General features: G+C 57.4%; 107 protein-coding genes and 6 pseudogenes (2 of these 113 running past the window's edge). 53 read left to right on the forward strand and 60 right to left on the reverse strand.

Features of this window, described 5'->3' with window-relative positions:
* Positions 1 to 726: the end of a glycogen debranching protein GlgX gene (gene glgX / locus M2433_RS02450; protein ID WP_429052618.1), read on the forward strand. It extends 1,350 nt beyond the left edge of the window; only the last 726 of its 2,076 coding nucleotides appear in the window; its start codon lies off the left edge, out of view; its stop codon occupies positions 724 to 726.
* 2 nt (positions 727 to 728) lie between these two features.
* Here glgX and M2433_RS02455 read toward each other — a convergent pair whose 3' ends face one another.
* A complete protein-coding gene (locus M2433_RS02455) occupies positions 729 to 1,274 on the reverse strand; it encodes a winged helix DNA-binding protein (protein ID WP_429052619.1) in 546 nt (181 codons plus the stop codon).
* A 200-nt stretch (positions 1,275 to 1,474) separates the two neighbouring features.
* Here M2433_RS02455 and M2433_RS02460 point away from each other — a divergent pair, with 200 nt between their 5' ends.
* Genes M2433_RS02460 through M2433_RS02470 form a run of 3 tightly spaced genes read left to right on the forward strand, consistent with a single transcriptional unit; the run spans position 1,475 to position 4,185 of the window.
* Complete coding sequence (locus M2433_RS02460) at positions 1,475 to 2,197, forward strand: DUF969 domain-containing protein (protein ID WP_429052620.1); 723 nt, start codon at positions 1,475 to 1,477, stop codon at positions 2,195 to 2,197.
* Positions 2,194 to 3,180 carry a DUF979 domain-containing protein gene (locus tag M2433_RS02465; RefSeq protein ID WP_429052621.1) on the forward strand — a complete coding sequence of 329 codons (987 nt, stop codon included), beginning with the start codon at positions 2,194 to 2,196 and terminating at the stop codon, positions 3,178 to 3,180. Before M2433_RS02460 ends, M2433_RS02465 begins: the two co-directional genes overlap by 4 nt.
* 9 nt (positions 3,181 to 3,189) lie before the next feature.
* Positions 3,190 to 4,185: a DUF2891 domain-containing protein gene (locus tag M2433_RS02470; protein ID WP_429052623.1), complete on the forward strand. Its 996-nt coding sequence runs from the start codon at positions 3,190 to 3,192 to the stop codon at positions 4,183 to 4,185.
* A 60-nt stretch (positions 4,186 to 4,245) separates the two neighbouring features.
* Here M2433_RS02470 and M2433_RS02475 read toward each other — a convergent pair whose 3' ends face one another.
* Complete coding sequence (locus tag M2433_RS02475; RefSeq protein WP_429052624.1) at positions 4,246 to 5,646, reverse strand: MFS transporter; 1,401 nt, start codon at positions 5,644 to 5,646, stop codon at positions 4,246 to 4,248.
* A gap of 117 nt (positions 5,647 to 5,763) precedes the next feature.
* On the opposite strand from M2433_RS02475, the gene M2433_RS02480 reads away from it, so the two are divergent.
* Positions 5,764 to 6,669, forward strand: a complete 906-nt coding sequence (locus M2433_RS02480; protein ID WP_429052626.1) for a LysR family transcriptional regulator — start codon at positions 5,764 to 5,766, stop codon at positions 6,667 to 6,669.
* Between the two features lie 4 nt (positions 6,670 to 6,673).
* On the opposite strand, the gene M2433_RS02485 is transcribed toward M2433_RS02480, so the two are convergent.
* Together M2433_RS02485 and M2433_RS02490 are read right to left on the reverse strand one after the other, a co-directional pair.
* A complete protein-coding gene (locus tag M2433_RS02485) occupies positions 6,674 to 8,128 on the reverse strand; it encodes a Cu(+)/Ag(+) sensor histidine kinase (RefSeq protein WP_429052627.1) in 1,455 nt (484 codons plus the stop codon).
* A complete protein-coding gene (locus M2433_RS02490; protein ID WP_047348478.1) occupies positions 8,118 to 8,801 on the reverse strand; it encodes a copper/silver response regulator transcription factor in 684 nt (227 codons plus the stop codon). Before M2433_RS02490 ends, M2433_RS02485 begins: the two co-directional genes overlap by 11 nt.
* A gap of 162 nt (positions 8,802 to 8,963) precedes the next feature.
* Here M2433_RS02490 and M2433_RS02495 point away from each other — a divergent pair, with 162 nt between their 5' ends.
* The 4 genes from M2433_RS02495 to silA are packed head-to-tail and all read left to right on the forward strand — an operon-like array spanning position 8,964 to position 15,128.
* Positions 8,964 to 10,349 (forward strand): efflux transporter outer membrane subunit, encoded by a 1,386-nt coding sequence (locus M2433_RS02495; protein ID WP_429052628.1) that lies wholly within the window; start codon positions 8,964 to 8,966, stop codon positions 10,347 to 10,349.
* 27 nt (positions 10,350 to 10,376) lie between these two features.
* The gene (gene cusF, locus M2433_RS02500) at positions 10,377 to 10,715 is read left to right on the forward strand and encodes a cation efflux system protein CusF (protein WP_429052629.1); all 339 of its coding nucleotides are present in this window, start codon (positions 10,377 to 10,379) and stop codon (positions 10,713 to 10,715) included.
* 11 nt (positions 10,716 to 10,726) lie between these two features.
* The gene (locus M2433_RS02505; protein WP_429052631.1) at positions 10,727 to 11,977 is read left to right on the forward strand and encodes an efflux RND transporter periplasmic adaptor subunit; all 1,251 of its coding nucleotides are present in this window, start codon (positions 10,727 to 10,729) and stop codon (positions 11,975 to 11,977) included.
* Positions 11,978 to 11,987: 10 nt separating this feature from the next.
* The gene (silA, locus tag M2433_RS02510) at positions 11,988 to 15,128 is read left to right on the forward strand and encodes a Cu(+)/Ag(+) efflux RND transporter permease subunit SilA (RefSeq protein ID WP_429052633.1); all 3,141 of its coding nucleotides are present in this window, start codon (positions 11,988 to 11,990) and stop codon (positions 15,126 to 15,128) included.
* A 42-nt stretch (positions 15,129 to 15,170) separates the two neighbouring features.
* On the opposite strand, the gene M2433_RS02515 is transcribed toward silA, so the two are convergent.
* Together M2433_RS02515 and M2433_RS02520 are read right to left on the reverse strand one after the other, a co-directional pair.
* Positions 15,171 to 15,740 (reverse strand): hypothetical protein, encoded by a 570-nt coding sequence (locus M2433_RS02515; protein WP_429052635.1) that lies wholly within the window; start codon positions 15,738 to 15,740, stop codon positions 15,171 to 15,173.
* Between the two features lie 15 nt (positions 15,741 to 15,755).
* Positions 15,756 to 16,721: a hypothetical protein gene (locus tag M2433_RS02520; protein ID WP_429052637.1), complete on the reverse strand. Its 966-nt coding sequence runs from the start codon at positions 16,719 to 16,721 to the stop codon at positions 15,756 to 15,758.
* A 474-nt stretch (positions 16,722 to 17,195) separates the two neighbouring features.
* On the opposite strand from M2433_RS02520, the gene M2433_RS02525 reads away from it, so the two are divergent.
* Both M2433_RS02525 and M2433_RS02530 read left to right on the forward strand, forming a co-directional pair.
* A complete protein-coding gene (locus M2433_RS02525; RefSeq protein WP_429052639.1) occupies positions 17,196 to 20,402 on the forward strand; it encodes a molybdopterin cofactor-binding domain-containing protein in 3,207 nt (1,068 codons plus the stop codon).
* Positions 20,403 to 20,445: 43 nt separating this feature from the next.
* Positions 20,446 to 20,904: a (2Fe-2S)-binding protein gene (locus M2433_RS02530; protein ID WP_429052641.1), complete on the forward strand. Its 459-nt coding sequence runs from the start codon at positions 20,446 to 20,448 to the stop codon at positions 20,902 to 20,904.
* Between the two features lie 48 nt (positions 20,905 to 20,952).
* Here the strand turns inward: M2433_RS02530 and fdhF are convergent, their stop codons facing one another.
* Together fdhF and M2433_RS02540 are read right to left on the reverse strand one after the other, a co-directional pair.
* Positions 20,953 to 23,106, reverse strand: coding sequence for a formate dehydrogenase subunit alpha (fdhF, locus tag M2433_RS02535; RefSeq protein ID WP_429053101.1), 2,154 nt, complete (start codon positions 23,104 to 23,106; stop codon positions 20,953 to 20,955).
* A 143-nt stretch (positions 23,107 to 23,249) separates the two neighbouring features.
* The gene (locus M2433_RS02540; RefSeq protein WP_429052643.1) at positions 23,250 to 24,722 is read right to left on the reverse strand and encodes a nucleobase:cation symporter-2 family protein; all 1,473 of its coding nucleotides are present in this window, start codon (positions 24,720 to 24,722) and stop codon (positions 23,250 to 23,252) included.
* A gap of 429 nt (positions 24,723 to 25,151) precedes the next feature.
* Between M2433_RS02540 and M2433_RS02545 the strand changes: the two are divergent.
* Both M2433_RS02545 and M2433_RS02550 read left to right on the forward strand, forming a co-directional pair.
* Positions 25,152 to 26,960 (forward strand): annotated as a pseudogene (locus M2433_RS02545) (FAD-dependent oxidoreductase); the annotation flags it as partial.
* Between the two features lie 2 nt (positions 26,961 to 26,962).
* Positions 26,963 to 28,126 (forward strand): annotated as a pseudogene (locus M2433_RS02550) (glycerate kinase type-2 family protein); the annotation flags it as partial.
* 121 nt (positions 28,127 to 28,247) lie between these two features.
* Here the strand turns inward: M2433_RS02550 and M2433_RS02555 are convergent.
* Positions 28,248 to 28,655 (reverse strand): annotated as a pseudogene (locus M2433_RS02555) (site-specific integrase); the annotation flags it as partial.
* A 316-nt stretch (positions 28,656 to 28,971) separates the two neighbouring features.
* Positions 28,972 to 29,445: pseudogene (locus tag M2433_RS02560) on the reverse strand (LysR substrate-binding domain-containing protein); the annotation flags it as partial.
* On the opposite strand from M2433_RS02560, the pseudogene M2433_RS02565 reads away from it, so the two are divergent.
* The 5 genes and pseudogenes from M2433_RS02565 to M2433_RS02585 all read left to right on the forward strand — a co-directional run.
* Positions 29,426 to 29,776, forward strand: a pseudogene (locus tag M2433_RS02565) (NAD-dependent epimerase); the annotation flags it as partial. The pseudogenes M2433_RS02560 and M2433_RS02565 overlap by 20 nt on opposite strands.
* Positions 29,777 to 29,857: 81 nt before the next feature.
* Entirely contained in the window at positions 29,858 to 30,301 is a 444-nt protein-coding gene (locus M2433_RS02570) for a PACE efflux transporter (protein WP_429052645.1), read from the forward strand.
* 71 nt (positions 30,302 to 30,372) lie between these two features.
* A complete protein-coding gene (locus M2433_RS02575) occupies positions 30,373 to 30,726 on the forward strand; it encodes a hypothetical protein (protein WP_429052647.1) in 354 nt (117 codons plus the stop codon).
* Positions 30,716 to 31,168, forward strand: a complete 453-nt coding sequence (locus M2433_RS02580) for a DUF4354 family protein (protein WP_429052649.1) — start codon at positions 30,716 to 30,718, stop codon at positions 31,166 to 31,168. The genes M2433_RS02575 and M2433_RS02580 overlap by 11 nt, the downstream gene beginning before the upstream one ends.
* An 87-nt stretch (positions 31,169 to 31,255) precedes the next feature.
* Positions 31,256 to 31,627 carry a VOC family protein gene (locus M2433_RS02585; protein WP_429052651.1) on the forward strand — a complete coding sequence of 124 codons (372 nt, stop codon included), beginning with the start codon at positions 31,256 to 31,258 and terminating at the stop codon, positions 31,625 to 31,627.
* A 24-nt stretch (positions 31,628 to 31,651) separates the two neighbouring features.
* Here M2433_RS02585 and M2433_RS02590 read toward each other — a convergent pair whose 3' ends face one another.
* A complete protein-coding gene (locus tag M2433_RS02590) occupies positions 31,652 to 32,407 on the reverse strand; it encodes a DeoR/GlpR family DNA-binding transcription regulator (RefSeq protein ID WP_429053102.1) in 756 nt (251 codons plus the stop codon).
* Positions 32,408 to 32,493: 86 nt separating this feature from the next.
* Here M2433_RS02590 and M2433_RS02595 point away from each other — a divergent pair, with 86 nt between their 5' ends.
* Together M2433_RS02595 and tam are read left to right on the forward strand one after the other, a co-directional pair.
* Positions 32,494 to 33,078: an NUDIX domain-containing protein gene (locus M2433_RS02595; RefSeq protein ID WP_429052653.1), complete on the forward strand. Its 585-nt coding sequence runs from the start codon at positions 32,494 to 32,496 to the stop codon at positions 33,076 to 33,078.
* A gap of 83 nt (positions 33,079 to 33,161) precedes the next feature.
* Positions 33,162 to 33,920, forward strand: coding sequence for a trans-aconitate 2-methyltransferase (gene tam, locus M2433_RS02600; RefSeq protein ID WP_429052654.1), 759 nt, complete (start codon positions 33,162 to 33,164; stop codon positions 33,918 to 33,920).
* A 5-nt stretch (positions 33,921 to 33,925) separates the two neighbouring features.
* On the opposite strand, the gene M2433_RS02605 is transcribed toward tam, so the two are convergent.
* From M2433_RS02605 to M2433_RS02630, 6 genes are all read right to left on the reverse strand, one after another.
* Entirely contained in the window at positions 33,926 to 35,116 is a 1,191-nt protein-coding gene (locus M2433_RS02605) for a cytochrome c biogenesis protein/redoxin (protein ID WP_429052656.1), read from the reverse strand.
* A gap of 135 nt (positions 35,117 to 35,251) precedes the next feature.
* A complete protein-coding gene (locus M2433_RS02610) occupies positions 35,252 to 36,550 on the reverse strand; it encodes an ATP-binding protein (RefSeq protein WP_429052658.1) in 1,299 nt (432 codons plus the stop codon).
* Complete coding sequence (locus tag M2433_RS02615; protein ID WP_047348509.1) at positions 36,547 to 37,287, reverse strand: response regulator; 741 nt, start codon at positions 37,285 to 37,287, stop codon at positions 36,547 to 36,549. The genes M2433_RS02610 and M2433_RS02615 overlap by 4 nt, the downstream gene beginning before the upstream one ends.
* A gap of 44 nt (positions 37,288 to 37,331) precedes the next feature.
* On the reverse strand, positions 37,332 to 38,327 hold the full coding sequence (locus M2433_RS02620) for an alpha/beta fold hydrolase (RefSeq protein ID WP_429052661.1): 996 nt from the start codon (positions 38,325 to 38,327) through the stop codon (positions 37,332 to 37,334).
* A 144-nt stretch (positions 38,328 to 38,471) separates the two neighbouring features.
* The gene (locus M2433_RS02625) at positions 38,472 to 38,912 is read right to left on the reverse strand and encodes an N-acetyltransferase family protein (RefSeq protein ID WP_429052663.1); all 441 of its coding nucleotides are present in this window, start codon (positions 38,910 to 38,912) and stop codon (positions 38,472 to 38,474) included.
* Between the two features lie 12 nt (positions 38,913 to 38,924).
* Complete coding sequence (locus tag M2433_RS02630; RefSeq protein ID WP_429052665.1) at positions 38,925 to 39,395, reverse strand: N-acetyltransferase family protein; 471 nt, start codon at positions 39,393 to 39,395, stop codon at positions 38,925 to 38,927.
* Between the two features lie 118 nt (positions 39,396 to 39,513).
* On the opposite strand from M2433_RS02630, the gene M2433_RS02635 reads away from it, so the two are divergent.
* Positions 39,514 to 40,062, forward strand: coding sequence for a GNAT family N-acetyltransferase (locus M2433_RS02635; RefSeq protein ID WP_429052667.1), 549 nt, complete (start codon positions 39,514 to 39,516; stop codon positions 40,060 to 40,062).
* On the opposite strand, the gene M2433_RS02640 is transcribed toward M2433_RS02635, so the two are convergent.
* The 9 genes from M2433_RS02640 to sad all read right to left on the reverse strand — a co-directional run bounded on the left by M2433_RS02640 (position 40,050) and on the right by sad (position 50,402).
* The gene (locus tag M2433_RS02640) at positions 40,050 to 40,964 is read right to left on the reverse strand and encodes a bestrophin family protein (protein ID WP_063428197.1); all 915 of its coding nucleotides are present in this window, start codon (positions 40,962 to 40,964) and stop codon (positions 40,050 to 40,052) included. The genes M2433_RS02635 and M2433_RS02640 overlap by 13 nt on opposite strands.
* Positions 40,965 to 41,165: 201 nt before the next feature.
* Positions 41,166 to 42,617 carry a tagaturonate reductase gene (locus tag M2433_RS02645; RefSeq protein WP_429052669.1) on the reverse strand — a complete coding sequence of 484 codons (1,452 nt, stop codon included), beginning with the start codon at positions 42,615 to 42,617 and terminating at the stop codon, positions 41,166 to 41,168.
* A 117-nt stretch (positions 42,618 to 42,734) separates the two neighbouring features.
* Positions 42,735 to 43,262 carry an N-acetyltransferase family protein gene (locus M2433_RS02650; protein WP_429052671.1) on the reverse strand — a complete coding sequence of 176 codons (528 nt, stop codon included), beginning with the start codon at positions 43,260 to 43,262 and terminating at the stop codon, positions 42,735 to 42,737.
* 82 nt (positions 43,263 to 43,344) lie between these two features.
* On the reverse strand, positions 43,345 to 44,310 hold the full coding sequence (locus M2433_RS02655; RefSeq protein WP_429052673.1) for a sensor domain-containing diguanylate cyclase: 966 nt from the start codon (positions 44,308 to 44,310) through the stop codon (positions 43,345 to 43,347).
* A gap of 99 nt (positions 44,311 to 44,409) precedes the next feature.
* Positions 44,410 to 45,858, reverse strand: a complete 1,449-nt coding sequence (locus M2433_RS02660) for a diguanylate cyclase domain-containing protein (protein ID WP_429052675.1) — start codon at positions 45,856 to 45,858, stop codon at positions 44,410 to 44,412.
* Between the two features lie 113 nt (positions 45,859 to 45,971).
* Entirely contained in the window at positions 45,972 to 46,328 is a 357-nt protein-coding gene (locus M2433_RS02665; protein ID WP_429052676.1) for a DUF4186 domain-containing protein, read from the reverse strand.
* Complete coding sequence (glsB, locus tag M2433_RS02670; RefSeq protein WP_059310101.1) at positions 46,328 to 47,254, reverse strand: glutaminase B; 927 nt, start codon at positions 47,252 to 47,254, stop codon at positions 46,328 to 46,330. Before glsB ends, M2433_RS02665 begins: the two co-directional genes overlap by 1 nt.
* 62 nt (positions 47,255 to 47,316) lie before the next feature.
* Entirely contained in the window at positions 47,317 to 48,906 is a 1,590-nt protein-coding gene (locus M2433_RS02675) for a methyl-accepting chemotaxis protein (RefSeq protein WP_429052678.1), read from the reverse strand.
* Between the two features lie 107 nt (positions 48,907 to 49,013).
* Positions 49,014 to 50,402: a succinate-semialdehyde dehydrogenase gene (gene sad / locus M2433_RS02680; RefSeq protein ID WP_429052680.1), complete on the reverse strand. Its 1,389-nt coding sequence runs from the start codon at positions 50,400 to 50,402 to the stop codon at positions 49,014 to 49,016.
* A 98-nt stretch (positions 50,403 to 50,500) separates the two neighbouring features.
* On the opposite strand from sad, the gene ptrR reads away from it, so the two are divergent.
* Complete coding sequence (gene ptrR / locus M2433_RS02685; RefSeq protein WP_047348523.1) at positions 50,501 to 51,379, forward strand: putrescine utilization regulator PtrR; 879 nt, start codon at positions 50,501 to 50,503, stop codon at positions 51,377 to 51,379.
* On the opposite strand, the gene M2433_RS02690 is transcribed toward ptrR, so the two are convergent.
* The 4 genes from M2433_RS02690 to dtnK all read right to left on the reverse strand — a co-directional run bounded on the left by M2433_RS02690 (position 51,333) and on the right by dtnK (position 54,846).
* On the reverse strand, positions 51,333 to 51,815 hold the full coding sequence (locus M2433_RS02690) for a GNAT family N-acetyltransferase (protein WP_063428187.1): 483 nt from the start codon (positions 51,813 to 51,815) through the stop codon (positions 51,333 to 51,335). The two genes, ptrR and M2433_RS02690, sit on opposite strands and share 47 nt — an antisense overlap.
* A 71-nt stretch (positions 51,816 to 51,886) precedes the next feature.
* A complete protein-coding gene (locus M2433_RS02695) occupies positions 51,887 to 52,648 on the reverse strand; it encodes a DeoR/GlpR family DNA-binding transcription regulator (protein WP_028017416.1) in 762 nt (253 codons plus the stop codon).
* A gap of 1 nt (position 52,649) precedes the next feature.
* A complete protein-coding gene (locus tag M2433_RS02700) occupies positions 52,650 to 53,636 on the reverse strand; it encodes a D-threonate 4-phosphate dehydrogenase (RefSeq protein ID WP_429052682.1) in 987 nt (328 codons plus the stop codon).
* Complete coding sequence (dtnK, locus tag M2433_RS02705; protein ID WP_429052683.1) at positions 53,629 to 54,846, reverse strand: D-threonate kinase; 1,218 nt, start codon at positions 54,844 to 54,846, stop codon at positions 53,629 to 53,631. The genes M2433_RS02700 and dtnK overlap by 8 nt, the downstream gene beginning before the upstream one ends.
* 173 nt (positions 54,847 to 55,019) lie before the next feature.
* Here dtnK and M2433_RS02710 point away from each other — a divergent pair, with 173 nt between their 5' ends.
* From M2433_RS02710 to M2433_RS02735, 6 genes are all read left to right on the forward strand, one after another.
* A complete protein-coding gene (locus M2433_RS02710; protein ID WP_429052685.1) occupies positions 55,020 to 56,162 on the forward strand; it encodes an iron-containing alcohol dehydrogenase in 1,143 nt (380 codons plus the stop codon).
* A 17-nt stretch (positions 56,163 to 56,179) separates the two neighbouring features.
* Positions 56,180 to 57,064, forward strand: a complete 885-nt coding sequence (locus M2433_RS02715) for a dihydrodipicolinate synthase family protein (protein WP_429052686.1) — start codon at positions 56,180 to 56,182, stop codon at positions 57,062 to 57,064.
* Positions 57,065 to 57,140: 76 nt separating this feature from the next.
* Positions 57,141 to 58,553, forward strand: a complete 1,413-nt coding sequence (locus M2433_RS02720; RefSeq protein ID WP_429052687.1) for a sodium:solute symporter family protein — start codon at positions 57,141 to 57,143, stop codon at positions 58,551 to 58,553.
* A 1-nt stretch (position 58,554) separates the two neighbouring features.
* Positions 58,555 to 59,718 carry a sialidase family protein gene (locus tag M2433_RS02725; protein ID WP_429052689.1) on the forward strand — a complete coding sequence of 388 codons (1,164 nt, stop codon included), beginning with the start codon at positions 58,555 to 58,557 and terminating at the stop codon, positions 59,716 to 59,718.
* Complete coding sequence (locus tag M2433_RS02730; protein ID WP_429052691.1) at positions 59,715 to 60,185, forward strand: YhcH/YjgK/YiaL family protein; 471 nt, start codon at positions 59,715 to 59,717, stop codon at positions 60,183 to 60,185. Before M2433_RS02725 ends, M2433_RS02730 begins: the two co-directional genes overlap by 4 nt.
* A 1-nt stretch (position 60,186) precedes the next feature.
* Positions 60,187 to 60,864, forward strand: coding sequence for an SDR family NAD(P)-dependent oxidoreductase (locus M2433_RS02735; RefSeq protein WP_063428175.1), 678 nt, complete (start codon positions 60,187 to 60,189; stop codon positions 60,862 to 60,864).
* On the opposite strand, the gene M2433_RS02740 is transcribed toward M2433_RS02735, so the two are convergent.
* Both M2433_RS02740 and M2433_RS02745 read right to left on the reverse strand, forming a co-directional pair.
* Complete coding sequence (locus M2433_RS02740) at positions 60,861 to 61,652, reverse strand: PhzF family phenazine biosynthesis protein (protein ID WP_429052693.1); 792 nt, start codon at positions 61,650 to 61,652, stop codon at positions 60,861 to 60,863. The two genes, M2433_RS02735 and M2433_RS02740, sit on opposite strands and share 4 nt — an antisense overlap.
* A gap of 27 nt (positions 61,653 to 61,679) precedes the next feature.
* Positions 61,680 to 62,468: a PhzF family phenazine biosynthesis protein gene (locus tag M2433_RS02745; RefSeq protein ID WP_429052695.1), complete on the reverse strand. Its 789-nt coding sequence runs from the start codon at positions 62,466 to 62,468 to the stop codon at positions 61,680 to 61,682.
* 177 nt (positions 62,469 to 62,645) lie between these two features.
* Between M2433_RS02745 and M2433_RS02750 the strand changes: the two genes are divergently transcribed.
* Positions 62,646 to 63,842, forward strand: a complete 1,197-nt coding sequence (locus tag M2433_RS02750) for a sugar transporter (protein WP_047348536.1) — start codon at positions 62,646 to 62,648, stop codon at positions 63,840 to 63,842.
* A gap of 42 nt (positions 63,843 to 63,884) precedes the next feature.
* On the opposite strand, the gene M2433_RS02755 is transcribed toward M2433_RS02750, so the two are convergent.
* Positions 63,885 to 64,550: a MarC family NAAT transporter gene (locus tag M2433_RS02755; protein WP_047348537.1), complete on the reverse strand. Its 666-nt coding sequence runs from the start codon at positions 64,548 to 64,550 to the stop codon at positions 63,885 to 63,887.
* Positions 64,551 to 64,805: 255 nt separating this feature from the next.
* On the opposite strand from M2433_RS02755, the gene marR reads away from it, so the two are divergent.
* Genes marR through marB form a run of 3 tightly spaced genes read left to right on the forward strand, consistent with a single transcriptional unit; the run spans position 64,806 to position 65,893 of the window.
* Positions 64,806 to 65,240: a multiple antibiotic resistance transcriptional regulator MarR gene (marR, locus tag M2433_RS02760; protein ID WP_025756418.1), complete on the forward strand. Its 435-nt coding sequence runs from the start codon at positions 64,806 to 64,808 to the stop codon at positions 65,238 to 65,240.
* Positions 65,241 to 65,260: 20 nt separating this feature from the next.
* Positions 65,261 to 65,641: an MDR efflux pump AcrAB transcriptional activator MarA gene (gene marA, locus M2433_RS02765; protein WP_008502237.1), complete on the forward strand. Its 381-nt coding sequence runs from the start codon at positions 65,261 to 65,263 to the stop codon at positions 65,639 to 65,641.
* Positions 65,642 to 65,674: 33 nt separating this feature from the next.
* Entirely contained in the window at positions 65,675 to 65,893 is a 219-nt protein-coding gene (gene marB, locus M2433_RS02770) for a multiple antibiotic resistance protein MarB (RefSeq protein WP_047348538.1), read from the forward strand.
* A gap of 32 nt (positions 65,894 to 65,925) precedes the next feature.
* Here marB and eamA read toward each other — a convergent pair whose 3' ends face one another.
* Positions 65,926 to 66,828 (reverse strand): O-acetylserine/cysteine exporter, encoded by a 903-nt coding sequence (eamA, locus tag M2433_RS02775; RefSeq protein WP_429052697.1) that lies wholly within the window; start codon positions 66,826 to 66,828, stop codon positions 65,926 to 65,928.
* A 194-nt stretch (positions 66,829 to 67,022) separates the two neighbouring features.
* On the opposite strand from eamA, the gene ydeE reads away from it, so the two are divergent.
* Complete coding sequence (gene ydeE / locus M2433_RS02780; protein WP_059310116.1) at positions 67,023 to 68,216, forward strand: efflux MFS transporter YdeE; 1,194 nt, start codon at positions 67,023 to 67,025, stop codon at positions 68,214 to 68,216.
* A gap of 50 nt (positions 68,217 to 68,266) precedes the next feature.
* Here the strand turns inward: ydeE and zinT are convergent, their stop codons facing one another.
* The 8 genes from zinT to M2433_RS02820 form a co-directional block, all read right to left on the reverse strand.
* Positions 68,267 to 68,908, reverse strand: a complete 642-nt coding sequence (gene zinT / locus M2433_RS02785; protein WP_429052699.1) for a metal-binding protein ZinT — start codon at positions 68,906 to 68,908, stop codon at positions 68,267 to 68,269.
* Positions 68,909 to 68,960: 52 nt separating this feature from the next.
* On the reverse strand, positions 68,961 to 69,659 hold the full coding sequence (urtE, locus tag M2433_RS02790; protein WP_429052700.1) for an urea ABC transporter ATP-binding subunit UrtE: 699 nt from the start codon (positions 69,657 to 69,659) through the stop codon (positions 68,961 to 68,963).
* A 9-nt stretch (positions 69,660 to 69,668) separates the two neighbouring features.
* The gene (gene urtD / locus M2433_RS02795) at positions 69,669 to 70,466 is read right to left on the reverse strand and encodes an urea ABC transporter ATP-binding protein UrtD (RefSeq protein WP_429052701.1); all 798 of its coding nucleotides are present in this window, start codon (positions 70,464 to 70,466) and stop codon (positions 69,669 to 69,671) included.
* Positions 70,466 to 71,539 carry an urea ABC transporter permease subunit UrtC gene (gene urtC, locus M2433_RS02800; RefSeq protein ID WP_429052702.1) on the reverse strand — a complete coding sequence of 358 codons (1,074 nt, stop codon included), beginning with the start codon at positions 71,537 to 71,539 and terminating at the stop codon, positions 70,466 to 70,468. The genes urtD and urtC overlap by 1 nt, the downstream gene beginning before the upstream one ends.
* Positions 71,539 to 73,113, reverse strand: coding sequence for an urea ABC transporter permease subunit UrtB (gene urtB / locus M2433_RS02805; RefSeq protein WP_429052703.1), 1,575 nt, complete (start codon positions 73,111 to 73,113; stop codon positions 71,539 to 71,541). The genes urtC and urtB overlap by 1 nt, the downstream gene beginning before the upstream one ends.
* A gap of 23 nt (positions 73,114 to 73,136) precedes the next feature.
* Complete coding sequence (gene urtA, locus M2433_RS02810) at positions 73,137 to 74,408, reverse strand: urea ABC transporter substrate-binding protein (protein ID WP_047958573.1); 1,272 nt, start codon at positions 74,406 to 74,408, stop codon at positions 73,137 to 73,139.
* A gap of 202 nt (positions 74,409 to 74,610) precedes the next feature.
* Positions 74,611 to 75,714 carry a cobalamin-independent methionine synthase II family protein gene (locus M2433_RS02815; RefSeq protein WP_429052705.1) on the reverse strand — a complete coding sequence of 368 codons (1,104 nt, stop codon included), beginning with the start codon at positions 75,712 to 75,714 and terminating at the stop codon, positions 74,611 to 74,613.
* A 155-nt stretch (positions 75,715 to 75,869) separates the two neighbouring features.
* Positions 75,870 to 76,283 carry a rhodanese-like domain-containing protein gene (locus tag M2433_RS02820; RefSeq protein WP_114977254.1) on the reverse strand — a complete coding sequence of 138 codons (414 nt, stop codon included), beginning with the start codon at positions 76,281 to 76,283 and terminating at the stop codon, positions 75,870 to 75,872.
* A gap of 73 nt (positions 76,284 to 76,356) precedes the next feature.
* On the opposite strand from M2433_RS02820, the gene ftrA reads away from it, so the two are divergent.
* Together ftrA and M2433_RS02830 are read left to right on the forward strand one after the other, a co-directional pair.
* The gene (gene ftrA, locus M2433_RS02825; RefSeq protein WP_429052706.1) at positions 76,357 to 77,364 is read left to right on the forward strand and encodes a transcriptional regulator FtrA; all 1,008 of its coding nucleotides are present in this window, start codon (positions 76,357 to 76,359) and stop codon (positions 77,362 to 77,364) included.
* 52 nt (positions 77,365 to 77,416) lie between these two features.
* Complete coding sequence (locus M2433_RS02830) at positions 77,417 to 77,953, forward strand: dihydrofolate reductase family protein (protein WP_429052708.1); 537 nt, start codon at positions 77,417 to 77,419, stop codon at positions 77,951 to 77,953.
* A 167-nt stretch (positions 77,954 to 78,120) separates the two neighbouring features.
* Here M2433_RS02830 and M2433_RS02835 read toward each other — a convergent pair whose 3' ends face one another.
* A complete protein-coding gene (locus tag M2433_RS02835; protein WP_059310127.1) occupies positions 78,121 to 78,483 on the reverse strand; it encodes a hypothetical protein in 363 nt (120 codons plus the stop codon).
* Between the two features lie 241 nt (positions 78,484 to 78,724).
* Here M2433_RS02835 and M2433_RS02840 point away from each other — a divergent pair, with 241 nt between their 5' ends.
* Positions 78,725 to 78,955 carry a DUF2554 family protein gene (locus tag M2433_RS02840; protein WP_429052710.1) on the forward strand — a complete coding sequence of 77 codons (231 nt, stop codon included), beginning with the start codon at positions 78,725 to 78,727 and terminating at the stop codon, positions 78,953 to 78,955.
* On the opposite strand, the gene M2433_RS02845 is transcribed toward M2433_RS02840, so the two are convergent.
* Both M2433_RS02845 and M2433_RS02850 read right to left on the reverse strand, forming a co-directional pair.
* On the reverse strand, positions 78,956 to 80,920 hold the full coding sequence (locus M2433_RS02845) for a peptidase U32 family protein (protein ID WP_063956307.1): 1,965 nt from the start codon (positions 80,918 to 80,920) through the stop codon (positions 78,956 to 78,958).
* 80 nt (positions 80,921 to 81,000) lie between these two features.
* Positions 81,001 to 81,528, reverse strand: coding sequence for a helix-turn-helix domain-containing protein (locus tag M2433_RS02850; protein ID WP_047348554.1), 528 nt, complete (start codon positions 81,526 to 81,528; stop codon positions 81,001 to 81,003).
* Positions 81,529 to 81,620: 92 nt separating this feature from the next.
* On the opposite strand from M2433_RS02850, the gene M2433_RS02855 reads away from it, so the two are divergent.
* Positions 81,621 to 82,787: a benzoate/H(+) symporter BenE family transporter gene (locus M2433_RS02855; RefSeq protein ID WP_429052713.1), complete on the forward strand. Its 1,167-nt coding sequence runs from the start codon at positions 81,621 to 81,623 to the stop codon at positions 82,785 to 82,787.
* Here M2433_RS02855 and M2433_RS02860 read toward each other — a convergent pair.
* On the reverse strand, positions 82,767 to 83,639 hold the full coding sequence (locus tag M2433_RS02860; protein ID WP_047348556.1) for a helix-turn-helix transcriptional regulator: 873 nt from the start codon (positions 83,637 to 83,639) through the stop codon (positions 82,767 to 82,769). The genes M2433_RS02855 and M2433_RS02860 overlap by 21 nt on opposite strands.
* Before the next feature lie 173 nt (positions 83,640 to 83,812).
* Between M2433_RS02860 and M2433_RS02865 the strand changes: the two genes are divergently transcribed.
* Positions 83,813 to 84,709 carry a DMT family transporter gene (locus tag M2433_RS02865; protein WP_429052715.1) on the forward strand — a complete coding sequence of 299 codons (897 nt, stop codon included), beginning with the start codon at positions 83,813 to 83,815 and terminating at the stop codon, positions 84,707 to 84,709.
* A gap of 34 nt (positions 84,710 to 84,743) precedes the next feature.
* Here the strand turns inward: M2433_RS02865 and M2433_RS02870 are convergent, their stop codons facing one another.
* Both M2433_RS02870 and M2433_RS02875 read right to left on the reverse strand, forming a co-directional pair.
* Positions 84,744 to 85,418, reverse strand: a complete 675-nt coding sequence (locus M2433_RS02870; protein ID WP_429052717.1) for a DUF3313 domain-containing protein — start codon at positions 85,416 to 85,418, stop codon at positions 84,744 to 84,746.
* A 135-nt stretch (positions 85,419 to 85,553) separates the two neighbouring features.
* Positions 85,554 to 87,149, reverse strand: a complete 1,596-nt coding sequence (locus M2433_RS02875) for an ABC transporter substrate-binding protein (RefSeq protein WP_429052719.1) — start codon at positions 87,147 to 87,149, stop codon at positions 85,554 to 85,556.
* Between the two features lie 111 nt (positions 87,150 to 87,260).
* On the opposite strand from M2433_RS02875, the gene pepT reads away from it, so the two are divergent.
* Complete coding sequence (gene pepT, locus M2433_RS02880; protein WP_429052720.1) at positions 87,261 to 88,490, forward strand: peptidase T; 1,230 nt, start codon at positions 87,261 to 87,263, stop codon at positions 88,488 to 88,490.
* Here the strand turns inward: pepT and tehB are convergent.
* Positions 88,487 to 89,080 (reverse strand): tellurite resistance methyltransferase TehB, encoded by a 594-nt coding sequence (gene tehB / locus M2433_RS02885; protein WP_429053103.1) that lies wholly within the window; start codon positions 89,078 to 89,080, stop codon positions 88,487 to 88,489. The genes pepT and tehB overlap by 4 nt on opposite strands.
* Positions 89,080 to 90,081, reverse strand: coding sequence for a dicarboxylate transporter/tellurite-resistance protein TehA (gene tehA, locus M2433_RS02890; protein ID WP_429052722.1), 1,002 nt, complete (start codon positions 90,079 to 90,081; stop codon positions 89,080 to 89,082). Before tehA ends, tehB begins: the two co-directional genes overlap by 1 nt.
* Positions 90,082 to 90,203: 122 nt before the next feature.
* On the opposite strand from tehA, the gene ydcK reads away from it, so the two are divergent.
* The gene (ydcK, locus tag M2433_RS02895; protein ID WP_429052723.1) at positions 90,204 to 91,184 is read left to right on the forward strand and encodes a YdcK family protein; all 981 of its coding nucleotides are present in this window, start codon (positions 90,204 to 90,206) and stop codon (positions 91,182 to 91,184) included.
* Here ydcK and rimL read toward each other — a convergent pair.
* The 4 genes from rimL to M2433_RS02915 all read right to left on the reverse strand — a co-directional run bounded on the left by rimL (position 91,179) and on the right by M2433_RS02915 (position 95,624).
* Positions 91,179 to 91,727 (reverse strand): 50S ribosomal protein L7/L12-serine acetyltransferase, encoded by a 549-nt coding sequence (rimL, locus tag M2433_RS02900; protein WP_429052724.1) that lies wholly within the window; start codon positions 91,725 to 91,727, stop codon positions 91,179 to 91,181. The genes ydcK and rimL overlap by 6 nt on opposite strands.
* 45 nt (positions 91,728 to 91,772) lie before the next feature.
* A complete protein-coding gene (locus M2433_RS02905; protein WP_429052725.1) occupies positions 91,773 to 93,428 on the reverse strand; it encodes a glucan biosynthesis protein D in 1,656 nt (551 codons plus the stop codon).
* 242 nt (positions 93,429 to 93,670) lie between these two features.
* The gene (locus tag M2433_RS02910) at positions 93,671 to 94,444 is read right to left on the reverse strand and encodes a transporter substrate-binding domain-containing protein (RefSeq protein ID WP_429052727.1); all 774 of its coding nucleotides are present in this window, start codon (positions 94,442 to 94,444) and stop codon (positions 93,671 to 93,673) included.
* Between the two features lie 10 nt (positions 94,445 to 94,454).
* A complete protein-coding gene (locus M2433_RS02915) occupies positions 94,455 to 95,624 on the reverse strand; it encodes a pyridoxal phosphate-dependent aminotransferase (RefSeq protein ID WP_429052728.1) in 1,170 nt (389 codons plus the stop codon).
* Between the two features lie 114 nt (positions 95,625 to 95,738).
* Here M2433_RS02915 and M2433_RS02920 point away from each other — a divergent pair, with 114 nt between their 5' ends.
* On the forward strand, positions 95,739 to 96,581 hold the full coding sequence (locus M2433_RS02920; RefSeq protein ID WP_429052729.1) for a LysR family transcriptional regulator: 843 nt from the start codon (positions 95,739 to 95,741) through the stop codon (positions 96,579 to 96,581).
* Here the strand turns inward: M2433_RS02920 and M2433_RS02925 are convergent.
* Together M2433_RS02925 and hglS are read right to left on the reverse strand one after the other, a co-directional pair.
* Positions 96,568 to 98,073, reverse strand: coding sequence for a carboxylesterase/lipase family protein (locus tag M2433_RS02925; RefSeq protein ID WP_429052731.1), 1,506 nt, complete (start codon positions 98,071 to 98,073; stop codon positions 96,568 to 96,570). The two genes, M2433_RS02920 and M2433_RS02925, sit on opposite strands and share 14 nt — an antisense overlap.
* Positions 98,074 to 98,116: 43 nt before the next feature.
* A complete protein-coding gene (gene hglS, locus M2433_RS02930) occupies positions 98,117 to 99,460 on the reverse strand; it encodes a 2-oxoadipate dioxygenase/decarboxylase HglS (protein ID WP_429052733.1) in 1,344 nt (447 codons plus the stop codon).
* A 528-nt stretch (positions 99,461 to 99,988) separates the two neighbouring features.
* On the opposite strand from hglS, the gene M2433_RS02935 reads away from it, so the two are divergent.
* The 8 genes from M2433_RS02935 to M2433_RS02970 all read left to right on the forward strand — a co-directional run bounded on the left by M2433_RS02935 (position 99,989) and on the right by M2433_RS02970 (position 106,528).
* Entirely contained in the window at positions 99,989 to 100,174 is a 186-nt protein-coding gene (locus tag M2433_RS02935; protein WP_004150795.1) for a general stress protein, read from the forward strand.
* A 94-nt stretch (positions 100,175 to 100,268) separates the two neighbouring features.
* Positions 100,269 to 100,763: a ferritin-like domain-containing protein gene (locus tag M2433_RS02940; protein WP_023311678.1), complete on the forward strand. Its 495-nt coding sequence runs from the start codon at positions 100,269 to 100,271 to the stop codon at positions 100,761 to 100,763.
* 23 nt (positions 100,764 to 100,786) lie between these two features.
* Positions 100,787 to 100,990 (forward strand): hypothetical protein, encoded by a 204-nt coding sequence (locus M2433_RS02945; protein WP_013096662.1) that lies wholly within the window; start codon positions 100,787 to 100,789, stop codon positions 100,988 to 100,990.
* 25 nt (positions 100,991 to 101,015) lie between these two features.
* On the forward strand, positions 101,016 to 101,522 hold the full coding sequence (locus M2433_RS02950; protein WP_429053104.1) for a ferritin-like domain-containing protein: 507 nt from the start codon (positions 101,016 to 101,018) through the stop codon (positions 101,520 to 101,522).
* A gap of 17 nt (positions 101,523 to 101,539) precedes the next feature.
* On the forward strand, positions 101,540 to 102,412 hold the full coding sequence (locus M2433_RS02955) for a manganese catalase family protein (RefSeq protein ID WP_429052739.1): 873 nt from the start codon (positions 101,540 to 101,542) through the stop codon (positions 102,410 to 102,412).
* Positions 102,413 to 102,480: 68 nt separating this feature from the next.
* A complete protein-coding gene (locus M2433_RS02960) occupies positions 102,481 to 103,884 on the forward strand; it encodes a cytochrome ubiquinol oxidase subunit I (RefSeq protein WP_429052741.1) in 1,404 nt (467 codons plus the stop codon).
* Entirely contained in the window at positions 103,884 to 104,894 is a 1,011-nt protein-coding gene (gene cydB, locus M2433_RS02965) for a cytochrome d ubiquinol oxidase subunit II (protein ID WP_059310145.1), read from the forward strand. Before M2433_RS02960 ends, cydB begins: the two co-directional genes overlap by 1 nt.
* 8 nt (positions 104,895 to 104,902) lie before the next feature.
* Positions 104,903 to 106,528 carry an alpha-amylase family protein gene (locus tag M2433_RS02970; RefSeq protein ID WP_429052742.1) on the forward strand — a complete coding sequence of 542 codons (1,626 nt, stop codon included), beginning with the start codon at positions 104,903 to 104,905 and terminating at the stop codon, positions 106,526 to 106,528.
* Here M2433_RS02970 and M2433_RS02975 read toward each other — a convergent pair whose 3' ends face one another.
* The 4 genes and pseudogenes from M2433_RS02975 to M2433_RS02990 form a co-directional block, all read right to left on the reverse strand.
* Positions 106,529 to 107,512, reverse strand: a complete 984-nt coding sequence (locus tag M2433_RS02975) for an SDR family oxidoreductase (RefSeq protein ID WP_429052744.1) — start codon at positions 107,510 to 107,512, stop codon at positions 106,529 to 106,531. It lies immediately after the preceding gene.
* 17 nt (positions 107,513 to 107,529) lie between these two features.
* Complete coding sequence (locus M2433_RS02980; protein ID WP_429052746.1) at positions 107,530 to 108,048, reverse strand: 2-oxo-tetronate isomerase; 519 nt, start codon at positions 108,046 to 108,048, stop codon at positions 107,530 to 107,532.
* Between the two features lie 11 nt (positions 108,049 to 108,059).
* A pseudogene (locus M2433_RS02985) lies at positions 108,060 to 108,506 on the reverse strand (DUF421 domain-containing protein).
* A 9-nt stretch (positions 108,507 to 108,515) separates the two neighbouring features.
* Complete coding sequence (locus tag M2433_RS02990; protein WP_429052748.1) at positions 108,516 to 109,019, reverse strand: hypothetical protein; 504 nt, start codon at positions 109,017 to 109,019, stop codon at positions 108,516 to 108,518.
* Positions 109,020 to 109,157: 138 nt separating this feature from the next.
* Between M2433_RS02990 and M2433_RS02995 the strand changes: the two genes are divergently transcribed.
* From M2433_RS02995 to M2433_RS03010, 4 genes are all read left to right on the forward strand, one after another.
* Positions 109,158 to 109,547, forward strand: a complete 390-nt coding sequence (locus M2433_RS02995) for a YdeI family stress tolerance OB fold protein (protein WP_008502282.1) — start codon at positions 109,158 to 109,160, stop codon at positions 109,545 to 109,547.
* A 64-nt stretch (positions 109,548 to 109,611) separates the two neighbouring features.
* Positions 109,612 to 110,493 carry an SDR family oxidoreductase gene (locus M2433_RS03000; protein WP_429052751.1) on the forward strand — a complete coding sequence of 294 codons (882 nt, stop codon included), beginning with the start codon at positions 109,612 to 109,614 and terminating at the stop codon, positions 110,491 to 110,493.
* Between the two features lie 183 nt (positions 110,494 to 110,676).
* Positions 110,677 to 111,600, forward strand: coding sequence for a LysR substrate-binding domain-containing protein (locus tag M2433_RS03005; RefSeq protein ID WP_059310152.1), 924 nt, complete (start codon positions 110,677 to 110,679; stop codon positions 111,598 to 111,600).
* 280 nt (positions 111,601 to 111,880) lie between these two features.
* Positions 111,881 to 113,681, forward strand: the 5' portion of a protein-coding gene (locus tag M2433_RS03010) for a glucose/quinate/shikimate family membrane-bound PQQ-dependent dehydrogenase (RefSeq protein WP_429052752.1). It continues 584 nt past the right edge of the window; the window shows 1,801 of its 2,385 coding nt (coding positions 1-1,801); it begins with the start codon at positions 111,881 to 111,883; its stop codon lies off the right edge, out of view.

The following is a 113,681-nucleotide window of genomic DNA, read 5'->3' on the forward strand; positions in this document are numbered from 1 at the left end:
GTCAACTTCATCACCGCCCATGACGGCTTTACGCTGAATGACCTGGTGTCATACAACGAAAAGCATAACGCCGATAACGGCGAGGACAATAACGACGGCCACAACGATAACCGGTCTTACAACTACGGCGAGGAAGGGCCAACCGAGAACCCGGACATCATCGCTACCCGCGAGCGGCAGAAGCGTAATTTCCTGACCACGCTCCTATTTTCACACGGCACGCCGATGCTGCTGGCGGGCGATGAGTTTGGCCGGTCGCAAAAGGGCAACAACAACGGGTACTGTCAGGACAGTGAGATCTCCTGGATCGACTGGAAGGGGCTTTCTGAAAACGACGCCGCGCTGCGCGAGTTTACCCAAAAGCTGATCGCCCTGCGCGCGCATCAGCCGCTGCTGCGTCGTGAAAGCTGGCGCGACGGGCTGGAGATCCGCTGGTTCAATGCCGGAGGCGGCGCGCAGCAGGCCGAGCAGTGGGATGAAGGCTCGACGCTGGGCGTTTCCATCAGCAGGCCGGATCTCAAACAGGAGGAAGGCATCTGGCATGACGTGCTGATGCTGTTTAATCCGTTTGAAGGCACCGTGCCGTTCCAGATCCCGCAGTTTGGCGAGGGGGGATGGGTGCTGGAACTGTCCACGGCGGATGAGGCTGCCGCCGGGACAGCGATCACCGAAACCGTCGAGTACGAGCTGGCCGGACGCAGTATTACCCTGTTCAGACGTCCTTAGCCCTAGAGTGATGCCGCCGCGCGTGCGGCGGTGTCATACAGGGAGGAGATCGTGCGTAGCAACTGCGCGGTTTCTCCGATTGATTTCCCGGCAATGCCGCTCTCCGCGTGTATCGCAATTAAGCACGCTTCCCGCACGTCCCGGTACTTCATGCACAACGCTTTCCCTTCCTCGGTGGTGGAGAAAAAGAGCTCTTTACCCGCCTTCTCGCTCGTCACGTAGCCCGCTTTGACCAGCTTTTTCAGGGCATAGGTCACCACGTGGGTATCTTCCACGTTGAGCACGAAGCAGATATCGGCCAGCTTTTTCTTGCGATCGCGATGGTTCACGTGATGCAGCAGCGAGACGTCAAAGGCGCCCATGTCAGGCTCACCGGCTGCGGTCATGCAGCGCACCATCCACTTATTGAAGGCGTTGCTGGTCATGATCAGCGCATATTCCAGCTCTGACAGCTCCGCGCAGCGCTCGGACACCAGATGGCGGGAAGAGACGATCCGGCCGTCGTTGATATCGTCGTGATGGGGGATAGCACTCTTTTCTGAGGTCATAACGTTCCTTAACCAGAAATGTAAACTCATCGATAAAATAAGAACATTTTATTGATAATTTGTTTACATGTTTTTGAGGTTCAGATATAGCTTTTTAGCGCAGGTTTTGCAAAACCTGCCAACAAAACACAACATCGCTCGCCGCAAATTAAAAAAATAGCCGTCGGCGCGCAACGCTCACTTTGGATAGGGTAAACGTTATGGACGGTACTACGCTGTTGCCGCTGATCGGGATACCGATCGTGGTTATTGGTTTTGCACTGCGCTTCAACCCGCTGCTGGTGGTCGTGGTGGCGGGGCTGGCGACGGGCCTGCTGGTCGGAATGGATTTCGGCAGGCTGCTGGAAACCTTCGGCGAGAAGTTCGTGAACAGCCGCTCGCTGGCCACCTTCATTCTGATCCTGCCGGTGATTGGCCTGCTGGAATACTACGGGCTTAAGGAGCGCGCTCAGGCCTGGGTGGCGAAGATCGCCAGCGCCACCTCGGCGCGCATTCTGATGCTTTACTTCGTGGCGCGTGAAGGTACCGCCGCGCTGGGGCTGATGTCGCTGGGCGGCCATGCCCAGACGGTGCGTCCGCTGCTGGCCCCGATGGCCGAAGGAGCGGCGCTGAACGAATACGGCGAGCTGCCGCAGCACATCCGCGACAAAATCAAAGCCCATGCCGCGGCGTGTGACAACATCGCGGTCTTCTTTGGGGAAGATATCTTTATTGCCTTTGGCGCGGTGCTGCTGATTGACGCGTTCCTGAAAGAGAACGGCATTGAGGGCATCGAACCGCTGCATATTGGCCTGTGGGCCATCCCAACCGCCATTGCGGCATTGATTATTCATATGACGCGCCTGCTGCGGCTCGATGCCAGCATCCGTCGCGACGTCATGGCATGGCGCGCCGAACAGGGTACGCAGGAGGCCGCGCAATGATGACGCTTATCACCATTAACCGCGTGTACTACCTGATTGGCTTTGTCGTGATGCTGCTGGTCGTGATGACCCTGCGCGATCGCGCCAACCCTAAGCGCTTTACCACCGCGCTGTTCTGGTTCCTGTTTGGCGGGATCTTCCTCTTTGGCGACCTGATGGTGCAGGAGCTCGGTAAATCCCTGGCGTACCGGATCATCGGCGGCGGCGTCATCGCTATCGCGCTACTGGCGGGCTTTGGCCTGGTCGGGAAAGGGCACTATAAAATGTCCACCGAGGAGGAGCGCGTCGCGTCGTCTAATCGGCTGAAAAACTGGCTGTTCCTGCCCGCGCTGATGATCCCGGTGGTGACGGTGATCGGCACCCTGTTCCTGAAAGGAGTGTCGGTTGGCGGCGTGTTCCTGCTCGATCAGAAACAGCTCACCCTGGCGGCGCTTTGCGTGGCCTGCGTCGCGGCGATCCTCACCGGCTGGTGGCTCACCAAAGGCACGCCGCTGCATGCGGTTCGCCAGTCTCGTCGCCTTGTCGATACCATCGGCTGGGCGGTGATCCTGCCGCAGATGCTGGCGATGCTCGGCGGGGTCTTCGTGGTGGCGAACACCGGCGACTCGGTGCAAAAGGTGGTGAGCCTGTTCGTAAACCCGGATAGCCGCTTCATGCTGGTGGTGATTTACTGCGTGGGTATGGCGCTGTTTACCATGATCATGGGTAACGCCTTTGCGGCCTTCCCGGTGCTGAGCGCCGGTATCGCCTTGCCGTTCCTGATTAACGTGCATCACGGCAACCCGGCACCGCTGCTGGCGATTGGCATGTACGCGGGCTATTGCGGCACGCTGATGACGCCGATGGCCGCGAACTTCAATATCGTTCCCGCCGCGCTGCTGGAGCTGAAGGACAAATATCAGGTGATTAAGATCCAGATCCCGACCGCGTTAACCCTGCTGGTGGTGAACGTGTTCCTCATGTACTTCCTCGTGTTTCGCTAAGGAGCTGTTATGGAATTAACGCAACATCAGGCTGACGCGTTTGCCCGCATGCCTTTGACCTATTTGCGCCAGGAATACCCGAACCACATCATGCACCTGCTGAATGATGATGGCGACGTGCTGCCGCCTCGCGAACTGCACCCGATTTTCTACGGCTGTTTCGACTGGCACTCGGCGGTGCACGGCTACTGGCTGCTGCTGCGCTGCGTACGTCTCTATCCAGAATTGCCGTGCCGGGACGCGATCGTCGCGCTTTTTGACGAGCATCTGACCGACGAGAACGTGGCGAAGGAGCTGGCCTATTTCACCGCGCCGTTCCGCGCCTCGTTTGAGCGCCCGTATGGCTACGGCTGGCTGCTGGCGCTGTCCCAGGAGCTGAAGCAGTCGACGCTGCCGCAGGCCACGGGCTGGTATCAGACGCTGGAGCCGTTAACCCAGGATATTCGCAACCGGCTGGTGGACTACCTCGGCAAGCTCACCTATCCGATCCGCGTCGGGACGCACTACAACACAGCGTTTGCCCTCGCACTGGGGCTGGATTACGCCCGTGCCGTGCAGGACAGCGGGCTGGAGCAGGCAATTCTGACGGCGGCGGAGCGGTTTTACCTCGCCGATACGCGCTATCCGGCACATTACGAGCCCGGCGGTGATGAGTATATTTCCGGCGCGCTGACGGAAGCGCTGCTGATGAGCAAGGTATCAAAGGACTTTCCGGCCTGGTTTGACGCATTTCTGCCGGAGGTCGACTCCGTTGCGGCACTGATGAACCCGGCGGAGGTGAGCGACCGTACCGATCCGAAAATTGCCCATCTGGACGGGTTAAACCTCAGCCGCGCGTGGTGTATGAAGCATATTGCCCGCGCGCTTCCCCCTGACCATCCGGCGCAGCAGGCGCTGCGTGATGCGGTGGCGAAACACCTGACGGCGAGCGTCGGGCATGTTGTCGGCAGCCACTACAGCGGCGGGCACTGGCTGGCGAGCTTTGCGCTGCTGGCGCTGGAGTAAACAACCGAGTCGTCTACTTTGCCGTTGTAGGCCCGTGCAAGCGTAGCGCCGCCGGGCGAATCAGGCTGATGCCCTCACCGCAGGGCGCAGCCTGCTCAGGCTAAACAACACCGAGCCCGTCGAGGCTATTACGGCTATCCACAGCGCAAAATGCACGGCCCGGTCATGGTCTGACCCGGTCGTTGCAAGCAGCACGCCCACCGCGGCGGCGCCGAGACATTGCCCGAACGTCCTCACAATCGACAGCACGCCGGAGGCATAGCTGGCATGCTCTCGCGCCACGTTAGAGAGCATTTCCCGGTTATTGGGGCTCTGGAAGCAGCCGAAGCCAATCCCGCAAACCAGACTGCGCAGGCAGATATTCCACGCGGAAGGATTTTCCGGCAACGTCGCCAGCAGGACCAGTCCACCGACAAAAATCATTAGCCCGAGGGTCGAAATCAGCGGCGCGGAAATCGTATCTGCCCAACGCCCCGCGTGCGGCGCGATCAGCACAATACCAATCGGCCACGGGGTGAACAGCAGCGCGGAAATCGCCGGGCTGTAGCCATAGACGCTCTGAAACAGGAACGGCAGCGCGATAAACGTGATGCCCTGGCTCACAAACGAGGCCAGCGAGGTCAGCGCGGCGAGGGTAAAGCGGGCGTTTTTGAACATTACCGGTGGCAGTAAAGGATTTTGCGCGCGCCGGATACGCCAGATAAAGGCGAGGGCGCTCGCCAGCGCGAGAAGCCCCCAGCCTACCGCCTCCCGGCTCACGTGCTGCGTCACGCTCTGAAGGCTGTTGGCCAACATGATCGCTGCTCCTAACAGTACGGCCGAAAGCACGGCGCCCGGCGCGTCAAAGGGAGTCCTGTCGGTGGCTGATTTACGCGGCAAGGCTCGCCACGCCAGCAGCAGAGCGATGGTGCCGGGAATAATGTTTATGGCGAACAGCCACTGCCAGCTCAGGGCGTCCAGTATCGTCCCGCCCAGCACGGGGGCAATCGCCGTGCTGGAGGCGATAAGCAGGGCGTGCAGCCCCAGAATGCGGCCAAGCAGCCGTCCCGGAAACACGGATCGCAGGATCGCCGGGGCGATACTCAGGGTGGCCGCGCCGCCGATGCCCTGCAGAATACGCATCCCGGTTAACATTTCCGGCGTGGCTGCCAGCGCGCAGCCGAGCGAGGTGAGCGTAAAGGTGGCAAGCCCGGCCAGAAAGACCGGGCGATATCCCACGCGCGCCGCCAGCGCCGCGAAGATGGCTAACGTCATTGCCGCTGACAGCAGATAGCCGTTGGCGAACCAGACCGCAACGTTCGCGGGGACCTGCATTGCGCCCGCCATAGAGGGCAGTGCGATGTTGATCATGGTGCCGTCAAAGACGCCCATCAGCGTGGTGGTCATGACGGCGGCCAGGACCCGGGCACGTTCATGCCCGGGTAAACCCTCGTCGCCGGGCTGGTTTGAAAATAGCGTCATCGTCGTCACTCCGGATAAGAATATTGATGACGAAACTATAATCATGCGATATACAGGGCGGAAGACGCAGCGTTTGCACTTAATCGTTGCATATAACGCCTTATCTGAGGATTCACCGTGTCCGACCCTGATTTTAATCTTCTGGTTGCGCTCGACGTTCTGCTGGCAGAAGCCAGCGTGGCGGGCGCGGCGCGACGCTTAAACCTGAGCACCTCCGCCATGAGTCGCACCCTGAGCAGGCTGCGGGAGGTGACCGGCGATCCTATTCTGGTGCGGGCTGGTCGTCATATGGTGCTGACGCCCTGGGCTGAGGCCACCCGGGACCGCGCCAGAAGCGCGGTGCATGAGGCGAGGGCGGTGCTCCAGCCCTCCACCGACGCGCTGAAGGTGGAAAGCCTCGAGCGGCTGTTCACCATCCGCGCCAACGACGGTTTTGTGGTGGCGTTTGGGCCACTGCTGATTGCCGCGGTGGCGAGCGTTGCCCCCGGGGTGTGCATCCGTTTTTCGCCAAAACCTGAAAAAACGTCGCGCTATTTGCGGGAGGGGCTTGTCGATCTGGAAATTGGCGTGCAGGGCAATATGGGGCCTGAAATACGGCTGCAAAGGCTGTTCCAGGATCGGTTTGTTGGCGCGGTGCGCAAGGGGCATCCGCTGTCATTACAGTCTGAGGTCAGCCTGAGCGAGTATATCGCCTGGGGCCACGTGGTGGCCTCACCGGACGGTTCGCTGCACGGGTTTGTCGATGAGGCGCTGGCGGAACGCGGGCTAAAGCGCAAGGTCGCCAGCGTTGTGCCAGGTTTTCCAACGGCGCTATCCGTGGCGCTGGCCTCCGATCTGGTTGCCATGGTGCCGGCGCTGTATCTGCTCAATCAGCCGATGACCGAGCGCGTGCACGTCTTTGAACTGCCCTTTCAGACCCGAACTATTACGGTTTCGCAGATGTGGCATCCACGCATGGAGCGGGACCCGGGTCACCGGTGGCTCAGGGAGAAGGTGCTGGAAGTCAGCCGTACGGTGCGGTGACTATTCAGGCAACCTTTCCCGGCAAGGTGAGGATGAAGCGCGTCGACACCGCGTCCGATTCCACGCAGACTTTACCGTGATGCGCGGTGACGATGGACTTCACGATGGCAAGCCCAATCCCGCTGCCTTCCCCCTTACGCTGCCTGGACGGATCGACGCGGTAAAAGCGGTCGAACAGCTTCGACAGATGCGCCTGCGGGATCGGCGTGCCGGGGTTTTCCGTTACCAGCTCAACGTCGTTACCCTGTTTTCTGATGGAGACCGTCACCGTTTTCCCCGCTGGGGTATAGCGCAGGGCGTTGGATAGCAGGTTATTGATGGCGCGTCTGAACATCTGCGGGTCGCCTTCTATCAGGCAGGGCACCCCGTTAAAGGCCAGCGTGACGTTGCGCTCTTCCGCCCAGGCCTCGAAGAAGTCGAAGACTTTCATCACCTCCGCGCCGAGGTCAAACATCACCCGGTCAGAGACCAGCTGATTGTTGTCCGCCTGCGCCAGGAAGAGCATGTCGCTGACCATCCGGGTCATCCGGCTGTACTCTTCCAGGCTTGAGTACAGCACGTCTTCCAGCTCCTTCTGAGTCCGGTGCTGGCTCAGCGCAATTTCCGTTTGCGTCACCAGGTTGGTGATCGGCGTTCTGATTTCGTGCGCGATATCGGCGGAAAAATTAGCCTGCCGGGTAAAGACATCTTCTATTTTCCCCATCATATGGTTGAACGAGATAACCAGCTGCTCCAGCTCAACCGGGACGCGGGAGGGCTCCAGCCGCGCATCCAGATTTTCGGAGGTGATATTTTTAATGGCGGTGCTGACGTTACGCAGGGGTAAATGCCCCTGGCGAACCGCGATTCGAATGACGAGCACAATCAGCACGCTAATCACCGCGGCGATCGCGAACAGATTCTTTTTCAGCGCCTCAAGGTAATGCAGATGAAAATTAATCGAGAGCCCGATCAGCATGACGTAGTTCTGCGTTTTGCCCAGCAGCGTCGCCGTCCCTGAAGAGGCGATAATCCGGTAGGTTTCCATCTTCATGTCGGACCCGGCATGCATGGCCGGAGCCTGGCCCCCGACCGTCCAGAGAAATACGTCCCGTGCCTGCCGGTGTTGGCTAAAGTTCGCCGCGTTCATCGCAGGGCGCAATGCCGCGCCCTGCGCCGAGCTGAAAAGGGTATTTCCCTGCGGATCCAGAAGCAGAACGGCAACGTTGCGGTAGCTGGCGATCGACTCGTTGATCTTACTGATTTTCTTTTGGTCGGGATCGGCCGGGGATTGCAGTATGCGGTGCATCGCGGTGCTGATTTGCTGCAGGTCGCTGATATCCTGCTCGGCGAAATGCTTTTCAACGGAATGCAGCATAAACCAGGTAAAGGCGAAGAAGGCCAGGATCGTGGAAAGGCTGATGAAAAAGGTCAGCCGCAGGGCGAGAGAAAAAGGGCGCCTGGGGAACTTAACGCGCATCCGGTACCTCCAGCATATAGCCCACGCCGCGCACCGTCTGGATCAGCTTCGGTTCATAATCATTATCGATTTTGGCGCGCAGGCGCTTTACCGCCACGTCAATCGCGTTCGTGTCGCTGTCAAAATTCATGTCCCACACCTGGGAGGCAATCAGGGAGCGGGGAAGCACCTCGCCCTGATGACGCATGAAAAACTCCAGCAGGCTGAACTCCTTGCTGGTAAGCAGGATGCGATTGCCCGCCCGGTTCACCTTTCTCGACACCAGGTCAACCGTCAGGTCGGCCGCCTGAAGCTGGCTTTGCGCAATCACCGTATTCCCGCGCCTTAGCAGCGTTCTGACCCGCGCGAGCAGCTCAGCAAAGGCAAACGGCTTAATCAGGTAATCGTCCGCGCCCAGCTCAAGCCCCTTAACCCGGTGCTCAATCGTGCCGAGCGCCGTCAGCAGCAGGATGGGCATCCCTTTGCCGGCAGAGCGGAGCATGCGGACAATATCCCAGCCGTTCACGTCGGGCAGCATGATGTCCAGAATCAGCAGGTCATAGTCCGCGGTCATGGCGAGGTGGTATCCGGTCAGGCCGTTGTCCGCGTGGTCCACGACAAACCCCGCCTCCGTCAGCCCCTTGCTGAGGTACTCACCGGTTTTCTTTTCATCTTCAACGATCAGTATTTTCATCTTGCTCCCCTGACTGGCTGCTGACGACATTCTATTGCGCCCGCGACCGTTAACAATGACTTCCGCCATAAATGACAACATTGTCATTATCCTGTCACCCGTCAAACAGGATGCGTTCAGTAGAGTAGCCCTAAAAATACTCTGGAATTCATTTGAACCGCTATGTTCCTGTTAAAACGACTCAGCATCAGTACGGTATTGATCCTGGCAGGCTGCGTCTCGCTGGCCCCTGAATACCCACGCCCGGCGTCACCGGTACCCCAGCAGTTTTCGCTCTCGCGTAACGGCCTGACGCCTTCGGTGGCGGGGTATCAGGACACAGGCTGGCGCAATTTCTTCGTCGACCCTCAGATAGCGAAACTGATTACAGAAGCCCTGAAGAACAACCGCGACATCAAAATGGCCGCCCTGAAGGTGGAAGAAGCCCGGGCGCAGTTCGGCGTGACGGATGCGGATCGTTATCCTCAGCTGAACGCCTCCTCGGGCATCACCTACAGCGGAGGGCTGAAAAGTGACAAACCCACCTCACAGCAGTACGACGCGGGTCTTGCGCTTAGCTACGAACTCGACTTTTTCGGCAAGCTGAAGAACATGAGCGATGCCGACCGACAAAACTTTTTCGCCAGCGAAGAAGCCCGCCGCGCCGTGCATATTCTGCTTGTCTCCAACGTGTCGCAGAGCTATTTCAACCAGCAGCTGGCGTATAAACAGCTGCGCATCGCGCGGGAAACGCTGAAAAATTACCAGCAGTCTTATGCCTTCGTTGAGCAACAGCTGGTGAAGGGCAGCACCAACGTCCTGGCGCTGGAGCAGGCCCGGGGGCAGATTGAAAGTACCCGGGCAGATATTGCCAAAAGAGAGGGGGAGCTGGCGCAGGCCAATAATGCCCTGCAGCTGGTCATTGGAACGTATCGCACGCTGCCGGGCGACGGCGGAATGAACGCCCGCGATATTGCGCCGGTAACGCTGCCGCCCGGTCTTTCATCGGCAATATTGCTGCAGCGTCCGGATATTCTGGAGGCGGAGTATCAGCTTAAGGCGGCCGATGCGAATATTGGCGCGGCGCGCGCCGCCTTTTTCCCATCCATTTCCCTGACCAGCGGACTTTCAACAGGCAGCACGGAATTATCCAGCCTCTTCACGTCCGGGAGCGGCATGTGGAACTTTATTCCCAAAATAGACATTCCCATTTTTAATGCGGGCAGAAATAAAGCCAACCTGAAGCTGGCCGAAATTCGCCAGCAGCAGTCGGTTGTGAATTACGAACAAAAAATTCAGTCCGCCTTCAGGCAGGTTGCCGACGCGCTCGCGCTGCGGGACAGCCTCAGCCAGCAGCTTGCCGCGCAGCAGCGGTATCTTGATTCGTTAAACATCACCTTGCAGCGTGCCAGAGGGTTATATACCAGCGGCGCGGTGAGCTATATCGACGTATTAGACGCGGAACGATCGCTGTTTTCCACGCGGCAAAACATCCTCGACCTTATTTACGCCCGGCAGGTTAATGAAATTAATCTCTTCACCGCGCTGGGCGGCGGCTGGGTCGAATAATCTCATTTAATGAAAAGGAATATAAACATGCGCAATTCACTTAACGCCGTTGTATTTGGCGCGATCGTTATGTTATCCGCCGGCCTCCAGGCCGAGGTTCATCAGCACGCGGAGATGAGTGCCGCCAGCGAAGGTACTTCAGAACAGCTCATCACCGGAACCGGCATCGTGAAGGACATCGATCTCACCAACAAAAAGGTCACGATTGCTCATGAAGCCATCCCGGAAATTGGCTGGCCCGCGATGACCATGCGCTTCACCTTTATTCAGGCCGACGAGAGCATCAAGGCCTTAAAAGTCGGCAGCCGCGTTAATTTCTCGTTTGTTCAGCAGGGCAATCTCTCCTTACTCAAGAGCATTAAATAGCGAGAAACGGCATGGCCTCTTTAAAAATTAAATATGCTGCCGTGATAGCCAGCAGCCTTATCGCGGGAGGGCTGATCTCGGTGACGGCATGGCAGGCTCTGCATTCATCGGTAAAAACAGAAAATAGCGCGCCTGAAAGAACGGTGCTTTTCTGGTATGACCCGATGAAGCCCGACGTTAAATTCGACAAGCCCGGTAAATCGCCGTTTATGGATATGGATCTGGTGGCGAAATACGCGGACGAGAATGACGATAAAAGCGGTGCCGGTATCCGTATTGACCCGACGCAGGTTCAGAACCTGGGGTTAAAAACGCAAAAGGTGACGCGCGGAACGCTGAATTATGCCCAGACGATCCCGGCGAACGTTAGCTATAACGACTATCAGTTTGTCATTGTGCAGGCGCGCGCGGAGGGTTTCGTTGAGAAAGTGTACCCGCTGACAATCGGCGATAAGGTGAAGAAAGGCACGCCGCTGGTTGATATCACGATCCCGGACTGGGTCGAAGCGCAGAGCGAGTTCCTGCTGCTTTCCGGCACCGGCGGTACGCCCACGCAGATAAAAGGGGTTCTGGAGCGGCTTCGGCTGGCCGGCATGCCGGATGACGATATTCAGAGACTGCGTGCGACCCGCACGATTCAGACCCGCTTTACCATCAGGGCGCCTATCGACGGCGTCATCACGGCCTTTGATCTGCGTACCGGCATGAATATTTCGAAAGATAAGGTAGTGGCGCAGATCCAGGGGATGGATCCGGTCTGGATCGACGCGGCGGTGCCTGAATCCATTGCTTATCTGCTGAAAGACACCTCGCAGTTTACCGTTTCGGTACCGGCTTATCCGGATAAAGTCTTCCCGGTTGAAAAATGGAGCCTTCTGCCGAGCGTGGATCCCACCACCCGGACGCTGCAGGTGCGCCTGCAGGTCTCTAACAGGGATGAGCTGCTGAAGCCGGGCATGAATGCGTACCTGACGCTGAATACCCAAAGTCAGGAGATGCTGCTGATCCCGTCTCAGGCGGTTATCGATACCGGTAAAGAGCAGCGCGTCATTACCGTTGATGCAGAGGGGCGCTTTGTGCCGAAGCCTGTCCACGTTCTGCATGAATCTCAGCAACAGTCCGGTATCGGATCTGGCCTGAATGAAGGGGATTCGGTGGTGGTCAGCGGTCTGTTCCTGATTGACTCGGAGGCCAATATTACCGGCGCGCTGGAGCGCATGCGCAAGTCTGAACCTGCTGACGACGCGCATTCAGGCCATTAAGGAGGCGATGATGATTGAATGGATTATCCGGCGGTCGGTCGCCAACCGTTTCCTGGTGATGATGGGCGCGCTGTTTCTCAGCGTCTGGGGGACATGGACCATCATCAACACGCCGGTCGATGCCTTGCCCGATCTGTCTGACGTTCAGGTGATTATCAAAACCAGCTATCCCGGCCAGGCCCCGCAGATTGTTGAAAACCAGGTGACCTATCCGCTCACCACCACCATGCTGTCGGTTCCCGGCGCAAAGACCGTGCGCGGATTTTCTCAGTTCGGCGATTCGTACGTGTACGTTATTTTTGAAGACGGGACCGATCTGTACTGGGCCCGTTCTCGCGTGCTGGAGTACCTGAACCAGGTGCAGGGCAAACTGCCTGCCGGCGTGAGCTCCGAAATCGGCCCGGACGCCACGGGCGTGGGCTGGATCTTCGAATATGCGCTGGTGGATCGCAGCGGAAAACACGATCTCGCAGAGTTGCGCTCGCTGCAGGACTGGTTCCTCAAGTTCGAGCTGAAAACTATCCCGAACGTCGCCGAGGTGGCGTCGGTCGGCGGCGTGGTGAAGCAGTACCAGATTCAGGTCAACCCGTTAAAACTGTCTCAGTACGGCATCAGCCTGTCGGAGGTTAAGCAGGCCCTCGCGTCGTCTAACCAGGAAGCAGGGGGATCGTCAGTTGAAATGGCGGAAGCGGAGTATATGGTCCGCGCCAGCGGCTATCTGCAGACGATGGACGATTTCAATAACATCGTCCTCAAAACCGGCGAGAACGGTGTGCCGATTTACCTGCGCGACGTTGCCCGCGTGCAAACGGGGCCGGAAATGCGCCGCGGTATTGCCGAACTCAACGGGCAGGGTGAAGTGGCGGGTGGCGTGGTGATCCTGCGCTCGGGTAAAAACGCGCGCGAGGTCATTACGGCGGTAAAAGATAAGCTGGAGACGCTGAAGGCCAGCCTGCCGGAGGGCGTTGAGGTTGTCACGACCTACGATCGCAGCCAGCTCATCGACCGGGCCATTGATAACCTGAGCGGCAAGCTGCTCGAAGAGTTTATCGTGGTGGCCGTCGTCTGCGCGCTGTTCCTCTGGCACGTCCGCTCCGCGCTGGTGGCGATTATCTCTCTGCCGCTTGGCCTGTGTATCGCCTTTATCGTCATGCACTTCCAGGGGCTGAACGCCAATATTATGTCCCTGGGCGGTATCGCCATCGCCGTCGGCGCGATGGTCGATGCCGCCATCGTGATGATTGAAAACGCGCATAAGCGGCTGGAAGAGTGGGACCGTCAGCATCCCGGGGAAGACATTGACAACGCCACGCGCTGGAACGTCATCACCAATGCCTCCGTGGAAGTGGGGCCAGCGCTGTTTATCAGCCTGCTGATCATTACGTTATCATTCATTCCGATTTTTACCCTTGAGGGTCAGGAAGGGCGGCTGTTTGGTCCGCTGGCCTTCACGAAAACGTACGCCATGGCGGGCGCGGCCGCGCTGGCTATCATTGTCATTCCGATTCTGATGGGGTTCTGGATCCGGGGGGAAATCCCCGCTGAGAACAGAAACCCGCTGAACCGGCTGCTGATCGCAGCCTATCATCCGCTGCTGCTTAAGGTGCTCCAGTGGCCAAAAACCACCCTGCTGGTTGCGGCCTTGTCCATCTTCACGGTTATCTGGCCGCTGAGCCAGGTGGGCGGCGAGTTCCTGCCGAAGATTAATGAGGGCGATCTGCTGTATATGCCTTCGACGCTGCCGGGCGTCTCTCCGGCAGAAGCGGCAGCGCTGCTACAGACCACGGACAAGCTCATCAAAACCGTTCCTGAAGTGGCCTCTGTGTTTGGTAAAACGGGTAAGGCAGAGACCGCAACGGACTCCGCGCCGCTTGAAATGGTGGAAACCACCATTCAGCTTAAACCCGAGGACCAGTGGCGTCCCGGCATGACGATTGACAATATTATTGACGAACTCGACAAGACGGTTCGTTTGCCTGGCCTGGCGAACCTCTGGGTACCGCCGATCCGCAACCGGATAGACATGCTTTCCACCGGGATCAAAAGCCCGATAGGCATCAAGGTGTCAGGGACCGTTTTGTCGGATATCGACGCCACGGCGCAGAGCATCGAGGCGGTAGCCAAAACGGTGCCGGGCGTGGTGTCGGCCCTGGCTGAACGTCTGGAGGGCGGGCGCTATATTGATGTCGATATCAACCGGGAAAAAGCCTCCCGTTACGGGATGACGGTGGGCGACGTGCAGCTGTTTGTTTCATCGGCCATCGGCGGTGCGACGGTCGGTGAAACGGTGGAAGGCGTCGCGCGATACCCGATTAACATTCGCTATCCCCAGGACTACCGGAACAGCCCGAGCGCGCTGAAGCAGATGCCGATCCTGACGCCGATGAAGCAGCAGATCACGCTGGGCGACGTCGCGGAGATTAACGTTGTTTCCGGCCCGACGATGCTGAAAACGGAAAATGCCCGTCCGGCAAGCTGGATATATATCGATGCCCGCGGCAGGGATATGGTGTCGGTGGTGAACGACATTAAGACCGCTATCAGCCAGAACGTAAAGCTGAGGGCGGGAACCAGCGTCTCTTTCTCCGGACAGTTTGAACTGCTTGAGCATGCCAACAGGAAGCTAAAGCTGATGGTGCCGATGACGGTGATGATCATCTTCATTTTGCTCTATCTGGCGTTCCGACGCGTGGATGAGGCGTTGCTGATCCTGATGAGCCTGCCGTTCGCGCTAGTGGGAGGGATATGGTTCCTGTACTGGCAGGGCTTCCATATGTCTGTCGCAACCGGCACCGGGTTTATCGCCCTGGCCGGGGTGGCGGCAGAGTTTGGGGTGGTCATGCTGATGTATTTACGCCATGCCATTGAAGCGCACCCGGCGCTGTCCCAGCGCGACACGTTTACCGAGCAGGGGCTTGATGACGCCCTCTACCATGGCGCGGTATTGCGCGTGCGGCCAAAGGCGATGACCGTCGCGGTGATCATTGCCGGTCTGCTGCCCATTCTCTGGGGGACCGGTGCCGGATCGGAGGTCATGAGCCGGATAGCGGCACCGATGATTGGCGGGATGATCACCGCGCCGCTGTTATCGCTGTTTATTATTCCTGCGGCGTACAAGCTAATCTGGCTGCGCAGGCATAAAAAGCCATAAAAAAACCCGCCGGCAGCGGCGGGCTTTTTACGTGATGAATGCTTAGCGCGCCTGGCTAATAAGCTTGCGCCAGGCTCTGTTATGCAGAGTAAACAGCAGCATCTTATAGAAAGCGGTAGAGAGGATGCAGCTGCCGCTCAGACCCAGCATGACAATACTCACCAGCGCCGCGGTCAGGCTGACGCCCGGAGCTGCGCTACCGCTCAGTGCGGCCAGCAGATAGGCTGCCGTTAGTACCAGGCTTATCACCGCCAGCGTAAGATGTAATCGCACGGCGCGCATGCTGCCTTTGCCCATCATAAACATCGTCACGCCGTTGATCCCGGCGAAGAGCAGGGCGACCAGCACAACCCACACGAATACGCGTTCGGCCGGCTGGCCGAGTGCGGCGAGTACGCCATACCCCAGCCACAGCTGCGGAATGGCGAAACTGACAATCACCCCGAGCGTACTGACCGCTGCCGGAATACCCATGGTATGCAGTCCCACAGGTTTACCCATTTCGTCGGCCAGCTGCGTCTTCAGCTGCTGCAGCTGTGTCGGGGCGGCATGGTTTATGCTGGCGACCACCTCGTTACAGCGTTGCAGGCGACGGGTTAAAACTTTAAACATTTGAATACTCGGCGTTTAGTTAGGTAAAAATGACTGCAGTACACCTACCACATAGCGTCCTGACTGGACGGTATTTTGTGGGTTGCGGATAGTCCCAGTGAGTGAACTCCCCACAAAGGCCGATGCGTTATTGACCGCACTCATCAGCTCGCGCTGCAGTGATTTTTGTAACGATTCGCTGGGAAAACGTTTCGGATAAACACCTGCGCGGATCGCGGCCTTTACCCCGGCACTGGAAATGCCTGGATTCTGCGCTTTGATGATCTCTTCCGTAATGCGCTTACGCTCGGCACGGCTCAGGCTCTGGAACCAGGCGGTAACTTTACTTGAAGATGCCGCTTTCATCAGCTTGTACGTTTCTAAAGTACCTCTTAGCGCGGTTCCCGCCGCAGCAAGCGAAATGACATCCAGAACTGTCGTGGTGGCGACATACCAGTCCTGGCTGTCGAGCCAGGCAATATCGGAGCCATGGTCGTTATGGATAGCCAGCAGGCGGCCCGCGCCAATCATGCATTGTGCTCCCGTTGCCAGCGTACCGGACAGGCTGATCGCCGCAATCACACCGGACCCGCCAGCGGTAAAAGGCACTGCCGCACCGGCACCAAACGCCATGACAAGCGTAACAATCATCGCGCCACAGGCGAAACCGGTCGAGGTGATTTCCGTCGCAAGTGACGGGGTGGTTAGCGTTGCTACCACAGCTTTTTCGGCACTGGTTTCTTTAGCATCAGGAATTTTACTGATTACCACATGGCTGACGGTGCTCTGATTCACATCAGCAATGCGTCGAGAGGGACGTACCAGCCAGCGTTGCTTGCCATCATCAAAAATGATGCCGACATTGTAAAAATTTCGCGTGCAGTCGAGCTGCGCGGCCAGCTTTTTAAAATCGATATCCGCACCAGCCTGTAGGCCAAGGCTGCGCGAGAGATCGTAAGAGGGAAGAGTGCTGTCAGGCGACTGCTGACCGGGTAAGTTCATCGAGGAAGCTCCTTCATTCCGTGAGGACTATTAATTAGCAGGGTAATTTATTGAAGAAATTTATGTTTCGAACAGGGATAGGTTGATAATAGCAGCGTTAACTCGGTGATCAAATGATATTGCTCGAGTAAAATGTAAACGATACCAAGGAGTATTAAAGGTTATCGGCAGACGTTCTCAGCCCAGCAATATCCCTCCTGGCACATCCCTGTTTGGTCTGCGCGCGTTAAGCCATTATTATTTTGATAAAACCGATTATTACTTTGATAAAAACGGCGCTGCTCGGGAATCATTCTCAGGCAACGCCGCTTGTGATGGACGCTTTTCACTCAACGGCGCGGTTTTTACGCGTGCACAATCACAAAAACGAACCCTGATGTTCACCTCGTTGATCTCTGGCACAAATCTTGGATTTGTCCGTAGCGATGGGCTTTTCCCGTGGCTACTTACAGGATTGATAATAAGGGGAGCATTATGTGTGCTTTGCGTTCAGCGTCGCCAGGGCGCGTGGATGGGTTGGCGAAAGTCAAAGGAACCGCCATATATGGCGATGATATAACACTGCCGGATATGCTCTACGGCGTTTGTCGCTATGCGGACATTCCCGCAGGCAAAATCGACGAGCTGGATCTTAGCGGCGCGCTGGCGGTAGACGGCGTGGCGAGAATCGCCACCTGGCAGGATATTCCCGGCACGCCGGTGGTGGGCGTTATCGTTAAAGATTACCTGCCGATAGTCAAAGACGAGGTGGTCTTTCACGGCGACGTTATCGCCGTTGTCGCAGCGACCACCTATGAAGCGGCGTGCGAAGCAGCCGATAAAATCCACGTACGCTACACGCCGTATGTGCCGCTCACCGACGTGGAAGCGGCGCTGGCGCCCAGTGCACGGCGAATTCACCCGGAGCGTGACGACAATATTGCCGCGCATCACCACACCATTAAAGGCGATATCGAAAAGGGATTTGCTGACTCCCTGCATATCCTTGAACGCGAATATGAGGTCGGCTTCCAGGAACATGCCTATATTGAACCGGAAGTGGTTCTGACCTGGCTGGATCCTACTGACGGCAGCCTGATTATTTCCGGCTCTATTCAGAACCCGCACCGGGTGCGCGGCTTTGTGGCCAAATTTATGGGCTGCCCGCAGAGCCAAATCAACGTCAAGCGCGCGGTCATGGGCGGTTCGTTTGGCGGTAAGGATGACGTTATCGATCATCTTGCCTGCCGCTCGGCGCTTCTGACGCGCCTGACCGGGAAGCCGGTCAAGTTCGCCTATACCCGCGAACAGTCCATCATTGAAAGCTGCAAACGCCACCCCTACAAAATGAAATACAAAGTAGGGCTGAACGACGCCGGACGTATCCAGGCAATGAAAATCGATATTCTGGCCGACAGCGGCGGCTATGCGGCCTCATCGCCGTTTGTCACCTGGCGATCTTCCGTACAGGCGGCTGGCCCGTACGCGATCCCCAACGTTCACATCGATGTAAAGGCGGTGTACACCAATAACAGCTATACCTCTGCGATGCGCGGTTTTGGCTCGCCGCAAGTGGTTTATGCTAATGAATCCTTGATGGATGAAATCGCCGAGTATCTCAATATCTCACCGGTTGAAATTCGTGAAATCAATGCATTACGTCAGGGCGATACGTCCGTGACTGGCCAGGTTTTCGATCGGCATACGGTGTCGGCATGCGAGGTGCTGAAAAAGGCGGCCGCCTCGGCGGAATTTATGGCGAAGCGTAAGCATTACCACGCGCTGAACGAGCAAGGCGGCGTGTATCGCTACGGCATTGGGTTGGCGCTCAGCTATCGCGGTTGCTCCATTGGCGCGGAAGGGGTTGATACCTCAACGGCGCTGATTCAGGTCAACGAAGATGGCAGCGTTAATCTCTCTACGTCGGTATCGGAAAACGGTCAGGGCCTACAAACCACAATGTCGCTTATCGCCGCTGAAGCTTTCGGGATAACGATGACCGACATCCACTTCAGCGAACCGCCTACCTCAGTGATTGGCGACGGCGGCTCGACCGCCGCCACGCGCGGAACGATGGTCGGCGGCGGGGCGATTCTGGATGCCGCGGAGAAAATTAAGCGGCGCATTCTGAGCGTGGTGGGCGAGAGCATCGGCGCGACATGCCTTGAAGATACCTGCTGGCAGGACGGTTTTATCATCAATAAACACGATGATAGCCAGCGCATAGCGTTTAAAGATGCGGTCAATAAAACCAAATGGGCCAGCGTCAGCCTCACCGAGTACGGCTGGTTTGTACCGCCGCCAATCCACTGGGATGAAGAAAAAGGCTGCGGCAGCCCGTATTTCACCTGGGTATACGGCTGCCAGGTTGCGGAGGTTCGGGTTAACACCAGCACCGGTAAGACCGACCTGCTGCACGTGACCGCCGCGCATGACGTAGGCCAGGTGCTGAACCCGGTCGGCTTTGAAGGCCAGGTATGCGGCGGCATCGCACAGGGCTTTGGCTACGCGCTGCTGGAAGATTTTAATATTGAAAACGGGCAGGTGAAGTCCGAGAACTTTGACAGCTACCTGCTGCCGACCATCAAGGACATTCCCTCGATTACGGTGATCGGGGTGGAAAACCCGGATAAAGCGGGCCCGCTGGGGGCAAAAGGCATTGGCGAACCTGCCACCGAGCTGGCGGCCGCCGCCATCAACAACGCCGTAAGCTTTGCGCTGGGCACGCGTTTTAACCAACTGCCGCTGACGCTGGAGCAGGTGATTCTCGGCTATAACCTGAAAAAACCGGCGCGCCAGAGCGAGCTGATGATTGAGCAGGAGAATAAAAAACAGGTGCTGCGGCTTACCGACGTCACGGTGACGCGGCCGAAGAGTCTGGATGAGGCGCTGGCGTTACTGAAAAGTGACGGTGTCACGGCGATTGCGGGCGGGACAGATGTCATCGTGCAGGGGCGGCTGCAAACCAAACCGGTGAGGCTGGTTGATATCTCCCGCCTCAGCGAGCTGACCGGGATAACGGAAGATCCGCAAAGCCATGAGGTGTCCATCGGCGCGGCGGTCACCTTTAACCGTATTACCGACCATCCGCTGCTGCGCGAACGCTACCCGCTGCTGGTGCAGGCCTGCCATACGGTCGGCTCTCACCAGATCCGTAACCGCGCAACCATCGGCGGCAATATCGTCAACGCCGCGCCGTGCGGCGACTCGATTCCGCCGTCGATTCTTTACGATGCCAGCATCGAACTGCGTTCCCACACCGCCACTCGGCGCATGTCGCTGGCCGAGTTTCTGCTCTCGGGCTACAAAACGCAACGCCAGCCGGATGAGCTGCTCACTCGCGTGATTCTCCCGGCTCCGGCGCACCCTAAAGCGAAGGGGTTTTACCATCAGTTGGGGCGGAGAAACGCGCTGAACATTACCCGTCAGAGCTTAACCGCGCTGCTGGAGTTCGCTGCTGACGGTACCGTCAGCTACTGTCGGCTGGTCGACGGCGCGTTGTTCAGCAAACCGCAGCGTCTGCTTGACGTTGAGCGCTGCCTGCTGGGGCAGCGCATCACGCCGCAAACCATTGATAGCGCCTGCGAGGTGCTGGACAAGCTGATTTATGCCGCCATCGGCAAACGCTGGTCCGCCGCCTATAAGCAGCCGGTTTTTGTCAGCATGTTCCGCGACATGATGGCGCAGGCATCCGCTCAATAATCAGTGAAAGCAGGGCGCCTGGCGCCCTGTCGAGGACAAAACAATGAGTGTCATTAAAGTGAAGGTCAACGGCAAACTGGTAGACGCCAAAGTCGAAGGCAATATGCGCCTGCTGGATTTGGTCCGCAACACGCTGAAGTTAACCGCAACGAAAGAAGGCTGTTCTATTGGTGAATGCGGCGCCTGTACGGTGATGATGGACGGCAAAGCGGTCTGTTCCTGTCTGGTGCTGGCCGAACAGTGCGATGAAGCGGAAATCACCACCCTGGAAGGGCTAAACGACAACCCGATTACGCAAAAACTACAGCATGCTTTTGTGGAGAAAGGCGGCGTACAGTGCGGCTTCTGCACGCCGGGCGTGCTGGTCAGTACGACCGCGCTGCTGCAGGAAGTGCCACAGCCGAGTGACGAACAGTTGAAAGACGTGCTGGAAGGGAATATCTGTCGCTGCACCGGCTACCAGCCGATTCTTGATTCTATCCAACACGCGTTAAAGTCATAACGCGATGATGGCGCGCCGGGGAGGTTCAGACCTCCCCAACAGCGCCGTTTACGCGTGTCCCTCGCTGCATTCACGCAGCCCCGCTTTGAGCTTCGCATACTCTTCTGCAACGTAGCGCTCTGCCGCCGCCTGATCGGTAATTGCCTCTACCCGAACCGCACAGTACTTGTACTCCGGGGTTTTAGTGATGGGGCTGAGGTTTTCCGCGACCAGCTCGTTACAGGCGCCAATCCACCACTGGTAGGTCATGTAAATGGCTCCTTTGTTTGGCCGTTCGCTCACTTTTGCCCGGGTAATAATCCGCCCCTTACGCGAGTTCACCCACACCAGCGCCTCATCGACAATGCCTAAACGCGCCGCGTCGGCGGTGTTGATCTGCGCATAGCCCGGCTCATCCGCCAGCGCAGAGAGCGCCGAACAGTTCCCGGTCATCGAGCGGCACGAGTAGTGGCCCACCTCGCGTACCGTGGAAAGCACCATGGGAAATTCCTTGGTCAATTTGTCGATCGGCGCCACCCAGTCGCAGGTGAAAAAGTGCGCCAGCCCGTCTGGGGTGGAGAAACGATCTTCGAATAGCCATGAGGTTCCCTTATCCGCTGGAGATTCATCGCGACACGGCCACTGCACGTACCCCAGCTCACCCATTTTCTCATAGGTGGCACCGAAGAAATCCGGACACAGATGGCGCAGTTCATCCCAGATTTCCTGCGTGTTACGGTAGTGCATCGGATAACCCATGCGGGTGGCGATTTCGCTGATAATCTGCCAGTCGGTTTTCAGATCCCACTGTGGCTCCACCGCTTTATAGAAGCGCTGGAACCCACGGTCGGCGGCGGTATAAACGCCTTCATGCTCACCCCACGATGTGGAGGGCAGGATGACGTCGGCCGCAGCCGCGGTTTTGGTCATGAAAATGTCCTGCACAATTACCAGCTCCAGCGTCTCAAACGCCTTGCGCACCGCCGACAGCTCGGCGTCGGTTTGCAGCGGATCTTCCCCCATGATGTACGCCGCACGGACTTCGCCCTGTGCCGCGCGGTGCGGCAGCTCGCTGATGCGATAGCCGGTATGCGCCGGCAGGCTCTCAACCCCCCAGGCTTTCGCGAACTTCTCGCGGTTTTCGGCCACTTTTACGAACTGATAGCCCGGATAGGTGTCCGGTAGTGCCCCCATATCGCAGGCTCCCTGTACGTTATTTTGCCCGCGAACCGGGTTGACGCCGACGCTCGCTTTGCCAAGATTGCCGGTCAGAATCGCCAGGCTGGTCAGCGAGCGCACCGTTTCTACGCCCTGATAGAACTGAGTGACGCCCATGCCCCACAAAATCGTGGCCGTTCCCGCGCTGGCGTACAGTCGGGCGCAGGCGCGAATGTCCTGCGCGCTAATGCCGGTAATCTCTTCAACCGATTCCGGCGGATAGCCTTCGACAATGTTACGGTACTCCTCAAAGCCTTCAGAACGCCGGGCAACAAATGATTTGTCGTAAAGATCCTCCGCAATAATGACGTGGCCAATGGCGTTCAGCAGCGCGATATTAGAGCCGTTTTTAAGCGCCAGGTGCAGATCGGCGATGCGGGCGGTTTCAATACGCCGAGGATCGCAAACGATGATTGTTGCGCCATTTCGCTTCGCATTAAGCACGTGATTGGCGACGATAGGGTGAGAATCTGCCGGGTTGTAGCCGAAGATAAACACCAGTTCGCTGTTATCAATTTCAGTGATGGCATTGCTCATTGCGCCGTTACCGACCGACTGGTGCAGACCTGCAACCGAAGGGCCGTGTCAGACGCGCGCGCAGCAGTCAACGTTATTGGTACCGATAACCGCGCGGGCGAATTTTTGCATCACATAGTTGGTTTCGTTGCCGGTACCCCGCGAAGAACCGGTGGTTTGAATGGCATCAGGGCCATATTTCGCTTTAATTTCGCTAAGCCGCGTGGCGACGTAATCCAGCGCTTCATCCCACGCGACCGCTTCCAGCTTGCCGCCGCGCTGGCGGCGTATCATCGGCGTTTGCAGGCGGGGCGTCAGAATGCGGGTATCGTGGACAAAATCCCAGCCGTAGTAGCCTTTCAGGCACAGCTTACCCTGGTTGTTTTTGCCCATCGCCGCCTCGGCGCGAACGATCCGCCCGTCCTCAACCACCAGCTGCAGCTTGCAGCCAGCGGCACAGTAAGGGCAGACGGTGGTCACTTTTTTCATCATGGTTCTCCAGATAAGGGTGACATCCTAAAAAAACAGCCAAAAATCAAAGCGGCTGCGGACCCCAAAGGCAATGGCATGCTGGACGGCGGGAAGAGTCATTAATGCCAGCACCAGCAACGCCAGTATGATTCGGTTTTGCATTATTCCCCCGCACTTTGCTGTGGCTGTTGGCCCTTCTGCACCTTGCGCAGCAGCAGCCACATACGAACGGTGCGTACCGCCATATTTCGCGCCGCGGCGCTGGGCGGCAGCGGGTCTGGTTCCGGAATATCGTGAGAAATACGCAGTGGCACGCTGCCGTTGAGCGTCAGGTTGGCGACGATTGCCGTGAGCGTCCCGATGGTGATACCGCTGTGGAGGAACAGCTGCATCATCGGCGGGAACTGGGTAAACAGGTTTGGTACCAGGACCGGCATCATGCCCAGACCCAGCGTCAGTGCTACCACCATGTCATTGTTATTGTTGCGGTAGTCAACCTGGCCAAGGGTACGAATACCGGAGACGGCGACCATGCCAAACATCACGATCCCGGCGCCGCCGAGGATCGGCTTTGGGATCAGCACGACCAGCGCGGCCATTTTCGAGAACAGGCCCATCAAAATGAGAATCGCCCCAGAGACCGATACCACATAGCGGCTGCGTACGCCGGTCAGGCCGATCAGGCCGACGTTCTGCGCAAAAGCGGCATAGGGGAAAAGGTTGAAGAAGCCGCAAAGGGTGGTGGCCAGCCCGCAGGTGTTCAGGCCGTTGCGCAGCATGGTGGCATCCACTTTCTTACCGACGATATCGCCGGTGGCCATAATCGAGGACATGGTTTCCACCATCACCACGACCATGACCATGGACAGTAGGGCGACGGGAACGATATGAAACTCAGGGCGGGCAAACTGCATGATCGTCGGCAGATGCAGCCACGGGGTGGCGTTCACCAGGTGAAGGTCGAGCGGCTTGAAGAAGCTCCAGAGGATTGTGCCAATAATCAGCCCGATCAGCACCGCCGTGTTTTTCACCACCCCGGTGGCGAAGGTGTACAGGTTGAGAATGATGACCAGCGTAATCGCGGCCATCAGCAGGGAAAACAGGTCGCCGAAGCCTTGCATTTCTGTGCTCCCACCGCCTATCCACCCGCCGGCCACCGGCATGATCGACAGGCCAATCAGCGTGACAATACTGCCCATCACTACCCTGGGAAAAAAACGAATCAGGCGACTAATCCACGGCGCGCAGCAGAGGATAAAGATCCCCGAGACAATCACCGAACCGGAAATGGCACCGATACCGTACTCTTTGCCAATCAGCACCATCGGGATCAGCGCGGCGAAAGTGCAGCCCTGAATCAGCGGCAAACGGCAGCCGAGCCAGGGACGAATCCCCATCGACTGGACGATGGTTGCCGCGCCGCAGATAAACAGATCGGCGCTAATCAATAGAATGATGTGCTCGGCGGGCAGGCCAACGGCGTTGCCCACCACCAGAGGAACGGCCACCGCGCCGGCGTACATCACCAGCACGTGCTGCAGTCCGTAGAGAATCATTTGCGTTATCGGCAAAACCTCATCGACCGGCGCCGTTGAAGCCGTCGAGCGTGAGGCAGGAATGGCAGAATCTTTCATGAGGTGGTTATCTCCTTTACGACTGTCGCTGGGTTGAGAGCGAAAGTTACGATTCGAAGGCAGTTGCCTCCCTGAACTGATGTCACCATCAGCGTGTTGCGCGCACGGCGATAACTATGCGTAAGCTGTGCCAGAATTAACCGTTTAGCGGAGCAAAGAATATTTTTGTGAATGGAGTCACGACTTGTTGGATATCACTACGCGGTGGTGAAACAGGAATGAAAGAGGGGATAAATACCCGGGTATCACTATGAGAGTAACGCTCTCATTTTGGTATCGAATAAGATAAAAGACGATGACGCGGAAAAATGAGAATAATTGTTTATTTGACCTGCATCGCAAAAAATAACCCCAGCAGACGCGAAACCCAAAATGCGCCTGAATATTGCATCGCGACCCTTGATGAATATCTGAATAAAAGGGAAGCCAATGAACCGATTTATAGTGGCTGATGCCACCCGCTGTATTGGTTGTCATGCCTGTGAGGTTGCCTGCGTGACCGCCCATCATCAGGATAACTGGCCGCTGCAGCGCCGCGATTTCATGCCGCGCATTCACGTTGTTTTCCACCGTAAAGAGAGCCGTACCGCCACTTGCCACCACTGTAACGACGCTCCCTGCGTGGCGTCCTGCCCAACGGAGGCGCTCTCTTTTGCTAACAACAGCATTCAGCTGAAGCAGGAAAAATGTATTGGCTGTAAGAACTGCGTCATCACCTGTCCTTTCGGGGCTATCGAAATGGTCGCTGCCAATGAAGACGCACCGCAGCTGGCGCAGAAATGCGACCTGTGCAGTGAACACCCCAGCGGGGAACCGGCCTGCGTGGCCACCTGCCCAACGCAGGCGCTACGCCTGATGGATGAGCAACAGCTTGAAAAAATCCGCCGCGAGCGGCAGACGCGTACCGTACTCGGGCAGACGGTGCAGCCGCGCCAGCCGCGGCTTCGTGACATGTTCCTCGCTAAACCCCCTCGCGTCGGGGCGAAAAAGGTCGACGCAGCGCTGCGCAAAACGCATTTCGAGGAGATTTACTGCGGTCTGGGCCGCTCAGAAGCGGAATATGAGAGCGAACGCTGCCTGAGCTGCGCGCAGAAAGCGTGGTGCAACTGGACCTGCCCGCTGCATAACCACATTCCCGATTTCATTCGCCTGGTTAATGAAGGAAAAATCATTGAAGCGGCGAAACTGTGCCATCAGAGCAGCTCATTGCCGGAAATTTGTGGCCGCGTTTGCCCGCAGGATCGCTTATGCGAAGGGGCCTGCACGCTGAAAAACGAGGGGGGATCGGTGGCGATTGGCAACCTCGAGCGCTACATCACCGACACCGCGCTGGCGATGGGCTGGCGTCCGCAGGTGGCTGGCGTGACGCCGCGCAAGGAGCGGGTTGCCATTATTGGCGCGGGGCCTGCGGGGCTGGGCTGCGCCGATATCCTGGTGCGAGCAGGGGTGCAGGTGGATGTCTTTGATAAGCATCCGGAGATTGGCGGCCTGCTGACGTTTGGCATCCCGCCCTTCAAGCTGGATAAAGGGATCCTTGGCATGCGCCGGACGATCTTCAGCGAAATGGGCATTCAATTTCATTTAAACCAGGAAGTTGGGCGTGATGTCGACTTTAACGATTTGGTCGCCAATTACGATGCGGTATTTCTCGGCGTCGGCACCTACGGCCTGATGGCCGCGGGGCTGGAGGGTGAAGACGCGCCTGGCGCGATCCAGGCGCTGCCGTTCCTGATCGCCAGCACCCGCGAGGTGATGGGGCTTGAAGAGAGCGCGGAGTACCCGCTTATTGATATTCAGGACAAACACGTGGTGGTGCTGGGCGGCGGCGATACCGCGATGGATTGCCTGCGCACGGCGGTGCGGCGCGGGGCCGCGAGCGTGACCTGCGCCTATCGTCGCGACGAGCTGAGCATGCCCGGCTCTATAAAAGAGGTGGTCAACGCGCGGGAGGAAGGTGTGGAATTCCAGTTCAACGTTCAGCCGCAGTATATCCAGCGCAACCGTAAGGGGCAGGTCAGCGCGGTCGGCATGATTCGCACCGACATGGGAGAACCCGGGCCGGATGGCCGCCGCCGGCCAAGGCCGATTGTGGGCTCCGGCTTTGAGCTACAGGCGGATGTGCTAATCATGGCATTTGGTTTCCAGGCCCACGATATGCCGTGGCTACGCGGCCACGGCGTACAGCTGGACCGCTGGGGGCAAATCCGGACCGGCGGCGGCGGTCGCGGCACCACGCAAAGGAAAAACCGCGTGGCCGCTGCGTGGTAATCGGTGCCGGTAAAGCCTCGGCGGCAATGGCAGCGGCTGTGGATGCAGCCTGGCCAGATGTGGATGTGTCTGGCGTGGTGGTGACGCGTTATGGTTACGCGGTGCCTGCTGGCCGCATCCGGATTATCGAGGCTGCTCATCCGGTATCGGATTCGATGAGCGAAGTTGCCGCAATGCTGATTGTGGAAGCGCTGCGCGGATTGACCTCTGATGACCTGGTGCTGGCACTAATTTCCGGTGGTGGGTCGGCGTTGATGGCGCTGCCCGCACCAGGATTAACATTGAAAGATAAGCAGGCCATTACCCGCGCGCTATTGCACAGCGGTGCCAATATCAAAGAGATGAATCTGGTACGTCGTCATCTCTCCGCGGTGAAAGGCGGCAAGCTGGCAAGAATGGCGCAACCGGCCCGTATTGTGTCACTAATTATCAGCGATGTGCCGGGGGATAACCCGGCAGATGTGGCATCAGGTCCTACTGTCGCCGATGACAGCACGCCGCTTGATGCGCTTCGGGTACTCCAGCGCTACGGTATTCAGACCCCGGAACCTGTTCATAAACTGCTAAGCCAGCCGGCAGGCCCGGTTGAAAGCACAACGAACAGCGAGGTTAAACTCATTGCCACGCCACAGCTGGCTTTGCAGGCTGCCGCGCTGGCTGCGTGCAGACACGGACTGACGCCGCTTATTCTGGGCGATGCGATAGAAGGTGAAAGTCGTGAAGTGGCCATTGTTATGGCCGGGATTACTAAATCCGTGAAGCAATATGGTCATCCGATTTCCGGTCCGGCAGTACTGCTGTCGGGTGGTGAAACCACCGTGACGGTAAACAATGACCAGCCCGGAAAGGGTGGGCGAAATACTGAATTTTCGCTCAGTCTGGCCTGTGCATTGCAGGGGGAAAGCGGCATATGGGCAATCGCCGGCGACAGTGATGGTATCGACGGCACAGAAGATGCAGCAGGTGCTTTGGTATTTCCGGACACGTTAACACGCGGCAAAATGGGAGGCCTGGATGCGGCTAATTATCTTGATGTTCACGACAGTTATAGCTATTTTCACGCGCTTAATGACCTTGTGATAACCGGGCCAACGCTAACAAACGTAAACGATATTCGAGCAATAATGATTATCTGACGCTGCCGTTACTTGCGCACCGCCGGGAAGGAAGAGGGAGGACGCCGCCCGCGAGCGGCGCTGGCACCCTATGCAGAGGTCAGCCGGTGGCTTTCAGACAGCAGATCGTGGATCTCGTCCGGTGTGAGGGGACCGCCCATCTGATAAAGCGAATAACCACATGTACATGTCTGATGTTTGTACGACGTTTAGGAATGGTCGGCGTAGTAGATCTGATAGTTAACACTGGTACGCATGAATGCTCATTTTCCAGATAATGAAAAAAGGCTGTCAGTTCATCAATGACGATCAATGGATTGTGGTTCGAGGAATAGAAACTGAAGCAAAACGTCACGCCATGTTTCTGGTGCCAGAATTCTTAGAAAAACTTGAGCGCTTGAAGTGAAGCGGATTGCGTGGCGGATGAACGCAAAGCAAGATGGTCTATAAGATATTGTAACGGATACAAAAGCGGCTGGCGTGTATGATTATCCATCAGGATCCATAAACGCTGCCGTTGGTTGAGATTGAGTTGTGTGAGTTTGAACACGCGACAATTATCCCTATGGATAGTATGTGTATGAACAAAGTAACCAACAAACATAACGTACTACAAGAAGAAGTTGGGGGGATAGGTAAGTATATGATTAATCGTTGTCTGTGGCCGGTTATGAACTGAATGAACGACGGACTAAATTTAACATAATATACATTATGCGCACCAAGGTCTAAGTACGCTTATTGTAGCATCTCAGGCTTGCCATCTCATCTCATGGTTTCAATTCAAGGTCTGCACACGCCCGCTAAATGCATATCGACCTTCTCACTGCTCCCCGGCATGACGTTGAAATGACCTCCCGAACGAATCACCGCAGCACCCTGTTGATATAACCCTGTAAATCCTCAGCCAGAAAATCAAATACCGTTTTACAGGCCTGGCTATGGCGTAAGTCCTCATGCATCACCAGCCAGGTGTCGAGATGAAACGCAAAGAATTCAGGCATTATCCTCTGCAACGGCACTGGAAAATCGGCGAGTTGTACCTGACACATCCCGATACCGGCTCCTGCGCGTATGAGGTTTAATTGTGCAACATCACTGTCAGTGCGCACGGTAAACCGATCGCGGTTAAGCTGCGGGAATTGCTTAAGCGACTGTAAAATAAAGGGAGTCTCAGTATCGAAACCCACAAGCGTATGGGTAAATAACTCATCAATACTTTCCGGTGTACCCCGTCGTGACAGATAAGCCGGCGCGGCATGCAGACCTATTTCAATCTTCCCCATCCGACGCGCAATCAGTTGATCCTGCACCGGCGTGGTCATGCGGACGGCAATAGCACTGCTGGCGCGTCGGGATGAGCTCGAGCCGTTTGCCAGTTTCCACATGCGTGGGCACTAGGATCCTGACGGGACAGCGATGGCCGCAGCCATAAAGCGTGTCGCAGAGCGTGCCGGTATCAAGGCGAAGGCAAAATCGTTTCCCTGGTGGCTTATCTCTATGATAAGCCCTTTTAACATCACACTGCATGAAATGCGGGAGATGCGCTATCTTTGGGAGCAGACAATGGTGATGGATAATTCAAAACTGATGGCCTTTTTAGGCCATGAACCGCATACCCCTCTTACCGAGGCCGTGCATGCCACATTAGCTGGCCTGGGCTGTATTTAACATAATCCTAACCTGCACGTTTACAAAGGGTTGAAAGATGTCTGATATACTTTAGCTTTTGAAAAAAGCAGCCTTAAGCAAATGGAAATTGAATTAAATAAAAGTATTAAAGAGAGAATCTTCCATGCTGTCATTTTTGAAGTGATAGCGAACGTTGTCATCGCGCTGTCGCTTGCCTGGCTGATGAACGTGTCGGTACTTCAGTCAGGCTCGCTGTCCGTGATATCTGCCCTCACCGCGACGGCCTGGAATTTTGTGTTTAATAAACTCTTTGACTCGCTGCAGAAAAAACACCGCTTTCAGCGAACCTTCCTCATTCGTGCAATCCATGCGGTTGGTTTTGAAGCGGGACTGATCGTCACCTTAATCCCTGTCGCGATGGTTATGCTGAATTTAACAATGACCGAGGCATTTTTTGTTGAGATTGGTTTGGTGCTGTTTTTCCTGCCATACACGATGCTGTTCAACTGGTTTTACGACTACCTGCGCTGGACATTTGTTGGACGGAAACGGTCAGCCATGTAGCGGTTGTGCGTTATAACGCACAATGGTAAACTGGCCCTCTTGATTGACAAGAAGCAGTGAGGCGCCGCGTTATGAATAAACTTCTTATACTCTTCCCCGCTCTGTGCTTAAGCGGCTGCGTGGATTTGGGTAACATTGGAACGCATCCGGAAGTGGCCTCCTTCTATATCAATCATCCAAAAAACCAGGTTGCAGATTGCCTCATATACGCATCATCCAGAGAACATTTATCGCTGGAATTTGATGATACCCTTCCTGACGGCAGCGAAAGATATAATCTGCAGGATAGCGATTCTACCGATGTTGCCTGGGTCGAAGTCAGTAAATTCAGCGGAAAACAGACTTCCGTTGAATTTTATTATGCGCCTCACGATCCTGGGTTGCATAAATCAATTCTGTCTATAGTGGATCAGTGTGAAAAATAAAGAGGAAGATAAAATGCGTAATCTCCTGACTAAAGGCATTTGCCTTGCGTTAGCGTTGTCCGCAGCCGGGGCGGCTCAGGCCGTTGAGAAAGAGAGCCATGGCGACAAGTTTACCGGGATCACTATTTTTGCTCAAAAAGAGTCTCAGGGAAGCCAATGGGACAGCGTAACGGGCGAAGCAAAATACATGGTCAGTTATAAGGTGACGCTGGATAACGCGTCGGGTAAAAGCATTGAGCCGGGCAAAGATAATAAAATGTGTTTTTTCCTGTTTGATAAAACCGGGAAGGCATTTATGAGCACCGGTATTCAACTGGAAATGTTGAAAAAATACGAACCTCGGGACAACAGAACGGGCGAGGTTTATTTTGCCAGTTCAAACCCTGAGGTTTTAAATATGCCATTTGTCCGTTATGGCATGGGTAAAGACTGCATAAATTGATGTCTGTCACATTGACGCGTTCTTTGGCACGTTCGATCCCCCTCTCCTTCTATACTTTTTATTTCTCACTTTTATAAGGAAGGAACAATGTTCGATCATGTGAAATTCGGCGTCAGTGATTATGAAAAAAGTAAAACCTTTTTCCTCCAGGCACTTCAGCCACTTGGCGTGGAACTCATCGATGAAGGCACGCCAGACTACGGTGTTGAAATGAGTTCAGGCGACGTTTCGCTTTGCCTTTTTCAGACCAATGAAAAGCCGGCACCTCTGCATCTGGCGTTTGTGGCCGACACGCGCCAGCAGGTCGATGCGTTTTACCATGCCGCCCTGCGCGCCGGCGGACACGATAACGGCGCGCCGGGGTTGCGGCCATACGGTGAAAATTACTATGCCGCTTTTGTCATCTCGCCTGATGGTCATAACATCGAGGCGGTGTGCCATGCGCCAGAGAGCCCGTAGCTCAACGCTTCTTCAATCACTCTCTTAGGCCAACACGACGGATACCCCCTTTTCCGATACCGCACGGATCCAGTCCTTATCGGTATTATCTTCAACCACGATAGTGTTCACAGAGGAGACATCGCCAATCACGAACGATGACGCGGTGTTTATCTTCTCCGGAGACGCCAGGACAACCGTCTCGGCGGCTCTGCCGGAAAATGCACGTTTGATGCTTGCCTCTTCAAAATCACCGGTGGTCAGCCCTGCCTCAGGATGGATACCGGTCACGCCCATAAAGAACAGGTCCGCATGAATATTTTCGATGCCTTCAATGGCCGCTGCGCCGACCGCGACAATCGAGTGTTTATACAAACGACCGCCGATCAGAATCACCTCGATGGAAGGATGATCGACAAGCCCCAGGGCAATACTCGGGCTGTGCGTCACCACCGTGATACCCAGGTCAGCGGGTAAAAACGTAATCAGCTCCGAGGTGGTCGTGCCGCCGTCGACAATAACCACCTGGCCTGATGAGATCAGCTGTGCGCCTTTGCGGGCGACCCTTTTTTTCGCATCCATTTTTACCGATTGACGTTCGGCGAACGGCGCAATAGCGGAAGATGACGGCAGCGCGCCACCGTGGACGCGCTGCAAACGCCCTTCTGCCGCCAGCTCGCGTAAATCACGCCGGATGGTGTCTTCTGAGACGTCGAAAAGAATGCTGAGCGCCTTAGACTGGACCTGGCCTTCGGCATCAAGCTTTTCGAGGATCAATTGTTTTCGCTGGCTGGTGAGCATCATGAATTCCCGATGTTGCATGTTTTATCTTGAAACTGCACGATAATGCTGTTTATGATGATTACTCTACGTAAGGAGGAACAAACGTGCAATCAAAACGTGCAGATGTACGCATCATTGAAAGTGAAACACTGTCAGATAACTGGTACGTCCTGAAAAAATACACCTTCGACCTGCGGCGACGCGACGGCGAATGGCAGCGTCAGCATCGGGAAGTCTACGACCGTGGAAACGGCGCGACGATCCTGCTCTATAATCGTGATAAAAAAACGGTGATCCTGACCCGCCAGTTCCGTTTCCCCGTCTTTATCAACGGCCATGAGGACGATTTGATCGAAGCCGCTGCGGGGCTGCTGGACAATATGGATCCCGAAAGCCGCATAAAAGCAGAAGCGGAAGAAGAGACCGGGTTTCACGTTTCACGCGTGCAGAAAATCTTTGAGGCCTACATGAGCCCGGGCTCCGTCACGGAAAAACTCTACTTTTATCTTGCCGAGTACCAGCCGAAAGACAGAACCGGCGCTGGCGGTGGGCTCAAGGCAGAGGGAGAAGATATCGACGTGCTGGAAATGACGCTTGAAGAGGCACTACGCGGCATTGAAACCGGCAAGATTGTCGACGGAAAAACCATCATGCTGCTTTATCATGTTGCGCTGAAAGGCATTCTGTAGCCTGCCGCTCTCCTGACACCTGCCGCCGTGCAGGTGTTTGCCTGTGCTATTCTTGCAGAAACCTGCAATACGGAGAACCTAAGATGGCCGACTGGAACCCCTCTCTTTACCTGCAATATGGCGCAGAAAGAACGCGACCTGCCGCTGAACTCCTCGCCAGGATCCCGCTGGATGAAGTCACTACCGTCGCCGATTTAGGCTGCGGGCCAGGAAACAGCACGGCGCTGTTGAGGCATCGCTGGCCGTCGGCACATATCACCGGGGTGGATAACTCCCCCGCAATGCTCGTGGAAGCACGCGCCGCGCTACCTGACTGCGACTTCGTTGAGGCCGATATCCGTAAGTACAGGCCCGGCCAGCCGCTGAGCCTGATTTATGCCAACGCCTCGCTGCAGTGGGTCCCTGACCATTACAAGCTTCTGCCTCACCTTGTCTCTCTGCTTAGGCTCAACGGCGTGCTGGCGATCCAGATGCCAGACAACTGGCTCGAACCCACTCACGTGGCGATGCGTGAAGTGGCGCTGGAGCAGGACTACCCTGACCGCGGCCGCGAACCTCTTCCGGGGGTGCATGCCTATTACGATATTTTGTCCGAGGCGGGCTGTGACGTGGATATCTGGCGGACAACCTATTTCCATAAAATGAGCTCGCACCAGGCGATTATTGACTGGGTAAGCGCCACCGGTTTGCGCCCGTGGCTCCAGGAACTGAATGAGAGCGAGCAGAAACGGTTCCTGAAACGCTACCATGAACTGCTCGAAGAGCAGTATCCGCTCCAGGAAAACGGGCAGATACTGCTGGCTTTTCCGCGGTTGTTTATCGTGGCGCAACGTCAGCCCTGACCCGGCTATGAGCGGGCTTCTTTGAGCAGTTGCTGAATAACCTTCTCCTGCTGCTCATAATCTCCTTCGCCAAAGGCGGTATAGCGCAGCTGCCCTTTGGCATCAAAATAGTAATGCGCTGGCCAGTACTGGTTGCCGAAAGCATTCCAGATTTGATAGTTGTTATCCGTCACAACCCGATACGGCAACTGCCATTTGGTGACCGCATTTTTTACCGACGTAAGCGGTTTTTCCCAGGGATATTCCGGAGTGTGGACCCCAATCACCACCAGACCCTGAGGCTGATACCTTGTGGCCCAGTCCCGTACGTGGGGAAGCGTGTGCTGGCAGTTAATACAATCCCACGTCCAGAAATCGATCAGCACAACCTTGCCGCGCAACGATTCAGACGTGACAGGGTCACCGTTTATCCACCCTGTCCCACCGCTGAGCGAAGGCAGCTGGCTGCTGGACTCGCTCATCACTACCGGCTGGAGCTTTACCGGCGCGGCTGCGGGTTTCGCCAGATTCAAGAGCGCGGTCTCCAGACGGTCCGCGACGCCGTTTGCCCCTTTCAGCAGCGAGGTCATCCCCGTCGCGTTTAAGACGACCGCCGCTAACATCACTACTCCTGCCCCCTGACGGAGCTTCGCCATCAGCGCAGACCTGACTCTTAACGGCGCCATCAGCGTGCGGCCGCCGATAACGAGCAGGCCCAGCATCAGCGCGCATCCGCTGCCATAGGCGGCCAGCAGTGCGCCAGTGGCGATGGCCGAATGTCCCGCAATGTTAATGCTGAAAATAGCGCCCAGAATGGGCCCCGCGCAGGGAGACCAGAGCAGCCCGACCGCAAGCCCGGCCAGAAAAGCCGATGCCGTGCCGCGCGTTTGCCCGCTTCGGGCGTTAAGGACGTTCCCGGCGCTGACCGCAGGGCCCGCCATGCGCTGGGCGAAGGACGGGAAAATTAAGGCCAGCGCGGCGGCAGCCAGGATCAAAAGCGCGACCCAGCGCCCGACTATGGTTGCCTCCGTTATCCACTCGCTGGCGACGGTGACGACCATCGCGACCAGGGTGAACATCACGATCATCCCTGCGAGCAGTGCCAGAATATGTCGACGCTGCCCCTGAAAACCGGCGAACAGCAGTGGAATAACCGGGAGCGTACATGGGCTGAGCAGGCTTATCATCCCGCCCAGAAAAGCGATTACCAGAAACATAGTGACCTCACAAAACAAGTCCTGCGACGCTGCAGTGAGGCTATTTCATCGTGCTGATGTGTTCAGGATGTGTGTAAAAGCGCGGGTTTTGTCTGGCTCTGTATCACCCCGGCCGGGAGATACAAAGCCGTACAATTAACGGCGCGGAAGCGTAATGGAGACCTGCAGTCCGCCCCCGGCGCGGTTCGCCAGGTCCAGCTTTCCGTCAAGCTGGGCGGTGAGCTGCGCGGCAATCGCCAGGCCGAGCCCCGTCCCGCCGGTATCGCGGTTGCGCGATGTTTCAACCCGGTAAAACGGCTGTAATACCGCCTCAAGCTCGGCTTCGGGGATCCCCGGCCCGTCGTCCGCAATGTGAATAACCACCTCTTTGTCAGAAGAATCATCAATGGCTATTACGGCGCGCTCGCCGAATTTGAGGGCGTTATCCAGCAGGTTGGTCATTACCCGGCGAAGCGCCTGCGGACGCGTAACGATCGGCAGGCGGGCACCGCATGCCTGAAACTGCACGTTTTTACCGATGTCCTGATAATCGCAGGCGATGCTGTTGATCCAGGCGTTCAGCTCCAGCTTCAATGAGGTCTCTTCCAGTGATTCTGATGACCGGGCATACGCAATCCCCTCCCGCACCAGACGCGTCATGCTGTCAAGGTCGTTCAGGAGCTTGTCGCGAAGTTCAGGTTCCCCCGCCATTTCGACGCGCAGCTTCATGCGGGTAATCGGGGTCTGGAGATCGTGCGAAATGGACGCCAGGATCTGCGCCCGCTCGCGGAGGTAAGACTGAATGCGCGCCTGCATCGCATTGAAGGCGTGCGCTGCCCGCTGCACCTCAAGCGGCCCTCTCTCCTTCATTGGCGTGCTGGCCGCCGGATCCAGTGAATCCACCGCGCGGGTAAACTGTGAAAAAGGCCGCACCACCTGCCGCACGGCGAACCAGGAACAGGCCGCCAGAAGCAGCAGCTGCAGGATAAGCACAACCGGCAACCAGCTGGCGACGGGCGGCATGCGCGGGATCAGGTCAATGGTTAGCGGCGCGCCGTCGCTGAGCGTTAAATGTGCCTGAATATGCGAAATGGCACCGGGAACCGCGGTAAAGCGGAGCGGGTACTGTGCCGCGAGCGTCGCTTTCAGGGTGCGGATGGCATCCTGCGAACGCTTATCCGTCGGCGCGGGGCCGGGCTCACCGGTGCCCAGGATATAGCGGTAGTTACCTCGTTCCAACCGCGGAAGCCAGGCGGCGCGTTCGCTGGCCGGTAGCCGGTTTAAAATGGCGACGCTGGTTGCGACATCGTTTTCCAGATTACCGAGCATCACCGTGCGGGCGCTGTGCATTCGCTCAACCATGACCAGCGTCAGGCTCAGGGCGTTAGCCAGCAGCAGACCCGGCAGCACGACCATCAGCAAACGGGCCAGCAGCGAGCGTGGCCAAAGGGTCATTCGTTAACCTCTTTGATGATGACCGGCATCGTAAAGACGTAGCCTTCGCTGCGGACGGTTTTGATATAGGCCGGCGTGCGGGCATCTTCATTCAGGCGCTGGCGAACCCGGCTTACCAGCAGGTCGATTGAGCGTTCAAACAGCTCGGCGTCGCGACCCTGCGTCAGGTTGAGCAGCTGGTCCCGGGTCAGCACGCGCTGAGGATGGTCAAGGAAAACGCGCAGCAGGCGATACTCCGCTCCGCTGAGCGCCACAATCACCCCTTCCGGATCGATCAAGTGGCGGGCGACGGTATCGAGCTGCCATTCACCAAACATCACCAGCCGCCCTGCTTCCGTTACCTGTAAATTGGGCGGCATCGTGCGAAAACGCCGTAAAATGGCCTTGATGCGCGCCAGGAGTTCGCGGGCGACGAAAGGCTTCACCACGTAGTCATCCGCGCCCATCTCCAGGCCGAGGATCCTGTCCGTCTCCTCGCTGCGCGCGGTAAGCATCAGGACTGGCAGATCTTTATGTTTGCCGCTGCGCAGCTGTCGGCATAGCGTAAGACCGTCATCGCCTGGCATCATGACGTCCAGCACCACCAGGTCGATATGCTGTTTATCCAGCACGACGCGCATCTCCTTGCCGTTGGCCGCGCCCGTGGCGCGATAGCCAGACTTAACGAGATAATCGACAATCAGTTCACGAATATCCCTGTCGTCATCGACGACAAGGATGTGGTCAATATGCTCCACCGAAATCTCCAGACCGAAAGGTAACGTACTGAAAATAGCACATTTCAGAGTTTATCAGCGTCGACAACGGCCTTAACGAAATCCTGTGGATCTTCCTGAGGCGGGTTGTGCCCCACGGTTGCTCCGAAGGTTCGGTGCTCATATTTGCCGGTAAATTTACCCGCATAGGCCTGCGGTGCCGGGTGCGGCGCGCCGTTGTTTCCGCCTTCGATGGTGATGGTTGGGACGGTAATGTTCGGCAAGGCGGCCAGTTTTTGCTCGTAGCCGTCATATTTCCGCTCCCCTTTCTCCAGCCCTAAGCGCCAGCGGTAGTTGCTGAGCGTCACCGCGACGTGATCCGGGTTATCGAGCGATTTGGCGCTGGCGTTAAAGACAGCATCGCTAAATTTCCAGTCAGGCGATGCCTGCGACCAGATCAGGCGAGCGAAGTCATGGGTGTTTTTGGCATAGCCTTCTGCGCCGCGCGCGGTGGCGAAATAGAACTGATACCACCACTGCTGCTCAGCTTTTGGCGGCAGCGGCTGTTTACCAATCTGCTGGCTGCTGATGAGATACCCGCTCACCGAGACCAGTGATTTCACGCGCTCAGGCCACAATGCCGCAACGATATCCGCCGTGCGGGCACCCCAGTCGTATCCCGCGAACACCGCCTGCCTGATATTCAGGGCATCCATCAAATTCACAATATCTTTCGCCATGGCCGAAGGCTGGCCGTTGCGCGGCGTTTTTGCTGACAGGAAGCGCGTGGTGCCGTAGCCGCGCAGCGAAGGCACAATGACCCGGTAGCCTTTGGCCGCCAGCGCGGGTGCTACCTCGGCGTAGCTGTGAATATCGTAGGGCCAGCCGTGTAGTAAAATGACCGGTTGGCCATCTTTGGGGCCGATGTCGACATAGCCGATATTCAGATCGCCGGCGTTAATCTGCTGTGGACGATCAAAGGCGGCCGCGAGGTTTGTGCCGCTGGCTTCGGCCTGGCAGGACATCACGGTGGCAAGCGAAACGGTCATTGCAAGGGCTGAGTAAGCAAGTTTGCTGAACATGTTGATATCTCCGGTTGAGTTCAATTCACGGGGATATAACAACACCTCAATGTATAGCGGATATGTGCGAAAGCGGGTTTATTGCAAGCCTGTGTATGTATCAGCGACGCGGATACAGTGTGATACAAACCCAGGCGTTTTAGCTTAAAGAGAGAGGCGGTAGCGGACGTAGTCGTCAGCCTCGCCGTATTTGTCATAGAGTTTACGCGCCGGGTTGTTCTCCCGGGTGACCCAATACAGTTTTGCCCACCCTTCGCGCTTGCCTTCTTCAATCAGGGCATCAATGAGCGCCTTCCCGGCTCCCGCGCCCCGTTCGGTAGCATCAACGAACAGATCCTCCAGGTAGCAAACGGGGGCCGTTGACCAGGTGCCTTCGTGGAGAATGCACATCGCGAAGCCGATGACCTTTTCGTCTTTCTCTACCACGCGGCAGAACATCGCGGAATGCGCGGAGAGCGCCCTTTCCCACGTCGATGCGGTAACCGACTCATCGAGAAAGCAGTCATAAAAATGGGTGTAGCCGTCCCACAGCGGTCGCCAGTGGGAGTAATCGTCTGCGCGTAAAGGTCTTACCGTGACAGCCATGCGTTCCTCACATTACACATTGATCGCCATTTCAAAACAGCGTAAATCAGCGCCCGCCATCCGCGAGTGATGATATTTTTCGCTCAGCGTAGCAAACCCCAGCTTCTGGTAAAACGACCGGGCGTTAGGGGTTGCATCGAGCGTCAGTCGGGTTATCCCCCGGCTGCGGGCCTCCTGCTTGAGCGCCCCGATAATCCGGGTCGCCATGCCTTTACCGGATGCCGCAGGCAAGGTGAATATCGCCTCCAGGCAGTGGGTATCCAGATCCAGATAGCCGGTTGCCGCAATCTCGCCCTCTTCATCTTCCACCACGTAAAAAGGGTATTCAATGACCATTTGCCGGTAGCGTTCGGGCATCAGATCGGGCGTCCAGCGCGCAATGACGTCCGCGTCGTAACTGGTTTTACAGCCGTGACGAATCGCCTGATTGCGAATATTCCAGAGTATTTCGGCTTCCTGCGGCTTCGCCCGTCTTAATACCATGGTTACCTCAGCAAATGTTAGTAGTAGGGAAAAGAGAACTCGCTGCGATAGAGTGCTGTAATGATGAAAATACCAGAACGCAAACAAAATCATAACGCTTAAATATGGAGATCCGCGGATGACGATACCTACCCTCACGACAGAACGCTTGCTGCTAAAACCGCTGGTTGCCGAAGATGCCGCCCAGATACAAAAGCTGTATCCGCGCTGGGAGATCGTCCGCTATATGGTCTCTTCCGTGCCCTGGCCCTATCCGGATAACGGCGCGGAAAACTATGTCAACAACGTGGCGCTGCCGGACATGGCAAAAGGAATTGCCTGGTTCTGGAGCATCCGCCGTCGCGAGGTGCCGGACGCGCTGATGGGCATTATCTGTCTGTACGATGTGGAAGATAACAACCGCGGATTTTGGCTGGCGCCGGAGTTTCAGGGACAGGGATATATGCGCGAGGCCAGCATTGCCGCAACGGATTACTGGTTTAATATGCTGAACAAACCCGTATTACGCGCGCCGAAGGCCGCCGCTAACAGCCGCTCCCGTCGTATTTCAGACAGTAGCGGCATGCGGCTTATCAGAACGGAACAGAAAGCGTACGTCAGCGGCATGCTCGATTCCGAGCTGTGGGAAATCACCCGCGACGAATGGAACGCCCGTCAGGTCAGCTGATAGTGCTTATCCGGCATCAGCCTTTCCGGAATGTTCTCTTCATCGTTCATCTGCAGCAGATCGCGTTCCATCATGTTGCAGATGGCGTCCAGCGGCAGGTCGTTATTTTCGGTGCCAAACGGATCTTCCAGCTCTTCCGCCAGGGTATCCAGCGAGATAAAGGTGTAAGAGATCAGGGCCGAGACAAAGGGCGTCATGTAGTGCAGGTCCACGACCAGCGCGAACGGCAGCATGATGCAGAACAGATACACCGTGCGGTGCAAAATCAGCGTGTAGGCGAACGGCACCGGCGTTGTTGCAATACGCTCGCAGCCGGAAAGGACGATGGACATGTCGTTCAGACGGTTGTTCAGGCTGTGGAACAGAATGTCTGAGAGTTGCCCGTTACGCCGCCGCACGGCCAGCCACTCCCCCATGATCAGCAAAATACGGTTCGCCGGCGAGTTGGCGTCCATGACTTTACGTAAATCATCTGCAGCAAGATAGCGAGAGAGTTGCTCAGCGTTCAGCTCCCGGCGCAGGGTCATGCGCAGGCAGTTGGCGAAAGCAATCTGCAGACGGACAAACTCGCCCAGGTGCTTATCGTCGGGCAAGGTGTTTTTTACCTCGCGAAACAGCGAGCGTGCCGCTATCATCAACTGCCCCCACAGCAGCCGGGCTTCAACGTAGCGGGAATAACAGGCGTTGTTCCTGAAACCCAGAAAGATCGCGATCGCCACGCCGAGAATGCTAAACGGCGCCACGGTAAATTTGATGCCCAGCGAGGAATACCACGGAAGCATCAGGATAACGGCAATAGAAAGCAGGAAGTTGAGCAGCAATCGGGTATAGATCTTGGGAAGTACCGAACCGTGCCAGACGAAAATCAGTTGTAGCCAGTGCTGTTTAGGACGAACAATCATAGTGAGATTCAGGAAAGAAAAGAGCGCGGCTATTAAACGTGATCCCCCTCACAGTTGCAAGCATGTTAATGGAACATTGCATTTTCTCTCCTGATTAGCGAAAACCGCACGGTGCTGAAGCTGTTTTTTAAAAATAGGGCAAATAGTATGTTGTAACTAAATGGTATCGTGTTTAAACCCGGCCGAAGCCGGGTGAATTGATTAGCAAAGCGGTTTAACCGCGGCGCGCATGCCCTTCAGCAGAATCGCATCCAGGTCCAGCGTGACCTGGTCGACAAGACCGCTCACCTGCGTCAGATCCTGCTCCCAGTGCTCGCTCACGCTCAGCACCGAGTGTACCAGCTCGCGGGTACTCAACTGGCGATCCCGGTGCTGCGCCCAAAGCTGCTGATAACGTTCCAGCCAGGACGCATCGTCCTGAACCGGATAGCTCTCCCCGTTACGCTCCGCGCGATAAAACGCGATCAGCGCCGCTAAGGCAAACGTCAGGCGCGCAGGTAATTGCCCCGTCGCCTTCTGCCCTGCCAGCAGCTGCGGCAGGATGCGGGTGCGGTATTTGGTCATGCCGTTGAGCGCGATGGAGAGCAGCTGGTGTCTGATGTAGGGGTTACGAAAACGCCCTGTCACCGCGCTGGCGAAAGATTCCAGCTCGTCACGCGGCAGATCGAGCACCGGGATAATTTCCTGATAAATCGCTTTTTCGACGAACGCGCACACCTCTGCATCGTTCATCGCCTCGCCTACCGTGTCCAGCCCTGCCTGGAAGGCGACCGGCACGAGCGCGGTGTGTGCCCCGTTCAGGATGGCGACCTTGCGCTCTTTGTAAGGCTTTATGTCATCGACAATCAGCACGTTCAGCGGGTGCTTATCCAGACGAAGCTCGCGCGCAAGGGATGCCGGGCCCTGAATCACAAACAGATAGAAATGTTCGGCCGTATCCAGGAATCCATCGTGATAACCGAGCTCCGCTTCCAGCGCGGCCACTTCATCGCGCGGATAGCCCGTCACGATGCGGTCAACCAGCGTTGAGCAGAAGCTGTTGGCGTCGTTTAGCCAGCGAATAAAGGCGGCAGGCAGCGTCCACTCCTGCGCATAGCGCAAGACGAGTTCGCGCAACGCATCGCCGTTGTAGTCAATCAGTTCACACGGAATGATGACCCAGCCTTTGTCCGGCGCGCCCTTAAAGTGGCTGAAGCGCTCAAACAGCAGCCGCGTCAGCTTCGCCGGATAGCTCACCGCAGGGGCATCGTCGAATTTGTCACCCGCGTGGTAGCTGATGCCGGCTTCGGTGGTGTTCGAGAAAACAAACCGCATATCCGGATTGTGAGCCAGTTTCAGAAACGCGTCATAATCGTCGTAGACGCTGATTTCACGGTTAACGGAGCGGATAAGCCGGGCGTCGCTCACCGCCTCGCCCCGCTCATTCAGGCCACGAATAATCGTGGTGTACAACCCATCCTGCGTGCTTAGCGACGGCGGGAAGTCGCTCTTAATCGGGCGAACGATAACCACGCCCGCGTTAAGATCGGTATGTTCGTTCAGCAGGTCGATTTGCCAGTCGATGAAGGCGCGCAGGAAATTGCCTTCACCGAACTGAATGATACGTTCCGGATAGTGCGCACCGGGAAAATCACGACGGTTGAGAGTGTCCACGTTGGGTTCCTTTTATAATTAGTCATACAGCCCGATAAGATTGGTACGATAACTTATCAAAACTTAGCGACCAGAAACCCTGTTTCGATCAATTCGCGGTGCGGTTGTGAAAAATAATTATAAGAACTTATAGAACACGGACGTGGCCGTCATGGCTCCGTCCGGCATCAGCGCATAGCGCGGGATCTCGCCGACCTTTTGCCAGCCGGCGCGCTGGTAGAAGGTTTCAGCCCCGCTGCCGGTGGAGGTATCGAGTACCAGAACGGAAATGCTCCTGAACCGGGCCTCTGCTTCAAGCGCTTCCATAAGCGCCATCGCGGCGCCTTTCCGGCGCGCTTTCTCATGAACCAGCAGCTTCGCCACGTCCGCGCGGTGCGGCTGATTTTCCGGCTGGTCGACGATCAGCTGCACCGTGCCGATAATACCGTCCTGCGGGTCGACGCAGGCCAGCACGAGACGCTCGCTGCGTCCTGCGCTGTCTGCGATCCCGCGCCAGTAAGATCGGGCCTTGTCGAGGCTAAAGGGAAGCATAAAACTGACGGATGCCCCGCCGTTTACGCAGTTTTCGAGGATCCCGGCCAGCGCATCAAGATGGGTCAGGATGTCTTCCCGGGTGAGGTTTTTGATTTGCAGTGAGGTATTCATTGTTGTTCCTTACGTTGAATACCCTCACTTTGCATTTAACATCTTTTTAACGCAAACGGATCGGACATAGGCTTTTGTTATGTCAACGGGACCGCTGGCGCTGCTGCTTCATGGCATACATTTTTTCATCGGCGTCCTTCAGCCACTGCTGGAGGTCATTGCCGTTATGATCGAATTCGCTCAGCCCCCATGAGAACAGCAGCGACCACGGGTGAAGCTTCCGGGCGTTGTAGTTTTCCACCTGCTCGGCAAGATACTGCATCGCAATCCAGGCACCCTGCTCGTCGGTATCCGCGAACAGCACGGCGAACTCATCCCCGCCGAAGCGCACCAGAAGATCCGCCTCGCGGAAGGAGGCGCGCATCAGCTGCGCCATGGCCTTCAGCGCCTTATCCCCCTCTTCATGCCCGTAGCGATCGTTAATTTCCTTAAAGCGATCCAAATCCAGCCAGCCGAGCGTCAGCGGTTCAGCCCGGCGTCGGGCAACGGAAAGCGTAAACCTCACGAGCTGATTAAAGCCCCGACGGTTGAATAACCCGGTTAGCTCATCCGTGGTCGCCGCGCTGATTGCGGCAAATTCATCTTCGGCCAGCGCGCCAAGATCGCCCAGAACGGCGAGATCGGCCGCGGAAAATTCCCGGGGCGCGTAATCAATAAGACACAGCGAGCCCACGCTTGCGCCATCGCGCAAGCGCAGCGGGAAGCCCGCGTAGAACCGCACGCGAGGTTCACCGGCCACCAGCGGATTATCCGCAAAACGATCGTCCTGCAGCATATCCCCTACTACCAGCGGTGCTTCGGTGAGGATCGTATGGCCGCAAAACGAGATGTTACGCGGGACGCTGTCGGGGGCCTGACCGTCCGCCGACTTCACGATCAGCGAATGCTCATCAATGAGGTTGACCATCGCCAGCGGCACCTGGAAGAAGCGTTTCGCCAGGCGCGTGAGCCGGTCAAACGCCGGGGAACTGTCGATCTCAAGCAGGCCCGATTCGCGCAGTGAATTCAGTCGGTCCGTTTCATTTTCAGGGGTTGCAGGTGCTTTCATAATGTCTCCTGACGTAAAGCTTTACTAAAAGCGTAGCTTAAACAGAGACATTGTCAGTGTGTTAAGCCGCTTACTATTCACGTCAATGCCTTATGACGATTAACGCAGCTCTGTTTCGCTCCCGGCGGGCGCAGCAACGTGCTCGTCCGATACCCGGGCGCTGGTGCGGTTTCGACCCGCTTTTTTTGAACGATAAAGATGTTCGTCCGCTTCGGCCATCAACGCGTTGAAGACCTCGGTCAACTGCCATGACTCAGACTTTCCGCTCCCGAGGCCAATACTCACCGTCAGATGGAGCGTTTGCTGACGCCATGTAAAAGGATGCGTGGCAACGGTGGTTCTGATACGTTCCGCCAGCGCGTAGCCGCTTTGCGCATCGCCAGAGTTGACGACAACCGCGAACTCTTCTCCGCCCATGCGTGCGACCATTCCGTCTTCGCCGACCACCTGCTGCACCTGGCGGGCAAACGACGCCAGCACGCGGTCCCCACACTCGTGGCCGTAGTTATCATTAATGCTTTTGAAGTAATCGATATCCAGCAGCATGACGGTCAGAAAACGCGAATGGCGGTGCGACTCTTCACGCTTCAGCGCCTCATAAAGCCCGGAGCGCGAATAGACGTGCGTTAAAAAGTCATAATCCGCCCGCAGCGAAACCTGGCGGATCAGAGAGTTAATGGCTGCCATGCTCACGGACACCATCACCGGGCAGATCGCCATCGTGGCAATACCCAGCCTGGCTGAGAACATCATGGGGGTCGTAAACGGCGTCGCCACGGCAATGTTGATTACCGAGTTGGCGACCAGAATGATTTCAACTGCTCCCGTGATAAACGTCAGCAGGCAGGTCGCAGGCAGCGAGTAGCGAACCGCACACCAGATAAGCGCAGGCAGCGGAAAGGCGAGACTCCCCGCCCCGCCAATCACCACCGATGCGGCCACCGAGACGAGCAGCGCGATAACCGGTAACAGCTGCTCCAGGCGTAGCCGGAATTCACGCACGGGCATGCCGATGGTGAGCATACACGGCACCACCAGCACGCCGGTTGAAAACTGCTCGCTAAACCAGTCGGCAAACAGCGGCCAGAAGGTATGACTGTCGATCCCCACCGATCCTACCGCGCCGAGCAGCGCGCAAAGCAGCGCCGCTATCAGGCAGTAGTTAAACAGGCGTAACGCGTTAAGCGGATCGGGGGTTTTCTTCAACAGCCGCCTGTCGCGCTGAACCAGCACGGCGACCACGACGATAAAGATCATGTTAGACAGGTTAATCACCACCGAGGCCATACCCCAGTTGGTCGTCACCGCGTCGTACAACAGCATCGCGACATAGCACACCGTATAGTAATGCAGGCGATGAAGGTAAACATAGCGGGCGAAGATCCCTGCCATCACGCCATTCAGCGGCCAGAACAGCGACAAGGCCTCAACCAGCCGGAGTTCCGCGCCCACAAAATAGAATAAGGTGGTGAGAATAAAGATCGCCGCTGCATTACGCAGCGGCGCGTCCGGTTGAAAGAACCTGAAGGCAGTGAGAGCAGAACGCATTAAATATCATTCCATATGATAGCTTATGGCAATTATTGCGGTCGTCAGCGTTGTCGGGACTAACTTAGGATGCATCTATAACACAATTACAACAGGAGCATAACTCGTCAAATTTAGGTGTTCATCTGTAACACCAGCCAATAGTGGATCACGCCGACGATGTAATGCTGCTGTTGGGGCGTGAGTGCAACCCCAGCCGGAATGCTGTGCCACTTGGCCAGACAGCCCCGACAGCAGGTGGCCGTGGCGTGCTGGGCGATAAACACCGGATGACCGCGCATGGGGGTCTGCTTACCGTCGTTCGCGGGGTGTGCAGGCGCAAGGCGCTTTTCGACAAAATCAGCGGCATGCTGGTCAATGGTGTCGGGGCCTTTGTCCCAGCAGTACCGGCGTTCCTTCTCCCCTAAGCGAAAGCGCGAACGAAACGTCGATCGCGCCAGGCGGGAAAAGAGAGGATCCAAATCGGACATCAGTATACGGACCGCCCCAGACGCTGGGTCAGTTTCTCCAGAACCGCCACGCCGGCGAGTGAATTTCCCGTTTCATCCAGCTCCGGGCTCCAGACCGCAATCGCCATTTCATGCGGCACAATCGCCACGACCCCGCCGCCGACGCCCGATTTCGCCGGTAAGCCGACGCGCCAGGCAAACTCCCCGGCGTTTTGATACATCCCGCTGGTTGCCATCAGCGCGTTAACCTGGCGGGCCTGTAGCGGTGATACCACTTCCTGATCGAGATGCGGCGCGTGCCCCTGGTGAGCCAGGAACAGGAACGTTTGAGCCAGCTCAACGCAGCTCATTTTCAGGGCGCAGTAATGGAAGTAGTTTTGCAGCACGGTCGCCACGTCGTTATGGAAGTTGCCGAAGGATTTCATCAGCCACGCGATGGCCGCGTTACGGGCGGAGTGTTCAAACTCCGAGCGTGCCACCAGCGGGTCGTAGGCAATATCGTCAACGCCAGAAAGCTGGCGAACAATTTCAAGCATGCGCTGGCGCGGCGCGCTGAGGCGGCTTTGCAGCATATCGCAGACCACCAGCGCCCCGGCGTTGATAAAGGGGTTTCGCGGCTTGCCCTGTTCGATTTCGAGCTGGAGCAGTGAGTTAAAAGGCTGGCCGGAAGGATCTTTGCCCACGCGCTGCCAGATCTCGTCTTCTTCATACTGGCGCATCGCCGCAACCAGACTCAGCACCTTAGATATGGACTGAATCGAAAAACGTTCTGCCGCATCGCCAGCCTGGAACCGCTGTCCGTCGATGGTACAGATAGCAATACCCAGCTTATTCCCGCTGACCGAGGCAAGGGCCGGAATATAGTCGGCAACCTTCCCCTTTCCCAATAACGGACGTACCTGTGCCAGAATCTCGTCCAGCATCTCATTATGGATGACCGCAGCCACACTTTGCTCCTTGCCCTCAGGCTAAAACGGGCTGCGAGTATAACAGAGGCTTATGTATTGCGTCAGGCGCTAAGACGAAAACGCGAAACGGCCTGCAATAAAAGATCGGATTGCTTTTGCAGACGCTCCGAGGCCTCCGAGGCGTCAGAGACCAGCCTGTCCGTCTGGCGTGAGACCTGATTAAGCGCCTGAAGCTGACGCGTCATCTGATGAATACTCTCCCCCTGGCTGAGCGTGGCGGTGGAGATCTCATTCAGCAAACTGCTTAAATTGCCCACCAGAGCGGTGACCTGCTGCAAATTATCCTCCATCAGGTTAACGGCGCGGGAGCCGTCCTCAATGCCCTGCAGGGAGCGGTTGATCAGCGCCTGGATGGTCTGCGTCGAGTGGCTGCTCTTTCTGGCCAACAGTCCGACCTCCCGGGCGACGACGGCAAAGCCGCGCCCGTGATTTCCGGCATGGGCAGCCTCAATGGCGGCGTTCAGCGCCAGGATGTTAGTCTGAAACGCGACGCTGTCGATCATTGCCACGATCCCGCGCATCTCTGCGGATCGGTCGACGATCGCCTGCATCGAAGCATTCACGGTAGACATCATCTGGTCGCCGCCCGCGGCAGCCTGACGCGCTTCATCCGCCCGCGAGCTGGCGAGCCGGGCATAGCCGGTATTTCCTTCCACATGGGTTTCCAGCGCCGCGATATGCGTCGTTACGTCCTCAAGCTCTTTCGCCTGGCGCGCCGACTGCTGATACAGCTTCTGGTTACCCTGCGCGAGGGCGCCAATGTTCTCCACCATGGTGGCGGTCGCATGGCTGACCTGCGTTACAAGCTGCTGCAGGCCGTGCTGCATGGTGGCAATACTGTCGCTAAGCTGCCCGACTTCCCGGTTGAAGCGCATGACGTCCGGCGGTGTGGCGGAGAGATCCCCTGCCGCCAGCTGGTTAATATGCGCAATGAGCCGGCGCAGCGGCGTAATCACCCACCGGGACATGCCAAACCAGACGGCAGCGGCGATGGCCAGCAGGAGCACCGGCGCAAACAGAAACAGCGTTTGCAGGCCGGTGAGCTGCGCCATCAGGCTCTGACGCCCCTGCATGGCCTGCTTCTCGCTTGCCTGCTGATAGCGCGCATAATTATCGTTAAAATCAGTCTGAAAAGCCTGGGACGGTACGGCAAAAAAAGCGTCGATGGTGTGGGTTTTGATCAGCCCTTGCGCCTGCTCCTCGATCGCGCCGTAGAAAAGCTGATAGCTGTTCACCAGGGCATCGTCTTTCGGCGGGTTCAGCGCCAGCCAGGCCTTCCACGCCTGCTGAGAAACCGCCAGCGCCTTTTGCGCGTCATCCATCAGGCTGTGCCAGCTTCCGTCCGAGCCGGTCTCTTTATCCTGCATAAACCAGACGCCGGCGCGGTTAAGCAGGTCGCTTGCGGCCAGCAGAGAGACGCGGGCCAGATCCAGCTTGCTCTGCTGCTGCCAGGCCAGCAGATTGCGCTGCTCGTTACGCTGGGCTTCGTTCAGTGAGGCGTTAAGCAGGAATGACGAGGAGAGCTGCAGCGCGGAGAAAAGGCCAATGATACAAAAAATACCCGCCAGCAGGCCAAAACGACGAGGGGTGAGACGCTGCGCAATACGGCGAAAAATTTGCGTTAGGTTCATGATTTTCTTCATTAACAATGCGTTAGACGCGTGGGAGTCTACGAAATGAAAATGACAGAACCATTGCAGAGAAATGACAACGGCCCTCGTGATGAGGGCCGAATAAATTACACCCGATCCTTCCACACCGTCTGCACGTTGCAGAACTCGTGCAGGCCAAAGTGGGAAAGCTCGCGGCCAAAGCCGCTTTTCTTGACGCCACCGAAGGCCACGCGCGCGTCGCTGGCGCTATAGCCGTTGATAAACACGCCGCCGCACTCCAGCTCGCGCGAGAATTTATCCGCCAGCGCTGCGTCAGCGGTAAAGACGGTGGCTGACAGGCCAAAGTCGCTGTCGTTGGCGAGCGTCAGGGCGTGCTCCGCGTCTTTGGCGACCGTAATGGCCGCGACCGGGCCAAACAGCTCCTGGCGGAAGGCGGTCATCTCAGGCGTCACGTTCCCGAGCACGGTCGGGGCGTAATAATTGCCCTCACCGCTGATTTTCTCCCCGCCCAGCAGCAGGGTTGCCCCTTCTGCCAGCGTGGCCTGCACCTGCTGATGCAGTTCATCCCGCAGGTCGTAACGCGCCATCGGGCCAATAAAGTGCTCTTCCCGATCCGGTGCGCCCAGCTTCAGCGCAGAAACGGCCTCGACAAAACGTCGGGTAAAGATCTCGGCGATACCCTTTTCGACGATAAAACGCTTCGCCGCGGCGCACACCTGCCCGGTATTCTGGTAGCGCCCCGCCACCGCCGCCTTCACGGCAAGATCGAGGTCGGCATCGTTAAGAACGATAAAGGGATCGGAACCCCCCAGCTCAAGCACGCATTTTTTCAGCGCAGCCCCGGCTTGCGCGCCAATCGCCGCGCCGGCACGCACGCTGCCGGTGACGGTCACCGCCGCAATACGCCGATCGTTAATCGCCTGGCTGACGCCGTCATTGGTGGCATTCACCCAGCCGAAAACGCCCGCAGGAATACCGGCGTCAGCCGCTATCTGCGCAATCAGTTTGGCCGAGCCGAGCACGTTTGGCGCGTGTTTGAGCAGATAGCTGTTTCCCGCCAGCAGGATGGGCACCGCGCCGCGCAGCACCTGCCAGAGCGGGAAGTTCCACGGCATCACCGCGAGAATCGGCCCCAGGGGGCGGTATTCAATGATCGCGCTATGGTTTTCCACCAGCGTCGGTTCCGCACGCAGCATCGCCGGGCCGTGCTCGGCATACCAGTCGCACAGCGCGGCGGATTTTGCCACTTCCGCCCGCGCCTGCAGGATGGGTTTTCCCATTTCACGGGAGATCGTCTGGGCCATCTCTTCAGCGCGGTTTCGCAGCGCGGCGCCGAGATCGCGCAGCTTCTGCGCCCGGTGGGAAACGCTTTCGCGACGCCACTGGCGATACCCCGCGTCGGACTGAGAAATGGCGCGCTCAACCTCTTCCGGGGTCGCCCACGGATACGCGGCGAGGGTTTCACCCGTTGCCGGGTTAACAGAGAGGGCATGTGTAGCAGATGAATAAGTCATGTTGTTCTCCACGTATTTCGGTTGATTGATTGTGGTCCACTCTGCTATTTCTTAAAAATGAATAATATTAACCACCTTATTCACGAAACGAGAATGCTATGGACTTAACCCAGCTTGAAATGTTTAACGCCGTCGCGCAGACGGGCAGCATCACCCAGGCGGCGCAAAAGGTGCATCGCGTGCCGTCCAACCTGACGACCCGCATCCGCCAGCTGGAAGCTGACCTGGGCGTTGAGCTGTTTATTCGTGAGAACCAGCGTTTGCGTTTATCCCCCGCCGGACATAACTTCCTGCGCTACAGCAGGCAGATCCTGGCGCTGGTGGATGAGGCGCGCATGGTCGTGGCGGGCGATGAGCCGCAGGGGTTATTTGCCCTCGGCGCGCTGGAGAGTACCGCCGCGGTGCGCATTCCTGAAACGCTGGCGCTGTTTAACCAGCGCTACCCGCGCATTCAGTTTGCCCTTTCTACCGGGCCATCCGGGACGATGATTGACGGCGTGCTGGAGGGAACCTTAAGCGCCGCCTTTGTTGACGGGCCGCTGTCGCACCCGGAGCTGGAGGGTATGCCGGTCTACCGGGAAGAGATGATGCTGGTCACGCCTGCCGGGCAGGCGGAAGTCTCACGCGCCGCAGAGGTCAGCGGCAGCGACGTTTACGCCTTTCGCGCGAACTGCTCGTACCGTCGACACCTGGAAAGCTGGTTTCATGCGGACAGAGCCGCGCCCGGCCGCATTCATGAGATGGAGTCCTATCACGGCATGCTCGCCTGCGTTATTGCGGGTGCGGGCATCGCGCTGATGCCGCGCTCGATGCTGGAAAGCATGCCGGGACACCATCAGGTTGAAGCCTGGCCGCTGGCGGAAAACTGGCGCTGGCTCACCACCTGGCTGGTGTGGCGGCGCGGGGCGATGACCCGTCAGCTGGAAGCCTTTATAGCGCTGCTAAACGAACGTCTACAACCAGCGCCTTCTCCATAAACAGGCTGAGCGGATCGTCAACGTACGGGGCAAACGCCGGGCGCATTTCGTATCCGCACTGCTCGTAAAGTCGAACCGCGGCGCGCTGTTTGATGCCCGTCTCCAGCCGTACCGTATGGCAATGACGGCTCAGGGCCTCATCTTCAAGAGCGGCCAGCAGCGTCTCGCCGAGATGTTGCCCCCGATGCGCCGGGTCAATGTAGACCCGCTTCATCTCTCCCGTTCCGTCGCCGTTGAGCACGATGGCCCCGCAGCCGACCGCCTGAAGCTGCTGGTCGCGAATGACCATCAGGATAAGTGAGGCTTCCGGCAACGCAGCCAGGTCGAGCAGATGATTGCTTTCGGCGGGATAGAGTTCGCTCTGGTAGCGGTCGAGCGCCGCGATCAGGGTGAGAATGTCCGGATGACGTGCAGATGCAGAGGAAATGGAATACATGGCAGGCTCCTTGCTATTTTGTTTTTAACATAGCGCAGGCCTGCCGGGGTGCTTCATAGTATTAACTTATGTCATGACGCCAGCGTCAGCGGGATATCCAGCGCCCGAAGCTGCGCCTGCGTCGTTTCATCCAGCCTGCCGTCGGTGACGATATCCGTGAGGGTATTAAGATGCGCTACGTTAAACAGCGACCAGGCACCGTACTTAGAGCTGTCCGCCAGCAGCACGCGACGTTTTGCATTGGCAAGTAAATCACGCTTCAGCGCGGCCTTCTCTTCCGTTGGCGACGTGATGCCGCGGGTGATATCCCAACCGTTGCAGCTGACAAAAGCCACGTCCGGCCACACGTTTTGCAGCAGGCGACGCCCGTGTTCACCAATGCAGGACTGGCTCGAATCATCGATACGCCCGCCGATAATCGTCACTTCAATCTGGCGGAACTCCGAGAGAAACAGCGCGATGTGCAGGTCGCTGGTGATTACGCGAAGCGGCAGATGCGTCAGCTGACGCGCGAGTTCAATCATCGTGGTACCGGCATCAAGCACAATGGCGTCACCTGCCTTAACAAAGCTCGCGGCCGCGCTGGCGATGGCATGTTTTTCCGCCAGGCTGCGCTGCATTTTTTCATGCGTCGTGGGCTGGGAAGGAATAAACCGGTTGAGGGTGACCCCGCCATGGGTACGGCTGATCACCCCTTCCTGATCGAGCTTGATCAAATCCCGGCGAATCGTCGCCGGCGAGGCATCGGTAATCGCCACCAGCTGATCCACCGTCACCAGATTGTGCCCTTTCAGGTAATCCATTATCTGCTCTAACCGGTTATATCCCTTCATATCATTCCCGTGTGATTTGCATAGCCAACTGAATAGACACCGTCATGCTCTCAGACTTGGCTTTCCCGGTCCATGCAATATCGAACGCGGTTCCGTGGTCTGCAGAGGTACGGATAAACGGCAAGCCGGCGGTGATATTTACCCCGTCGTAAAAGCCGAGCAATTTTAGCGGAATATGCCCCTGATCGTGATACATCGCAACGACCATGTCATACATTCCTTCGTGGCATTGCATAAATACCGTATCCGGCGGACACGGTCCGGTGACGTTTAACCCCTGCGCTTTCATCGCCGCAACGGCCGGGCCGACAATCTTGATCTCTTCATCACCAAACAGGCCGTTCTCCCCCGCATGCGGGTTAACGCCGGCAACCGCGATGCGGGGATGCTCGAACCCGACGCGCTTCAGGAAGCTATCCGCAATGCCAATCACGGTTTTTACCCGATCCTGATTGAGCGTATCAAGGAATTTGCGCAGCGCGATGTGGGTGGTGATGTGAATCACCTTCAGCTTATCGGTATACAGCACCATGGCGTAATCTTTGCTGTTGGTCAGGTGCGCCAACAGTTCGGTATGCCCCGGATAAAGGTGACCGGCAAGGTGCAGTGCCTCTTTGTTCAGGGGCGCCGTTGCTATCGCTTTCACCTCGCCCGCCATCGCCAGCTCGGTGGCGCGCTTCACGCAGCGATAGGCCAGGTCCCCTGCCGCAGCCTGCACGACGCCCGGCTGCAGCGCATCGGGTTCTGCAAGCGGTTCGTCAAGCACGTTGATCACGCCGGGAGCAAACCGCGCGTCGCTCACCGCGTCGATGATCCGCATATCCGCCTGCCCGGCAATCCCTTTCTCCAGCACCCGCTGCAGCGTTCTGGCACAGCCCACCACCACCACGGGCGCCCCTGACAGCTCGCCCCCGATGAGGGATTTAATAATGATTTCCGGGCCAATGCCGGCCGGGTCACCCATGGTTACAGCGATGATTTTAGTCACTCAGTCTCTCCTCGATAAAATGCAAAACCTCAAGCAGCGTCTCTTCCTTTCCGAAGCCCCCTGCTTTGGTCATTACCGGCCGCTGCCAGCTACAGCCCACAAATTGTCCGACCGGTACGCATCGTGCGATGCACCCGGTGATTTCAAACCCGCGGGCATCCAGTGCCCTGGCGACGGCCATCGCCACATCGCCACCGGAGACGTAAAGCGCGTCCGGCTCGTGCACCGCAAGCACCTGTCGGGTCAGCTCGCCTAAAAACGTACAGATTTTTTCGCCCAGACCCGCGCGGGTGACGTGATGCTGCAGGCAGAGCTGCTCCACCTGATGACGAGCCTCGTGGCCCGCGCAGGTATGCACGATGCAGTGATGGCCAGCCTGGAGCACCTGCGCAATCTGTGTGAGATACCCGTCCGCGTCGCCGCGCAGCGCGTCATTCACATCGATGAGTACCGACGAGACGCCCCTCTTACCCTTAGCCCGCGTAATTTGTCGTTGCGCGATCTCACTCATCGAGCCCACCACGGCCAGCAGCTGTTTGCGTCGGGCCGGGGCCAGATGGCGGGCCAGCGCATCGCACAGCCCGGCCGAGCCCACCAGCAGCGGGGTCTGCGCGCAGCCCAGCGCGGCGGCGATAATGGCGTCCAGCTCCTCGTCGGTTTGCGCATCAACGATCAACCACTCCGTTCCCTGCGCCAGTTCGGCTGTCAGCGTCTCCACGGTCACGTTTTTAACGCTCACGCCGCTAAACAGGTCAGCAATGGCGGCAGACGGAACGGGCGTTTTGGGATCGCTGGCAAATTCGGTTTCATTCACCGGAATGCCGTTTACCAGACACCTGCCGTGCCGCGTGATGCGCCCTGCCGCGGGGTACGCCGGGGCCACGATCGCCTGGCGCTTGCCGCTTAATGCCTTCAGGGCCTGCGATTCAACCCCCGCGTTGCCGCGCAGCGTGGAATCCATCTTTTTGATGAGCCAGCGGGCATTCGCGATGTCCGCCCCGAGCGCGGCCACCTTTTCCGCCGCCTGCGATGCCCGCAGCGCCCGGGAATCGGTATTGACGATCAGCGCATCGGCCGCCTGGGTAAAGGGCGTATGAAACGCCACGCTGACTTTTTTGCCGCACAGCGCCAGGCTGACGCCGGCGTCGTTAGCGCCGGTAAAGTCATCTGCGACCACCACGACCTCTCTGTACAGATTGTTCACTTTCATCCCCACTCCGGGTTCGCCTTTCCTGTTAATGATTATATTCAATCATGATTGATTATATGTGAGCAAGATCAAGTTAATCAGTTTGCGAATAAATTATAAATTTAGCCACACGATGACCATGAAGCGTCTTGTTTGAGCGAAATCAATCATGGGCACAGAGACAGGAGAAAAGCGTGGTAACTATTAACAGCACCATAATTAGCGGCGCGAACGCCATCGCCGCCATCAGGCCGTTACTGACTGACAAAGCGCAGCTCTTGCTGGTGACGGACGGCAATATTGCGCGTCTGGAGGCGGCAAAGCAGATCCGCGCGATCCTCGAAGAGGACAACCGCCGCGTCACGATTATCGATACGGTGCCGCCTGAACCCTCACACCATGACGTGAGCCAGCTGCTTGCCGGGTTAACGGGAACGTTTGGGCTGGTCGTCGGGCTTGGCGGGGGTAGCGTCCTGGATGTGGCCAAGCTGCTTTCCGTGCTCTGCCACCCGCAGTCACCGGGGCTGGACAGCCTGCTGGCGGGCACAAAACCCGTGGAGCGCATCTCCTCGCTGCTGATCCCGGCCACTGCCGGAACCGGATCGGAAGCCACGCCGAACGCCATTCTGGCCATCCCGGAGCAAAACACGAAGGTGGGCATTATCTCCCCCGTCCTGCTGCCCGACTACGTCGCCCTGCTGCCGGAGCTGACGACCAGCATGCCCGCGCACATTGCCTCATCCACCGGGATTGATGCCCTGTGCCATCTGATCGAGTGTTTCACCTCTACGGTCGCCAACCCGGTCAGCGATAACGCCGCGCTGATGGGCCTGTCTAAGCTGCTCAACAATATTGAAACGGCCTGCGCCGAACCGGGCAATCTGCTGGCGAAGCTGGAGATGCTGTGGGCGTCTTACTACGGCGGGGTCGCCATTGCGCATGCCGGCACGCATCTGGTTCACGCCCTTTCCTATCCGCTCGGCGGCAAATATCACCTGCCGCACGGCGTCGCCAACGCCATTCTTCTGGCGCCCTGCATGCGAGCGGTTCGTCCCCACTGCGTGACGAAATTTGCGCAGGTCTGGGATTTGGTGCCCGGCGCGTTGACGTCGCTGTCAGACGAAGAGAAATCCCACGCGCTGGTGGATTACTTTGCCGCGCTGGTGCGCAGGCTCAGCCTGCCGGACAACCTGGAGACGCTGGGTGTCCCGCGCGAGGACATCGCCGCACTGAGCGATGCGGCCCTTAACGTTAAGCGGCTAATGAACAACGCCCCTTGCCAGGTCAACCATGACGAAGTGCAGGCAATTTACCGGACGCTGTTTCCCCAACATTAATATCGAAGGAGTGAGAAATGCGTAACACAATCAGGGGCGTACTGACGGCCATCGTGACCCCCTTTGACGCGGAAGGCGCGCTGAATCTGTCGGGCCTTAAACGACAGATCGAACGTCAGCTCAGCGCGGGCAATGGCATCTTCTGCGGCGGCACCAACGGCGAGTTTTTCGTGCTGAACGAAGAGGAAAAAATCGCCGTCACCCGTACCTGTGTCGAAACGGTGGCCGGGCGCGCCCCGGTCGTGGCGCACATTGGGGAGATCTCGACCCGCGACACCATCCGTCTGGGGAAACAGATCGCCGCCCTGGGCGTCGATGCCGTGTCCGTCATTACCCCTTACTTCGTGCCGCTAAAGCAGGCTGAACTTGTGGCGCACTACACCGCGATTGCCGACGCGCTGGCCGTGCCGGTGTTTCTGTACAACATACCGGCGCGGACCGGCAACACCCTGGAGCCCGCCACCGCACGCGCCCTGGCCGAACATCCCAACATCATCGGTATCAAGGACAGCGCCGGAAGCTACGAGAGCCTGCGCGGATTCCTCAATGCGGTAAGCGACATTGACGGGTTCGACGTGCTCAACGGTCCGGACTCGCTGATCCACCAGGGCTTCGTCGACGGCTGTTCAGCCTGCATTTCCGGGCTGGCGAACGTGGCGCCGGCGGCCATCAACGCCATCTGGTCACGCTTTAACGCGGGCGATATCGAAGGCTCCCGCCTGGCGCAGGAGAGCGTTACGCAACTGCGCACCGATCTGTACAGCGTGGCGTTTTCGCCTGCCGCCGTCAAAAAAGCGCTGCAGCTCATGGGAGAAGAGGTCGGCGAAAGCCGCTATGCCGTGGCGTTTAACGATAAACAGCTCGCAGAGATACGCCGAATAGTGACAACGTCACGCATTTAACCGGCGTTGGTTTCGTCCATAAGAATACCGGGTGCCTGAGGTGCCCAGGATTCACTCGCCCTGAAGAGAGGCAAAGATGAATAATTTTACCGCTGAAGATACCCTGATCATTGTGGGCATAGTTATTGCCTACATCCTGTTCACCACCTGGCTGACCTTTCGGATCCGCAGTAAAAACTCCGGCGACTTTATGGAAGGCTCCCGCGCGATGCCGGCGTTTATCGTCGGGATCCTGCTGATGTCCGAGTATATCGGCGCTAAATCCACCATCGGTACCGCGCAGGCGGCGTTTGAAGACGGGTTTGCCGCGTCATGGTCCGTTATCGGGGCCGCGATTGGCTTCCCGCTCTTTGGCCTGTTGCTGGTGAAGCGCATCTACAACACCGGGAAAATCACCATCTCGGGTGCGATTGCTGAAAAATACGGTAACAGCACCAAAAACATTATCTCCATCATCATGATCTACGCCCTGCTGCTGGTTAACGTGGGGAACTACGTCAGCGGCGCGGCGGCCATTTCCACGATACTGAAAGTCAACCTCCCGGTGGCCGCCTTTATTACGGCCATTGTCAGCACCTTCTATTTCGCCTTTGGCGGCATGAAGGGCGTGGCCTGGGTTACGGTGCTGCACAGCGCGCTGAAATACTTCGGTATCCTCGCCATCATGGGCTTTGCGCTGTCGAAAACCGGCGGTTTTACGCCGATGATTGAAAACATGCCGGACTTCTACTGGACCTGGGATGGCAACATCGGCGCGTCGACCATTTTCGCGTGGCTGATTGGCACCATCGGCTCCATCTTCTGTACCCAGTTTGTCATTCAGGCGATTTCCTCCACCAAAGACGTGAAATCAGCCAAACGCTCTACCTGGGTTGCCTTCTTCTTCTGCCTGCCGATCGCGCTGGCCATCGCGGTGATTGGCGTGGCGGCAAAATACCTGCACCCTGAGATCGATAGCCTCTATGCGATGCCGATTTTCCTGCAGGATATGAACCCGTGGCTGGCCGGCCTGGTGACCACATCTCTGGTGGCGTCCATCTTCGTCAGCGTCAGTACCGTTGCGCTGGCCATCGCCTCCCTGGTGGTCAAAGACTTTTACGTGCCGATGCGCAACCCGACGCCCGAGCAGGAGTTTAAGGCCACCCGCTGGATCTCCCTGCTGATTGGCTTCCTGCCGCTGATTTTTGTGCTGCTGGTGCCTGAAGTGCTGAAGCTCTCGTTCTTTACCCGCGCCATTCGCCTGTCGATTTCCGTGGTGGCCGTCATCGCGTTTTACGCCCCGTTCTTCCGCAGCACCCGCGGGGCCAATGCGGGCCTGATTGGCGCCTGCGTCGTGACCTCGGTCTGGTATCTGCTGGGCGATCCTTTCGGCATCAACAATATGTATATCGCCCTGATAACCCCAGCCGTCATCATGGCGATCGACCGTCTCATTCCGGGAAAAGCGCAGGGTAAAGCGCCAACCCCCGCTCAAAATAATGGAGTCTGATATGTCTGTAACCGTAACCCGCGACGGGATTCTTCGCCCGCAACAGGACGCTCACGTGAAGGCCGCCATGCTGCCTTCCTCTTGCCCACAAAACCACGCGGCGAACCTGCTGCCGCTGCCGGACGGCTCGCTGATGTGCGTCTGGTTTGGCGGTACCCAGGAAGGCATTGCGGATATCTCCGTATGGGGGTCACGCCTGGCGCCGGGCAGCCAGCAGTGGAGCGATGCGGTAAAACTGTCGGACGATGCCACGCGTTCCGAACAAAACCCGGTTCTGTTCCTGGCCCCGGACAACGTGCTGTGGCTGCTGTGGACCGCGCAGGTTTCCGGGAATCAGGACACGGCCATCGTGCGCTATCGCCAGTCCCGGGATCTGGGTAAAACCTGGGGAGATATCGCGACCCTGCTCGATAAACCGGGCACGTTTATCCGCCAGCCGATTGTCGTGCTGGACAACGGCAGCTGGCTGCTGCCGGTGTTTTACTGCCGCACGCGGCCGGGTGAGAAATGGGTCGGCAATGACGACATCAGCGCGGTAAAAATCTCCGAAGACGGTGGCAAAACGTGGCGCGACGTCGAGGTGCCGGACAGCCTGGGCTGCGTGCATATGAACATCACTCCGCTTCTCAACGGCACGCTGGTCGCCCTGTTCCGCAGCCGCTGGGCGGACAATATTTATTACAGCCAATCAACCGATAACGGTGAAAGCTGGTCCGTACCGGAGCCCACGGAGCTACCCAATAACAACTCGTCTATCCAGGTGACCACGCTTGCGAGCGGTGAGCTGGCGCTGGTGTTTAACCCCATGAGCGCCGCCGGCGCGCGGGAACGTCGGGCCTCACTATACGATGAAATCGACGATGGCGACGGACGCAAAGAGCCGGTTGTCACCCACGGTCGGGCTGCCTTCTGGGGTGCACCGCGCGCGCCGATGACCGTCGCCATTTCGCCGGACGGTGGTCAAAGCTGGCCGTGGCAACGTCATCTGGACGAGGGGGATGGCTACTGCATGACCAACAACTCTCTGGAAAAGCTTAACCGCGAATTCTCCTATCCCAGCATCAAGCAGGGTCCTGAAGGGGATCTGCATATCGCGTATACGTACTTCCGTCAGGCCATCAAATACGTGCGGGTGACGCCAGAATGGGTCAAGGAGTCAGTATGATTATCGGACATCTCAACGCCCTGCCGCTGGCAGGGCTCCCGCCGGCGCTGTTCGCCCTGCTTTCGCGCCCAGACTGCACGCTTGAGGCGCTCAGCGAACGCAATGACGGGCGCTGGCAGCCAGACGATGCGCCATGGTTTTGTCACGTCGGCCCGGCGAAAACCCAGCCGCGCGCCGAGCGGCACACGGAGTATCATCATCAGTGGGCGGATATCCAAATCGTGTTAGCCGGTGAAGAATACATATACGCTGGCGCGCTTCCCGCAGGCAGGCCGGGTGACGAAGAGCGTAAGCCGGATCTCTTTATTGCTTCGTCCGCCGGGCACAGCGTCAGGATCTGCCTGGCCGCGGGCGACTTTGCAGTGTTTTGTCCCGGTGAACCTCACCAGGCGCTGTGCGCCGCAGAGGCACCGATGACCGTGCGCAAAGCGGTGTTTAAAATTCCGCGCGCGATGCTGGAGGTATGACATGCGCCACGCCGTCGTTACCGGAGCCAGCTCCGGAATTGGGGAGGCCATCGTTAAGCGTTTGCTGGCGGAGGACTGGCAGGTCACCGGGCTGAGCCGACGGGCCGTGATGCCGGATACCCCCGGCTTCACCTGCCTTCAGGTTGATATCACCGACCCGGACGCCCTGAGCAGCGCCCTGCACACCATCGCTACGCCCCGGGCGGTGATCCATGCCGCCGGGATGATGGCCGCCGCGCCGCTGGGCCAGCTGGAAAGCCGCGTTAGCGCGTCCCTGTGGCAGCTCCACGTCATGGCCTGTGAGGCGTTGTTTAACCATTTTGCCCCCGCAATGGCCCCGGGAGGACGGCTGGTGGCGATAGGCAGCAGAACCTCCCGCGGGGCAGCAGGACGATCGCAGTACGTTGCCACCAAGGCGGCGATGGTGGGGATGGTCAGAAGCTGGGCGGCGGAGCTGGCTCCGCGCGGGATCACCGCTAACGTGGTCGCGCCGGGCGCCACCCAAACGCCGATGCTTAGCGCGCCCGGGCGGGAAACCTCACCCCCCAAATGTCCGCCAATCGGGCGTTTAATCTCGCCAGAGGAGGTGGCGGGACTGGTGAGTTTCTTGCTTAGCGACGACGCCGCCGCTATCACCGGCCAGGAGATGGTGATATGCGGCGGCGCCTCACTCGGCTAGCGCAGGAAGATGCGCCCTTTCAGATACAGGGTCGCCTGGCCACCAATCAGCACGCGGTCGCCCTTCAGCTCGCAGCGCAGGTCCCCGCCACGGTACGATACCTGGCGGGCGTTCAGAGACGTTTTACCCAGCTTTTCGCTCCAGTACGGGATCAGCATGCTGTGGGCAGACCCGGTGACCGGATCTTCCGGTACCCCTTCCCCCGGGCAGAAGAAGCGGCTGACGAAGTCATACTCCTCTCCCGGCGCCGTCACGCAGACCATTTTATCCAGCGGAAGCATCGCCCCAATATCCGGCGTTAACGCTTCCACCTGCTGCTGGCTCTCCAGCACCACCATGTAATCGCGTCCGACGCGCACCTCTTTCGCCTCTGGGATGCCCAGCGCGCTAAGCAGCACTTCGGGTGGGTTTTCCACGACTTCTGTCGTCCACGCGGGGAAGTTCAGCGTCAGCCAGTCGCCGCTGCGTTTGACGGTCAACTCGCCGACAAAGCGCGTGGTGAAGGTGATTTCGGTATGCGGATAATCAAGGTATTCAAAAATGACGTGTGATGCGGCAAGCGTGGCATGACCGCAGAGGTTAATTTCATCCAGCGTGGTGAACCAGCGCAGCTCAAACCCACCGTCGGTGCGCACGAAAAAGGCGGTTTCAGACTGGTTATGCTGCTGCGCCATTTTGAGCAGCGTCTCGTCAGGCAGCCACTCTTCCAGAGGACATACCGCTGCGGCGTTGCCGCCGAAGGTTTTGTCGCTGAAGGCATCCACCAGATAAAAATCAATTTCCTGCATTGTCTCTTCCTCTCTTGTTATGGCTATTTAGCGCAGAAAAACTGTGCCTTTCAGATAAAGTGTGGCCTGTCCGCCCATCAGCACGCGCGAGCCTTTCAGTTCGCAGCGTATATCGCCGCCTCGCGCTGAAACCTGGCGGGCAAACAGCGTCGTTTTACCCAGCTTCTCGCTCCAGTAGGGGATCAGCATCGTGTGCGCGGAGCCGGTAACCGGGTCTTCCGGCACGGAGACGCCCGGGGAGAAAAAGCGGCTGACAAAATCGTATTCCCCCTCACCGCGCGCCGTAACGCTCACCTTATGCTCGCCAGGCGTCATTGCCGAAAAGCGCGGCGCGAGGGCTTCAACCTGCTGGCGATTGTCCAGAACAATCAGCCAGGCGCGCCCTTTCCGGGCCTCAACGTAGCGGCTGATGCCCAGCGCCGAGAGCATCTCCGGCGGGGGCGTCTCTTCCTGGGTTGGGCATGCCGGGAAGTCCAGCGTCATCCACTCCCCCTCCCGGCTGACCGTCAGGCGACCAGACGCGGTATCGAAGTGGATCCGCGAATCGGGGTAGTCCAGCTCGCTAAACAGGACATGCGCCGCCGCGAGCGTAGCGTGGCCGCAGAGGTTGACTTCGGTAAGCGTGGTAAACCAGCGTAGCTCAATGCCGCCTTTGCTGCAGACGAAAAAGGCCGTCTCTGACTGATTATGCTGCTGCGCCAGTTTCAGCAAGGTCTCGTCGGGTAACCATTCCTTGAGCGGGCAAACGGCGGCCGGATTGCCGCCAAACGAGGTCTCGCTGAACGCATCGACCAGATAAAAATCAATCTCCTGCATTGTCTTACCGCCTGTTTTTATTGTGTTGTTCTTCTATATTCAATGAAAACCGTATTCCCGGCTACCGCTTTCATAAGGTAAATATTGGGATCTGCATCACATAATGGTTGAGTTTTCGCCGTTCAACGTTTTAAGATCGTCTCCTCTTCTTTTCAGCAACGAATCTCCGACATCCCTATGACAACGAACACAGTTTCCCGCAGGGTTGCGTGGCTACGCGTGGTCACGCTGGCCATTGCCGCGTTTATCTTTAACACCACAGAATTTGTTCCGGTTGGGCTGTTGTCTGACATCGCTGAAAGTTTCCAGATGGAAACGGCTCAGGTGGGCATTATGTTAACCATCTACGCCTGGGTGGTGGCGCTGATGTCCTTGCCGTTTATGCTGCTGACCAGCCAGATAGAGCGGCGCAGGCTGCTGATCGGGCTGTTCGTGCTGTTCATCGCCAGCCATGTTTTGTCGTTTATGGCGTGGAATTTTACGGTGCTGGTCATTAGCCGAATCGGCATTGCCTTTGCCCATGCGGTGTTCTGGTCGATCACCGCGTCGCTGGCTATTCGCCTGGCGCCGGCGGGTAAGCGCGCTCAGGCGCTGAGCCTGCTGGCCACCGGTACCGCGCTGGCGATGGTGCTAGGTCTGCCGATTGGCCGCATCGTGGGGCAATACTTCGGCTGGCGTACCACCTTCTTTGCCATCGGCATGGGCGCGCTGATTACGCTGGTCTGCCTGATAAAACTGCTGCCCGCGCTGCCCAGCGAGCATTCTGGCTCGCTGAAAAGCCTGCCGCTGCTGATGCGCCGCCCCGCGCTGCTGAGCATCTACCTACTGACCGCCATCGTGGTGACGGCCCATTACACGGCGTACAGCTACATTGAACCGTTTGTGCAGGTTGTGGCGGGCTTTAGCGCCAGCTTTGCCACCGTTTTACTGTTGATCCTCGGCGGTGCGGGCATCATCGGCAGCGTGCTGTTCGGAAAGCTCGGCAACCGCCATGCCTCCACGCTTGTGAGCAGCGCCATCGGCCTGCTGCTGGCCTGCCTGCTGCTGCTGATGCCCGCCGCGGGCAGCGAGAGCCATCTGGCGATCCTCAGCCTGTTCTGGGGCGTGGCGATCATGGTGATTGGCCTGGGCATGCAGGTGAAAGTGCTGGCTCTGGCGCCGGATGCGACGGACGTGGCGATGTCGCTCTTTTCCGGCATTTTCAATCTGGGCATTGGCGCGGGGGCGCTGGTGGGAAATCAGGTCAGCCTGCACGTCTCAATGTCGGCGATTGGCTACCTGGGCGCCATTCCGGCGCTGGTGGCGCTTGTCTGGTCAGTGCTCATCTTCCGTAAATGGCCGGTGGCGCTGGAGGAACAGGGGCAGCACGGGTGAGGGTTGTTTGTGACGGGTGGCGCAACGCCACCCGGCAATGACTTAATGGTAGGTCTTAATAATTTCCAGCACGCCGTTAATAATAAACTGCACGCCCATACAGACCAGTAAGAAGCCCATCAGACGGGAAATCGCCTCGATACCGCCCTTGCCTACCCAGCGCATGATGGCGCCGGAGCTGCGCAGCGACGCCCACACGATAACCCCGATAATCGCAAAAATCAGCGGCGGCGCAACCGTCAGCACCCAGTCCGGGAAGGTCGCGCTGTCGCGCACCGTCGACGCGGAGCTGATGATCATCGCGATGGTACCCGGCCCCGCCGTGCTCGGCATGGCAATCGGCACAAAGGCGATATTCGCACTCGGTTCGGTTTCCAGCTCTTCGGATTTACTGGCCGCCTCCGGCGACTCATGAGCCTTTTGCGCCGGGAACAGCATGCGGAAACCGATAAAGGCCACGATCAGCCCCCCGGCGATACGCAGGCCAGGGATGGAGATCCCGAAGGTATTCATTACCACCTGGCCGGCGTAATAGGCCACCATCATGATGGCAAACACGTACACCGAGGCCATCAACGACTGATGGTTCCGCTCGGCGCTGTTCATATTCCCTGCCAGCCCGAGGAAGAGCGCCACCGTCGTTAACGGGTTAGCCAACGGCAGCAAGACCACCAGCCCAAGGCTGATTGCTTTAATTAAATCCAACATAGTGCGTTGTTGTCCTTATCCATATTTAACTCAGCAATTATAGGGGGAAAGTGTGTCATTCAGCCACGGGCGCAACGTAAGGATTATTTTCCTTGGGAAAAGATAACTGACAGTTATCTATATGATTTGAAAGACCTCAAAAAAAGTTCATGAAACGTTTTAGCAATTCGTGGCATCGGCCGACTCATTCAGTTGACTTATACTTGCCTGAGCAATAATATCTGCCGTGACTAACTACTTGCCAGGGCAACCATTGTGAAAAGCACCAGTGATATCTTTAACGACGTTGTTCCGCTGGGTCGTCTTATTCATATGGTAAACCAGAAAAAAGATCGCCTGCTCAACGACTATCTGTCACCGCTGGATATCACCGCAACACAGTTCAAAGTGCTGTGTTCCATTCGCTGCGAAGTGTGTATCACACCGGTTGAGCTGAAAAAGGTGCTCTCTGTCGATCTGGGTGCGTTGACCCGCATGCTCGATCGTCTCGTCTGCAAAGGATGGGTAGAACGAAGCCCTAACCCCAATGACAAACGCGGCGTACTGGTGAAGCTGACCAGCGATGGCGCGGCCATGTGCGAGCAATGTCATCAATTAGTAGGACAAACACTGCATCAGGAACTAACAAAAAACTTAACGGCAGATGAAGTGGCAACCCTTGAGCTCTTGCTGAAGAAAATACTGCCGTAAACAGAAAAAGAGGTATGACGATGTCCAGACGCAATACTGACGCTATCACCATTCATAGCATTTTGGACTGGATCGAAGATAACCTGGAATCGCCGCTCTCCCTTGAAAAAGTGTCTGAGCGTTCAGGTTACTCCAAATGGCACCTGCAACGGATGTTCAAAAAAGAGACCGGCCATTCATTAGGACAATACATTCGCAGCCGCAAGCTGACGGAAATTGCCCAGAAACTGAAAGAAAGCAATGAGCCGATCCTTTATCTGGCGGAGCGTTACGGATTTGAATCACAGCAAACCCTGACGCGTACGTTCAAGAACTATTTTGACGTGCCGCCTCATAAGTACCGAATTACCAGCGTGCCGGGCGAATCCCGATACCTGTATCCGTTAAAACACTGTAGTTAATCATCGCCTGTAACAGACGTAACCGAGGAAATCATGAAAGTTACCGCCTCCGCCGCCCTCGCCTTGCTGGTGCTGTTCTCCAGCCAGACCTTCGCGGAGCAAACCCCTCGTGCAACGCAGCAAAATAATCCTGATACGATGATTTTGCCGTCAGCACATGACCAGACGCCTTATGATTTCAACCATATGGGTGCTGGTAGCGACAAATCCGACGAATTAGGCGTGCCTTATTATAATCAGCACGGCCTCTGATTCGTTTTTGCCCCGCTGACGCGGGGCTTTTTTTATGCCTTTCTTACCCGCGTCGCCCGACGCACGCGCAGGCCAAAGATATTAATGTACAACCCGGCCATGATCAGCACAGCGCCCAGCAGCTGCAGCGCGCTCAGCGTTTCATCCAGTAACAGTGCCGCACTGGCAAGCCCCACCACCGGAACCAGAAGGGATAACGGCGCGACGCGCCAGGTTTCATAGCGGCCCAGCAGCGACCCCCAGATCCCGTAGCCCACGATGGTGGCGACAAAGGCCAGATAGACCAGCGAAAGGATGGTGGTCAGATCGATCTCGACCAGGCTGTTGAGCATGACCTGCGGGCCATCCAGAATCCACGCCGCAACCATAAACGGTAAGACGGGGATCAGGGCGCTCCACACTACCAGCGACATCACCTGCGGGCGCGCCTCGTGCTGCATAATCAGCTTGTTGAAAATGTTACCGCAGGCCCAGCTCAGCCCCGCCGCCAGCGTCAGCATAAAGCCCAGCAGCGCCACGTGTTGTCCATTCAGGCTGGCCTCTATCAGCACCAGGACGCCAAACACCGCCAGCGTAATTCCCGCCAGCTGTTTACCCTGCAGGCGTTCGCCAAACACAAACGCGCCGAGAATAATGGTAAAGAATGCCTGCGCCTGCAAGACCAGCGAGGCGAGACCGGCCGGCATACCAAACTTAATCGCGCAGAAGAGAAAAGCGAACTGGCCAAAGCTGATGGTCAAGCCGTAGCCCAGCAGCAGTTTTAAGGAAATTTTGGGACGGGCGACGAAGAAGATGGCTGGGAACGCAACCAGCATAAAACGCAAACCGGCCAGCATGAGCGGAGGCATGTTGTGCAGCCCCAGCTTGATGACCACAAAATTGAGTCCCCATACTACGACCACCAGCAACGCCAGCAGCCCGTCTTTACGCGTCATACCCTGCCCCTGAATTATTAATAATTTGTTAACACTTCAAGGTAACAGAAAAAAGTACGCCAGGAGAAGATCATTAATTCTGGCAGTCAGGCGAAGCACTTACGGATAAATTGGGCGCTATACAAGCCCCTTATGTCGTGATACTCCTTTTAGAACACAACATAAAAAAGCATAAGCATTTGTCGGGCAGGAATATGAAACCATCTCTCAGGCGCTCAACCGCGGCGCTGCTGGCATCGTCATTGTTATTAACCATCGGTCGGGGGGCAACGCTGCCGTTTATGACCATTTATCTCACGCGCGTCTACAGCATGAGCGTCGAGAATATCGGTTATGCCCTGACGATTGCGTTGACCATTGGCGTGGTATTCAGCCTGGGGTTTGGCATTCTGGCCGACAAATTCGATAAAAAACGCTACATGCTGATCGCCATCGTGGCCTTTATCGCTGGATTTGTGGCGATCCCGCTGGTGGGGAACGTCACGCTGGTGGTGCTGTTCTTTGCGCTGATCAACTGCGCCTATTCCGTCTTTTCGACGGTGCTCAAAGCCTGGTTCTCCGACGTGCTGACCTCCAGCGAAAAAGCGCGCGTTTTTTCGCTGAACTACAGCTTCCTGAATATTGGCTGGACGATCGGACCGCCGATTGGCACCCTGCTGGTGATGTACAGCCTGCAGCTGCCGTTCTGGCTGGCGGCCTTCTGCGCCGCCCTGCCGCTGGGGTTTATCCATTTCTTTGTGCAAAAAAGCGTGGCGTTGGATACCGCCGAGGAGAAGATGCCCTGGCAGCCGTCGGTATTGCTGAAGGACCGCGCGCTGTTCTGGTACACGCTCTCTGGCCTGCTCGCGTCATACGTCGGCGGCTCGTTCGCCACCTGCATTTCGCAGTATGTCCTGGCCGCGCATGCGGACAGTAATTTCGCCGAAAAGGTGGTCGCCGTGGTGCTGCCCGTTAACGCCGCCGTGGTGGTGACGCTGCAGTATGCGCTGGGCCGCAAAATCTCAGCCCGCAATATTCGCCCGCTGATGACCGCAGCCACCCTGTTCTTCATCGTGGGGCTGGCCGGCTTTATGCTCTCCGGTGAAAACCTGGTTTACTGGGGCATCGCTGCCGCCATCTTTACGCTGGGCGAGATTATCTATGCACCGGGTGAATACATGCTGATCGACAACATCGCCCCGCCGGGGATGAAAGCCAGCTACTTCTCCGCCCAGGCGCTGGGCTGGCTCGGTGCGGCGGCAAACCCGATGATTACCGGTATTATCCTGACCAACCTGCCGCACTGGTCGCTGTTCGTGATTATGATGGCCGCCATTGTGGTCGCATGGCTGATGATTTTACGCGGGATGAGCGTGAAGGCGTGGTGCGAAACGCCCAACGTGGCGTAGCGCCTGTAGGCCGGGTAAGGCGTAGCCGCCCCCCCGGCAACAGCAACAGCCTAGTGGTGCAGCATCTCCTCCACCACCTGCTCCTTATACATCTCGTTCGGATAATAGGTCGGCCAGTTATCCATCTCCTTCAGCAGCGCCTCGTGGGAGGTGTTGCCCATAAAGATGTGGAAATGCGAAGAGGCCTTCGGCGCGATGGTGTGGTCGCTGAACTGAACAAACTTCGGTGCCTTGCTGCCGGCATCCTTACACTCAAACAGATAGCGAACGCCCTTTTTCCCCGATGCGTAGGTCAAAATTTTGTAGCCGCTGTAATCATAGCGACAGCTGCTGACCGCGTTGCCTTTATGGAATTCCATCACGTTGTTTTCGATGCCGATGGCATCCACATCCGTCGCATACCCCGTTCGGTAGTACGCTTTGACCTGGTCGAAGGATTTGCTTTTATCCTTCCGGGCCTTTTGTTTAAAGACCGGATCCAGCGAGCCGTCGAGCAGGAAGGGATAGACGGACTGCCAGGTGCCGTCCCAGTCCGACAGCTGTCTGTCCTTAACGTCTTTGTCCTCAAAGACGCCATTCGCCGCCTTTTGTTCCGCTTCGCTCATCGCGTGTCCGTGTGAATGGGCAAACAGCTGGCCGCTGACCAGCATCGCCCCCAGAGTCATGGCAAATTTCCCAATATGTGCAGCCAAAATAACGCCCTCATTCCGTTTTATAAGAATGCAGATGTTATAATATAACATTTCAAATCGCAACCAGCCCGCGAACGCCCTCCTGCTCCATGTTTTCTCCCCGCCCGCGCTGGATAATGGTGCCGCGCGACATCAGCAGGTAGCTGTCGGCAAGCTCGGCAGCAAAGTCGTAAAACTGCTCGACCAGCAGGATCGCCATATCCCCCCGGTTCGCCAGGGTGCGGATCACCTGGCCTATCTCCTTAATCACCGAAGGCTGTATGCCTTCCGTGGGCTCATCGAGGATCAGCAGCTGCGGGCGGCTCGCCAGCGCGCGGCCAATCGCCAGCTGCTGCTGTTGCCCACCGGAGAGATCGCCCCCGCGACGGTGCCTCATCTCTTTGAGCACCGGGAACAGCTGCCAGATTTCGTCCGGCACATGCTTCGCGTCGCGGGCAGAAAAGCGCGACAGCCCCAGCAGAAGGTTCTCCTCCACGGTCAGACGCGGGAAAATCTCCCGTCCCTGCGGGACGTACGCGACGCCAGAGTGCACCCGCTGGTGCGGCTTGCTGTGGGTGATCTTTTTCCCCTGCCAGATCACCTCCCCGGTTTTCGCCGGGATCAGCCCCATCAGACACTTAAGCAGCGTGGTTTTTCCTACGCCGTTGCGCCCCAGCAGGCAGGTGACTTCGCCGGTAACGGCCTCAAAGCTCACGCCGCGCAGGATATGGCTTCCGCCGTAATACTGATTCAGTTCGTTGACCTGTAGCATCACCTCTCCTTAACGTCCCAGATAGACCTCAATCACCTGCTCGTTGGCCTGCACCTCGCGAAGCGAACCTTCCGCCAGCACGCGCCCCTGATGCAGCACCGTCACGCGATCGGCGATGGTTTCCACAAAGCCCATGTCATGCTCCACCACCATCAGGGAGTGTTTCCCCGCCAGCGTTTTAAACAGCTCTGCGGTGTATTCCGTTTCCGCATCGGTCATCCCGGCGGCGGGCTCATCCAGCAGCAGCAGGTGCGGGTCCTGCACCAGCAGCATACCAATCTCCAGGAACTGCTTTTGCCCGTGCGAAAGCAGCCCGGCGCGGCGGTCCCGCTCGCTGCTCAGGCGAAGCAAAACCAGCATCTCATCGATGCGGTCGCGCTGTTCACCGCTGAGCGTTGCCCTCAGGCTTGCCCAGACGGATTTATCGGTTTTCATCGCGATTTCCAGGTTTTCCCACACCGTCAGCGCTTCAAAGACCGTGGGTTTCTGGAATTTACGCCCAATCCCCTGGCGGGCGATGGCCGCAGGCTCCAGCCCGGTCAGATCGACGGACTGATCGTAAATGGCCCGCCCGCTTTTTGGCCGCGTCTTGCCGGTGATCACGTCCATCAGCGTGGTTTTACCTGCCCCGTTGGGCCCAATCACGCAGCGCAGCTCGCCCACGCCGATATTCAGCGTGAGATCGGTCAGGGCCTGAAATCCATCAAAATTCACGTTAATGGTTTCAAGCTGAAGCACCGGATCGGTCTGCTCGCGATAGCGGTCGCCGGGCAGCTGGCGGGTGAATAACCCTTCGGCTGGCTGCATTATTTCTCTCCCTTACGAAACAGGCCGTAGACGCCGCGCGGTAAAAACAGCGTGACGGCGATAAAAATCAGTCCCAGAAACAGCTGCCAGTATTCCGGCATCGCGACGGTGAAGAAGCTCTTCGCCCCGTTGACCAGCGCGGCGCCAATTACCGGTCCCACCAGCGTGCCGCGCCCGCCCAGCGCCACCCAGATGGCGGCTTCGATCGAGTTCGTCGGCGACATTTCGCCAGGGTTGATAATGCCCACCTGCGGAACATACAGCGCGCCGGCCAGGCCGCACAGCACCGCAGAGAGCGTCCACACCAGCAGCTTGAACCCGCGCGGATCGTACCCGCAAAAGGTCAGGCGGTTTTCGGCGTCGCGAACGGCGGTCAGAATGCGGCCAAACTTGCTCTTTGCCAGCGCAAACCCGGTGCCCAGCGCCACGAGCAGCAACAGCACGGTCGCCAGAAACAGCGCGACGCGCGTGGTGGTTTCCGTCACCGAAAACCCAAGCAGCGTGGTGAAGCCGGTAAAGCCGTTATTGCCGCCAAAGCCGGTTTCGTTGCGAAAGAACAGCAGCATCCCGGCATAGGTCAGCGCCTGGGTCATAATCGAGAAATAGACCCCTTTGATCTTCGAGCGGAAGGCAAACCAGCCAAACACCAGCGCCAGCAGTCCGGGGACCAGTACAATCAGCGCCAGCGCCCAGGCAAAATGCTGGGTGCCCCACCAGAACCACGGCAGCTCGCTCCAGGAGAGAAACGACATAAACGCGGGCAGACCGTCGCCGGAGGCCTGGCGCATCAGGTACATGCCCATCGCGTAGCCGCCCAGGGCGAAGAAAATGCCATGCCCCAGGGACAGCATGCCGGCATAGCCCCACACCAGATCCAGCGCCACCGCCACGATGGCGTAGCAGAGGATCTTACCGAGAAGCGTCAGCATCCAGGTCGATAGCGCCAGCGGATGCGTCGCGGGCAGTAAGGCGAAAAACGGCAATATCAGCAGGCACACCACCAGCAGGCTGCCGGCAATCTGCGTTGTGCGCGGCGCTTTACGCGCCAGCGTTAAGGTCAGCGGCTGGCTCATCAGTCAATAATCCTCCCTTTCAGCGCAAACAGCCCCTGAGGGCGTTTCTGAATAAACAGCACGATCGCCACCAGAATCAGGATTTTCCCCAGCACGGCCCCCATCTGCGGTTCAAGAATTTTGTTAAAGATCCCCAGGCCAAACGCCGCGGCGACGCTGCCTGCCAGCTGGCCAACCCCGCCAAGAACGACTACAAGGAACGAGTCGATGATGTACCCCTGGCCCAGCTCCGGCCCGACGTTACCGAGCTGGGAAAGCGCCACGCCGCCCAGGCCCGCAATGCCGGAGCCAAGCCCGAAGGCCAGCATATCGACCCGGCCCGTCGGTACCCCGCAGCAGGCGGCCATGCTGCGGTTTTGCGTTACCGCGCGCACGTTCAGGCCGAGACGGGTTTTGTTCAGAATGAGCCAGGTAAAGAACAGCACCAGCAGCACGAAACCCAGCACCACGATGCGGTTCCACGGCAGGGTCAGGTTGGCAAAAACCTGCACCCCGCCGGAAAGCCAGGCCGGGTTCGCCACCTCCAGGTTCTGGGCGCCAAAGGTCATGCGCACCAGCTGGATAAGCATCAGGCTGATCCCCCACGTTGCCAGCAGCGTTTCCAGCGGACGGCCATACAGATGGCGAATCACGGTGCGCTCCAGCACCATCCCGATGCCCGCCGTCAGGCAGAATGCGACCGGCAGCGCGATAACGGGATAGAGCCACAGCCACTGGGGAGCAAGCCCGGCCATCGCCTGCTGCACCATCCACGTGGCATACGCGCCCAGCATCAGCATCTCGCCGTGCGCCATGTTAATCACGCCCAGCAGGCCGTAGGTGATGGCGAGCCCCAGGGCCGCCAGCAGCAGCACCGATCCCAGCGACAGCCCCATAAACGCCTGGCCCAGCAGGTCGCCCCACATCAGCCGATGCTGGATCTGGCTAAGGCTCTCCTGCGCGGCGGCGCGAACCCCGGCGTCAGGCTCGGTTTGTTCCTGAGTAAACGGGGTAAGCCTGGACTCCACGTCCGGATCGTCGGACTGCCCCAGCCGTTCGACCGCTTTGCGGCGCACCTCTGCCTGCGGGCTGGCCAGCTGAAGATTCGCCACCGCCAGCAGCAGCGCCTGACGCGCCACCGCGTCCGTTTCATCCTTTAGCCGCGTTTCAAGAAATGCCATCATCCCGGGCTGGGCATCCCGCTGGAGCAGGCGCGCCGCCGCGCGCCTTTCGGTGACCCTGTCACTGACGAGCTGATGGGTGGCGATGGCCGTTGCGGTAAGTACCCGCAGCCGGTTAGTCAGGCGAACGGCTTTGATTGGCCCCGCTGCAGCCTGGCGTTCACCGAGCGGGATGACTTCGCCATTACGCTGTGCAAAGGCGTGCTTCTGCGGGTCGACGTAGAGGTTCTCCTTTTGCAGCGCCTGGAGCAGCGGCAACCTTGCCGCATCCGGCGACGCGGCCCACTGCGTCAGCAGTTCTGCCTGCTGGCTGCGGCTGGCGGCAACAAAACGATCGGCGTCCGATGCCTGCACCATCCCTGGCAGCAGTCCGGTAAGCCATACAAGCGCGACAAGCGTGCGTATGAGGTTCATGGCTTTCTCCCTGCGGTAATGGCTTAGTTGCTGGCGGTTTTCATCGGCTGGTCGGGCTTTTTATCATTCCCGGCAATGAACGGGCTCCACGGCTGGGCGCGTACCGGCTGTTCCGTCTGCCACACCACGTTAAACTGCCCGTTGCCTTCGATTTCGCCAATCATGACCGGCTTGTGCAGGTGGTGGTTGGTGGCATCCATGGTGAGCGTAAAGCCAGACGGTGCCTTAAAGGACTGCCCGGCCATCGCCGCGCGCACTTTATCGACGTCAGTGGTGCCCGCTTTTTCCACCGCCTGGGCCCACATATGGATACCCACGTAGGTCGCTTCCATCGGATCGTTGGTCACCACGGTGTCGGCGTTCGGCAGCTTATGCGCTTTGGCATAGGCTTTATAGTCCGCCACGAAGGCCTGGTTAGTCGGGTTATCGACGGACTCAAAGTAGTTCCACGCGGCAAGGTTGCCGACCAGCGGTTTGGTGTCGATCCCGCGCAGCTCTTCTTCACCCACGGAGAACGCAACCACCGGCACGTCCGTCGCCTTCAGCCCCTGGTTAGCCAGCTCTTTGTAGAACGGCACGTTGGAATCGCCGTTGATGGTCGAGACCACGGCGGTTTTACCACCGGCGGAGAATTTCTTGATGTTGGCGACGATGGTCTGGTAGTCGCTATGGCCAAACGGGGTATAAACCTCTTCGATGTCCTTATCCTCAACGCCTTTTGAGTGCAGGAAGGCGCGCAGGATCTTGTTGGTGGTGCGCGGGTAGACGTAGTCCGTGCCCAGCAGGAAGAAGCGCTTCGCCGCGCCGCCGTCTTCGCTCATCAGGTATTCCACCGCCGGGATGGCCTGCTGGTTCGGCGCCGCGCCGGTGTAGAAGACATTTGGCGACATCTCCTCGCCTTCATATTGCACCGGGTAGAACAGCAGACCGTTCAGCTCTTCGAAGACAGGCAGGACGGATTTTCGTGACACCGACGTCCAGCAGCCGAACACCACCGCCACTTTGTCCTGGCTTAACAGCTGGCGCGCCTTCTCGGCAAACAGCGGCCAGTTTGAGGCCGGGTCAACCACCACCGGCTCCAGCTTCTTGCCCAGCACGCCGCCTTTCGCGTTGATCTCGTCGATCGTCATCAGGGCAACGTCTTTCAGCGGGGTTTCGGAGATCGCCATGGTGCCGGAAAGAGAGTGCATGATCCCCACTTTGATGGTGTCGGCCGCCTGCACGCCGAAACTCATTCCCATAGCAACAACAGAGGCAGACAACGCGAAGGCTTTTAATAAAGTACGACGGTGCATATTTTCACTCCTGAAAAAGAACGCTGTGCGAAGACGTCCGTTACGGCGTGGACGCGGAAAAAAATGTCTCAGCGATGCAGGAGCAAAAAGGATGCCAGAATGGAGAAAGCGCTATTTCAGGACGTGGAACATGGGATGTAAAGAGAACGACTCAGAATGGCACAGCGCTGCACTTTTATAATGCAGCGCCGGGAAAGCGTGATTACCAGACTTCGCTGGCGATCTGCGTCACCAGACGGACTTTGTCCCACTGCTGGGTTTCGCTCAGGCTGTTGCCCTCTTCGGTAGAGGCAAAGCCGCACTGCGGGCTGAGGCAAATTTGCTCTTTCGCCACGTATTTCGCCGCCTCCTCCAGACGCGCCTTCACGCCTTCAGGATTTTCCAGCTCGCCGTTTTTAGTGGTGATAAGACCCAGCACCACCTGCTGCTTGCCCGGGCGAACAAAGCGCAGCGGCGCGAAATCCCCGCTGCGGTCGTTATCATATTCGAGGAAGAACGCGTCAACGTTGACCGTGCCAAACAGCACTTCCGCCACCGGCTCATAGCCGCCTTCGGAAATCCAGGTTGAGCGGAAGTTACCGCGGCAGACGTGCAGCCCGATGGTCAGATCGTCCGGCTTGCCCTCCAGGGCCTTGTTCAGCACGCGGGCATAGATGCGCGCCAGCTCGTCGGCATCATCACCGCGCTCGCGGATCTGGCGGCGCTGATCGTCCGAACAGAGGTAGGCCCAAACGGTATCATCCAGCTGCAGGTAGCGACAGCCCGCCTCGTAGAAGGCCCGGATGGCGTCGCGCCAGGTGGTCGCCAGATCGTCGAAATAGACGTCCAGGTCCGGATACACGCTTGCATCGATGTCTTTGCGACCGCCGCGGAAATGCAGCACGCTCGGGCTGGGAATGGTCATTTTCGGCAGGGCTTCACCGCTGATGCTTTTCAGATAGCGAAAGTCTTCCAGCATCGGATGCTCGCCAAAGCCCAGCTTGCCGGTCACGCGCACGCCGTGGGCTTTGGTTTGCACCCCGTTGAACTGAATGCCCTGCTGTGAATCGTAACGCTCAACGCCCTGCAGACCGTCGAAGAAGTCGAAGTGCCACCAGGCGCGGCGGAACTCGCCGTCGGTGACCACGTTAAGGCCGCACGCGCACTGCTGCTCAACGACGTGGCGGATAGCGTCATCCTCAACCGCACGAAGCTGTCCGGCGTCAATTTCGCCGCTGGCAAACTTCTGGCGAGCCTGTTTGATCGCATCCGGGCGTAAAAAACTGCCGACTACATCGGCGCGGAACGGGGCGTGGTGTCGTTGCATGGAAATCTCCTCAGCCTGCTGGCGATAATTGCCGACAGTGATAATTCATCATTTGAAGTTTAGACTTCTGGATGTCTAAATGTCCAAAAAAGATGTCATACCTCTCCTGTTCCGGCAAACGAGAAAATTTCACGGGTGTTGAAAAAAATTCATGTTCACAGGGCGGCGGCGGTTTCGCTGCTGGCAAAGGCGAACTTTTCATCTTCCCAGCCGGTGATGCCCCCGAGCATGATTTTAACCGGCAGGCCAAGACGCGCCAGCTTCAGCGCGGCCCTGTCCGCGCCGTTACAGTGTGGCCCCGCGCAGTAAACGACGAACAGCGTGCCTTCAGGCCACTGGGCCATGCGCTCCGCGGTAATCTGGCTCCGCGGCAGATGTAACGCGCCAGGCACGTGACGGCGGGCAAACTGCTCCGGGCTCCCCACCACGTGCAGCAGCACGAAGTCCTGCTCCTGGTTGACGATGGCGTGATGCACGTCCGCGCAGTCGGTCTCGACGCTCAGGCGACGCAGAAAATGGGTGACGGCCTCCTGCGGCTCGGCAGCCGGAAATTCAGTAACATAGCTCATGATTCTTCCTCATCTTTGGCGTTTGTGATAACACTACTCTATCCACAAATTCAGCTCGTGAATGCGCTCGCGTATGCCAGAAAACAGCAAAAAGATGACAAACTTAAGACAAACTCCCCGCCCGAAGGTGGTCGTGCTGGCATATGACGGCCTGTGCACCTTTGAGTTTGGCGTGGCGGTGGAGATCTTCGGCCTGCCGCGTCCCGAGCTGGGGGACCAGTGGTATCGTTTTGCGGTGGCGGGCGTGGATAGCGGTGAACTTCGGGCAACGGGCGGGATCCGCATCATTACCGACGGCGATATCTCCCTGCTTGATTCTGCCGACCTGATCGTCGTGCCGGGCTGGCGCGGTCTGGATGCACCGGTTCCGGACGCGCTCTGCAGCGCCTTACGTCAGGCCAGCGCGCGGGGCTGTCAGCTGCTCTCCATCTGTTCGGGCGTGTTTGTCCTGGCCGCCTCGGGGCTGCTGAACGGTCGCAAAGCCACGACGCACTGGCGCTACGTTGACGCGCTTAAGACCCGCTACCCGGACATCGACGTGGTCGAGGATGTGCTCTACCAGGACGAAGGTAATATACTGACCTCCGCAGGCAGTGCGGCGGGGATCGACCTCTGTCTGCACGTCGTGCGCCGGGACTATGGAATGGAAACCGCCAACAGCGTGGCGCGTCGGCTGGTCATTCCCCCGCACAGGGACGGTTCGCAGCCGCAGCAGCTTAGCCGCCCGGTGGCGCAGCTGCGGGAAAGCCAGCGTCTGGGCCAGCTGTTTGATTTTTTGCATACGCATCTTGTCGAGCCGCACAGCGTCGACTCGCTGGCGCGTCGGGTAGGCATGAGCCAGCGCACCTTTCTGCGGCGCTTCGAGGCGGCAACGGGAACGACGCCCGCGCGCTGGCTACTCAATGAACGCCTGCTGCGGGCCAAAGATTACCTGGAAAGCAGCCGTTTAAGCATCGACAGCATCGCTGAGCAGACCGGGTTTGGGCAGGCATCGACGCTGCGCCATCATTTCCGCCAGCAGTTCGCGCTTTCTCCGGCCCAGTATCGCAAACAATTTTCACGTCCCGACGCTGCCCGCTGAGGGAGCAGTCTGGATATTGACACGTTGATGACGCAGGAATACGGAGCACCCGATGGTCACCACACACGTTTTTATCGCGGTCAGCCTTGATGGCTACATCGCCCGGGAGAATGACGACATCGACTGGCTGCTGCAGCGCGATGACCCGACAGAAGATCATGGCTATGCGGCGTTCATCGCCGACAAAGAGTGGATTGTGATGGGCCGGGGGAGCTATGAGACGGTGTTGACCTTTGACGCATGGCCTTATGACCGCCCCGTGCTGGTACTCTCCCGACAGCTGGCCGATACGCCCGTGCCGGCGGCGCTGAAGGGCAAAGTACAGTTTTCAGGACGCACGCCAAAGGAGGCTCTCGACGATCTCGCCGCGCAAAACGTCCATCGCGTCTATCTCGATGGCGGCCGGGTGATACAATCGTTCCTGCGCGAAGGGCTGGTTGCCGATATGGTTATCACCACCGTTCCTGTCCTGCTCGGGTCGGGAAAACCGCTGTTCGGCGCCCTTCCCCGGGATATCGATTTAACGCTGGTATCAAGCCGCAGCTTCCCTTCGGGCCTGGTGCAGTCGCACTATCGGGTAACGCCATAAAGCCACGCCGGCGCCGATTCGGGCAAAAAAAAACCGCCATTAACTGGCGGTAAATGCTTGCATGGATAGATTTGTATTTTGGTCTCTACGTCCCGACACTCCATGGCCGGGCTGCGGATCCCTTACAACCTAACACTCTTCATCTTAACGAACCCTAAACAGCGCTATTAACCTGCCTGGGTATTGATTTGCAAATAACGCATCAGGCCCTGCTCCGCACTCTCTCTGGCATCATCATTGATGGCCTCAAGATAAAACGAGCGCGAAACGCCATACGGTGCTTTTTCAGACGGATAAACGGCAAACTGGAATGTTTTTCCGCGCGCTTTGTGGGTGCAGCCTAATTCCCAGCGTTCGTCATTAATTTTGGTGCTATTACAGTCAACGTGACCGTAATCGCTGGTTAAATAAGACCCTACGCGAGCTTCAGCAGAGTGAATATATTCCGGTTCATCATCGTTGATATAGCGAAACCCGGCGGTTGCCCCAACGGCGACCACGAGAAGCGCAAGCATCATTATTTTTTTCATTTTATAGACTCATTCCTTAGCCAGAGGATTCTTATTATATAGGATTATTCTCTAAAGCTAATGTCCAATTTTGTACCAGAAATGGCGGTTAATCGTCAGCAAATTAATTTTAAGAATAATCTCACCCCGGCGTAAATTCGACAAAACCTGACAATCCTTTTGCGTTAATTTGAATTTTCGAATAATAACACAATGGAATTATTGGCATGATGGCTCCGCGTTCTCCTTCTGCGGTGAAACCATGATAAAAAAAGGGTTATCTTTCGTCATGCTTGTCTGCGCGCTGTTTTCAGGCCAGATTATGGTTGGACACAAAGGGCATGAATATATATGGGTAAAAAATGTGGAGCATCAGCTGCGTCATGAGGCCGACAGCGATGAGTTGCGAAGCGAGGCGGAAGAGTCGGCGGAGGGTTTGCGCGACCACCATCTGTGGCAGAAGTCGCGCAAACCGGACACGCACGTTCGGTAATTAGCTCCCCTTGCGCTTCGGCAGGGTTTTCATCAGATCGTCAGGGCTGACGGACGCCACAATGCTGCCGGGCTGCGGCATTTTGAAGATGTGGTTTTTCATTTTGCCAATCACGTGCATTTCGCAAGGACGGCAGTCAAATTTAAGGGTAAGGACTTCGTCCCCATTCACCAGCTGCATCGGGGTAGCCTTCCAGCTTTTGATATTTCCTTTCGCCTGCTTCGGACACAGGTTAAACGCAAAGCGGAGGCAATGCTTGGTGATCATCACCGGCACGTCGCCCTTCTCTTCGTGCGCTTCATAGGCCGCATCGATCAGCTGCACGCCGTGGCGATGATAGAATTCACGGGCTTTATGGTTGTAGACGTTGGCGAGGAAGGACAAATGCGTATCCGGGTAAACGGGCGCCGGAACGGCTTCGGCTTTACGGCTGCCGCGCGGATACTGCGCCAGGCGTGCGGCATCGAGCATCTCTGCCGTTTCGCGACGGAACTGGTTAAGCAGGCTGTTCGGCACGAACAGCGCATCCGGCAGATTCACGTCGATAGCGCGCGCATAGTAAATCGTCTGACCCAGCTTCGCCACGCCGTCCTTCAGGCTGTTAAGCGCTTTTTCCGCGTTGTTTGCCACCTCGAACAGGCCGTCAAGGGTATGCGTCACGCTGATCCCGTCTTCACAGGTCATGGTCAGAATAAGCTGCTCTTCCCAGCCGCCCAGCTCGATGTCTACCGCGATGCGGCGTTCGCTGGAGGTTTTCAGCAGCGCCTGCTGCCAGTTATGGTCGAGGTTACGATTAAGCGCCGCGTTCGGCCGCGCTTTATAGAGATCGGCCGGCATTTCGTTCGGCCACACGCGGTAGCGATTCTCACCGGTTTTTTCGACAGTATTGGCGCGGAAGCCCACCACTTCACGCTTGATCATCACGTTAAGGCCGTCGCCGTTTGCCAGCGGCTCCGTCACTTCAACGTCAAGGTGATCTTTCGCCACCTTCAGCACTTCGCCGACCGGTAAACCGATAAACTTCGGTGAATCAAACGCGCCGATATCCCCTTTACGGGCATTCACAAAATAGTCCGTACTGCCGCGGTGGAACGTTTTGTCTGTTGACGGAATAAAGAAATGCTCGGTCCGACCGGCCGACGCGCGCGCCAGGTCGCCGCGGTCTTCAATAATGGCGTCCAGCATCTGGCGATAGTGTGCGGTGATGTTCTTCACGTAGCTCATATCTTTGTAGCGCCCTTCAATCTTGAAGGAGCGCACGCCTGCGTCAATCAGCGCGCCCAGGTTAGCGGTCTGATCGTTATCCTTCATGGAGAGCAGGTGTTTTTCGAACGCCACGACGCGGCCCTGATCGTCTTTCAGGGTGTACGGCAGACGGCAGGCCTGAGAACAGTCGCCGCGGTTGGCACTGCGGCCCGTTTGCGCGTGGGAAATGTTGCACTGGCCGGAGTAGGCGACGCACAGCGCGCCGTGGATGAAGAACTCAATCGTCGCGTCGGTCGCCTGGTGAATATCGCGGATCTGATTCAGGTTAAGCTCGCGCGCCAGAACGATCTGCGAAAAGCCAACGTCGGAGAGAAACTTCGCCTTCTCTACCGTGCGGATATCGCACTGGGTGCTGGCGTGCAGTTCAATGGGGGGAATATCCAGCTCAAGCACGCCCATATCCTGAACAATCAGGGCATCGACGCCGGTCTGGTAGAGATCGGTAATCAGACGTTGCGCAGGCTCCAGCTCATCATCATGCAAAATAGTGTTCAGGGTCACGAACACTTTCGCCCCGAAACGGTGGGCGAACGGCACCAGTTCAGCAATATCGCTCAGGCTGTTGCTGGCGTTATGGCGGGCACCGAAGCCAGGGCCGCCAATGTAGACGGCGTCTGCCCCATGAAGGATCGCTTCACGGGCAATGGCGGCGTCGCGGGCCGGGCTTAATAGTTCAAGATGATGGGATTGCAGGCGCATACTTCGTCGTTATCCGTTATGGTCAAAATGGCGGCTATTGTAGTCAGAAGTATGCGTCAGCGAAACAGTTTTGCGTAGCCTCAGCGGGGATAATGAATCAGGGAGTGAAAATGCACCGTCCGGTCGCTGCTGTTGCGGTAGGCGTGCGGTTTATCGCCGGCAAAACGGACGCCCGAATCGGCGGAAATTGACTGCCATTCGCCGTCAATTTTCATCTCCAGCTCGCCGCTGATAACCACCACGTGTTCGATCACTCCCGCCTCGTGCGGCGTGGATTCGCTTAGGGCACCGGGTGCCAGCGTGATGGAGAAATGATCGAACCGGAGCGTCTCATCCCACGGGAAAAGCGGTTTAACCACCATCGCTTGCTGCTGCGGGTCAAACACCGCCTGGCGGTCCGCCTCCGGCGTGATGAACGTGGAAAACGGGACGTTCAGTCCCGTGGCGATTTTCCACAGCGTCGACACCGTCGGGCTGGATTCATTGCGCTCAATTTGCCCGAGCATGGCTTTGGAAACGCCGGTTTCGTCCGCCAGCTTCGACAAACTCCAGCCGCGCGCCTGACGCAGCGTTTTCAGCGTTGTTGCAAGGTGTAGTGTGATGTCCATGTTCCCTCCTGGTGATGCGTAGCATACCACTTGTACGCTATAGCGCACAGTGTTACCTTAGCGTGGACGTTATAACGCACAACGGAGTTTTCATGCGCCCTTCCTTACATTTTGTTCCCGCCGTACTGGCCGGGTTTGTCGCCGTTCTGGTCGGTTACGCCAGTTCGGCAGCCATCATCTGGCAGGCCGCGGCTGCGGCAGGGGCCAGCGCGCAGCAGATAGCGGGCTGGATGACCGCGCTGGGGATTGGAATGGGCGTCAGCACGCTGGCGCTTTCCTGGTGGTATAAAGCGCCCGTGCTGACCGCCTGGTCAACGCCCGGCGCGGCGCTGCTCGCCACCAGCCTGCACGGCGTGACGCTGGCTGAAACGATCGGCGTATTCATCTTTGCCAATGCGCTCATTTTACTCTGTGGCATGACCGGCTTATTCGCCAGACTGATGAAGCTGATCCCCCATTCTCTGGCCGCCGCCATGCTGGCAGGCGTGCTGCTGCAGTTTGGCCTGCACGCGTTTGCGCACCTGGAGGGACACTTTCTGCTGTGCGGCAGCATGATTGCAGCATGGCTGATAGCAAAAGCGCTGGTCCCGCGCTATGCCATCGTGGTTACGCTGCTGGTGGGCGGTATCGTGGCATGGGCGGGCGGTGACGTTGTCACCAATAAAATTACCCTCTCTCTGGTAATGCCTGAATTTATTGCCCCCGCCTTCAACTTCACCAGCCTGGTGAGCATTGGCGTGCCCTTCTTCCTGGTCACCATGGCTTCGCAAAATGCGCCTGGCTTCGCCACGATGAAAGCCTCCGGTTACCCGCTGGCGGTTTCGCCGCTCATTATTGTTACCGGTGGGCTGGCGCTGCTGTTTTCGCCCTTTGGCGTCTTTTCCATCTGCATTGCGGCGATCACCGCCGCCATTTGTCAAAGCCCGGACGCGCACCCGGATCCCGCAAAGCGCTGGCTGGCGGCCATCGCTGCCGGAGGGTTCTATCTGCTGGCGGGGATTTTCGGCGGCTCTATTACCGGGCTGATGGCCGCCCTGCCGCTCAGCTGGATCCAGACGCTGGCCGGCCTGGCGCTGCTGGGAACCATCAGCGGGAGTTTATATCAGGCGCTAAATCACGAAGCGGAGCGCGACGCGGCTATCGTCACGTTTCTGATGACCGCAAGCGGCGTCACGATCCTGGGGATTGGATCGGCATTCTGGGGGCTGGTGCTGGGCGGGGTGTGCTATGCCCTGTTTTCACGCGCTCGCCGCGCGTAGCTGCGACGGCGTCATGCCCGTCACGCTGCGAAAGCGGTTGCTGAAGTGGCTGGCGGAGTTAAACCCGCAGGCCAGCGCGATGTCCGTCAGCGGCGTTGAGGTGTGCTGCACCAGGGCTTTCGCTTTTTCCATTCTCCTTTGCATCACGTACTGATGCGGCGCCAGCCCCGTCGACTGGCGGAACATGCGGGCAAAATGGTATTCGCTGAGGGCGGCCTGGGCCGCCAGTTCAGCCAGCGTCAGGGGCTGGCCCAGGTTCTCTTCGATAAACGCCAGCACGTTACGCAGAACAAACGGCGATAGCCCGCCGGTGACGACCGGCAGCTTCCACTGCACGTTTGAGTAGTTTTGCAGCAGATGGGTCAGGAGCAGCGTAGAGGCCGTGCTCAGGGTGAGCTGGTTGGCGTGCTGCTGCCAGTCACAGCCAAGCAAAAACTGGCGATACAGCGCGGTGATCTTCGGATCGCTGCCAAAAATACGTTCGTCCAGGGTCAGCGAAAGCGGCCGCTTGTCCCAGATTTTTTCGCCCACGTCGCGCAGGTGTTCATCGGTACAGTAGAGATGCACGAACGAGAGATCGTCCCGGATATCCCACGTTGATTCACTCTCTTTGGGCATCAAACAGAAACGGTCCGGTCCCCCGCCGTTTTTCCAGCCGCCCGGCGTTTTTTGGTAGCTTTCGTAACCGTCCGCCACGTACAAGCTCAGGGTGTGATGGTTACTTTTTACCGTTATCGTATCGTGCTTGTTGTACCACGCTGCCAGCTGAATACCCGAATTCAGCGAGACGGTTTCCCGCAGGACTGCATTCTGTTGGCAAAGCGTTTCAAAGGTATCGTAAGCGTGAGACATAACCGTTAGCGCGTGATGGACTGGAATGTCAGTCTAAGAAGAGTTGTCTTCCGTTGCCAGTCCCCGGGAAAGAAAAAAGCGCAAGATTTTGCAAGTCCACCGCAAGCGGGTGCAAGCCCTTTATAAAAGGCAGCGCCATACTGCGGGCTTCGGTGGTTTGAGAAGAGAACAATATGAACGCATTACTATACGGACTGGTGGTCATTATCTGGGGAACCACCTGGATTGCCATTTTCCTGCAGCAGGGCCCCGTGGCGGCGCCCGTCTCTATTTTCTGGCGCTTCGCCGTCGCCAGCCTGACGATGATGGTGGTATTACTCGCCCTGCGCCGCCTGCGCACGCTGGCGCTGCGGGATCACCTTTTTTGCATGCTCCAGGGATGCTGCGTTTTCTGCTTTAACTTCTGGTGTTTTTACACCGCAGCCTCGCACATCAACACCGGGCTGGAATCGGTGATCTTCTCCATGGCCGTGCTCTATAACGCCATTAACAGCTTTATTTTCTTCGGGCAGCGCCCGCCGGCACGGTTCTGGACGGCGGCGGCACTGGGGCTGGTCGGGATAATTACCCTCTTCTGGGACGACCTGCTGGCCAGCGGCTGGAGCGCATCGCTCCTGACCGGGATTGGGCTTTCCGCACTCGGCACCTACGGCTTCTCGCTGGGCAATATGATCAGCATGCGCCATCAGCGCAGAGGCCTTGAAACCATGACCACCAACGCCTGGGCGATGCTCTACGGCACGCTGGTGATGGGCTGCATTGCGCTCTTCAGAGGCGACAGCTTCACGCCGGAGTGGACCACCAGCTACATTGGCGCGCTGCTCTACCTGGCCCTGTTTGGCTCGGTGATTGCCTTTGGCGCTTACTTCACGCTGGTGGGACGCATTGGCCCGGGCAAAGCGGCCTACAGTACGCTGCTCTTCCCGCTGGTGGCGCTCTCCATCTCCACGGTGTATGAAGGCTATGTCTGGCATATCAACGGAATCGTTGGGCTCTTGCTGATTCTGGGGGGAAATATGGTGATGTTTACTAAACCCGAAACCTGGTTCAGGCGCGTGCGAACGGCGTAAATGAAACGGCCTGCATTATGCAGGCCGTTTTACGTTATTTTGCGGTCTTTTTCACATCAAACATGGTGGCGTCGGTCGCCATATCATCAACAACCTGCTTCAGCGTCGCAAAGGTCATCGGCGTATTTGCGTTATTCAGCTCTTTACCTTCACCTTTACGCACCACCTTCACGACCGGCTTATTGGTGGCCGCATCGATCAGCTCACCTTCAAAGTAAAGGTGGGTATCCATGGTGCGATGTCCGGTTGCCATCTGCGTGCCGGCAACCACCAGCGCAACAGGCACCACTTCATAGAACTGCAGCCCCTCTTTCTGCGAACTCACCCCCGTAATGGCACCGCGGAAAATCAGGCTATGTTTACCTGGCGTGGTGACAATCGGCTTACGGGTACCAATAGCGGTTTTCATTTTGTTATTGGTGTAATTCAACAACTCATCAAGCGTTTTTTGACCAATCTGTGTCGTTGGCTTAGGCGCAGGATAATAGGTAATCGGCGTCCAGATAATACTGTCATAATTAGCTTCGTTATAGGAAGGATCAACCCAACGCAGCGTTGGTTTACCCGTCGCAGACGTCGTCTGCTGTAATCCTGAGTAGTCTTTTAAAAAGCCAGAATATTGTTCGGGAGCGGCGACTTTAGACGAACAGCCCGCCAGCGCCAACAGACCAGTAAGCACTGCAACTTTAAAAAAAGTTTGAGTACGCATGATAGTTTTCCATGTTATCTGCAAGTATGCATTTGAAGTTATAGCAAAAGACAGGCGCATTTGTTGTGACAAAAAATGATGCCGGGAGCACAAATTGCGAAAAGACTGCCCGGATGCGTGCCGGGCAGTGAAAAACTACTGATTTATATCCAGCTGCCAGAACAGATGTTTGCCAAACGGGTCGATTTCATAGCCCTTCACTTCCTTGCGCACCGGTTCGAAAATCGTCGAATGCGCAATCATTACCGCGGGCATCTGGTCATGCATAATCTGCTGAGCCTGTTTATACAGCGCCACGCGTTTATCATGATCGGTTATCGATCTCGCCTCGGCGATTATGTTATCAAACGGTTTGTAGCACCATTTCGCCGAATTCGACCCGCCGTTTGCCGAGGTGCAGGTGAACAGCGGACCAAAGAAGTTATCGGGATCGCCCGTAGCGGTCGTCCAGCCCATCAGCGCGGCCTGATGCTCCCCGCCCTTCACGCGCTTAAGGTATTCACCCCACTCGTAAGTAACAATTTTGGTCTGTACCCCGACCTTCGCCCAGTCCGCCTGTATCATCTCCGCCATGCGTTTCGCATTCGGGTTATAGGGCCGCTGGACGGGCATTGCCCATAAATCGATGCTCATGCCGTTGGCGAAACCGGCCTCTTTCAGCAGCGCTTTGGCTTTTTCTGGATCGTACTCGTCGTCCTTAAGCTCGCTGTCGGCGCTCCAGACGCCCGGCGGCAGCAGGTTCTTCGCCGCGGTGCCGGTGCCGTGGAACACCGCGTCAATAATGGCCGGTTTATTGATGGCCATCGCCAGCGCCTGGCGTACCTTCACGTTATCCAGCGGCGGCTTTTGGGTATTGAACGCCAGGAAGCCGGTGTTCAGCCCGGGCTTGCTCATCAGCGTGATATCTTGGTTGGCCTTCATGCGCGGCAGGTCGGCCGGGTTCGGGAACGGCATTACCTGACATTCGTTCTTCTCAATTTTAGCAAACCGCACGGAGGCATCCGGCGTGATGGTAAACACCAGCCGATCCAGCTTCGATTTCCCCTGCCAGTAGTCGGCAAACGCCGTGAACAGGATGCGGGAATCTTTCTGATACTGCGCCAGCCTAAACGGCCCGGTGCCGATCGGCGCCATATCCACCTTCTCCGGCGTGCCCGCTTTCAGCATCGCGTCGGCATACTCCGCGGAAAGGATTGAGGCAAAATACCAGGCCAGATCGGCGACAAACGGCGCCTCCGGGTGCGCCAGGGTAAAGCGTACGGTGTGGTCATCCACTTTATCAATGGCGGTAATCAGGCTGCCAAACTCCAGGCTTTCGAAGTTGGAGTAGCTGCCGTTCGAGACGTTGTGGTACGGATGGTTGACGTCTTTCTGGCGCATAAACGAGAAAATGACGTCATCGGCGTTAAAGTCGCGGGTCGGCGTGAAGGATTTGTTGCTGTGGAACTTAACGCCTTTGCGCAGATGGAAGGTGTAAACCTTGCCGTCGTCGCTCACCTCCCAGCGCTCTGCCAGGCTCGGCACCAGCTCCGTGGTGCCGGGTTTGAAATCGACCAGCCGGTTATAGACCGGCACGGCGCTGGCGTCCACGCTGGTTCCCGAGGTGTACAGCTGAGGATTGAAGTTTTCCGGCGATCCTTCGGAGCAATACACCAGCGTTTTTGCAGCGACAGCGGAACTGACCGTGAGTGCAGCAAGCGCCAGCGTGAAAGTTGCGAGTTTGCTTGTCATCATTTATTCCTGTCTTTTTAATTCGACGGCTAATTAATTCTTTTGCCATTTCATAAATAACATTAAAGTGAGATGGCAAACACCCGAAAAATAAATAAGGAACAAATCACTATGGGCTCGCCGCTTTCCAGACAATTAACGCACCGTTTTTTCCGCTATCTCGCCATCACCAGCCAGAGCGATCCTAAAGTGAAAACGCTGCCCTCAACGCCGGGCCAGCACGACATGGCGCGGGAACTGGCGCAGGAGCTGGCACAGCTGGGTGTAGACGACATCGTGATTGATGAATTCGCCACGGTGACGGCGGTCAAAAAAGGCAACGTACCCGGCGCACCGCGCATCGGCTTTATTACCCATATTGATACCGTCGACGTGGGATTATCACCGGATATTCATCCACAAATATTAACGTTTACCGGTGAAGATCTCTGTCTGAATAAAGAAAAAGAGATCTGGCTGCGGGTGAAAGAGCACCCCGAAATTCTGGCTTACCCGAACGAGGAGATTATTTTCAGCGACGGGACCAGCGTATTAGGCGCCGATAATAAATCTGCGGTCACGGTGGTGATGACGGTGCTGGAAAACCTGACGGCGGAGCATCGGCATGGCGATATCGTCGTGGCATTTGTACCTGACGAAGAGATCGGCCTGAACGGCGCCAAGGCGCTGGATCTTAAGCGCTTCGACGTCGACTTCGCCTGGACCATCGACTGCTGCGAGCTGGGCGAAATTGTCTACGAGAATTTTAATGCGGCAGCCGCTGAGATCCGCTTTACCGGCGTGACGGCGCACCCGATGTCCGCCAAAGGGGTGCTGGTGAACCCGTTATTGATGGCAACCGACTTTATCAGCCATTTCGACCGTCAGCAGACGCCGGAATGCACCGAGGGGCGTGAAGGCTATATCTGGTTTAACGGCATTCAGGCCGGGCAGAACGAGGCCGTTCTTAAGGCCAATATCCGGGACTTCGACAAGAACAACTTTGCTGCCCGCAAGCAGCAGATTGCCGACGTCGCCGCGCGGATTGCCGCCCAACACCCGACGGCCAGCGTGGAGTATCGCATTGAAGATACCTACAGCAATATCAGCAATGCGATTGGCGAAGACAGGCGCGCTATCGACCTGATGTTTGAGGCGATGGAATCGCTCGGCATCACGCCAAAACCGACGCCCATGCGCGGCGGCACCGACGGCGCGGCGCTCTCGGCAAAAGGGCTACTCACGCCGAACTTCTTCACCGGCGCGCATAACTTCCACTCGAAGTTTGAATTCCTGCCGCTGTCGTCGTTCGAGGCGTCTTACCGCACCGCCCTCCAGCTCTGCCTGCTGGCCGCACGTTAGGCGGGCTTGCGCGCCAGCATTGTGGCAAAGCGCAGTTTGATGCGGTTCCCATTTTCGTCGGTGCGGTGCAGTTCGCCGGGCTCTTCGTTGTACTTGATGAGTTCCCAGCCTTCATAGTAATTGCTCAGCTCACCGCTTTTGAACGCAAACGGGAAGCCGACGGTGCAAGGGTAATCCACCGTATCCATGGCGGCGACAATAAGGTTGTAGCCGCCCGGCCGGGTGCAGCGCTGCATATTGGCGATAAGGCCTGGGATGGTGCTGGCTTCAAGGAACATCAGCACCACGGTGGAGAGAATAAAATCATACTCGCCGTCAAAGCTCAGGCTGTTGAGATCTTTAATTGCGGTCTGCAGATTCTCAATCCCTTCTGCCGCCTTGATGCGCTCGATATTGTCGATGCTCATCGGGTTCTTGTCCCACGCGGTCACGTCGTAACCGTTGGCCGCAAGGTACAGGCTGTTACGGCCGTTGCCGCAGCCCAGGTCCAGCGTTTTGCCCGGTTTAACCTTTTCCGCACTGAACAGCACCTCTGAGTGCGTGCGGGTTAAGCCATATTTCTCGGTGAAGTAATTCTCATCAACGGTCATCATTTTTCCTCAGATTGCATAAGCAGTGCTTTATCAGTGCGAACCAGCAGTTTGCCCTGAAGCAGCAGAATCAATGTACGCACCAACAGCCAGCCAATAATGACGTTGGTGAAGATAAACAGCGGCACGGCGATGGCGTGGAAAAAGCCCGCCGGACTGTTATGTCCCAGATGCAGACCCGTGGTTGCCAGAGCCGATACGCCAAAGGAGAAACTCCAGAATGAGGCGTTAAACGGCTGGGACAGGATCCACGGCATCAGGCGCAACATGAACAGCAGCTGCAGCAGACCATAGCCGAACAGCATTTTCGCAAACGTATCCGCCTGACCGCCATTCACGCTGAACCAGGCGCTACAGGCCACCAGCGCGGGCGCCAGCTGAATCCCGAGAGACGTGCGCAGTCCGGCGGGCAGCTCTCCGGCGCTGCGAAGGCGCTGCAGAATGACCGGCTCAAGGCTGAGCCAGGAAAAGACGCCCGCGCCAAGAAAGACCAGCCCCGCATCGTGAAACCCGAGGGCGCCGCACGCCATCGCGCTGATAAAATTGTTCGCCACCGTGGGCAGATATAATCCAGGCGTGGTCGCCTCTTGCGGATGTTTCCCGCGCCATAGCCCGGCGCTTTGCCAGGCGGAGTACGCAAGCTGCACCATCACGCCAATGCCAAACAACGCCAGCGAGACCGGGCGGAACCAGGGTACGAAACCGATGGCGACCAGCATCGTCGTGGCCGGGAAAAGGCTGACAAAACTGCTCGTCACCGGGTGCCGCATCTCTGCCAGCACGCTGCGCGGGAAACGGATCGCGCGCGTCAAAAACGCGACCGTTAACAGAAACCAGCAGGCCACCGCAAGGGCAACCAGGCTCTCCCCCGGCCAGCGCGTTACCGGCCAGAGGGTGCTGGCGTAGCGCCAGGCAAAGCCCATACCGATGATGCCAAGCACCATGCCAAAATACCCGGCGGGCAAGTTAAGCGCCTGTTGGGGAGTATTAAATTTGCTCATTAATTTTAATTTTTAAAATGTATTTTAAATGCCATTTTAAGGGGTTTCTCCGGCGGATGCCAGCACAACGAAAGGCCAAAAGTTTGCTACGTTTAGTTGAGACGCCTATCAGAGACCCCACGATGAAAAAGTACCGACTCAGCGATGAAACCCGCCTCTGGCAGTGGAAAAACGGCGAGACCTCCCACTCCGCCACGCTGCGGCAGATCATCGCCACGGCCGATTTTAACGACGTCGTGGCCGGCACGAAGGGCGGGTGGATTGACGACGAGCGCGCCCTCTCACAGGACGGAAATTGCTGGATCTACGACGAAAACAGCGTGGTATTCGCCGGCGCAGCCGTGTCCGGCAACGCGCGTCTTACCTTGCCTTGCATCATTAGCCATGATGCGCATATCGGAGACAGCTGCTGGCTGGACGGCGCGGAGGTCAGCCACGGCGCGCGAATAAGTGACAACGTCACCATTCAGCAATCCTGCGTGCGCGGCGAGTGCCATATTCGCGGCGAGGCTCGCGTGCTGCACCACAGCGTGGTCATTGCGGCCAAAGGGCTGACGCCGGACCATGAACAGATCCTGCAAATCTACGATAAGGCGACGGTGAGCCAGTCGCGCATTGTGCACCAGGCGCAAATCTACGGCGAGGCGATGGTTAATTTTGCCTTCGTTGAGCACCGCGCCGAAATATTCGACAACGCCATCCTCGAGGGTAACGACCTGAATAACGTCTGGGTGTGCGACTGCGCAAAAGTTTACGGCAACGCCCGCGTGATAGCCGGTTTTGACGACGATGCCATCCCGACGGTGCGCTACAGCTCGCAGATTACGGAGAATGCGGTGGTGGAAGGCAACTGCGTCATCAAGCACCACGTTCTGATTGGCGGTCAGGCGTGGCTGCGCGGCGGGCCGATCATGCTGGACGATAAGGTGGTGATTCAGGGACGCGCGCGGATCAGCGGCGATGTGCTTATTGAGCACCGGGTTGAAATCACCGACGATGCGGTGATTGAAGCCTTTGCCGGCGAGAGCATTCACCTGCGCGGCGAAAAAGTGGTTAACGGCGCTCAGCGCATCACCCGCACGCCGCTGCTGGGCGCGTTATAGGGTATAAATTTTCCCGTAGAGGTTCACATCGTCAAAGCGGCCATTAAGGTATTCCGCTTCCCGCAGGCACCCTTCCAGCGTAAAGCCGTTGCGCAGGGCAACGCTGTTGCTGCTCTGATTCGCGACCCGACACTTAATCACAAAACGGCGGATCTCCCCGCGCTCGGCGTAGTAGCGCATAAACGCCTGCAGCGACCGAGAGAGAATGCCCTGCCCCTGATGGTCTTCATCCAGCCAGTAGCCGATGTACCCGGCTTTGTTGGTCGGTTCAATCGTGTTGAACGACAGCACGCCGACCAGCGCATCATCCTTGAAGATCAGAAACATTTTGGCGTAGCCGCGCTGGTGCAGCATCTGGTTACTCTGCACGTTACGGCGGGTATCGTCCTCGCTGCCCGCGTGCTGCGCCCAGTCAAAGGCGGTTTGCAGCCAGGTTTTGTTTTTGACAACGAGGTTGTGCAGTTCGGCGGTGTAGCGCTCTTCGACGGCGCGAAGTTCGATAGCGTCAGAGACCGGGATAATTTCGGATTTTGCTGCGGTCATTGCCCCTCACCCTAACCCTCTCCCGGAGGGAGAGGGAATCAATCGTTAACGCATTACCCGGTCGTCAACGTACTGACGTTTGTCCGGCGCTGGCGGGAAATACTGGTACAGCCAGGTTTCACTGATGGCATCGCCCTGGCAGCGCAGGAACAGGCGCATATCCACCGGCTCCGTTGAATCCGACGTCGGGTACCAGTCGAACAGAATACGGTATCCGTCAAACGGCTCGACGTAGAGGATCTCAACCTGCTTCGCTTCACCGCTGGAGAGCGTAATCACCGGCTCGATACCTTTCGGCGCAGCGGCCTTCAGGTCGCCGCCGACGAAGTCGATGGCAAAGCGGCGGGCCCACACTTTCGGGTAATTCTCGCCCGGCGCCCAGCCTTCCGGGAACCCGCCCATACCGGAGCGGGTGGCAAAGACGTTGGCCAGCGGAGAACGCACCGGCGGCATGGCGCTCCAGTACAGTCGATATTTGAAGTCCAGCTCGTCGCCCGCTTTGACGGCTTTTTCCGGCTGCCAGAAGCAGACCACGTTATCCAGGGTTTCACCCGTCGTCGGGATCTCCATCAGGCCAACCGAGCCTTTCCCCCAGTCGTTGCGCGGTTCAACCCACAGGCTCGGGCGCTTGTTATACCAGCCCATTACGTCCTGATAGTGCGAAAAATCGCGATCGAGCTGCAGCAGACCGAACCCTTTCGGGTTTTTATCCATGTAGGCATTAAACTGCAGCTTCTGCGGGTTGTTCAGCGGACGGCAGATCCACTCCCCGTTGCCGCGCCACATCGCCAGGCGATCGGAGTCATGGATTTGCGGGTGAATGGTGTCACACATGCGTCGTTCGTTATTGCCGCAGCTGAACATGCTGGTCATCGGCGCGATGCCGAGCTGTTTGATGTCCTTACGCGCGTAGAGGTGGTTTTCCACCTCCATGATCACCTGGCTCTTCTCGCAGTGGATCACGAACTTATAGGCACCAGTGATGCTTGGACTGTCGAGCAGCGTATAGACGGTAAACGTGGTATCACCCGGCTTAACGGTTTCAAACCAGAAAGAGGTAAAGTCCGGGAACTCTTCCGGGGTGTCGGTAAAGGTATCAACCGCCAGGCCGCGTGCGGAAAGACCGTACTGGTAGGTGTCATCCACCGCGCGGAAGTAGCTCGCTCCCAGGAAAGAGACGATATCGCGACGCGCCAGCTCCGGCGCCTTAAAGGCGCGGAAGCCTGCAAAGCCGAGATCGCTTTGCCCCTCCAGCTGTTTGGTATCTACGCTCGTTTCACCATAGCTGAACAGCTCCGGGCGGAAGTGGATCTCGCGCGCCATCGAGGTGGATTGATCCAGAGAGAACATACGCACGCGGCGGCGGAAGCCCATCCCCATATGGAAGAACTGCACGTCCAGCTGACGCCCTTCAACGTTGTTCCACAGAGACTGCTTTTCATCGTACCGGATGGCGTTGTACGCCTGCGGCGTCATGGTTGCCAGCGTGTCCGGCAGCGGGCGCGGTGCGCCACCCCATGGGGTTTTCGCCAGGTCATGCGCCATGGATTGCAGTACGGAGAAGTCAAAACGACGGCTCTGACCGTCAGCGATATCAGAGTCAGCAGCGTATGCCGCTTTGGAAAACAGGGAAGCAAGGCCGGATGTGCCGCTCAGGGCTGCCACTGCCAGCGAGCCTTTTAGAAAACGTCTGCGATTCATGCCTGGAAAAACGTCCTTATGGTCGTGTGAATGTGTTTCGCGCGCGGCGAAATGACGGCAAGAAAGAACGCACAGCCTAAACAAAAATGGTTAAGAATCCAATTGTTGGCCGGTGATTATCTGAACAAAGTGAGAAATATTTTCTGTCGACCAGAACGGCCCGAAAGTGGTGTAAAGAAAGCCTGGAAAATGTGTATAAAAATGCCCCGTCAGGACATCAGCTGACGGGGCCAATGAGGCGGTTATTTTACGCTGACATCGATACCCGGGAAGTACTTATCAGCGAGTTTTGCGATCGTGCCGTCGGCACGTACTTTATCAATCGCGGCATCAAGCTGCTTTTTGGTGGCCTCGTCCCCTTTACGCAGCCCAAAGCCGATCCCACTGCCGAGGATAGTATCGTCTGACACCGGTTTGCCGATAAAGCCAAACCCTTTACCCTGCGGCTTGCTGAGGAAACCTGCCTGCCCGGCCGCGGACATCACCAGCGAGGCGTCGATACGGCCATTCAGCAGATCGCCCCAGGCCATATTCTGATCTTTATAAGACACCACGGTGACACCCTGCTTTTCCCAGTGCTCTTTGGCATAGGTTTCCTGGATGGATCCCTGCAGCACGCCGATGGTTTTGCCTTTCAGCCCTTCTGGCGTCGCCTCGACAGCCGTGCCGGCCTTGCCGACGAGCTGCGACGGAATGCGGTAAATCGGCTGGGTAAAATCAATGCTCTTGCGGCGCTGCTCGGTGATGTTCATCGCCGAGTTGATGGCGTCAAATTTCTTCGCCACCAGCCCCGGGATCAGCGCATCAAATGAGGTTTCCACCCAGCTGCACTTCAGCGCAGCCGCTTTGCAAATGGCATTCCCCAGCTCAACGTCAAACCCTTCCAGTTCGCCGGCCGCATTGCGGCTCTCAAACGGCGGGTATTCCGCTTCCAGACCGTAACGCAGCTCGCTGGCCGCGAAGGAGGAAAACGTAGACAGCAATCCCATGCCGACAACTAACGCGCGTAATTTCATCTAATACTCCTCAGCGTGGTTTAACCCGACACAGGGCCTGGGCACCTGCCCGTAACGTCGCCTCATCTTTCGCAAAAGAGAGACGAATCAATTTATTATCCGTGCCGTCCGCATAAAACGCCGAAAGCGGGATGGTGGCAACGCCGTACTCAACGATCAGCCGCTTCACCAGCTCGCTGTCGCGCTCGTCGCTGAACTGGCTATAGTCCGCCAGCATGAAGAACGAACCTGCGCTCGGCAACAGCGTAAACGGCGAATCGACGAGCAAACTCTGCAGCAGATCGCGCTTGCGCTGGTAAAATGCCGACAGCGACAGCCAGGTTTGCGGGTCGACCATATGTTCAGCAAACGCGTGCTGCATTGGCGTATCGGCAGAAAACATTAGAAATTGATGGACTTTACAAATCTCGTCCATCAGCACCGCCGGAGCAACACAGTAACCCACGCGCCACCCGGTGACGTGATAGGTTTTTCCGAAAGATGAGATAATCACGCTGCGCTCCGCCAGCTGCGGGTGCGTGGCCATCCCGTGGTGCGGCTCACCGTCAAACACTACATGTTCGTACACTTCGTCAGACAAAATAATGATGTCGGTATTGCGCGTCAGCGCCGCCAGCTGCTGTAGATCGTTGGCGGAGAAGACCTGACCGCTCGGGTTATGCGGCGTATTGATGATGATCATGCGCGTGCGCGGGGTGATCGCGGCGCGAACCTCGTCCCAGTTGACGGCAAAATCCGGCACCGTGAGCCTGATGGCAATCGGGGTTGCCCCCTGCAGGCGAACAATCGGCGCGTAGCTGTCAAATGACGGCTCAAAGTAGATCACCTCATCGCCCGGATGCACCAGCCCGCTAATCGCCGAATAGAGCCCTTCACTGGCGCTGGCGGTGACCAGCACCTCGCTGGCAGGGTTGTACTGCGTGCCGTAGAGCGTGGCAATTTTATCGGCAATACGCTCTTTGAGCGGCTGCAGGCCGGTCATCGCCGCATACTGGTTGTGCCCCGCCTCCATTGCGCGGGTGACGCCCGCGATCAATTTCGGGTCGCAGGAAAAATTGGGTGCGCCCTGAGAAAGGTTAATGGCGTTATGCTGCGCCGAGAGCTGGCCGATAACGGTAAAAATGGTGGTTCCCACATCTGGCAGTTTGGAGCGCGTTTGCACCGGCGTTCGTAAAGTCATCCTGTTACCCTTCTCATGGTCTTTGCATAACTATTCAAACAACAAGTTCGTTGTCGGGACAATCGAATTGTTGTCATAATAGCCATGAGAAAAATGCATAGCTGAGGGTTTTCCATGTCGCGCCGTTCGCTCCCGCTCAATGCCATCGACGCATTTTTAGTCACCGCGCGTCACCTGAATCTTACCCATGCTGCCGCCGAGCTTTGTCTCACGCAGGGAGCCGTGAGCCGCAAAATTGCCTCCCTTGAGGCGTGGTTTGGCTTTCCGCTTTTTGAACGCCACGCGCGCGGCTTACGCCTCTCTTCGCAGGGCTGCGCCCTGCTGCCGGAACTGCAGTCGGCTTTCGAACGCCTGCTGACCGTGGCCGATCAGGCCCGCAGCCAGCAAACCGTGATCCGGCTCAAGGCCCCCACCTGCGCGATGCGCTGGCTGGTGCCGCGCCTGCTGGAGGTGGAGCGCGAGCAGCCGGAACTGCAAATTGCGCTGACCACCACCACCGATCATAACGTCAATTTCAAAACCGAATCCTACGACGCGGCCATCGTGTTCGGTACGCACATGAGTGCGGGCGATCTGCTGTTCGAAGAGGCGCTCACCCCGGTGATAAGCCCGGTGCGGGCAGGTGCAGCGCTCGGATCGTTAACGTTTCTTCACCCGACAAGGGACAAGACAGACTGGTCGCTGTGGCTGACGAAACAGGAAGGTCCCGGCTTTGTCATGCACAAAAATCAACACTTCGACACGATGGATCTGGCGATTACGGCCGCCATTCAGGGGCTCGGCGTCGCCATTGCCGACGAAACGCTGGTGGCAGAAGATGTCCGCGCCGGAAGGCTGATGCGGCCCTATGAGACGAGCATAAAAACAGGCGCAAGCTACAGGCTGGTGCTGCGCGAAACGCCTGGCGAGGAAAACGGGCTGGCGGCGTTTCGCGCGTGTTTGCTTAATCGAGGCTGACGTGGTGCTTCATCACCCGCTTAAAGAGGCTCATGCGGGCGCGCATAAAGCGGTTTTCAAGCCTGAAACCTGCATGTTTATTCACACCAATGCGTAACAGAACGTCCCGCCCTTTGCGACACGCGGGCCAGTGCGTCGGCCCCGGCAGGCTGTCGCGACGACCCGCCTCGCGCGCAAAGCTCACCCAGTAATCGGCTACCTGGGCTGCAAACTCCAGATCCCGCGCATTAACATACTGGCGCGAGGGTTCCACCTGGCCAAGCGTGTCGAAGACGTAGGGGATCTCGTTGCCGTGCCAGGCGCCGTTGACATAGGTGGCGTGCTCCGCTTCGGCGACATAGTCAAACCAGTAGCGCCAGCACAATCCGCCGACGCGCTGCTGGGCCTGCATCACCACGTAGCCCATCGTCGTAAACGCCATGTCGCGGCACACCTGCCTGCCCAGCTCTTCATCGCCCTTCACGCCCGGATAGAGCAGCTTAATCAGCCCCAGCCCGAAGCGGCGCTCCCGCCGGAGCTTCTGGATTTGCCCCGCGAGATCGATGCCGAACACCGCCATCACGCTGGCTTCATCGCTGTTAGAGCCAATCATTACCGGCACGGGGTGCTGGCGGGCGGCGAAAAAGACGTCCAGCATGGCCTCCGGCAGAACGCAGTCTCCGACGACAGGCGCCGGCGCAACGTTAAGCGGCGCGGTCAACGGCCAGAACGCGTCGGGTGGAATGGCGCGCAGCTCCTCGGCCGTTGCGTTCTCCAGGCCAAAATGGGCGGCCAGGGCCTCTCCTTTCTGCAGCGCCTGCTCGCGCGGCGTGTCCGGCAAGGTATAGCCGCTTTGCACAATCGCCTTATGGAACAACCCTTTTGCGAGGGGCGATGCCAGCAGCGAGAGCACGCTGCGCGCGCCGGCGGATTCGCCAAACAGGGTGATATTGGCAGGATCGCCACCAAACGCGGCGATATTCTCCCGCACCCATTCGAGGGCGGCTATCTGATCCAGCAGGGCAAAATTATGCACCACGCGGTCTTCTTCCCCTTCCAAAGCAGGATGAGCGAAAAAGCCGAGGTGGCCGAGACGGTAATTGAGGGTTACGACAACCGCGCCGCGCGTGGCCAGCGCTTTGCCGTTATACGGCGGCAGGCCACCGGCGCCCAGGGTAAACCCGCCGCCGTGCAGCCAGACCATAACCGGAAGCGGCTCCGCACGCTCTGAGGGAGACCAGACGTTAAGATAGAGACAATCTTCAGAAAACTGGCCCGGATCGCCGCCGCCCAGCGCCTGACAATACTCGCTGCTTTGCCAGCTTGAGGGCGAAAAAGCCGTGGCCTCGCGAAGGCCCTCCCAGCGCGCAGGCGGCCGCGGCGAGCGCCAGCGCCACTCACCCACGGGCGGCTCGGCGTAAGGGATCCCGTACCACGCATGAACGTCTTTATCAGTAAAACCAGCCAGTGCGCCGCAGCGCGTTTCAACCACAGGGGCGGAAGGATTTTGCATAACGACCTTATTTTTTCCATCACACCCCTGCAGAGTAACGATTTCAGAGCAAACCGCAACGCTGTTTGCTGCGCGTTTCAGCCTCCTCATAGAGGGTAAACTCGTCATACACCGGGCAGCCGAGCGCCGCTTCAAACGCATCGCGGCTGGCATTGCCGTGGCTGCGCGCCTGGGTTTCATTCCCGAGATTGGACTGGAATATCCCGGCGGCGCTGACCGGCAGGAAATCTTCGTAGGTGACAGGCTGGGCAATCACCCATCCGCGCTCGATCAGCGGCTGCGGATCGTCGCCGGGACGGAACGCATGACGATGGGCTTCCCCGGCAGGCGTCAGACGGTAGCGGAAATAGGCCAGTTCCTGACGGCGCATTAACAGCTCGCTGTCCGGGAAGGCGTTAAAAATCTCCCGCAGATGCAGCTGGTGCGTCAGGTTATCTTTACCGGTGCCGGCCTGGGCGAGCAGGCTATCGTACAGCTCACGGCCTTTCGGGGTCAGCGCCACGCCGCGCTGCTCAATCTCACCGAAGCGGGCGGTATGGGTGCCGTGATGTTCACCGGCAAACAGCACCGGCTCTTCCAGCGCCTTGAAGCTGGTTTGACGCAATAAGACGGGAACCTCGCGACGCGGCGGCCCTTCAATCAGAACTTTAGGTTCTATGCCGTACTTCGGCATCAGCTCCTGCACCCGGTCAATATCCAGCGTGCGCGGCGTGAGGTGGTTAATGTGGCAACCCGGGAAGCAGACCACATCGGCAATTAGACGGTGCTCATTGTGCAGCGCCTGATAGGTTTCCCGATCGACGGTCGCATGACGGTGCCAGCGGAAGGTTTCCAGCGCTTCCTGCACAAACTCGTGCGCCTGCGCGTCAGTGAACTGCCCTTCTGCTTCATACAGGTCGATAAGCGCCAGACAGCGCGGGGTAAATATGGTGCGGTGAGACAGGATCTCCGCGGCACGCTCGCGCAGCGCGACGTTCTCAATCAGTTCGAGGCGCAGCAGTGAGGTAAAGATACGAAACGGGTTACGGCACAGCGCGGCATCATCAATCGGGCGAAACGCCGTGGAGTGAACCGGCACCCCTGCCTGGGAGAGATCGTAATAGCTGACCGGGTACATGCCCATAATAGCAAATATCCGTCTCAGGGTAGACAGTTCCTGCGCCGTGCCAACGCGGATCGCCCCATGACGCTCCACGTTCAGGCGCGCAAGCTCATCGGCGTTTGCCAGGTGTTCGTGTAATAGTGGGTTGTTTTCCAGAACCGCCAGGTTGACGTCCGCAACCAGTTCAAGCAAGGTGCCGTACTGCGGAACTTCCTGCTGGTACATCGCCGACATAGCCTGCGAAAAGTGTTCCCGAATGTCATCAGCCGTGATGGTGTTCGCCATGATGTCATGCCTCCAGTGAATATTACCTGGAGTGTAGAGAAACCCGTTCCTTCCGGGGGGAAGAATTTCTGAATTGTGATCTTAAGACGACAGTGGTCAAACCGTGTGCTACCGCTCTCTGAACAGGCCCGAACGAAACCGCCATTTCAACCCAGGCGCTTTCATCCAGGATTTTCCTTATAATTATTTATGGTTCCGCCTTCTAGCTATAAAGGAGTATTTTTTCATTTTCGCCTGACTGCAAATTAACTCCATCTGACATGCCATTATTTTTATCCTCATCTTTCAAATTTTTAGCTCAAAGTTAGGATTAATCCGAGTGGTTGATTACAAGTCCTTCCTGCCTAACCGTATTTCCATTTCAAGCGAAGCGCAAATTTACAAATATTTAAAAATAACGTAACCGCAAATAGCAAAACGCGTTTGACGGATGACGCATAGCGACTAAAGTTATTACTCGAACGACGAGTGATACGGAATATTTTCGTATCGAACTGACATAACCAATATATTACTGTGAGGTTTAATATGGCAGAGCATCGTGGTGGTTCCGGTAATTTCGCTGAAGACCGTGAAAAAGCATCAGAAGCTGGACGTAAAGGTGGCCAGCATAGCGGTGGTAATTTTAAAAACGATCCGCAACGCGCATCTGAAGCGGGTAAGAAAGGGGGACAGAACAGTCACGGCGGAGGCCGTAAATCTGATAACTCCTGATCTTATTTAAAACTCTTTTAATAATACCAGAGAGCATGCTGCGGGCTGAAAAGCTCGCAGTACCCTTTCATTATTTTAACGGAGCGTAATTATTATGAATATGAAAAGCGTCGAGGATGTCTTTATTCATCTTCTGTCGGATACCTACAGCGCGGAAAAACAGCTTACCCGCGCGCTGAGCAAGCTTGCCCGCGCCGCGTCGAGCGAGAAGCTGAGCGCAGCCTTTACCGCACACCTTGAAGAGACGCAGGGTCAAATCGAACGTATTGACCAGATTGTCGAACAGGAAGACGGCATCAAGATCAAGCGTATGAAATGCGTAGCGATGGAAGGCTTAATAGAGGAAGCCAATGAAGTCATTGAAAGTACGGAAAAGAATGAAGTACGTGATGCCGCGTTAATTGCCGCTGCGCAAAAAGTAGAGCATTACGAAATAGCCAGCTACGGTACCCTTGCCACACTTGCTGAACAACTGGGCTATAAAAAAGCCGTTAAACTTCTCGCCGAAACGCTGGAAGAAGAAAAAGAAACCGATCTTAAACTCACCGATCTGGCCGTTGGAAACATTAACCAAAAAGCGCAAAAATGACGCTGTAACACAGGTTAAATAAAATGAGCATCAGTCCCAGGACAATTAAACGGTGCCATTTAACGGCAGCTATAATATGGTTCATTCTCGCTATCCCTTCCGTAATATGGTGGAAGAACAGCGTGCTGTGGGTCATTATTATCAGTATTTACGCTAATATTGTCGGCCACTTATCTGGCTACAGTGCCGCGCGTGCCGATCAGGCTGCTGAAAGTGAGACCAAATAAGCGAACCCATTATGAGGATACAATGATGAATCACGTAGAACACTACCATGACTGGCTACGCGATGCCCATGCGATGGAAAAGCAAGCCGAATCTATGCTGGAATCCATGGCCAGCCGTATCGATAATTATCCTGATGTTCGCGCAAGAATTGAGCAACATATTAATGAGACAAAACGGCAAATTACATTGCTGGAGGAAATCCTCGACCGTAATGATATTTCTCGTTCGGTTTTAAAAGACTCAATGAGCAAAATGGCGGCGCTGGGTCAGTCCATCGGCGGCATGTTCCCTTCTGACGAAATCGTGAAGGGTTCGATCAGCGGCTACGTGTTCGAGCAGTTTGAAATCGCCTGTTATACCTCCCTGCTGGCGGCGGCCAAAAAAGCGGGCGATCACGCTTCAGTGCCTGCCATCGAGACCATTCTGGCGGAAGAGCGCGAAATGGCCGACTGGCTGATCCGACATATCCCGGAAACGACAGAACAGTTCCTGCTGCGTTCAGACGCGTCGGGTGTCGAAGCGAAAAAATAACCCACAGGAGAGTGAGCATGTTTCGACACGTAAAACAGTTGCAATACACGGTTCGCGTTGCTGAACCCAACCCTGGCCTGGCTAATCTTTTACTGGAACAGTTTGGCGGACCGCAGGGCGAGCTGGCCGCCGCCTGCCGCTACTTTACGCAAGGCCTGAGCGATGACGACCCGGGCCGTAAAGATATGCTGATGGATATCGCGACCGAGGAGCTAAGCCACCTCGAAATCATCGGTACCCTGGTCGGTATGCTGAATAAAGGCGCGAAAGGCGCGCTGGCGGAAGGGGTGGAGAATGAGGCCGAGCTGTACCGGTCGATGACCGAAAACGGTAACGACAGCCACATCACCTCCCTGCTTTACGGTGGCGGCACCCCGCTGACCAACTCTGCGGGCGTGCCGTGGACGGCGGCCTACGTCGACACCATCGGCGAGCCCACAGCGGATTTGCGCTCTAACGTGGCCGCCGAGGCCCGGGCGAAGATCATCTATGAACGACTGATCAACGTGACCGACGATCCCGGCGTCAAGGATGCGCTGGCGTTTCTGATGACGCGCGAGGCGGCGCACCAGCTCTCCTTTGAGAAGGCGCTGCAGTCCATTCGTAATAACTTCCCACCGGGAAAACTGCCGCCAATCGAGGAATTCACCAACAAGTACTACAATATGTCTGAAGGTGGAGAGGTTCGCGGAAGCTGGAACAGCGATAAACATTTCGATTACGTTGAGTCCCCCCAGCCTGCCGTTGATGGCGGAGACGGTAGCGCAAGCGTGACGCTGACGACCGAACAGGCAACCCTGGTCAAGGCGATGTCTGCCCGCACGAAGTCCGATCCACACGCCGACCCGATGACCGGTGCCGAGCTGGGCGCCGGTAAGCAAAAACCGTAATCGGTTTTGCCGGGCAGCCCTAAGCTGCCCGGCAATTCTCGTGCCCCATTGTTTCAGAGGTACGGACCATGTTCGAACTCGATGCATTTCATCTGGCCAGAATTCAGTTCGCTTTTACCGTCTCGTTCCATATCCTCTTTCCCGCCATCACTATCGGGCTCGCCAGCTATCTGGTGGTGCTGGAAGGTATGTGGCTGCGCACCAGAAACGACGTCTGGCGTTCGCTGTACCACTTCTGGCTAAAGATATTCGCCGTTAACTTCGGTATGGGCGTCGTCTCCGGGCTGGTCATGGCGTACCAGTTTGGCACCAACTGGAGCGGCTTCTCCCAGTTCGCGGGCAGTATTACCGGCCCGCTACTGACGTATGAAGTGTTAACCGCCTTCTTCCTGGAGGCCGGCTTCCTCGGCGTGATGATGTTCGGCTGGAATAAGGTTGGTCCGGGCCTGCATTTCTTCTCGACCTGCATGGTGGCGCTCGGCACGCTAATGTCGACCTTCTGGATCCTCGCCTCCAACAGCTGGATGCACACGCCGCAGGGCTTCACCATTCAGAACGGCCAGGTTATCCCTGAAGACTGGCTGGCCATCATTTTCAACCCCTCCTTCCCGTACCGTCTGATCCATATGGCTATCGCCGCCTTCCTGAGCAGCGCGCTGTTTGTCGGCGCATCGGGCGCGTGGCACCTGCTGCGCGGTAACGATACCCCCGCCATCCGGACCATGTTCTCCATGGCGATGTGGATGGCGCTGCTGGTCGCCCCCATCCAGGCCGTCGTGGGTGATATGCACGGCCTGAACACCCTTGAGCATCAGCCGGCCAAAATTGCCGCCATTGAGGGGCACTGGGAAAATCCGCCCGGCGAGGCCACCCCGCTGCTGCTGTTTGGCCTGCCGGATATGGAAGAAGAGCGCACCAAATACGGGCTGGAGATCCCCGCCCTCGGCAGCCTTATCCTGACGCACAGCCTCGATAAGCAGGTCCCGGCGCTGAAGGACTTCCCGAAAGAGGATCGTCCAAACTCGACCATCGTTTTCTGGTCCTTCCGCGTTATGGTTGGTATGGGGCTGCTGATGATTACCCTGGGTCTGGTCAGCGTCTGGCTGCGCTATCGCCATCGACTTTACCACTCGCGCCCGTTCCACTGGTTTGCCCTCTGCATGGGGCCCGCCGGTCTGCTGGCGCTGCTGGCGGGCTGGGTGACCACCGAAGTGGGCCGTCAGCCGTGGGTCGTCTATGGCTATCTGCGCACGATCGACGCGGTCTCGCTGCACAGCACTCTGCAGATGAGCATTAGCCTGCTGGCGTTCTTCGTCGTCTACTCGTCGGTGTTCGGCGTGGGCTATGTTTACCTCATCCGGCTGATTAAGAAAGGCCCTCAGCCTGTTGATACGCTGACGTCAAACACCTCGGGCACGCCCGCGCGTCCGCTGTCTGCCGCCGAGTCTGTTCCGGAAGAGGAGAAAATCTGATGGGCGTCGATATCTCAGTTATCTGGTTTGCCATCATCGTGTTTGCCACGCTGATGTACATCATCATGGATGGCTTTGATTTGGGGATCGGCCTGCTGTTTAACTTCGTGGGCGATGCCAGAGAGCGTGACGTGATGGTCAACAGCGTGGCGCCGGTCTGGGACGGTAACGAAACCTGGCTGGTGCTCGGCGGCGCGGGGCTGTTCGGCGCGTTTCCGCTGGCCTATGCGGTAATTATTGATGCGCTGACCATCCCCCTCACCGCGATGCTGATCGGCCTTATCTTTCGCGGTGTCGCCTTTGAGTTCCGCTTTAAAGCCACGCCCTCCCACCGCAAATTCTGGGACTACTCCTTTGCCGGCGGCTCCCTGCTCGCCACCTTCAGCCAGGGGGTGGTGGTGGGCGCCGTGATTAACGGCTTCGACGTTGAGGGGCGGCGGTTCGTCGGCTCTGCGCTTGACTGGCTCACCCCCTTCAACCTCTTCTGCGGTATCGGGCTGGTTGTCGCTTACGCGCTGCTGGGCACCACGTGGCTCATCATGAAAAGCGAAGGCGCGCTGCAGGCCCGCATGCGCGAGCTGACCCGCCACGTACTGCTGGCGCTGGTGGTGGTTATCGCCGTGGTGAGCATCTGGACCCCGCTCGGCTGGCAGTACGTGGCCGACCGCTGGTTCACCTTCCCCAACTTCTTCTGGTTCCTGCCGGTTCCTCTGCTGGTCGCGCTCTTCAGCGTGCTGATCTGGCGCCTGACGCGCAACCCGGAGAGCCACGCGCGCCCCTTCCTGCTGACGCTGGGGCTGATCTTCCTCGGGTTTAGCGGTCTTGGCATCAGCCTGTGGCCGAACATAATTCCGCCGCGCATCACTCTGTGGGAAGCCGCGGCGCCGCCAGCCAGCCAGCTGTTTATGCTGGTTGGGACATTACTGATTATTCCGGTGATTCTGGTCTACACCGCCTGGAGCTACTACGTCTTTCGGGGCAAAGTCTCCGATACTGAAGGTTATCACTGAGGGATGCTATGACGGACTGGCATACGCGAGCCATTATTTATCAGATTGATACCGCACTATTTTATGATTTGAACGGCGATGGCTGCGGGGACATCGCCGGAATAGCGGCCAAGCTGCGCTATATTCGCCGCATGGGGGCGACGGTTATCTGGATCACCCCGTTTTACCTCACCCCCTTTCTCGACGAAGGCTACGACGTTAGCGACCATCTCCAGGTGGACCCCCGCTTCGGAAAACTGGCGGATATCATCGCCTTTATCGAGCAGGCCCGGGAGCTGGGCATGCAGGTCATTATTGAGCTGCTGATCCAGCACACCTCCGATGCACATCCCTGGTTCCAGCAGGCCCGCCGCAGCCCGGCTTCGCCCTATCGTGATTATTACCTGTGGTCGGATCACGACGAGGACGACACGCCGCCCATGTTCCCCGGCGTGGAAAAAAGCATCTGGACCTGGGACGACGAGGCGGGACAATACTATCGGCACATGTTCTATCGTCACGAGCCGGATCTGAACCTGACCTCACCCGCGGTGCTGAAAGAGATTGAGAACATCATTCTTTTCTGGCTCAAGCTGGGCGTGTCGGGTTTTCGCCTGGATGCCGCCTCCCACCTCACCACGCAGGCGGGAAACGGTGATGAAAAAAAAGGCCTGTGGATCCTCGAACATATGCGCCGTCTTATTGAGCAGCATAATCCGGAGGCGATCCTGCTGGGTGAAGTTGACGTCGAGGTGGAAACCTATCGGGACTACTTCGGCAATAATGACCGCCTGAACCTGGTGCTGAACTTCTGGCTCAACAAGTATTTCTACGTCAGCCTGGCGAAGAAAAGCGCCCGGCCGCTGCGCAATGCGGTAAAGAAAATGATCGTCCCGCCCGACTCCTGCTGTTTTGCCAACTGGCTGCGCAACCATGACGAGCTGGACCTGGAAGGGATTAGCCAGAAGGATAAGCAGTTTGTGCTCGACACCTTCGCCCCAGATGAAGAGATGAACGTCTACCAGCGCGGGATCCGCCGCCGCCTGGCGCCGATGCTGAACGGCGATCGGAAGCGACTGGCGTTCTGCCACGCCGTGCTCTTTTCCCTGCCGGGCGTCCCGGTGATGCGCTACGGCGATGAGATAGGCATGGGGGACGATCTGGAGCTGGAGGAGCGCTATGCCGTGCGCACCCCCATGCAGTGGGCAGGGTCACAGGGGGGTGGTTTTTCCGCCGCCGATCCGGATAAATTTATTGCCCCGATTATCGACCACGGCCCCTACCGCTACCAGAAAATCAACGTCGCCGATTCGCTGCTCCACCGCAACTCGCTCCTGCACCGGATTATTGATATTGCCAATACCCGCTCGGAGTTTCCCGAGATTGCCATTGCGCCCTTTCGTCTCATCACGATCGATAATGACGCGGTGCTGGGGATCCACTACGAGACCGACGAACGCAGCATCCTGACCTTCGTTAACTTCAGCGACGAGCCGGTGCAGTTCAGCGCAAAGGGGATCCGCAACGCCACCTGGACCGCCTGTCTCGCGGACAAGCGCTACGATGATGCGCTGATTTGCGGCAAAACCGTTCAGCTCACGCTTGGCGGCTACGGCTATCGCTGGTTCTGGACGCACCGTAGCGCGCTGCGCTAATTATTTCCGGCGGGCGATCAGGCGCGTTAGCACAATCCCCGCCACCGCGAGGGCTCCTAACGCCACTTTACCCGGCATATCGGAGGTGACGGACGACGCGCGGTTTTTCGCCTCGTCGGTGAAGCGGCCATGGATTTTGTGCAGGTCGTTAACCGGCCGATCGAGATAGTCCTGGCGATCCGGCGCGTTCAGATCGTCGGTCATCTGGCCTTCCCAGGCTTTTTTCACCATCAGCCGGTCAAGAAAACCGGGGAAGAGAAACTGACCGACAATCGACTGGATGGTGCTGCTGCCCACCCACAGCTCCCGTACCGGTTTTTGCGCCACCCTGAAAATAGCGCTGGCGGCGACCTCAGGCTCAAATACCGGCGGCACCGGGCGCATCGCCCAGGCGAACTTATTCCGCGCCCATTCGAACTGCGGAGTATTGAGCCCCGGCATCTGGACCATCGAAAGCTGAACCCGGCTGTTCTCATGCATCAGCTCGGTACGCACCGCATCGGTAAACCCGCGGATCGCCGCCTTGGCCCCGCAGTAGGCGGACTGCAGCGGAATGGAACGGTAGGCCAGCGCCGAACCCACCTGGATAATCACGCCCCTGTCGCGGGGAATCATCAGCTCCAGGGCGGCGCGGGTGCCGTTCACGTAGCCGAGGTACGTCACGTCAGTGACGCGGCGAAACTCGTCCGGCGTGAGGGTACGAAACGGCGCCAGGACCGCCCCCATGGCATTATTCACCCAGACATCAATCGCGCCGAGACGATACTCAATCTCATTAGCGGCATCCACCACCGCCTGGCTGTCGGCGACATCCGCCTGCACGGCGTGTGCATTGACGCCAAAGCGCCGTAGCTCTTCCTGCGTGGAGTACAGGCTTGCTTCATCCCGGGCGATAAGCCCCACGTCGTAACCTGCCTTTGCAAAGCGCAGCGCCGTGGCTTTTCCCACGCCCGCCGTTCCGCCGGTAATCACTATTACAGCCATACAACCTCCGCGTGCGTTTAGCCGTTATTCCCATCCGACAACGTTGTCACCAGTTCAGCCAGCGAAAAATGTACCGCTTTTTCCACCACGTCCTGACAGTCGCCGGAGAACAGTACGGTGCGGGTTTTCGTCTGGCCACGTATATTCCAGGCAAAGCAGACCGTTCCCGCCGCCGTTCCATCGTCGCCCCCTTCCGGGCCTGCGTAGCCGCTGATGGCAATGCTGATATCAGCCTCGGCAATGTCGCGAATACTGGCGGCCATCTCGGTGACGGTCTGTTCGCTGACGGCGGTATACCGCGCGAGCGTCTCAGGGCGAACGTTGAGGATCCGCTCTTTCGCGGCATCGCTGAACGCGACCAGGCCGACGTCATAAAAATCGGCGGTGTTCTCTTCCGCACAAAGCGCCACCGAGAGCTTTCCTCCCGTACAGGATTCCGCCGTGGTTAAGCGAAGACCGAGGTCGGTTAATTTGCTCGCCAGCTTTTTTGTCAGTTCACCCACGGTATTATTGTTGTCGTGAAAAAGATTGCTCATCTTGCCGCCTCTTATTTCTCGAAAGGAATGATTGAAATATGTCCATTGCGCTCAAGTATGGCATATTTTATTTTGCTCATTTCCGTAATGCCATTATTCTGACGCGCTGACACCAGAATATCATCGCAAGACACATCGACTTTTTTAAGTTTATCTGCTAATGGAACGCCGTTCTCAACCAGAATCACGGGGGTGCCATCAAGTATATTCTCTACCGGGGAAAAATATTTATTCATGAGTCCGAATATAATATCAACTACCACCAGGGTGGTAATCGTAATCATCGCGCCGGTGACGGAAAAATCTTGACCCAGAAGCGCCTGCTGCGTGGCCTCGCTAATAATCTAGAGCAAAATGAGATCAAAGCTGGTCATCTGCAGCAGGGCGCGTCTCCCGGCCACTTTAAATACCACCATGAGGAACAGATAAATAGCCAGCGCGCGAAAGACCATATCCATATCAGCCTCCTACGGGTAAATAAACTGCCAGATGGTCAATTCCGGCTCGTCGTTGATGCGGATGACGGTGTTCCATTTACCGGCGATGGAAGGCGTCGTAAAGAACAACACAGAGAAGGTGTCCGTCTTTTTCAGGTTGTTATAGACAAAATAGAGGGTATTCCCGCGGCTGAACATGTTGTCCGGCTGCGGCCAGACGCTTCCCGGCTCATACGCTTCGCTGCTCTCGCTGGTTATGCTGAGGGTATACTTCCCCTCCGCTTGCACCGGAAACGTCAGCTGCATCCGCGTCTCGGTCTCCCGTCGACCAAAGCGCTCATAGTTTATGGTCAGCGACTTCGCGGAATTTTTTTTTGCCGTATCGCTCACCATTCCGCTTGAAAACAGACCGGCAATGGCGGCGACGATAATCCCCAACAGAACAATAAAACCAACCTGACGAAATGCGTATTCAAACGTCAGTAAACGATAACTTTCATCTATCCCGGGTAACTTTTCATTATCACGCTTCATGGCCGTCGTCACCGTTTCGCTTATTATCCGATAATTTTGATTTCTAACGCGAATGTTTTTAGGACTTATCACATTTGCCACATAAAGGAATAGCAACAATACTTAATAAGTCAAGACAACCAAAATGAAGGATATCAGATGAAATTATCGCTTATTTCCGCTTTTTTGATATTTCTGGTTCCGGCCGCATGGGCAGATAATAACGGCGGGTTACAAAAAGGTGAAGCACCACCGCCACCGCACGCTCTCGACAGCGGATATCGCGGAACCGACGACGCGCGTATTATGACCATCGATCAGGCAAAACAACTGCACGATGGTGCAACAATTTCACTGCGCGGTAATCTTATTGATGGTAGCGGCGATAAGTTTGTATTTCAGGATAAAACCGGAAAAATCGACGTTATTATTCCCCAGGCAGTTTTCGACGGCAGAACGGTAAAACCCGATCAGATGATCAGCATCAACGGTTCGCTTGATAAAAAATCATCCCCTGCCGTCGTCCGTGTCGATCGTTTGCAGAAATAATTCAGCGAAGCGTTAACGCTGCAACTATCCATCAAATCTCACCCCTTGGCTTAAGGAGTCAGCTATGAGTGATACACAACGTAAGAACGCTTACCCGCAGCCCCCGTTCCCGGAACAGCCGCAAACGCCGCCGGGACTGGCATCCGAAATGCAGCCTGTACCCGATCACGGGGAAACAAGTTACAAAGGGCATGGCCGTCTTGCTGGCAAAAAAGCGCTGATTACCGGTGGCGATTCCGGTATTGGTCGCGCGGTGGCGATCGCCTATGCCCGTGAAGGGGCTGACGTGGCCATCAACTATCTGCCGGAAGAAGAAAAAGACGCGGTTGAAGTCATTGACCTCATCAAAGCGGAAGGCCGCACGGCCGTCGCGCTGCCGGGGGACATCCGGGACGAAACCTTCTGTCAGAATCTTGTCGAACAAGCCGTCTCAAAGCTGGGCGGGCTGGACATTCTGGTCAATAACGCCGGCCGCCAGCAGTTCCGGGAATCGTTAGAAGAGCTGACCACCGAAGATTTTGACGCGACGTTCAAAACCAACGTGTATGCGCCTTTCTGGATCACGAAGGCGGCGCTGCGCCATCTAAAAGCGTCGTCCGTTATCATTAATACCTCCTCCGTTCAGGCGGTGAAGCCCAGCCCCGTCCTGCTGGACTATGCCCAGACGAAAGCCTGTCTCGCGGTATTTACCAAATCCTTAGCCAAACAGCTGGGCCCGAAAGGCATTCGCGTTAACGCGGTCGCCCCTGGCCCTTACTGGACGGTACTGCAATCCAGCGGCGGCCAGCCGATGGAAAAAGTGAAGGAGTTCGGGGGCGATACGCCGCTGGGACGTCCGGGTCAGCCCGTTGAGATTGCTCCGCTGTACGTCACGCTGGCCTCGGATGAATGTTCCTTTACCTCCGGTCAGGTGTGGTGTTCTGACGGCGGTGACGGCGTGATCTAAACCGCTTAGCTATTCCCCCCCTCTGCAATGAGCAATAAATGAACAAGGACGTTCGCTTTTCTCCCCTGCCGAAAAATTTGTTGTAACTCAAACAGATCAAATGTTAAAAATATTTTGCTATCAGGTTATCAAAATTAAACAACTTAACTTGTCACCCGCATCGCTCTGTTTTTAACATCGCCTATGGAAAAAAATGGTCTGTTCAGTCAGCGCATACGCTTGCGCCATTTGCATACATTTGTGGCCGTCGCTCAACAGGGAACGCTGGGGCGTGCGGCTGAAACTCTTAACCTGAGCCAGCCCGCGCTCTCTAAAACCCTCAACGAGCTGGAACAGCTTACCGGTGCCCGTCTTTTTGACCGCGGTCGGCTGGGGGCGCAGCTAACGCTCGTGGGCGAACAGTTCCTCACCCACGCCGTCAAAGTTCTGGATGCGCTCAATACCGCAGGTCAGTCGCTGCACCGAAAAGCAGAGCAGGCCAGCGAGGTCGTGCGCGTGGGGGCTCTGCCTACCGCGGCGCTGGGCATTCTTCCACCGGTCATCGGCCAGTTCCACAAGCAGCAGCGGCATACCACCATTCAGGTTGCCACTATGAACAACACTATGCTGCTCGCGGGGCTGAAATCGGGCGAGCTGGATCTCGGTATCGGCCGAATGTCCGACCCGGAACTGATGGGCGGTCTCAATTACGAACTGCTGTTCCTGGAGTCCCTGAAGCTGGTGGTGCGTCCCGATCACCCTCTTTTACAGGATACCGTCACGCTAAGCCGCGTTACGGAGTGGCCCGTTGTGGTTTGCCCAAAGGGAACCGTCCCGCGCCAGGCCGCAGAAACATTGCTGCAGATGCAGGGATGTACACTGCCTTCAGGCTGTATCGAAACGCTTTCGGCCTCGCTTTCACGCCAGCTCACGCTGGATTATGACTACGTCTGGTTCGTCCCCTCCGGGGCGGTGAAAGACGATTTGCGTCAGGGAACGCTGACCGCCCTGCCGGTGACCGCCCCCGGTGCCGGTGAACCTATCGGTATTTTGACCCGGGTGGATACCCCGCTTTCTGTTGGTGCGCAAACGCTGCTGAGCGCCATTCGTAAATCGATGCCGGTCTGAGATTTCCCCTCACCCTAACCCTCACCCACCGGGGCGAGGGAACTGCTCCATCCTCTAATCAAATAATGCGAAATCATTCATTAACAATTGCGTAAAACAATTTAACAGCTTTATCATAGCCGCGAATTCACCAAATGGTTCGCACGCTATTTGTTTAAGGTGATTTCAACCGCAATAGATGCGTATAACACCGTAAAAAGTATTATCCCCCGACATCTTATTACCCAATTGGTACACACCAGCACAGTTCTGATACATCGGGGGGTTTAAGGAGACAGAAATGGCATTTGGCAACGCGCCGCGCGGGATACCTCGTATTCTGCAGTGGCTTCTTGCCGGACTGATGATACTCATCGGTCTGGCCGTCGGCGGGTTGGGCTTTAAGCTCGCCACCGTGGGTGGAAGTAGTTACTTCCTGATTATGGGCGTGGTGATGGTAATTGCCGCGATCCTGATTTTCCTCAATCGCACCAGCGGGATCGTGCTTTACGGCATCGCCTTTATTGCCTCGCTGTTCTGGGCGGTAAGCGATGCGGGCTGGGATTTCTGGCCGCTCTTCTCTCGCCTGTTTACCTTTGCCGTTCTGGCCTTCCTCTGCGCCATCGTCTGGCCTTTCCTGCGCGCCGCGAATACCGGCACCGCGGTGAACAAAGCGCCAGCCTTTGGGATCGCTGCCGTGCTGGCCGTGGTCATGCTGGTCAGCCTGGGCTGGATGTTTAAGCCGCAAACCCTCGTGGCAGCGAACGAGCCCGTGCCGGTTAAACCCGTCGCGCCCGGCGAGCAGCAGAAAAATTGGGAGCATTGGGGCAACACCACGCACGGCGACCGCTTCGCCGCGCTGGACCAGATTAACAAGCAAAACGTCAACGACCTGAAGGTCGCCTGGGTTGCGCACACCGGCGATATTCCGCAGAGCAACGGCTCCGGCGCGGAAGATCAGAACACCCCGTTGCAGGTTGGCGACACGCTCTATGTCTGTACCCCGTACAGCAAAGTGCTGGCGCTGGACGTGGACTCCGGTAAAGAAAAATGGCGCTACGATTCAAAAGCCACGGCGCCTAACTGGCAGCGCTGCCGCGGTCTGGGCTATTTCGAAGACAACTCAAACGTGACAACGTCACAGGCAGAAACGCAGCCTGCGGCCTGCCCTCGCCGCCTGTTCCTGCCGACCACCGACGCCCGCCTGATTGCGATCAACGCGGATACCGGCAAGGTCTGTGAAGACTTTGGCGACCATGGTACCGTTGACCTCAGCGTCGGCATGGGCGAGATCAAGCCCGGGTATTATCAGCAGACCTCCACGCCGCTGGTTGCCGGAAATGTCGTTGTCGTCGGCGGACGCGTGGCGGATAACTTCTCCACCGGTGAACCGCCGGGCGTGGTGCGTGCCTATGACGTTCACACCGGCAAGCTGGCCTGGGCGTGGGATCCGGGTAACCCGAACCTGACCGGCCTGCCGCCGGAAGGCCAGACCTATACGCGCGGTACGCCGAACGTCTGGTCTGCCATGTCTTACGACGCTAAGCTGAACCTGATCTACCTGCCAACCGGCAACGCCACCCCGGATTTCTGGGCGGGCGAGCGCACCGCGCTGGACGATAAGTACAGTTCGTCCATCGTCGCCGTTGACGCGACCACCGGTCAGGTCCGCTGGCATTTCCAGACCACCCACCACGACCTGTGGGACTTCGACCTGCCTTCCCAGCCGCTGCTGTACGACCTGCCGGACGGTAAAGGCGGAACCACGCCTGTGCTGGTGCAGACCAGCAAGCAGGGCATGATTTTCATGCTTAACCGCGAAACCGGTAAGCCGGTGGCGAAGGTTGAGGAACGTCCCGTTCCGGCGGGTAACGTTGAAGGTGAACGCTACTCTCCAACCCAGCCGTATTCCGTTGGCATGCCGATGATCGGCAACCAGACGCTGACCGAGTCCGACATGTGGGGAGCGACGCCTGTCGACCTGCTGCTGTGCCGCATTCAGTTTAAAGAGATGCGTCATCAGGGCGTCTTCACCCCGCCGGGCCTCGACCGTTCCCTGCAGTACCCCGGCTCTCTGGGCGGGATGAACTGGGGCAGCGTCT

It is taken from the genome of Enterobacter sp. AC1 (genome assembly GCF_050434705.1).
Lineage (GTDB): Bacteria > Pseudomonadota > Gammaproteobacteria > Enterobacterales > Enterobacteriaceae > Enterobacter > Enterobacter cloacae_L.

Coding starts and splice junctions, on each gene's coding strand:
- M2433_RS02950 (WP_429053104.1), top strand. CDS start 101,016: ATGAATCACGTAGAACACTACCATGACTGGCTACGCGATGCCCATGCG.
- M2433_RS02865 (WP_429052715.1), top strand. CDS start 83,813: ATGAACGCATTACTATACGGACTGGTGGTCATTATCTGGGGAACCACC.
- M2433_RS02465 (WP_429052621.1), top strand. CDS start 2,194: ATGATGACGCTTATCACCATTAACCGCGTGTACTACCTGATTGGCTTT.
- M2433_RS02525 (WP_429052639.1), top strand. CDS start 17,196: ATGTGTGCTTTGCGTTCAGCGTCGCCAGGGCGCGTGGATGGGTTGGCG.
- M2433_RS02620 (WP_429052661.1), bottom strand. CDS start 38,327: ATGTTCAGCAAACTTGCTTACTCAGCCCTTGCAATGACCGTTTCGCTT.
- M2433_RS02590 (WP_429053102.1), bottom strand. CDS start 32,407: ATGCTCACCAGCCAGCGAAAACAATTGATCCTCGAAAAGCTTGATGCC.
- M2433_RS02945 (WP_013096662.1), top strand. CDS start 100,787: ATGAGCATCAGTCCCAGGACAATTAAACGGTGCCATTTAACGGCAGCT.
- ptrR (WP_047348523.1), top strand. CDS start 50,501: ATGGACTTAACCCAGCTTGAAATGTTTAACGCCGTCGCGCAGACGGGC.
- M2433_RS02610 (WP_429052658.1), bottom strand. CDS start 36,550: ATGACCCTTTGGCCACGCTCGCTGCTGGCCCGTTTGCTGATGGTCGTG.
- tehA (WP_429052722.1), bottom strand. CDS start 90,081: ATGAGCAAATTTAATACTCCCCAACAGGCGCTTAACTTGCCCGCCGGG.
- cydB (WP_059310145.1), top strand. CDS start 103,884: ATGGGCGTCGATATCTCAGTTATCTGGTTTGCCATCATCGTGTTTGCC.
- urtD (WP_429052701.1), bottom strand. CDS start 70,466: ATGCAGCCAGCCGAAGGGTTATTCACCCGCCAGCTGCCCGGCGACCGC.
- M2433_RS02740 (WP_429052693.1), bottom strand. CDS start 61,652: ATGCAGGAAATTGATTTTTATCTGGTGGATGCCTTCAGCGACAAAACC.
- M2433_RS02955 (WP_429052739.1), top strand. CDS start 101,540: ATGTTTCGACACGTAAAACAGTTGCAATACACGGTTCGCGTTGCTGAA.
- M2433_RS02730 (WP_429052691.1), top strand. CDS start 59,715: ATGATTATCGGACATCTCAACGCCCTGCCGCTGGCAGGGCTCCCGCCG.
- marA (WP_008502237.1), top strand. CDS start 65,261: ATGTCCAGACGCAATACTGACGCTATCACCATTCATAGCATTTTGGAC.
- M2433_RS02570 (WP_429052645.1), top strand. CDS start 29,858: ATGGAAATTGAATTAAATAAAAGTATTAAAGAGAGAATCTTCCATGCT.
- M2433_RS02575 (WP_429052647.1), top strand. CDS start 30,373: ATGAATAAACTTCTTATACTCTTCCCCGCTCTGTGCTTAAGCGGCTGC.
- silA (WP_429052633.1), top strand. CDS start 11,988: ATGATTGAATGGATTATCCGGCGGTCGGTCGCCAACCGTTTCCTGGTG.
- cusF (WP_429052629.1), top strand. CDS start 10,377: ATGCGCAATTCACTTAACGCCGTTGTATTTGGCGCGATCGTTATGTTA.
- M2433_RS02475 (WP_429052624.1), bottom strand. CDS start 5,646: ATGACGCTATTTTCAAACCAGCCCGGCGACGAGGGTTTACCCGGGCAT.
- M2433_RS02495 (WP_429052628.1), top strand. CDS start 8,964: ATGTTCCTGTTAAAACGACTCAGCATCAGTACGGTATTGATCCTGGCA.
- M2433_RS02640 (WP_063428197.1), bottom strand. CDS start 40,964: ATGATTGTTCGTCCTAAACAGCACTGGCTACAACTGATTTTCGTCTGG.
- M2433_RS02850 (WP_047348554.1), bottom strand. CDS start 81,528: ATGGACATCACACTACACCTTGCAACAACGCTGAAAACGCTGCGTCAG.
- M2433_RS02875 (WP_429052719.1), bottom strand. CDS start 87,149: ATGACAAGCAAACTCGCAACTTTCACGCTGGCGCTTGCTGCACTCACG.
- eamA (WP_429052697.1), bottom strand. CDS start 66,828: ATGACGCGTAAAGACGGGCTGCTGGCGTTGCTGGTGGTCGTAGTATGG.
- M2433_RS02630 (WP_429052665.1), bottom strand. CDS start 39,395: ATGGTATTAAGACGGGCGAAGCCGCAGGAAGCCGAAATACTCTGGAAT.
- M2433_RS02715 (WP_429052686.1), top strand. CDS start 56,180: ATGCGTAACACAATCAGGGGCGTACTGACGGCCATCGTGACCCCCTTT.
- M2433_RS02755 (WP_047348537.1), bottom strand. CDS start 64,550: ATGTTGGATTTAATTAAAGCAATCAGCCTTGGGCTGGTGGTCTTGCTG.
- M2433_RS02460 (WP_429052620.1), top strand. CDS start 1,475: ATGGACGGTACTACGCTGTTGCCGCTGATCGGGATACCGATCGTGGTT.
- M2433_RS02485 (WP_429052627.1), bottom strand. CDS start 8,128: ATGCGCGTTAAGTTCCCCAGGCGCCCTTTTTCTCTCGCCCTGCGGCTG.
- dtnK (WP_429052683.1), bottom strand. CDS start 54,846: ATGAAAGTGAACAATCTGTACAGAGAGGTCGTGGTGGTCGCAGATGAC.
- M2433_RS02690 (WP_063428187.1), bottom strand. CDS start 51,815: ATGTATTCCATTTCCTCTGCATCTGCACGTCATCCGGACATTCTCACC.
- M2433_RS02840 (WP_429052710.1), top strand. CDS start 78,725: ATGATAAAAAAAGGGTTATCTTTCGTCATGCTTGTCTGCGCGCTGTTT.
- tehB (WP_429053103.1), bottom strand. CDS start 89,080: ATGACCGTTGATGAGAATTACTTCACCGAGAAATATGGCTTAACCCGC.
- M2433_RS02750 (WP_047348536.1), top strand. CDS start 62,646: ATGACAACGAACACAGTTTCCCGCAGGGTTGCGTGGCTACGCGTGGTC.
- M2433_RS02725 (WP_429052689.1), top strand. CDS start 58,555: ATGTCTGTAACCGTAACCCGCGACGGGATTCTTCGCCCGCAACAGGAC.
- M2433_RS02920 (WP_429052729.1), top strand. CDS start 95,739: ATGTCGCGCCGTTCGCTCCCGCTCAATGCCATCGACGCATTTTTAGTC.
- M2433_RS02650 (WP_429052671.1), bottom strand. CDS start 43,262: ATGAATACCTCACTGCAAATCAAAAACCTCACCCGGGAAGACATCCTG.
- M2433_RS03005 (WP_059310152.1), top strand. CDS start 110,677: ATGGAAAAAAATGGTCTGTTCAGTCAGCGCATACGCTTGCGCCATTTG.
- M2433_RS02635 (WP_429052667.1), top strand. CDS start 39,514: ATGACGATACCTACCCTCACGACAGAACGCTTGCTGCTAAAACCGCTG.
- M2433_RS02845 (WP_063956307.1), bottom strand. CDS start 80,920: ATGCGCCTGCAATCCCATCATCTTGAACTATTAAGCCCGGCCCGCGAC.
- M2433_RS02515 (WP_429052635.1), bottom strand. CDS start 15,740: ATGTTTAAAGTTTTAACCCGTCGCCTGCAACGCTGTAACGAGGTGGTC.
- M2433_RS02980 (WP_429052746.1), bottom strand. CDS start 108,048: ATGAGCAATCTTTTTCACGACAACAATAATACCGTGGGTGAACTGACA.
- rimL (WP_429052724.1), bottom strand. CDS start 91,727: ATGACCGCAGCAAAATCCGAAATTATCCCGGTCTCTGACGCTATCGAA.
- M2433_RS02970 (WP_429052742.1), top strand. CDS start 104,903: ATGACGGACTGGCATACGCGAGCCATTATTTATCAGATTGATACCGCA.
- M2433_RS02505 (WP_429052631.1), top strand. CDS start 10,727: ATGGCCTCTTTAAAAATTAAATATGCTGCCGTGATAGCCAGCAGCCTT.
- M2433_RS02820 (WP_114977254.1), bottom strand. CDS start 76,283: ATGAGCTATGTTACTGAATTTCCGGCTGCCGAGCCGCAGGAGGCCGTC.
- pepT (WP_429052720.1), top strand. CDS start 87,261: ATGGGCTCGCCGCTTTCCAGACAATTAACGCACCGTTTTTTCCGCTAT.
- M2433_RS02625 (WP_429052663.1), bottom strand. CDS start 38,912: ATGGCTGTCACGGTAAGACCTTTACGCGCAGACGATTACTCCCACTGG.
- M2433_RS02660 (WP_429052675.1), bottom strand. CDS start 45,858: ATGCGTTCTGCTCTCACTGCCTTCAGGTTCTTTCAACCGGACGCGCCG.
- M2433_RS02835 (WP_059310127.1), bottom strand. CDS start 78,483: ATGAAAAAAATAATGATGCTTGCGCTTCTCGTGGTCGCCGTTGGGGCA.
- M2433_RS02605 (WP_429052656.1), bottom strand. CDS start 35,116: ATGTTTCTGGTAATCGCTTTTCTGGGCGGGATGATAAGCCTGCTCAGC.
- marB (WP_047348538.1), top strand. CDS start 65,675: ATGAAAGTTACCGCCTCCGCCGCCCTCGCCTTGCTGGTGCTGTTCTCC.
- M2433_RS02935 (WP_004150795.1), top strand. CDS start 99,989: ATGGCAGAGCATCGTGGTGGTTCCGGTAATTTCGCTGAAGACCGTGAA.
- M2433_RS02655 (WP_429052673.1), bottom strand. CDS start 44,310: ATGAAAGCACCTGCAACCCCTGAAAATGAAACGGACCGACTGAATTCA.
- M2433_RS02975 (WP_429052744.1), bottom strand. CDS start 107,512: ATGGCTGTAATAGTGATTACCGGCGGAACGGCGGGCGTGGGAAAAGCC.
- M2433_RS02915 (WP_429052728.1), bottom strand. CDS start 95,624: ATGACTTTACGAACGCCGGTGCAAACGCGCTCCAAACTGCCAGATGTG.
- M2433_RS02540 (WP_429052643.1), bottom strand. CDS start 24,722: ATGAAAGATTCTGCCATTCCTGCCTCACGCTCGACGGCTTCAACGGCG.
- M2433_RS02490 (WP_047348478.1), bottom strand. CDS start 8,801: ATGAAAATACTGATCGTTGAAGATGAAAAGAAAACCGGTGAGTACCTC.
- M2433_RS02870 (WP_429052717.1), bottom strand. CDS start 85,418: ATGCGTACTCAAACTTTTTTTAAAGTTGCAGTGCTTACTGGTCTGTTG.
- M2433_RS02940 (WP_023311678.1), top strand. CDS start 100,269: ATGAATATGAAAAGCGTCGAGGATGTCTTTATTCATCTTCTGTCGGAT.
- M2433_RS02960 (WP_429052741.1), top strand. CDS start 102,481: ATGTTCGAACTCGATGCATTTCATCTGGCCAGAATTCAGTTCGCTTTT.
- ydeE (WP_059310116.1), top strand. CDS start 67,023: ATGAAACCATCTCTCAGGCGCTCAACCGCGGCGCTGCTGGCATCGTCA.
- M2433_RS02745 (WP_429052695.1), bottom strand. CDS start 62,468: ATGCAGGAGATTGATTTTTATCTGGTCGATGCGTTCAGCGAGACCTCG.
- M2433_RS02675 (WP_429052678.1), bottom strand. CDS start 48,906: ATGAACCTAACGCAAATTTTTCGCCGTATTGCGCAGCGTCTCACCCCT.
- M2433_RS02830 (WP_429052708.1), top strand. CDS start 77,417: ATGGTCACCACACACGTTTTTATCGCGGTCAGCCTTGATGGCTACATC.
- urtB (WP_429052703.1), bottom strand. CDS start 73,113: ATGAACCTCATACGCACGCTTGTCGCGCTTGTATGGCTTACCGGACTG.
- M2433_RS02910 (WP_429052727.1), bottom strand. CDS start 94,444: ATGAAATTACGCGCGTTAGTTGTCGGCATGGGATTGCTGTCTACGTTT.
- hglS (WP_429052733.1), bottom strand. CDS start 99,460: ATGGCGAACACCATCACGGCTGATGACATTCGGGAACACTTTTCGCAG.
- M2433_RS02520 (WP_429052637.1), bottom strand. CDS start 16,721: ATGAACTTACCCGGTCAGCAGTCGCCTGACAGCACTCTTCCCTCTTAC.
- M2433_RS02990 (WP_429052748.1), bottom strand. CDS start 109,019: ATGAAGCGTGATAATGAAAAGTTACCCGGGATAGATGAAAGTTATCGT.
- tam (WP_429052654.1), top strand. CDS start 33,162: ATGGCCGACTGGAACCCCTCTCTTTACCTGCAATATGGCGCAGAAAGA.
- M2433_RS02585 (WP_429052651.1), top strand. CDS start 31,256: ATGTTCGATCATGTGAAATTCGGCGTCAGTGATTATGAAAAAAGTAAA.
- urtE (WP_429052700.1), bottom strand. CDS start 69,659: ATGCTACAGGTCAACGAACTGAATCAGTATTACGGCGGAAGCCATATC.
- ftrA (WP_429052706.1), top strand. CDS start 76,357: ATGCCAGAAAACAGCAAAAAGATGACAAACTTAAGACAAACTCCCCGC.
- M2433_RS03000 (WP_429052751.1), top strand. CDS start 109,612: ATGAGTGATACACAACGTAAGAACGCTTACCCGCAGCCCCCGTTCCCG.
- M2433_RS02530 (WP_429052641.1), top strand. CDS start 20,446: ATGAGTGTCATTAAAGTGAAGGTCAACGGCAAACTGGTAGACGCCAAA.
- M2433_RS02455 (WP_429052619.1), bottom strand. CDS start 1,274: ATGACCTCAGAAAAGAGTGCTATCCCCCATCACGACGATATCAACGAC.
- urtA (WP_047958573.1), bottom strand. CDS start 74,408: ATGCACCGTCGTACTTTATTAAAAGCCTTCGCGTTGTCTGCCTCTGTT.
- urtC (WP_429052702.1), bottom strand. CDS start 71,539: ATGAGCCAGCCGCTGACCTTAACGCTGGCGCGTAAAGCGCCGCGCACA.
- M2433_RS02995 (WP_008502282.1), top strand. CDS start 109,158: ATGAAATTATCGCTTATTTCCGCTTTTTTGATATTTCTGGTTCCGGCC.
- M2433_RS02860 (WP_047348556.1), bottom strand. CDS start 83,639: ATGTCTCACGCTTACGATACCTTTGAAACGCTTTGCCAACAGAATGCA.
- M2433_RS02925 (WP_429052731.1), bottom strand. CDS start 98,073: ATGCAAAATCCTTCCGCCCCTGTGGTTGAAACGCGCTGCGGCGCACTG.
- M2433_RS02815 (WP_429052705.1), bottom strand. CDS start 75,714: ATGCAACGACACCACGCCCCGTTCCGCGCCGATGTAGTCGGCAGTTTT.
- M2433_RS02855 (WP_429052713.1), top strand. CDS start 81,621: ATGCGCCCTTCCTTACATTTTGTTCCCGCCGTACTGGCCGGGTTTGTC.
- sad (WP_429052680.1), bottom strand. CDS start 50,402: ATGACTTATTCATCTGCTACACATGCCCTCTCTGTTAACCCGGCAACG.
- M2433_RS02695 (WP_028017416.1), bottom strand. CDS start 52,648: ATGAAGGGATATAACCGGTTAGAGCAGATAATGGATTACCTGAAAGGG.
- M2433_RS02470 (WP_429052623.1), top strand. CDS start 3,190: ATGGAATTAACGCAACATCAGGCTGACGCGTTTGCCCGCATGCCTTTG.
- M2433_RS02720 (WP_429052687.1), top strand. CDS start 57,141: ATGAATAATTTTACCGCTGAAGATACCCTGATCATTGTGGGCATAGTT.
- ydcK (WP_429052723.1), top strand. CDS start 90,204: ATGAAAAAGTACCGACTCAGCGATGAAACCCGCCTCTGGCAGTGGAAA.
- M2433_RS02735 (WP_063428175.1), top strand. CDS start 60,187: ATGCGCCACGCCGTCGTTACCGGAGCCAGCTCCGGAATTGGGGAGGCC.
- M2433_RS02905 (WP_429052725.1), bottom strand. CDS start 93,428: ATGAATCGCAGACGTTTTCTAAAAGGCTCGCTGGCAGTGGCAGCCCTG.
- M2433_RS02665 (WP_429052676.1), bottom strand. CDS start 46,328: ATGTCCGATTTGGATCCTCTCTTTTCCCGCCTGGCGCGATCGACGTTT.